Origin of the sequence: Nocardioides plantarum (assembly GCF_006346395.1) — a bacterium.
Classification (GTDB): domain Bacteria; phylum Actinomycetota; class Actinomycetes; order Propionibacteriales; family Nocardioidaceae; genus Nocardioides; species Nocardioides plantarum.
Genome location: NZ_VDMS01000001.1, coordinates 1,528,030 through 1,641,307 on the forward strand (window position 1 = coordinate 1,528,030; position 113,278 = coordinate 1,641,307).

106 protein-coding genes (2 of these 106 running past the window's edge) are annotated in these 113,278 nt (G+C 71.7%); 40 read left to right on the top strand and 66 right to left on the bottom strand.

All coding sequences use genetic code 11. The annotated features are described in order from the left end of the window. The 3 genes in view from FJQ56_RS07180 to FJQ56_RS07190 are tightly spaced (at most 1 nt apart) and all read right to left on the bottom strand, a layout consistent with a single transcriptional unit that may run on beyond the window. On the bottom strand, positions 1-784 hold the 5' portion of the coding sequence (locus tag FJQ56_RS07180; protein WP_140008472.1) for a hypothetical protein. It extends 713 nt beyond the left edge of the window; the window shows 784 of its 1,497 coding nt (coding positions 1-784); its start codon is at positions 782-784; its stop codon lies off the left edge, out of view. A gap of 1 nt (position 785) precedes the next feature. Then, positions 786-3,464 carry a lantibiotic dehydratase gene (locus FJQ56_RS07185; RefSeq protein ID WP_170215303.1) on the bottom strand — a complete coding sequence of 893 codons (2,679 nt, stop codon included), beginning with the start codon at positions 3,462-3,464 and terminating at the stop codon, positions 786-788. Continuing rightward, positions 3,457-4,581, bottom strand: coding sequence for a hypothetical protein (locus FJQ56_RS07190; RefSeq protein ID WP_140008476.1), 1,125 nt, complete (start codon positions 4,579-4,581; stop codon positions 3,457-3,459). Before FJQ56_RS07190 ends, FJQ56_RS07185 begins: the two co-directional genes overlap by 8 nt. A gap of 389 nt (positions 4,582-4,970) precedes the next feature. On the opposite strand from FJQ56_RS07190, the gene FJQ56_RS22390 reads away from it, so the two are divergent. Beyond that, positions 4,971-5,567, top strand: coding sequence for a hypothetical protein (locus FJQ56_RS22390; protein WP_211350775.1), 597 nt, complete (start codon positions 4,971-4,973; stop codon positions 5,565-5,567). 288 nt (positions 5,568-5,855) lie between these two features. Here the strand turns inward: FJQ56_RS22390 and FJQ56_RS07200 are convergent, their stop codons facing one another. From FJQ56_RS07200 to FJQ56_RS07235, 8 genes are all read right to left on the bottom strand, one after another. Then, the gene (locus FJQ56_RS07200; protein ID WP_140008478.1) at positions 5,856-7,541 is read right to left on the bottom strand and encodes a reverse transcriptase domain-containing protein; all 1,686 of its coding nucleotides are present in this window, start codon (positions 7,539-7,541) and stop codon (positions 5,856-5,858) included. Positions 7,542-8,026: 485 nt separating this feature from the next. After that, a complete protein-coding gene (locus tag FJQ56_RS07205) occupies positions 8,027-9,778 on the bottom strand; it encodes a tetratricopeptide repeat protein (protein WP_170215304.1) in 1,752 nt (583 codons plus the stop codon). Continuing rightward, entirely contained in the window at positions 9,775-10,866 is a 1,092-nt protein-coding gene (locus FJQ56_RS07210; RefSeq protein ID WP_170215305.1) for a protein kinase domain-containing protein, read from the bottom strand. Before FJQ56_RS07210 ends, FJQ56_RS07205 begins: the two co-directional genes overlap by 4 nt. Next, complete coding sequence (locus FJQ56_RS07215; RefSeq protein ID WP_140008483.1) at positions 10,863-11,168, bottom strand: helix-turn-helix domain-containing protein; 306 nt, start codon at positions 11,166-11,168, stop codon at positions 10,863-10,865. Before FJQ56_RS07215 ends, FJQ56_RS07210 begins: the two co-directional genes overlap by 4 nt. A gap of 526 nt (positions 11,169-11,694) precedes the next feature. Beyond that, positions 11,695-12,426: a hypothetical protein gene (locus tag FJQ56_RS07220; RefSeq protein WP_140008485.1), complete on the bottom strand. Its 732-nt coding sequence runs from the start codon at positions 12,424-12,426 to the stop codon at positions 11,695-11,697. A gap of 1 nt (position 12,427) precedes the next feature. Next, positions 12,428-13,243, bottom strand: coding sequence for an ATP-binding cassette domain-containing protein (locus tag FJQ56_RS07225; RefSeq protein WP_140008487.1), 816 nt, complete (start codon positions 13,241-13,243; stop codon positions 12,428-12,430). Then, entirely contained in the window at positions 13,240-13,578 is a 339-nt protein-coding gene (locus FJQ56_RS07230; RefSeq protein WP_211350776.1) for a PadR family transcriptional regulator, read from the bottom strand. The genes FJQ56_RS07225 and FJQ56_RS07230 overlap by 4 nt, the downstream gene beginning before the upstream one ends. A gap of 142 nt (positions 13,579-13,720) precedes the next feature. After that, on the bottom strand, positions 13,721-14,227 hold the full coding sequence (locus tag FJQ56_RS07235) for a hypothetical protein (protein WP_140008489.1): 507 nt from the start codon (positions 14,225-14,227) through the stop codon (positions 13,721-13,723). A 237-nt stretch (positions 14,228-14,464) separates the two neighbouring features. Between FJQ56_RS07235 and FJQ56_RS07240 the strand changes: the two genes are divergently transcribed. Next, complete coding sequence (locus FJQ56_RS07240; protein ID WP_140008491.1) at positions 14,465-14,614, top strand: thiazolylpeptide-type bacteriocin; 150 nt, start codon at positions 14,465-14,467, stop codon at positions 14,612-14,614. Positions 14,615-14,890: 276 nt separating this feature from the next. Here the strand turns inward: FJQ56_RS07240 and FJQ56_RS07245 are convergent, their stop codons facing one another. Then, entirely contained in the window at positions 14,891-16,441 is a 1,551-nt protein-coding gene (locus FJQ56_RS07245; RefSeq protein ID WP_211350777.1) for a SagB/ThcOx family dehydrogenase, read from the bottom strand. A gap of 177 nt (positions 16,442-16,618) precedes the next feature. Between FJQ56_RS07245 and FJQ56_RS07250 the strand changes: the two genes are divergently transcribed. Genes FJQ56_RS07250 through FJQ56_RS07265 form a run of 4 tightly spaced genes read left to right on the top strand, consistent with a single transcriptional unit; the run spans position 16,619 to position 21,668 of the window. Next, positions 16,619-18,187 carry a multicopper oxidase family protein gene (locus FJQ56_RS07250; protein ID WP_211350778.1) on the top strand — a complete coding sequence of 523 codons (1,569 nt, stop codon included), beginning with the start codon at positions 16,619-16,621 and terminating at the stop codon, positions 18,185-18,187. Positions 18,188-18,191: 4 nt separating this feature from the next. Beyond that, complete coding sequence (locus FJQ56_RS07255; RefSeq protein ID WP_140008493.1) at positions 18,192-19,778, top strand: class I adenylate-forming enzyme family protein; 1,587 nt, start codon at positions 18,192-18,194, stop codon at positions 19,776-19,778. After that, a complete protein-coding gene (locus tag FJQ56_RS07260; protein WP_140008495.1) occupies positions 19,775-20,593 on the top strand; it encodes a 2-amino-3,7-dideoxy-D-threo-hept-6-ulosonate synthase in 819 nt (272 codons plus the stop codon). Before FJQ56_RS07255 ends, FJQ56_RS07260 begins: the two co-directional genes overlap by 4 nt. After that, the gene (locus tag FJQ56_RS07265) at positions 20,565-21,668 is read left to right on the top strand and encodes a 3-dehydroquinate synthase II (RefSeq protein ID WP_140008497.1); all 1,104 of its coding nucleotides are present in this window, start codon (positions 20,565-20,567) and stop codon (positions 21,666-21,668) included. Before FJQ56_RS07260 ends, FJQ56_RS07265 begins: the two co-directional genes overlap by 29 nt. A gap of 344 nt (positions 21,669-22,012) precedes the next feature. Here FJQ56_RS07265 and FJQ56_RS07270 read toward each other — a convergent pair whose 3' ends face one another. The 3 genes from FJQ56_RS07270 to FJQ56_RS07280 all read right to left on the bottom strand — a co-directional run bounded on the left by FJQ56_RS07270 (position 22,013) and on the right by FJQ56_RS07280 (position 24,437). Continuing rightward, a complete protein-coding gene (locus tag FJQ56_RS07270) occupies positions 22,013-22,768 on the bottom strand; it encodes an ABC transporter permease (RefSeq protein ID WP_140008499.1) in 756 nt (251 codons plus the stop codon). After that, on the bottom strand, positions 22,765-23,781 hold the full coding sequence (locus FJQ56_RS07275; protein WP_140008500.1) for an ATP-binding cassette domain-containing protein: 1,017 nt from the start codon (positions 23,779-23,781) through the stop codon (positions 22,765-22,767). Before FJQ56_RS07275 ends, FJQ56_RS07270 begins: the two co-directional genes overlap by 4 nt. 344 nt (positions 23,782-24,125) lie before the next feature. Further along, positions 24,126-24,437, bottom strand: a complete 312-nt coding sequence (locus FJQ56_RS07280) for a hypothetical protein (RefSeq protein ID WP_140008502.1) — start codon at positions 24,435-24,437, stop codon at positions 24,126-24,128. Between the two features lie 91 nt (positions 24,438-24,528). Here FJQ56_RS07280 and FJQ56_RS07285 point away from each other — a divergent pair, with 91 nt between their 5' ends. Beyond that, entirely contained in the window at positions 24,529-25,602 is a 1,074-nt protein-coding gene (locus tag FJQ56_RS07285) for a hypothetical protein (protein ID WP_140008504.1), read from the top strand. A 36-nt stretch (positions 25,603-25,638) separates the two neighbouring features. On the opposite strand, the gene FJQ56_RS07290 is transcribed toward FJQ56_RS07285, so the two are convergent. The 5 genes from FJQ56_RS07290 to FJQ56_RS07310 all read right to left on the bottom strand — a co-directional run bounded on the left by FJQ56_RS07290 (position 25,639) and on the right by FJQ56_RS07310 (position 31,620). After that, the gene (locus FJQ56_RS07290; RefSeq protein WP_140008506.1) at positions 25,639-26,469 is read right to left on the bottom strand and encodes an alpha/beta hydrolase family protein; all 831 of its coding nucleotides are present in this window, start codon (positions 26,467-26,469) and stop codon (positions 25,639-25,641) included. A 34-nt stretch (positions 26,470-26,503) separates the two neighbouring features. Beyond that, positions 26,504-27,070: a Uma2 family endonuclease gene (locus FJQ56_RS07295; RefSeq protein WP_246084022.1), complete on the bottom strand. Its 567-nt coding sequence runs from the start codon at positions 27,068-27,070 to the stop codon at positions 26,504-26,506. A 131-nt stretch (positions 27,071-27,201) separates the two neighbouring features. Next, on the bottom strand, positions 27,202-29,514 hold the full coding sequence (purL, locus tag FJQ56_RS07300; RefSeq protein WP_140008509.1) for a phosphoribosylformylglycinamidine synthase subunit PurL: 2,313 nt from the start codon (positions 29,512-29,514) through the stop codon (positions 27,202-27,204). Between the two features lie 163 nt (positions 29,515-29,677). Then, positions 29,678-31,021 (bottom strand): C1 family peptidase, encoded by a 1,344-nt coding sequence (locus FJQ56_RS07305; RefSeq protein ID WP_246084023.1) that lies wholly within the window; start codon positions 31,019-31,021, stop codon positions 29,678-29,680. Positions 31,022-31,065: 44 nt separating this feature from the next. Further along, positions 31,066-31,620 carry a TetR/AcrR family transcriptional regulator gene (locus FJQ56_RS07310; protein WP_140008513.1) on the bottom strand — a complete coding sequence of 185 codons (555 nt, stop codon included), beginning with the start codon at positions 31,618-31,620 and terminating at the stop codon, positions 31,066-31,068. A gap of 148 nt (positions 31,621-31,768) precedes the next feature. On the opposite strand from FJQ56_RS07310, the gene FJQ56_RS07315 reads away from it, so the two are divergent. The 4 genes from FJQ56_RS07315 to FJQ56_RS07330 all read left to right on the top strand — a co-directional run bounded on the left by FJQ56_RS07315 (position 31,769) and on the right by FJQ56_RS07330 (position 37,683). Continuing rightward, positions 31,769-33,205 carry an MFS transporter gene (locus FJQ56_RS07315; protein WP_140008515.1) on the top strand — a complete coding sequence of 479 codons (1,437 nt, stop codon included), beginning with the start codon at positions 31,769-31,771 and terminating at the stop codon, positions 33,203-33,205. Between the two features lie 113 nt (positions 33,206-33,318). Continuing rightward, positions 33,319-35,220, top strand: coding sequence for a DUF7937 domain-containing protein (locus tag FJQ56_RS07320; RefSeq protein ID WP_140008516.1), 1,902 nt, complete (start codon positions 33,319-33,321; stop codon positions 35,218-35,220). A gap of 136 nt (positions 35,221-35,356) precedes the next feature. Beyond that, a complete protein-coding gene (locus FJQ56_RS07325) occupies positions 35,357-36,796 on the top strand; it encodes a glycoside hydrolase domain-containing protein (RefSeq protein ID WP_140008518.1) in 1,440 nt (479 codons plus the stop codon). A 38-nt stretch (positions 36,797-36,834) separates the two neighbouring features. Beyond that, positions 36,835-37,683, top strand: coding sequence for a class I SAM-dependent methyltransferase (locus FJQ56_RS07330; RefSeq protein ID WP_211350779.1), 849 nt, complete (start codon positions 36,835-36,837; stop codon positions 37,681-37,683). Between the two features lie 15 nt (positions 37,684-37,698). On the opposite strand, the gene FJQ56_RS07335 is transcribed toward FJQ56_RS07330, so the two are convergent. From FJQ56_RS07335 to FJQ56_RS07350, 4 genes are read right to left on the bottom strand one after another with little or no spacing between them, the layout of a single operon-like run. Further along, positions 37,699-38,145: a DUF3817 domain-containing protein gene (locus tag FJQ56_RS07335; protein ID WP_140008520.1), complete on the bottom strand. Its 447-nt coding sequence runs from the start codon at positions 38,143-38,145 to the stop codon at positions 37,699-37,701. Between the two features lie 9 nt (positions 38,146-38,154). After that, positions 38,155-38,823, bottom strand: coding sequence for a phosphoribosylformylglycinamidine synthase subunit PurQ (purQ, locus tag FJQ56_RS07340; RefSeq protein WP_140008522.1), 669 nt, complete (start codon positions 38,821-38,823; stop codon positions 38,155-38,157). Further along, positions 38,820-39,095, bottom strand: coding sequence for a phosphoribosylformylglycinamidine synthase subunit PurS (purS, locus tag FJQ56_RS07345; RefSeq protein WP_140008524.1), 276 nt, complete (start codon positions 39,093-39,095; stop codon positions 38,820-38,822). Before purS ends, purQ begins: the two co-directional genes overlap by 4 nt. Before the next feature lie 9 nt (positions 39,096-39,104). Further along, positions 39,105-39,293: a hypothetical protein gene (locus FJQ56_RS07350; protein WP_140008525.1), complete on the bottom strand. Its 189-nt coding sequence runs from the start codon at positions 39,291-39,293 to the stop codon at positions 39,105-39,107. A gap of 62 nt (positions 39,294-39,355) precedes the next feature. Here FJQ56_RS07350 and FJQ56_RS07355 point away from each other — a divergent pair, with 62 nt between their 5' ends. Further along, positions 39,356-39,874 (top strand): YflT domain-containing protein, encoded by a 519-nt coding sequence (locus FJQ56_RS07355; protein ID WP_379140275.1) that lies wholly within the window; start codon positions 39,356-39,358, stop codon positions 39,872-39,874. A 6-nt stretch (positions 39,875-39,880) separates the two neighbouring features. Here FJQ56_RS07355 and FJQ56_RS07360 read toward each other — a convergent pair whose 3' ends face one another. The 5 genes from FJQ56_RS07360 to FJQ56_RS07380 all read right to left on the bottom strand — a co-directional run bounded on the left by FJQ56_RS07360 (position 39,881) and on the right by FJQ56_RS07380 (position 45,025). Next, the gene (locus FJQ56_RS07360; protein WP_140008527.1) at positions 39,881-40,315 is read right to left on the bottom strand and encodes a hypothetical protein; all 435 of its coding nucleotides are present in this window, start codon (positions 40,313-40,315) and stop codon (positions 39,881-39,883) included. Continuing rightward, entirely contained in the window at positions 40,312-40,959 is a 648-nt protein-coding gene (locus tag FJQ56_RS07365; RefSeq protein ID WP_140008529.1) for a hypothetical protein, read from the bottom strand. Before FJQ56_RS07365 ends, FJQ56_RS07360 begins: the two co-directional genes overlap by 4 nt. A 124-nt stretch (positions 40,960-41,083) precedes the next feature. Further along, on the bottom strand, positions 41,084-41,269 hold the full coding sequence (locus tag FJQ56_RS07370; RefSeq protein WP_140008531.1) for a hypothetical protein: 186 nt from the start codon (positions 41,267-41,269) through the stop codon (positions 41,084-41,086). 1 nt (position 41,270) lies between these two features. Then, a complete protein-coding gene (locus FJQ56_RS07375) occupies positions 41,271-42,830 on the bottom strand; it encodes a long-chain-fatty-acid--CoA ligase (protein ID WP_211350780.1) in 1,560 nt (519 codons plus the stop codon). 134 nt (positions 42,831-42,964) lie between these two features. After that, positions 42,965-45,025 carry an MMPL family transporter gene (locus FJQ56_RS07380; RefSeq protein WP_211350781.1) on the bottom strand — a complete coding sequence of 687 codons (2,061 nt, stop codon included), beginning with the start codon at positions 45,023-45,025 and terminating at the stop codon, positions 42,965-42,967. 23 nt (positions 45,026-45,048) lie between these two features. On the opposite strand from FJQ56_RS07380, the gene FJQ56_RS07385 reads away from it, so the two are divergent. Further along, positions 45,049-45,543, top strand: coding sequence for a MarR family winged helix-turn-helix transcriptional regulator (locus FJQ56_RS07385; RefSeq protein ID WP_140008533.1), 495 nt, complete (start codon positions 45,049-45,051; stop codon positions 45,541-45,543). A gap of 3 nt (positions 45,544-45,546) precedes the next feature. Here the strand turns inward: FJQ56_RS07385 and FJQ56_RS07390 are convergent, their stop codons facing one another. Together FJQ56_RS07390 and FJQ56_RS07395 are read right to left on the bottom strand one after the other, a co-directional pair. Then, complete coding sequence (locus tag FJQ56_RS07390) at positions 45,547-45,963, bottom strand: SRPBCC family protein (RefSeq protein ID WP_170215306.1); 417 nt, start codon at positions 45,961-45,963, stop codon at positions 45,547-45,549. Between the two features lie 2 nt (positions 45,964-45,965). Beyond that, a complete protein-coding gene (locus tag FJQ56_RS07395) occupies positions 45,966-46,853 on the bottom strand; it encodes a phosphoribosylaminoimidazolesuccinocarboxamide synthase (RefSeq protein ID WP_379140333.1) in 888 nt (295 codons plus the stop codon). A gap of 86 nt (positions 46,854-46,939) precedes the next feature. On the opposite strand from FJQ56_RS07395, the gene FJQ56_RS07400 reads away from it, so the two are divergent. Next, positions 46,940-47,935, top strand: a complete 996-nt coding sequence (locus FJQ56_RS07400; RefSeq protein WP_140008539.1) for a sulfotransferase family protein — start codon at positions 46,940-46,942, stop codon at positions 47,933-47,935. A 131-nt stretch (positions 47,936-48,066) separates the two neighbouring features. On the opposite strand, the gene FJQ56_RS07405 is transcribed toward FJQ56_RS07400, so the two are convergent. Further along, positions 48,067-48,984, bottom strand: coding sequence for a hypothetical protein (locus FJQ56_RS07405; protein ID WP_140008540.1), 918 nt, complete (start codon positions 48,982-48,984; stop codon positions 48,067-48,069). A 40-nt stretch (positions 48,985-49,024) separates the two neighbouring features. Next, complete coding sequence (locus FJQ56_RS07410) at positions 49,025-49,513, bottom strand: hypothetical protein (RefSeq protein WP_140008542.1); 489 nt, start codon at positions 49,511-49,513, stop codon at positions 49,025-49,027. A gap of 87 nt (positions 49,514-49,600) precedes the next feature. Between FJQ56_RS07410 and FJQ56_RS07415 the strand changes: the two genes are divergently transcribed. Beyond that, a complete protein-coding gene (locus FJQ56_RS07415) occupies positions 49,601-50,218 on the top strand; it encodes a hypothetical protein (protein WP_140008544.1) in 618 nt (205 codons plus the stop codon). Between the two features lie 26 nt (positions 50,219-50,244). Here the strand turns inward: FJQ56_RS07415 and FJQ56_RS07420 are convergent, their stop codons facing one another. The 4 genes from FJQ56_RS07420 to purD all read right to left on the bottom strand — a co-directional run bounded on the left by FJQ56_RS07420 (position 50,245) and on the right by purD (position 54,468). Beyond that, positions 50,245-50,808: an antibiotic biosynthesis monooxygenase gene (locus FJQ56_RS07420; RefSeq protein ID WP_140008546.1), complete on the bottom strand. Its 564-nt coding sequence runs from the start codon at positions 50,806-50,808 to the stop codon at positions 50,245-50,247. Positions 50,809-51,032: 224 nt separating this feature from the next. Then, positions 51,033-52,451 carry an adenylosuccinate lyase gene (purB, locus tag FJQ56_RS07425; RefSeq protein WP_140008547.1) on the bottom strand — a complete coding sequence of 473 codons (1,419 nt, stop codon included), beginning with the start codon at positions 52,449-52,451 and terminating at the stop codon, positions 51,033-51,035. 77 nt (positions 52,452-52,528) lie between these two features. Then, positions 52,529-53,089: a Uma2 family endonuclease gene (locus tag FJQ56_RS07430; protein ID WP_140008549.1), complete on the bottom strand. Its 561-nt coding sequence runs from the start codon at positions 53,087-53,089 to the stop codon at positions 52,529-52,531. A gap of 125 nt (positions 53,090-53,214) precedes the next feature. Further along, positions 53,215-54,468: a phosphoribosylamine--glycine ligase gene (purD, locus tag FJQ56_RS07435; RefSeq protein WP_140008550.1), complete on the bottom strand. Its 1,254-nt coding sequence runs from the start codon at positions 54,466-54,468 to the stop codon at positions 53,215-53,217. A 160-nt stretch (positions 54,469-54,628) separates the two neighbouring features. On the opposite strand from purD, the gene FJQ56_RS07440 reads away from it, so the two are divergent. Together FJQ56_RS07440 and FJQ56_RS07445 are read left to right on the top strand one after the other, a co-directional pair. After that, positions 54,629-56,863 (top strand): serine/threonine-protein kinase, encoded by a 2,235-nt coding sequence (locus tag FJQ56_RS07440; RefSeq protein ID WP_140008551.1) that lies wholly within the window; start codon positions 54,629-54,631, stop codon positions 56,861-56,863. Continuing rightward, on the top strand, positions 56,857-59,160 hold the full coding sequence (locus FJQ56_RS07445) for a protein kinase domain-containing protein (protein ID WP_140008553.1): 2,304 nt from the start codon (positions 56,857-56,859) through the stop codon (positions 59,158-59,160). The genes FJQ56_RS07440 and FJQ56_RS07445 overlap by 7 nt, the downstream gene beginning before the upstream one ends. 51 nt (positions 59,161-59,211) lie before the next feature. Here the strand turns inward: FJQ56_RS07445 and FJQ56_RS07450 are convergent, their stop codons facing one another. Then, positions 59,212-60,495 carry an adenylosuccinate synthase gene (locus tag FJQ56_RS07450; RefSeq protein ID WP_140008555.1) on the bottom strand — a complete coding sequence of 428 codons (1,284 nt, stop codon included), beginning with the start codon at positions 60,493-60,495 and terminating at the stop codon, positions 59,212-59,214. Between the two features lie 113 nt (positions 60,496-60,608). Between FJQ56_RS07450 and FJQ56_RS07455 the strand changes: the two genes are divergently transcribed. Beyond that, a complete protein-coding gene (locus tag FJQ56_RS07455; protein WP_246084024.1) occupies positions 60,609-61,529 on the top strand; it encodes a diacylglycerol/lipid kinase family protein in 921 nt (306 codons plus the stop codon). A 23-nt stretch (positions 61,530-61,552) separates the two neighbouring features. Further along, positions 61,553-63,064, top strand: a complete 1,512-nt coding sequence (gene lysS, locus FJQ56_RS07460; protein ID WP_140008557.1) for a lysine--tRNA ligase — start codon at positions 61,553-61,555, stop codon at positions 63,062-63,064. Between the two features lie 131 nt (positions 63,065-63,195). Here the strand turns inward: lysS and FJQ56_RS07465 are convergent, their stop codons facing one another. The 3 genes from FJQ56_RS07465 to fbaA all read right to left on the bottom strand — a co-directional run bounded on the left by FJQ56_RS07465 (position 63,196) and on the right by fbaA (position 65,932). Next, a complete protein-coding gene (locus tag FJQ56_RS07465) occupies positions 63,196-64,230 on the bottom strand; it encodes a type IV toxin-antitoxin system AbiEi family antitoxin domain-containing protein (protein WP_140008559.1) in 1,035 nt (344 codons plus the stop codon). A gap of 195 nt (positions 64,231-64,425) precedes the next feature. Further along, the gene (locus FJQ56_RS07470; RefSeq protein WP_140008561.1) at positions 64,426-64,842 is read right to left on the bottom strand and encodes a DUF3151 domain-containing protein; all 417 of its coding nucleotides are present in this window, start codon (positions 64,840-64,842) and stop codon (positions 64,426-64,428) included. A 58-nt stretch (positions 64,843-64,900) separates the two neighbouring features. Then, a complete protein-coding gene (gene fbaA, locus FJQ56_RS07475) occupies positions 64,901-65,932 on the bottom strand; it encodes a class II fructose-bisphosphate aldolase (protein ID WP_140008563.1) in 1,032 nt (343 codons plus the stop codon). Positions 65,933-65,998: 66 nt separating this feature from the next. On the opposite strand from fbaA, the gene FJQ56_RS07480 reads away from it, so the two are divergent. The 5 genes from FJQ56_RS07480 (at position 65,999) to FJQ56_RS07500 (ending at position 69,594) form a co-directional block, all read left to right on the top strand. Beyond that, entirely contained in the window at positions 65,999-66,511 is a 513-nt protein-coding gene (locus tag FJQ56_RS07480; RefSeq protein WP_140008565.1) for a DUF2867 domain-containing protein, read from the top strand. Further along, positions 66,508-67,458: a hypothetical protein gene (locus FJQ56_RS07485; RefSeq protein WP_140008567.1), complete on the top strand. Its 951-nt coding sequence runs from the start codon at positions 66,508-66,510 to the stop codon at positions 67,456-67,458. The genes FJQ56_RS07480 and FJQ56_RS07485 overlap by 4 nt, the downstream gene beginning before the upstream one ends. Continuing rightward, complete coding sequence (locus tag FJQ56_RS07490) at positions 67,455-67,946, top strand: SigE family RNA polymerase sigma factor (RefSeq protein WP_140008569.1); 492 nt, start codon at positions 67,455-67,457, stop codon at positions 67,944-67,946. Before FJQ56_RS07485 ends, FJQ56_RS07490 begins: the two co-directional genes overlap by 4 nt. 102 nt (positions 67,947-68,048) lie before the next feature. Continuing rightward, positions 68,049-68,804, top strand: a complete 756-nt coding sequence (locus tag FJQ56_RS07495; RefSeq protein ID WP_140008571.1) for a septum formation family protein — start codon at positions 68,049-68,051, stop codon at positions 68,802-68,804. 43 nt (positions 68,805-68,847) lie between these two features. After that, complete coding sequence (locus tag FJQ56_RS07500) at positions 68,848-69,594, top strand: septum formation family protein (RefSeq protein WP_140008573.1); 747 nt, start codon at positions 68,848-68,850, stop codon at positions 69,592-69,594. A 19-nt stretch (positions 69,595-69,613) separates the two neighbouring features. On the opposite strand, the gene FJQ56_RS07505 is transcribed toward FJQ56_RS07500, so the two are convergent. After that, positions 69,614-70,264, bottom strand: a complete 651-nt coding sequence (locus tag FJQ56_RS07505; protein ID WP_140009752.1) for a TrmH family RNA methyltransferase — start codon at positions 70,262-70,264, stop codon at positions 69,614-69,616. A gap of 97 nt (positions 70,265-70,361) precedes the next feature. Here FJQ56_RS07505 and FJQ56_RS07510 point away from each other — a divergent pair, with 97 nt between their 5' ends. Next, entirely contained in the window at positions 70,362-71,114 is a 753-nt protein-coding gene (locus FJQ56_RS07510; protein WP_246084025.1) for a DedA family protein, read from the top strand. Here FJQ56_RS07510 and pyrE read toward each other — a convergent pair whose 3' ends face one another. Then, positions 71,115-71,651 (bottom strand): orotate phosphoribosyltransferase, encoded by a 537-nt coding sequence (pyrE, locus tag FJQ56_RS07515; protein ID WP_246084026.1) that lies wholly within the window; start codon positions 71,649-71,651, stop codon positions 71,115-71,117. It lies immediately after the preceding gene. 19 nt (positions 71,652-71,670) lie between these two features. Between pyrE and FJQ56_RS07520 the strand changes: the two genes are divergently transcribed. Next, a complete protein-coding gene (locus tag FJQ56_RS07520) occupies positions 71,671-72,831 on the top strand; it encodes a pyridoxal phosphate-dependent aminotransferase (RefSeq protein ID WP_140008577.1) in 1,161 nt (386 codons plus the stop codon). Here FJQ56_RS07520 and FJQ56_RS07525 read toward each other — a convergent pair whose 3' ends face one another. After that, positions 72,832-73,878, bottom strand: coding sequence for a hypothetical protein (locus FJQ56_RS07525; RefSeq protein WP_140008579.1), 1,047 nt, complete (start codon positions 73,876-73,878; stop codon positions 72,832-72,834). Between the two features lie 45 nt (positions 73,879-73,923). Continuing rightward, positions 73,924-76,533: an ATP-dependent chaperone ClpB gene (gene clpB, locus FJQ56_RS07530; RefSeq protein WP_140008581.1), complete on the bottom strand. Its 2,610-nt coding sequence runs from the start codon at positions 76,531-76,533 to the stop codon at positions 73,924-73,926. A gap of 174 nt (positions 76,534-76,707) precedes the next feature. Between clpB and FJQ56_RS07535 the strand changes: the two genes are divergently transcribed. Beyond that, on the top strand, positions 76,708-77,451 hold the full coding sequence (locus tag FJQ56_RS07535) for an HAD family hydrolase (protein ID WP_140008583.1): 744 nt from the start codon (positions 76,708-76,710) through the stop codon (positions 77,449-77,451). Continuing rightward, on the top strand, positions 77,448-79,982 hold the full coding sequence (locus tag FJQ56_RS07540) for a glycoside hydrolase family 65 protein (protein WP_140008585.1): 2,535 nt from the start codon (positions 77,448-77,450) through the stop codon (positions 79,980-79,982). The genes FJQ56_RS07535 and FJQ56_RS07540 overlap by 4 nt, the downstream gene beginning before the upstream one ends. A 9-nt stretch (positions 79,983-79,991) precedes the next feature. Here FJQ56_RS07540 and FJQ56_RS22395 read toward each other — a convergent pair whose 3' ends face one another. Genes FJQ56_RS22395 through FJQ56_RS07560 form a run of 4 tightly spaced genes read right to left on the bottom strand, consistent with a single transcriptional unit; the run spans position 79,992 to position 84,186 of the window. Then, positions 79,992-80,900 carry an Abi-alpha family protein gene (locus tag FJQ56_RS22395; protein ID WP_211350782.1) on the bottom strand — a complete coding sequence of 303 codons (909 nt, stop codon included), beginning with the start codon at positions 80,898-80,900 and terminating at the stop codon, positions 79,992-79,994. Between the two features lie 4 nt (positions 80,901-80,904). After that, positions 80,905-82,221: a DUF445 domain-containing protein gene (locus FJQ56_RS07550; protein ID WP_140008587.1), complete on the bottom strand. Its 1,317-nt coding sequence runs from the start codon at positions 82,219-82,221 to the stop codon at positions 80,905-80,907. Between the two features lie 13 nt (positions 82,222-82,234). Beyond that, positions 82,235-83,689, bottom strand: a complete 1,455-nt coding sequence (locus FJQ56_RS07555) for a hypothetical protein (protein ID WP_140008589.1) — start codon at positions 83,687-83,689, stop codon at positions 82,235-82,237. Continuing rightward, positions 83,686-84,186, bottom strand: coding sequence for a hypothetical protein (locus FJQ56_RS07560; protein WP_140008591.1), 501 nt, complete (start codon positions 84,184-84,186; stop codon positions 83,686-83,688). The genes FJQ56_RS07555 and FJQ56_RS07560 overlap by 4 nt, the downstream gene beginning before the upstream one ends. Before the next feature lie 44 nt (positions 84,187-84,230). Between FJQ56_RS07560 and FJQ56_RS07565 the strand changes: the two genes are divergently transcribed. Then, positions 84,231-86,072 carry a DUF6020 family protein gene (locus tag FJQ56_RS07565; RefSeq protein WP_140008593.1) on the top strand — a complete coding sequence of 614 codons (1,842 nt, stop codon included), beginning with the start codon at positions 84,231-84,233 and terminating at the stop codon, positions 86,070-86,072. Here the strand turns inward: FJQ56_RS07565 and FJQ56_RS07570 are convergent. The 6 genes from FJQ56_RS07570 to FJQ56_RS22055 all read right to left on the bottom strand — a co-directional run bounded on the left by FJQ56_RS07570 (position 85,985) and on the right by FJQ56_RS22055 (position 92,432). Then, positions 85,985-86,455, bottom strand: coding sequence for a GtrA family protein (locus FJQ56_RS07570; RefSeq protein ID WP_140008595.1), 471 nt, complete (start codon positions 86,453-86,455; stop codon positions 85,985-85,987). The two genes, FJQ56_RS07565 and FJQ56_RS07570, sit on opposite strands and share 88 nt — an antisense overlap. Position 86,456: 1 nt before the next feature. After that, a complete protein-coding gene (locus FJQ56_RS07575) occupies positions 86,457-87,422 on the bottom strand; it encodes a glycosyltransferase (RefSeq protein ID WP_140008597.1) in 966 nt (321 codons plus the stop codon). 63 nt (positions 87,423-87,485) lie between these two features. Beyond that, positions 87,486-89,750, bottom strand: coding sequence for a hypothetical protein (locus tag FJQ56_RS07580; protein ID WP_140008599.1), 2,265 nt, complete (start codon positions 89,748-89,750; stop codon positions 87,486-87,488). Positions 89,751-89,816: 66 nt separating this feature from the next. After that, complete coding sequence (locus FJQ56_RS07585; protein WP_246084027.1) at positions 89,817-90,401, bottom strand: GNAT family N-acetyltransferase; 585 nt, start codon at positions 90,399-90,401, stop codon at positions 89,817-89,819. A 50-nt stretch (positions 90,402-90,451) separates the two neighbouring features. Then, positions 90,452-90,697: a hypothetical protein gene (locus tag FJQ56_RS07590; protein WP_140008603.1), complete on the bottom strand. Its 246-nt coding sequence runs from the start codon at positions 90,695-90,697 to the stop codon at positions 90,452-90,454. Between the two features lie 346 nt (positions 90,698-91,043). Continuing rightward, positions 91,044-92,432 (bottom strand): HNH endonuclease signature motif containing protein, encoded by a 1,389-nt coding sequence (locus FJQ56_RS22055; protein WP_170215307.1) that lies wholly within the window; start codon positions 92,430-92,432, stop codon positions 91,044-91,046. 156 nt (positions 92,433-92,588) lie between these two features. On the opposite strand from FJQ56_RS22055, the gene FJQ56_RS07600 reads away from it, so the two are divergent. After that, positions 92,589-93,185 (top strand): dihydrofolate reductase family protein, encoded by a 597-nt coding sequence (locus tag FJQ56_RS07600; RefSeq protein ID WP_140008605.1) that lies wholly within the window; start codon positions 92,589-92,591, stop codon positions 93,183-93,185. A gap of 17 nt (positions 93,186-93,202) precedes the next feature. Here FJQ56_RS07600 and FJQ56_RS07605 read toward each other — a convergent pair whose 3' ends face one another. The 5 genes from FJQ56_RS07605 to dnaK are packed head-to-tail and all read right to left on the bottom strand — an operon-like array spanning position 93,203 to position 98,790. Beyond that, positions 93,203-94,687 carry a glutamine synthetase beta-grasp domain-containing protein gene (locus FJQ56_RS07605; RefSeq protein WP_140008607.1) on the bottom strand — a complete coding sequence of 495 codons (1,485 nt, stop codon included), beginning with the start codon at positions 94,685-94,687 and terminating at the stop codon, positions 93,203-93,205. A gap of 42 nt (positions 94,688-94,729) precedes the next feature. Further along, the gene (locus FJQ56_RS07610) at positions 94,730-95,155 is read right to left on the bottom strand and encodes a heat shock protein transcriptional repressor HspR (RefSeq protein ID WP_140008608.1); all 426 of its coding nucleotides are present in this window, start codon (positions 95,153-95,155) and stop codon (positions 94,730-94,732) included. Next, a complete protein-coding gene (gene dnaJ, locus FJQ56_RS07615; protein WP_140008610.1) occupies positions 95,152-96,324 on the bottom strand; it encodes a molecular chaperone DnaJ in 1,173 nt (390 codons plus the stop codon). Before dnaJ ends, FJQ56_RS07610 begins: the two co-directional genes overlap by 4 nt. A 25-nt stretch (positions 96,325-96,349) precedes the next feature. Continuing rightward, a complete protein-coding gene (gene grpE / locus FJQ56_RS07620; RefSeq protein WP_246084028.1) occupies positions 96,350-96,928 on the bottom strand; it encodes a nucleotide exchange factor GrpE in 579 nt (192 codons plus the stop codon). Continuing rightward, on the bottom strand, positions 96,925-98,790 hold the full coding sequence (gene dnaK, locus FJQ56_RS07625; protein ID WP_140008612.1) for a molecular chaperone DnaK: 1,866 nt from the start codon (positions 98,788-98,790) through the stop codon (positions 96,925-96,927). Before dnaK ends, grpE begins: the two co-directional genes overlap by 4 nt. A gap of 157 nt (positions 98,791-98,947) precedes the next feature. Between dnaK and FJQ56_RS07630 the strand changes: the two genes are divergently transcribed. Continuing rightward, the gene (locus FJQ56_RS07630; RefSeq protein ID WP_246084029.1) at positions 98,948-99,646 is read left to right on the top strand and encodes a GTP pyrophosphokinase; all 699 of its coding nucleotides are present in this window, start codon (positions 98,948-98,950) and stop codon (positions 99,644-99,646) included. 1 nt (position 99,647) lies between these two features. On the opposite strand, the gene FJQ56_RS07635 is transcribed toward FJQ56_RS07630, so the two are convergent. Continuing rightward, complete coding sequence (locus FJQ56_RS07635) at positions 99,648-100,532, bottom strand: LysR family transcriptional regulator (protein WP_211350783.1); 885 nt, start codon at positions 100,530-100,532, stop codon at positions 99,648-99,650. A gap of 71 nt (positions 100,533-100,603) precedes the next feature. On the opposite strand from FJQ56_RS07635, the gene FJQ56_RS07640 reads away from it, so the two are divergent. Then, positions 100,604-101,323 (top strand): aspartate/glutamate racemase family protein, encoded by a 720-nt coding sequence (locus tag FJQ56_RS07640; RefSeq protein WP_140008614.1) that lies wholly within the window; start codon positions 100,604-100,606, stop codon positions 101,321-101,323. An 18-nt stretch (positions 101,324-101,341) separates the two neighbouring features. On the opposite strand, the gene FJQ56_RS07645 is transcribed toward FJQ56_RS07640, so the two are convergent. Next, entirely contained in the window at positions 101,342-102,082 is a 741-nt protein-coding gene (locus FJQ56_RS07645; RefSeq protein WP_140008616.1) for a class I SAM-dependent methyltransferase, read from the bottom strand. Positions 102,083-102,258: 176 nt separating this feature from the next. Between FJQ56_RS07645 and FJQ56_RS07650 the strand changes: the two genes are divergently transcribed. After that, positions 102,259-103,110: an aldo/keto reductase gene (locus FJQ56_RS07650; RefSeq protein ID WP_140008618.1), complete on the top strand. Its 852-nt coding sequence runs from the start codon at positions 102,259-102,261 to the stop codon at positions 103,108-103,110. Between the two features lie 307 nt (positions 103,111-103,417). Beyond that, the gene (locus FJQ56_RS07655) at positions 103,418-105,046 is read left to right on the top strand and encodes a hypothetical protein (RefSeq protein WP_140008620.1); all 1,629 of its coding nucleotides are present in this window, start codon (positions 103,418-103,420) and stop codon (positions 105,044-105,046) included. Positions 105,047-105,053: 7 nt separating this feature from the next. Here FJQ56_RS07655 and FJQ56_RS07660 read toward each other — a convergent pair whose 3' ends face one another. Beyond that, positions 105,054-105,554: a MarR family winged helix-turn-helix transcriptional regulator gene (locus FJQ56_RS07660; RefSeq protein ID WP_140008622.1), complete on the bottom strand. Its 501-nt coding sequence runs from the start codon at positions 105,552-105,554 to the stop codon at positions 105,054-105,056. A 39-nt stretch (positions 105,555-105,593) separates the two neighbouring features. Here FJQ56_RS07660 and FJQ56_RS07665 point away from each other — a divergent pair, with 39 nt between their 5' ends. Next, positions 105,594-106,550, top strand: a complete 957-nt coding sequence (locus FJQ56_RS07665; protein WP_140008624.1) for an EamA family transporter — start codon at positions 105,594-105,596, stop codon at positions 106,548-106,550. Continuing rightward, positions 106,514-107,713, top strand: coding sequence for an MFS transporter (locus FJQ56_RS07670; protein WP_246084030.1), 1,200 nt, complete (start codon positions 106,514-106,516; stop codon positions 107,711-107,713). The genes FJQ56_RS07665 and FJQ56_RS07670 overlap by 37 nt, the downstream gene beginning before the upstream one ends. On the opposite strand, the gene FJQ56_RS07675 is transcribed toward FJQ56_RS07670, so the two are convergent. From FJQ56_RS07675 to FJQ56_RS07685, 3 genes are all read right to left on the bottom strand, one after another. Beyond that, positions 107,700-108,281 carry a hypothetical protein gene (locus FJQ56_RS07675; RefSeq protein ID WP_140008626.1) on the bottom strand — a complete coding sequence of 194 codons (582 nt, stop codon included), beginning with the start codon at positions 108,279-108,281 and terminating at the stop codon, positions 107,700-107,702. The genes FJQ56_RS07670 and FJQ56_RS07675 overlap by 14 nt on opposite strands. 61 nt (positions 108,282-108,342) lie before the next feature. Then, positions 108,343-108,843, bottom strand: a complete 501-nt coding sequence (locus tag FJQ56_RS07680) for a nitroreductase family deazaflavin-dependent oxidoreductase (protein WP_246084031.1) — start codon at positions 108,841-108,843, stop codon at positions 108,343-108,345. After that, positions 108,844-109,272: a nuclear transport factor 2 family protein gene (locus FJQ56_RS07685; protein ID WP_140008628.1), complete on the bottom strand. Its 429-nt coding sequence runs from the start codon at positions 109,270-109,272 to the stop codon at positions 108,844-108,846. 56 nt (positions 109,273-109,328) lie between these two features. Between FJQ56_RS07685 and FJQ56_RS07690 the strand changes: the two genes are divergently transcribed. The 4 genes in view from FJQ56_RS07690 to FJQ56_RS07705 are tightly spaced (at most 3 nt apart) and all read left to right on the top strand, a layout consistent with a single transcriptional unit that may run on beyond the window. Then, positions 109,329-110,201: a TIGR03619 family F420-dependent LLM class oxidoreductase gene (locus FJQ56_RS07690; protein ID WP_140008630.1), complete on the top strand. Its 873-nt coding sequence runs from the start codon at positions 109,329-109,331 to the stop codon at positions 110,199-110,201. Position 110,202: 1 nt separating this feature from the next. Next, complete coding sequence (locus FJQ56_RS07695) at positions 110,203-111,351, top strand: hypothetical protein (protein ID WP_140008632.1); 1,149 nt, start codon at positions 110,203-110,205, stop codon at positions 111,349-111,351. Beyond that, the gene (locus FJQ56_RS07700) at positions 111,348-112,181 is read left to right on the top strand and encodes an SDR family oxidoreductase (RefSeq protein ID WP_246084032.1); all 834 of its coding nucleotides are present in this window, start codon (positions 111,348-111,350) and stop codon (positions 112,179-112,181) included. Before FJQ56_RS07695 ends, FJQ56_RS07700 begins: the two co-directional genes overlap by 4 nt. A 3-nt stretch (positions 112,182-112,184) precedes the next feature. Continuing rightward, positions 112,185-113,278, top strand: the 5' portion of a protein-coding gene (locus FJQ56_RS07705) for a sulfotransferase family protein (RefSeq protein ID WP_140008634.1). 64 nt of this gene lie beyond the right edge of the window; 1,094 of the gene's 1,158 nt are visible here — the first part of the coding sequence; it begins with the start codon at positions 112,185-112,187; the stop codon falls past the right edge of the window.

The window sequence follows — 113,278 nt, forward strand, 5'->3', positions numbered from 1 at the left end:
GGGCGGGCGGGGGGACGACCGTCTCCGCGCGGGCCTCGCGGCCGCTCACGACGACGGCTCTCGTGTCGGCCTCCGGGTCGGCAGCGCGGAGCGCGTCGACGGCCAGCACCACGGCGTACCCGGCAGCGACGAGGTCGGCGCCCGGTCGCGGGAGCGGGCCGCGGTCGAGTCGGGGGGCCCAGGCCTGCACCCGGCGCCACAGGTCGGAGGTCGCGGCGTCGACCGGCCGCACCTCGACCAGGGCGACGTCGTCGGTCAGGCGGACGAGCACCTGGCGCGCGTCGTCGAGGACGAGCACCAGGTCGGCATCCACGCCGGAGCCGGGCGACGCAACCACGCGGCCGACCCCGGCGCGGAGCAGCCCCCGGCGTACGGCGTCGGCGGCGGCACCGTCGCCGCGCACCCGCACGGTGGTGGCCTGCAGCCGGGCGAAGGTGGCGTAGGGGTCGGCGTCGACGGCCTCGAGGTGCGCGATCGCCTCGGCGTGCTCGGCGCGGACGGCGGCGGACGGCGCGGCCACGGTGAGCGCGTCGAGGTCGAGCAGCAGGTCGTGGTCGAGCAGCTGGCTCACGAGGGCCCGCACCAGCGGCCGGGCGGGCTCGCCACCGAGCTCGCCGACCAGCGCGTCCTCGTCGGCGCCCGCGAGCAGCGTCGGCACGAGGGCGTCGAGCGCGAGGGCGAGGACGTCGGAGCCGCGCAGCGAGAGCTCGCCCGCGGCGCCGCTGACGTGGACACCGCCGGGGACGGGGGCGTGGTGCAGGCCGGGCCTGGCTCTGACGGGCATCTCAGCGCTCCTCGGTGGTGGCGGTGGCGGTGGCGGTGCCGTAGCGGAACTCGTCGCCGGGACGCTGCACGACCTCGACGACCCACTCGGTGGCGTGCGGCGACTCCTCGACGCCGGGTGCGGCCTCCTCGAGGAAGCTCACGGTGTCCTGCGCGCGGCGGTCGAGCATCCGGGGCAGGGCGTGGACGGCGACGGCGCTCGCCAGGTCGAGGTACTGCGGCTTGTTGCGCAGCCGGAAGTCCTGCGACTCGGCGGTCACGGCCGAGTCGGGACCGGTGTCGCGCGGGACGGTCTTGAGCACGACCTCGGCCGGGACGTCGTGAGCCGCGCGCCACCGGGTCAGCTCGACGAGCCGGCCCGCGTCGTCGTCGCCCCGACGCAGGGCCTCGTCGAGGTCGGGGCCGGGGTACCAGCGGCGCCGGGCGACCACGACGTCGCCGACGGTGATCCGCGGGAGACCCAGGGTGCGGTCGTGCAGCTCGGGGTGCGCGGCGTGCCACTGGTCGGGAAGGCTGTTGTAGAGCCGGCCGGTCATGGTGAGCCCGGAGGCGACCGACAGCGCCGGCGGGTAGAGCCCCGGGTGGCCGCCGCCGAGGGGCAGCACCCGCAGGCGGGCGCCGACGGCGGGATCGACGACCGCGAGGCGGCCGTCCTCGACGCGGAGCCGGAGCCGGTGCCAGTCCTCGGGGTCGAGTCCGTCCTCGAGCACGCGCGGGTGGGCGTTGACGTTGAGGCCGTGCAGGGCGCGGTCCTCGACGACGCGGGTGCGCTGGTCACCGGGCTCGTCGTAGACGTGGTGCAGGCGGGCGCGGAGCAGCGCGGTCGCCCGGCCGCCGACGGCGGCGTCGGCGCCGAGGAAGCGGGACAGCAGCATCCCGTGCCCGGGCAGGCCGTCGTTGAGCACGAGCCGGTCTCCCGTGCGCTGCACCAGGACGCCGTACGACAGCGGGGTCTGGCGGAGGACGACCGGCAGGCCGGCGAGCAGGGCGCGTACGGCGTCGGGCTCGAGCCGCAGCTCGTCGTCGCCGGCGGCCACGACCTCGTCGAGGCCGGCGTGGACCGCGGCGGTGACGTCGCGGCGCAGCGTGGTGAGCGCGACGACCACAGCACGGGTGGCGTCGTCGACGTCGCCCAGGTCTGTGAGGGCGCGGTCGACGGCGTCCGGGTCGGAGCCGGCGGCGGCCAGGGCCTCGGCCGTCGCGGTGACGTCGCCGACGATCGCGCCGGCGTGCTCGACGAGCCCGATCTCGGCGTCGGGGCCGAAGCGGCGCACGACGAGCCCGGGCATGACCGAGCGGACGTCGTGGAGCCAGTCGAACACCGACAGCAGCCCGACGGCGGGGCCGAGGTCGCCGAGGGCGGTGGCCCAGGTGTCGGGGTCGACGCGGACGGGCGGGACGACGAGGTCCTCGTGCACGGGCACCCGGGCCGGGCGCCCGCTGCGGGCGCTGAGCGCGGCGAGGCCCTGCTCGAGGCGGGCCAGCACGTCGCGCTCCCCCGGCTCGCGGTCGGCGAAGGCGGCGAGCGCGGCGCGCACCTCGGCCACGATCCCGCCGGCCCCCGGGTCGGCGGCGACGGCGCCGGCGAGGAGCCGGTCGATGTCGTCCCAGCGGTCCTCGGGGTCGGCGTACCGGCAGACGATGCCGCGGCGGGCGGCCTCGTCGAGGAAGGTCCGGGCCAGCTCGGGGTCGTCGGTGGCGGCGGCGAGCACGGCGAGCAGGTCGTCGGTACGCCGCGGACCGAGGCGGACGGCGTCGACGAGGACGCCGAGCAGGCCGGCGACGCCGACCGCCATCCGGGTGATGCCGTCGGCACCCTGGCCGAGGAAGAACAGCCGGTCGCCCTCGACGACGGCGGTGGGCGGCAGGCCGCACCAGGCGGCCTGCGGGTCGAGCCCGCCGACGAGGTAGGCGAGCATCACGCGGTCGAGCGAGGGGTACGCCGAGGCGCCGGCCGGGGTGACCGTACTCGGGTCGAGCGCGCCGTCGCCGGCCCGACCGGGCACGGCGAGCGAGACGGCGGTGAAGCGCGACAGCGGACTGGTGCGGACGGCGGCGCGGGTGAGGTACTGCAGCAGGCCGCGCTCGGACTTGCGGTGCCGCGACGTCGGCTCGTCGCCGCGGTCGAGCACCTCGCGGTAGCGCTCGGCCTGGGTGGCGACCTGCGGGGCGACGAGGTCGAGCGAGCGGCGCAGGTCGGGGTGGCCGACCTGGTCGGCGAGCACGACGCGCTCGCGCTGCGCGGCGGCGTCGAGGGTCGTGGCGACCGCGGCGACGAGCTCGTCGCGGCGTGCCCGGGCGGCGGTCCAGTCGGCGATCAGGTCGGCGGTCGTGCCCGTCGAGTCGGCCGAGGGGTTGCGGTCGCGGTGGACGGCACGACGCAGCGCGACCAGCTCACGGCGGGCGTCGGGGTCGGTGGTCTCGCCGACGAGGGCGTGGAGGGCGTCGCTGGTGGTCGCGGTGGTGGCGGAGTGGGCCTGCTCGGCGACGACGAGCGAGGCGAGGAGCGCGCGCAGCTCGGGGTCGGCGAGGCGGACCCGGACGAGCGGGTTGGTGCGCAGGAACCAGAGCCCGTCGGTGACGGCGCGGCGGTCGGCCGGGTCGACCGCGGTGGTGGTCATCGTGGCGTCCGGGGTCGTGCGGAGCTCGACGAGGTCGGGGCCGATCATCGTGCTAGCCACGGACGGCCACCATCCCCTCATCGGCCGGCTGGTCGGCGGCGCCGAGCCGGTCGCGCCAGGTGCTGCAGAGCTCCTCGTCGACGGCGCGGGCGACGGCGTAGCAGGTGTAGTAGCGCTGCATGGGCGGCACGTCGAGCACCGGCAGCTGCTCGTAGACCAGGTTGACCAGGAGCCGGTAGCCGGTGAACCAGCCGCCGTGGCTCGCCTCGACGCCGGCGGCGTGGACGGTGCGGTGGAAGTCGGTGTCGGGCTGCGAGCCGGTCGGTCCCTGGGCGGCGGCGCCGGGCGGTCCGAGGTGGCTGACGTCGTCGGAGCCGCTGACGGCGTCGAGCATCGCGCCGGTGACGGTGCCGCGCGACACGGCGCCGTCGACGACGCCGGAGCAGTAGCCCAGGGCGTTGCGCCACGAGGCGGCGACGCTGTCGGTGCTCCCGGAGATCCGGGCGCGGACGACGTCGCGGAAGACCTCGGCCTCGCCCGCGTAGCGGCGCTCGAACGCCGGACGCACGTCGGCGGTCGGCGCGGTCCAGGCGAAGAAGCCCTCGGCGTGGGAGTGCAGCGAGAAGACGCCGTACCCGATGCCGAGCGTGTGCACGTCGACCATCGCGGTCAGGATCTCCGCGACGCGGCGTACGGCGTTGCCGGGGTTGACCGCGATGCAGTTCAGGGTGGCGGCGAGGGGCACGCCGAGGGTGCTGCCGCAGACCAGCCGCAGCTCGTCGAGCGCAGGCTCGCCGGTGCCGACCTCGGCCGCGGTCAGCACCTGGACCTCGCCGTGGCGGCGCATCGGCAGGTACGGCGGCGGCACCGACTCGAGCCGGCCGAGCTCCCGCGCCATGGGCAGGTAGTCGGCCTCGGTGACGGCGTCCTCGGGAGCCGGCGCCGGGCCGGGATCCACGCTCTGCGCCAGCTGCTGGAGCCGCTCAGGCGTCGCGCCGTCGACGACCAGGTCGACGTGCGGGCCGTGGAGCCAGCCGCGCCGCAGGTGCGCCAACCGGCGTCCCCCGTCGCGTGCCTGCTCCCAGGCCGGTACGGCGTACTGCGCCAACCACGCCTGCGTGATCGGGGCCCGGCTGTAGATCCGCACCCCTCCGGGGCCGGTGTCGAGACTGGTCACTGTCGTCCTCCCGCTCCGCGGCGACCGGTCCCGGCCACCACGCTCCGATCCCGACCCTCACCGCTCGACGCCACCCTCCCGACCCGACGACCGGCGGACCATGACAGCTGTCACCCGCCCGGTGACATCCCCACGCTCGACGCCACCGCAGCCGCAGAGCCCAACCCACCCCAACGCCGGCTGAGGTGCGAGGGCCCCCAGGCCCGAGCCTCGAAGCCCCCGCAACCGGCAGCCCCAACCCCATCGAACGCCGGTCGAGGAGGCCGCCCGCGGCCGTCTCGAGACCACCGGGCCGACACGGCCGACCCACCCTGGCCACTCCCGGCCAGGCACCAACTCCCCCCACCACCGGGGTTGCACCGAGCCCCAGCACGCCTAGCGTGAACGGCATGACCCTCGCCCACCCCGTCACCCGCGTCGACGCAGCCGACCCGACCTGCACCACCCTCGACGAGGGCCTGCGGGTCCGCGGGGTGATGATCCTGTCGATCTTCGCCGTCGTCTGGACCGTGGTCGCTGCCTCGGGGCTCTCCGAGACCGACGCCTCAGCAGGAGCCATCCCCACCGTCGTCGTCGGCGTACTGGTGGCGCTCGCGCTGATCGTGACCGCCCGCCGCAAGGCCCACGACCCCGTCATCGCCCGCGTCCGCCACCTCCCCACCTGGTGGTCCCGCGGCGTCGGCGCCGTCAACATCGGCCAGGTCGTCGTCATCCTCGCCGCGGTGATCGGCCTGTCGCGCGCCGACCAGACCGCCTACATCCCAGCCGCCGTCGCCGTCGTCGTCGGCCTGCACTTCCTCCCCCTGGCCACCGCCTTCGACCAGCCCCAGTACCGCACCACGGCACTCCTGCTCGTCCTCGTCGGCCTGGCCGGCGCAGGGCTCGTGCTGGCCGGCGCCGAAAACGTCGTTGTCCAGGCCGCTGTCGGGTACGCGAGCGCCGTCGCCCTGTGGGCCTCGGCTGCACACGTCGCTACGCGCAACTGACGGAGCCTCCGGCACCGTTGGACGTCGGCGTACGCCGGCAGGTCAAACCGCCCACTACGACGCAGTTGTCGGCACGCAGACTCGCCCAGGGTTGACTGGAGTCTCCATCAGACCCAGAGCGAGGCAGTCGCTCCGACGCATGAGGAGGCGAAACCCGTCCCCGCTCAGGAGCAGACCGAATGCGGTGACGACCATCGTTCGCTCATTGCTGCTCGTTGGTTGGTTTCACGACGGTCGGCGTCGCACTCTCAGGACACGTCCTGAGAGGCCACACTCCCGTTCGTCCGATCAACTGTTCGGGACGCCGCGAACTGCCCCCCACAGACCTTCTTGCACCAGCGAAGGTAGTGAGCCCCGTGGCCCGAGGTACTCAACTGTTGATCTGAGAGTCGGGTGACGGCGGAGAATCGCGTCCTTCTCTCTCTTCTCCAGCCGGTTGACTCTACGCAGGGCCGCCGCACCTTGTCGCACGAGAGCCGGGTCCCAGTTGTTGCTCACTAGATCGACCAGTTTGTCGAGGTCACTGGCCTCCTGGCCTAGCGCGAGCAGATTCATGGCAAGACCCCGCAGATAAGCGGGGTTGTTCGCATCCCAGGCGACGCCACGCGCATAGTCGATCCACTCGGCAGGAGGGGTGCTCAACACCTCAAGCATTGCGGCTAAGAGCCAGGCCCGCTGGTAGTTTTCCATCCCGGGTTCGCTAGGACCCGCGAGGAACTTCGAAAGTGCAACCTGGACCTTCTTCTCGGAAATGAACGACCGCAGGTAGAACGCTGATTCCGGAGAGGCCACGCTCAACCTGTCCAAGCGGTCGATGAGCCGGCGGAGGACCCCGCGATCGACGAGAGTGCCAAGCCGCAATAGAGCAAACTTGGCGTGCTTGACCTTGATCTGTTTTTCTACCAACGCATCCCGGAACAGCTTCCGCAAGACGACCCTAGTTTGAGAGAGACCCTCACGGAAAAAGTAGTCCGCCATGGCGATCGGGTCGGGTGTTCCGGCCCCACGCGTCGAGATCTGCTCCACCTTGGTCTTCGCGCCACTGACGATCAACGCCCTCTCACGGCATAGCACCTCAAATCGCCGTAGCGCTCCGAGCGCCTCGATCTCGGAATCCGCAACGATCCGAATGTCGTCCATGTAGCGGAAGTAGCTGTAACCCTCGCGTTTCATGGTTTCGTCCACCCTTGTGAGGTAGAAGTTACCGAGAAGCCGTGAGGCATCGCATCCGATGGGAAGACCGTGTCCGCTGCTGCGGCGCCACTCGCGAAGCATTCGCCTGATTGTCGCAGTCGTCTTGCGGTCGACGCCGATCGCATCGAGGTCACGAAACAGCACCTCATGGCTGATGGTCTCAAAGTAGCTTACAAGGTCAGTCTCGACAATCCACGTGCTGAACAAGCTTGCGCCGGCGACGGCGCCTTGGAACGCATTCCATTGTTGAATACCTGGCTTGAAGAAGTCCGCGCCCTTTCTGGGATCGAGGCGCGAGCTGAAGACGCAGTCGTCAAGGGCTTCCTCGACGTCCGCCGCGAAACTCTCACACAGCGCGTGGTACGCCACTCTGTCCGGCAACGACATGAGGGTCCCTGCACGGGTCAGCAGATCGCCCTTGGGCACTTCGACGACTTCGACAGGATCAACGCTGCCGTCTACACACGTTTGCTGAGCGGCGCGCAGGACTTCGTCGGGGTGGGCCCGGAAGTCCTCCCAGTGGAGGATGTCAGGGATCCACAACTCGCGTCGATCCGTCCTCATAACCTGTGCCAGCGCTTTTGTGACGTCCACGCTGTGTGCGGGAGACGCTGCTGTCGGAACGCCGGTAACGGTCGGCAGCTTGTCAGCGTGGACGAGCCAACGCCCGCCAATCTTCTGTCCGGCGATACGTCCTTGGCTCAGGTGTCGTTTGACGGTGGCGACCGACAGCCCCAGGCGTAGGGCCGCCTCTTCCACCGTGATGTTCTTGGCTGCCATCGGAAGCTCCTTTGTGAGCGGTTTCGCTCACAGTAGCGCTCACGAACTCGATTGCCAACTACCTTCCGGTCTTGCTGGTCCGTCCACTCGACGCTCAACGCCCCGCCCCGCCCCCGCCCCACCCGATCGGCAACAGCTTTCGCGTGCCTCATCAGGATGCAGAACGGGCGCGGACCACGCCCGTTGCGCCAGAATGACGCAGTGGGTTCTCTCCGATCTGCCTAGCTGCCCCTAGATTGCACAGTCCCGCTAGCAGGAATCCTCGTAATTAAGTGCTGGGTCCTTCGCGGTCTTCGATCAGTCTGAAACGCGCGGCCTGCGTATTCCTCGTTGAACTGCTCAACGTGATCAGTCAGGTGCAGAACTGGCTCACTGCGAAAGGCGAAACTCGGAAAGCTGATTGGTCGGCGGCTCGTACTGGCTCAGTTGCGGGCAAGATCACCACCAGCAACAACCAACTCTTCTTCGCCATTCGATCCCAGACGTCAGAGCGACAATGGCCACGAGTAGCCGTTGTGCAGACACGCATTACGCAGGCGCAGGAAGTCAGGCCGGTCCTTCCAGTCGTCAGGCAACTCGACTGGCACGAGCGCAGTGGCCTCCAGGACCGCGCGACGGTCCCCGTCGTACAACCCCAGCTGGCGAACGATCAACGCTTGGTAGATAGCCATAAGACTGCGTGAGTCGAAGTCGACTCGCTCAGCCTCTGCCGCTGCTTCACGGTATAGCCGCATGCCCTTCTGGAGTTCGTCATGGGCCAGGCACGCCAGCCCCATCGTGGCCTTCACGACAAAGCCACTATTCATCCAGGGCTCAAGGATCTTCTTCGCCTCTAGCGGGTACCCAGCCATAGCGATCGCGTATGCAGCGTTGTTGGCCAACGACGCAGACGGCTCGATTGTCTCCAGCGCGAATCGAGCGACCTTCTCGGCCTCCTTCCAGCGCTGCAGACCGATTCCAAGAGCCAGCACCGCGGCGGAGGCCGCTGCCGGGTTGTCCTTCTCCAACTCAAACCAATCAAGCGCCGAACTGGCAGCACCCTCCGAGTCACCTTCGAGAACGGCAAGTTGATGACGAACGTATGCCCGGCGCTCTGGTGACAGCGCGGCATCGAGGTGTTCGAAGGCGCGTCGCAGTTCCGGCGCCTCCGAACGACGATGGACGACGTGGCAAAAGTTGAGAAGCACCGCGTCGTTGTCGGGAAAGCGCTTCATGAGGCTAGCGAGTTCCCGGCGCGCACTGTCACGGTCAATCTTTCCGAGGTCGTACCGCAACGTTTCGCGGTTGGCAGCAATCTCAGCCTCAAGCGTCGGGTTATTCTCAGACTTGGCCTCGGCCAGTGCATCGCCGAGTAGAGCAAGCGCCCTGGCCGGCTCCCCCGACATCAGCCGTACGCGCGCCTGGATCACTAGGGAGTGTGCGTCTGCAATGACGCCTGAGTGGTCGAGCCGTCGAATCTCGGATGCCGCTCGCGCAACATCCCCGACTTCGAGCAACATCTCCAGGTAGCCAAGAGAGAGGTCCTTTCTCCCAGGCGCTGTCCGTGAAGCGCGAAGCGCAGAAGCGATTGCCTTCTTCTTCGCCCCCATTGCGAACAGGGCGACGGCCAGGTTCATCGCAGCGTCGGCATCCTCGGGATACCCGAAGAGTGCGGAACGAAGGTGCCCCACCGCCTTCTGGTACTCCTCTCGGCTCACGAGTAGGAAGCCAATGAATGACTCGACCAGCGGTCCTTCTCGACCACTCAAGGAATCGAGAGCTTCTTCCGTACGGCCGAGCTCGTGGGCGACAGTTGCGAAAGTGATGGCGAGTGCTGTGGACTTCTCCATCGGGAGCAATGCGTCGTACGCGGACAGCGCATCGCCGTGCTGAGTAAGGATCTCGGCCGCAATCCGCACCGAGGTAGTGTCCGCAGCACTGGCAAGTGCGATGCTTGCACGAGCAGCGGAAACTGCGTTCGCGTCGTCACACAACGCGGCGTACGCCTGGGCAAGTCGCGCCCAGGTGTTGGCCGTCGGGCTCAACTCGACTCGGTGCAGAGCTCGATCCCGCATGTACTCGGCCTCGGCCGTGACGCGGTCTCCGATGGTGGTCTCGTCTAGCCGCGGAGACATCTTGCGCGACGAGGTGGCCATAGTCGGCGCCTTACTGCCTGGACGGACAGGATGTGCGCCCTCGCTGGTGAAGCGGTCTGCCGGGCGCAACTCGGCGTCCAGTAGACCAATGGCGACCATCATGCACTCCTGGTTACTTGCTTCGGGGAAGAATATCGACGACGGGGGCCGTCGCATTTCAGCATTCGGGTAAGGATGTCCGCACGTCTGAGCAGCCAGTTCAACTCGCTCGGTGATGCCTTCCTTCGGCCTGGAGCCGAACGGGGCTGCCTCAGCTCAGGAACGGGATCGCACAACTGGGTAACCAGTTCTGTTGCCGAATGTCGCAACGTGGATGGCAACTCATCGGTGAACTCCTCGATAGCGGCGCGGTACTTTGGCCGCAGGGTCGCCAAGTCACGCATTACGCCAGTCGCCAAGTCCTGCTCTCCCTGGACGAGCACCGCACGAACCGACCCCAAGGCGGCCCCTGTGATCGGATGCCCGGTGCCGAGCTCGAACAACAATGACCCAAGGCCGTAGAGGTCTGCGTTTTTGCAGTCTGCCTTCGTGTTGCCGCCCTGGGCTAGCAGATACTCCGGCGGAGCAAATGTAAGGTCTCCGCGACCTCGGAAATAGTCGGTAGGTGCAAAGCGCGGCGGCAGGATCAGGTCCTTCGCACGGCCGAGGTCACCGATCCTGGCCTCGGTCCTAGCGCCGCTGACCATCAGAAGACAGTTGCTGCTCTTAAGGTCTCTATGAGCAACATCTTTCACGTGCATCTGATGGACTCCTAGAACGACACTCCTCCAAATCGCAAGACGCTCGTGCCACGGGATTAGCGCAAGCACAGTGGAGTCCTCGATGAGTTCCTCGAGCGAGCCAGAGGCGAGGGACAGCACGTGAAAATCGATCTTCACCGGCACTGACGGCATGCCTTGACCGAATGCAAGAGGTACAATCTCTGCTCCGGTCTCGACCAAGCTGATGACACCCGAACATTTGTTAAGCTTTTTGAGGAGCTGGCCCTCGTAAACGAAGTCGACTACGTCTTCGCCACTGCTGAGGGGTAGCAGGATCTTCATAGCGAAGCGTCCGCCCGTCTGGAGGTGCGTCACCTCAAATACAAGGCTAAATGCGCCGTGCCCCAAGTAGTTGCCTATGACGTAATTGCCCAGGTTCCGCGACGGAAGTAGGTTCGCCCAAGGCGCGACATTATGCGGGAGCGTCACAATTCACCGTCGTCACTCGCGTATCTGGAGCGGAGCTCGTCGAGTTCGTCTGGGTGCTGCTGCAAGATGCGAACGATGTCCTCGGGAACCTCGCCCTGCGCCAGCGCGATAACCTCGGCAGGAACGCCGTAGTACGTTGCCAGTCGTTCAGGCATTCCATCGCCCAAGGCCCGTTGGCCTCGTTCGAGACGAGACAGTTGTGACGGCGCGACACCGATGTCGGCAGCCGCCGTTCGCAGCGACCGACCCTGATCGCGGCGGAGTGACCTCAGCAAGTTCGCTGCGCTGTCCGTCGACGTCATAGAGAGAGGTTACCTAGTGTTGCCAAATCTGGCAACACTACGCACCATCAAGTCTCGTCGCAGTGCTGGCCGTCGCCGCGTCTGCGGGATCTGCTGACGAAGATCGCCACCGGCGGGCGCGCCGGGCGGACGTCTTGATCACTATCTTGTTCACCTCAGGTGGACGGTCGCGGTGGCGAGGCAGCCCAGTCATCGAACTTGCCTCCGCAGCGTGGGATGGTCAGCCGCCTGTCTGTGGTGCGTCATTCCGCCGCCTATATCACGGGCAGCACGCCTGCACAGGCCAAAGATGGGGCGAGCAGGTTCACTGAGCGGGCCTCGCGCAGGTTTCGCCATCAGGTATGTAGAGAAGCCTGGCCCACCTACGTGTCTCCGCCGAGCGAGTGACCACCGGCCTTCGCTTCGCGCTTGGATAGCGGTGGTCTTGCTCAGTCAACGACACCTTCGTGCTCGGGATCAGCGGCCCGTCCGTCACGGAAGCCGTCACGTTGTCGACGGAGCGGAACACAGCGGGGCGACGAAACGACTACTCCACCCGACCGCGGTTGGTTGCTGTGTCCGTGGGTGACTGAGTGCGTTCTCGCAGGACTGCATGGGGCGGATGGACACGGAGACGGAATGCGGAGGCGCCCGTGATGATGGTGATGAGGACGGTGACGGTGGTGGCGCCGTGGGCGAGTCCAGCGATCAGCTTCCCCGAGTCGGCCGACCAGACCGCCCAGTCGGCAACTCCGCGCACGGACCACAGCGGCAAGAGGTGTGCGAGGAGTCGGTCGGGGTTGGTCATGAACTGCGTAGCCAAGAAGATCAGCAATGCCAGCGCACCCTCGAGTTCGCTGCGAAGCAGCAGCCCGACAGCCATCCCGAGCGGTGCGCCCACAACGACGGCGCACATCATCATCAGGGCCACGCCACCGGGCCGGGCGACCTCCTGATCAAGGAGGGCGAGAAGCAAGTATGCAAACGAGAGAACGAGACCGAAGAGCAGGACGGCGAGGAGCCTTCCAGCCAGGATCGCGCGCGCCGTGAATCCCGCGACGCGCAGGCGGCGGTCGAGCTTCAACGAGTTGACGGTGTTGAAGAGCGCGAGCGTGGCCACCGCCCACCCGACGCCGAGTGCGAGCACCACGATCGCCGAGGACGGGATGTCGCGGCGTGCGAGATAGAAGGCCAGTGGCAAGGCGATCAGCATGATGAGGGCGCCCCGGCGACGCAGCAGTTCCTGAATGCTGGCGCGGGCGATGGCGTTGGCTTGCATGTCACTCCTCGGGCGCATCGAGTTCGACGACCCGGTCGACCCGGTCCAGCTCGCCGAGCATGTGGGTGACGATCAGGACCGCGCTGCCGGTGTCACGCCAGCGATCGATCTGGGTCCAGAGATCGACGTATGCTCCGTGGTCGAATCCCTGATAGGGCTCGTCGAGCAACAGCAGCTTGGGCCGGCTCAGCTCTCCGAGCACGACGTTCAGCTTCTGGCGGGTGCCTCCGCTGAGCTGGCCAGCTGGCTGTCCCGCGGGCGGTCGCCAGCCCAGCGCGGTAGCGAGTCGAGCCCCGGTTGCGACGCCACGACCACGGGAGTCCGCACGGGCGGCGGCGAAGAGCGCGAAGTGCTCCGCAGGTGTGAGGTAGTCGGCGGTACCACCCGTCTGAGGCACGTACCCCACGTGTGCGACACGCTCGACGATCCCGCTGGTCGGCTTGGTCGTCCCTGCGCAGATCTGCAGGAGGGTGGACTTCCCACATCCATTGGCTCCCACGACCGCGACCAACTCTCCTTCGCCGACCTCGAGCGACACGTTGCGCAGCACGTGTCTGCGGCCGTAGCGCTTGGAGACGTTGGTGAGACGTAGGGCAGCTGGCGGTGCGTCAGTCACTGGGAGCGGTGTGGCGGCCGGGATCCGCAACGCCCTGGCCACCAGGTCGGCATACCTGGTGGCCGGACCGAACATTCGCTGGGGGGCGAGTCCGTGGTCGGCGGCCTGTTCGAGGGCCTCGCTCACGAGCTGTTCTGCACGAACCAGGTCGACACCCCGTTCAGAGAGTGCGTGCCTGAAGTTGGCGGACCAGCCGCTCATGTCAGCGTCCTGGTACCGAGCACGGCGTGAATGGATCGGCTGAACTCCCGCCACTCGTCTCGCCGACCATCGAGAGCACGGCGCCCCTCATCGGTCAGCTCGAAGTACTTCCGAGGCGGCCCGCTCGTGGACGGCTCACGATTCGAGCGAACCAGGCCCGTCGTCTCGAGGCGAAGCAGTGCCGGGTAGAGGGTTCCGCCGGGAACGACTCCCAGCCCGTTCTCAGCCAGCCTGCTGGTGAGCCCGAGGCCATAGTCGCGCTGCTCGCCGAGCAGCCCAAGCAGGCAGAGCTCGAGCAGGCCGTGCAGCCATGGACGGGACGTATCGTCACTCACAGTATTCAGACTATCTGGTTACCAGACCATCTAACAACCTCCACTCAAGAGCGTGTCGGAGACAGGCAACCCACGCACGGTCCCGCCATTGCGAGAGGTCACGCCCACTCGAGCGCCTGGAACTGCCGCGTCGAGGGTGCGGTCAGAAGCGTCCACCCCGCCCGTTGCATCCGCCAGACCGCCGTGTCCCGCACCTGGGCCGCACAGATCCCTGGGTGTCGGGCCCAGCGACGGAGAAGGGGTCGTAGTCGTCGTGCGTCCTGGCAGTGTGCAGGCAGAAGACGTAGACGTCTGCGTGGTACTGCCGCTCCGACGACCGTGCGTTCGTTGCCGCGTCCCAGCCATAGGCGGGTGCGACACGGAAGGTCGGGGTGCTGAGCTTCTTCTGGGCCCAGGACTGGAGGAAACCGGAGGACTTCACCTCGATCGTCGTACCGTCCGGTGCGGTGACGTCCCACGGGTCCCACTCCACTCGGGCGCCCCGCGATTCGACCGCGCGCGCGACGAGGAACTCCGCGAGATAGCCCCGCACGTTGTTGGTGCGGAGGTCGCTCATCGCATACCTCCAGAAGTCGAGGATCGAGGCATCGAGGCCGTCGAACGACTCGGTGCCGGACAGCCCGGCGGCAGCAGGTGGGTCGAAGGTCATGCGCCGATGACATCAGGCCGACTCGGTCGGCGTCGTCCTCCTGCAGAGCCGGATCGTGGCTAGCCAAGCGAACGGTCGAGGCAGGTCCCCCATGACCGGTGTCATGCCCGGCATGACCGACCGCCCCGACGTCGTACGCAACCCTTCCTGCGCGGAGCCGGACCTGACGGAATGGGTCATGGCCGCACCCGGCGGCCAGCTCACGGGCCATGTGGCCCACGACGAGAGGTAAACACCATGAAGAACGCCAACGCCTTCGCTGCCTTCGACATCGCCGAGCTGGAGGTCCTCGAGACCGCCCAGGGCATGGCGCTCCCCGAGATGGGCGCGTCGTCCGGCTCCATCGGCACGTCGAGCTCGTCCAGCTCCACCTGCTCGGCCTGCTGATCGGGTCCCTCCCGGAACCCTGTCAGCCGACGGCTGCGGATGTCGGCCCCATGATGCGTGTGGGGCACCCCGCGACCGACGTCTGAAAAACCGATGTGCCCGCCCCGTTCGGCCGAACGGGACGGGCACATCGTCATGCGTGGATCACGGTGGAGCTGGTGTCTGCCCGACGATGCGTGCCGGGCAGACCAGCAACGGTACCCCCACCACGACGTACGGCGCAGCCGAAGGGCGCACGGGGTCCCCCCGTGCGCCCTCCAGCTGTCGGGGGTGGCGTCAGCCGGTCGGCGTCCAGGCGCCGTCGTTGAGCAGCGACCAGCCCGGCGCGAGGCCGGCGTCACCGGACACCGCGGCCGCGTCGACGCTCGGCCGCGAGCCGAGGATGAAGTCGCCCACGGACGACTCGCGCAGGTAGTCCAGGCCGAAGGCCCGGGCCGCGAGGTCGGCGTCGCCGTTGCCCAGGGCGCAGGGGGCCAGGCCCATCGCGGTCGCGACGAGGTACATCGTCTGGTAGGCCACGCCCGTGTGACGCAGCGTGGTCGCGTAGGCGATGCTGCGGTACTTCCACGACACCCGCGCGAACCGCGCGGTCATCGTCACCAGCACGTCGGGCCGGGCCTCGAGACCCGTCGCCGCCGAGGCGACGTTGAGCATCAGCTCGGCGTCGCGGCCGAGGTCGCCGACGTGGACGAGGGCGTGGTCGACCGGGTCGTAGTAGTAGCGCCCCGGCTCCAGGCCGGCGCAGCGTCGTACGGTCAGGAACAGCTCGAGCTCGTAGGAGCCACCACCGCTCGGGTAGGGCCGCGAGACGCGCTCCTCCTCGGTCGGGTCGCTCGGCGCGTACGCCGCCCGGACGCGCGCGGTCCGGTAGAGGAACTCCCCCAGCTGCACCACGGTCATCGGCTCGTCGCCGTAGTCGCGGATCGAGCGCCGCGCCTCCAGCACCTCGGTGAGGGTGGGGTCGGCGGCCGAGGTGGCGGCGAGGTCCGGTCGCGTCAGCGGCACCCGCGCACCCTGCGGCACCGGACGGCGGGCGGGCAGCGGGTCGATCTCGCCGACATAGGGGTACGCCGCCCCGTGGACGGCGTCGAAGCGGCCCGAGCGCACCCGCGAGTGCATGAGCAGGTCGTGGAAGTCCCACTGGCGCAACGTCGGATCGGTCGCCGACGCGAACACCCCGTCGACATCCGCGCGCTCGACGACACCCGCTCCGACGAGATGAGCGAGCACCGCTCTCTCAACGCGATCGGTGCTCTCGTCGTCGATCAGCTCCGCGACCGGACGGGCCCGCCCCAGCAGCGGCACCAGCCGCGCGAGCACCCCGTCGCCGACCAGGAACCGGGTGGTGCCGAGCGGCGACTCCAGCACGAGGTCGTCGCCGTCGGTGCGCAGCAGCGCGAAGCGGCTCAGCCGTACGACGTCACCCGCGGCGACCGGGACCGGCGCGGGCCACGGGCCGCGGGCCGTCTGCTCGGCCGCCAGGACGACCTGCGCCGCACCGTCCGACCACCGTCGCGCGACGCGGTGGCCGAGCCGGTCGAGCACCAGCTCCAGCGCGGTCCGCCCCTGGGGGCCGATCTCCTCCTCGACCACCTCGAGGTCGAGCGGACCCGCGAGCATCCGCTCCAGCAGGTCCACCAGCGGCGCCGGCAGGGGTCGCAGCACGGTGGCCGACCCGGTGCCGGTCTCGTCGCCCACGGCGATCCCGTCGGCCAGCCGCCGTACGACGGTGCCCCGCCTCCACGCCGGCCCCGGCCGCAACACGGTCACGGAAGCGGTCACGGGCGCCGGGAACGGCGGGGCGAGGGTCACGGGCGCGCTCGGCATACGGCGACGCTGACACCCGCTCGGCCCGGCCGGGCCCACCCGACCCACCGCCATGACTTCGGTCATGGGTTGCGTGACCGCCGACCCCGCGGCGCTCGCCCACACCCCGTACGACAAAGGGGCTGCCTAGCGTCACGGACATCGCCCGATCCGTCACCCGAGCCGCAGGAGATCACGATGTCGAGCAAGGTCCGCGAAGTCGTCTCCCGCCGTCGGGCGCTCCAGTCCGGCGCCGCCCTCGTCGGCGTCGCCGCGACCCCGGTCGTGCTGAGCCGGATCGGCGGGGCCGGTCCGGCCAACGCCGCCGGTCCGCACGACCACGCCGCCATGACGGCCATGACCGCTGACGCGGGCTCGCACGACCACGCCGCCATGACCGCCGACGCCGTCGGCCCACCCCACCCGGCCGTCGCCGCAGCGGCGGCCGCCAAGTTCACCCGCGCGCTGCCGATCCTCGGAACCCAGAAGCCGCTCGCTCGGACGTCGACGACCGACGTCTACGCCAGCCGGATCGTCGACACCACCGCCGAGATCCTGCCTGGGGTGCGCAGCACGGTGCGCACCTACGACGGCAGCTTCTCCGGCACGGTCGTCCGGGCCACCCGCGGCCGTCGGGTCCTCATGGTGCAGACGAACAAGACCTCGGACCCGTCCTCGGTGCACCTGCACGGCGGCGTGACGCCGCAGCGCTGGGACGGCGGCGGGATGGCCGTCATCGCCCCCGGCAAGTCCAAGGAGTACGTCTACGCCAACACCCAGCCCGGCGCGACGCTCTGGCAGCACGACCACGTGCACCACGCGCACGCCGAGAACGTCTTCCGCGGCCTGGCCCGCCCCTACCTGTTGCACGACCCGGCCCAGGACGCCCTCAACCTCCCCTCCGGCGAGTACGACGTGCCGCTCGTGCTGCGCGACGCCCGCTTCGACAGCGACGGGCAGCTCGCCTACGTGATGGACGACGCCGAGGGCCGCTCGACGATCCTGGTCAACGGCGTGCCGTGGCCGGTCATGAAGGTCAAGGCGCGCAGGTACCGCCTGCGCTTCATCAACGCCGCCAACCTGCGCTTCTTCGTGATGGCGCTGTCCACCGGTACGCCGTTCACCCAGATCGGCGGGGACGGCGGCCTGCTCCCCGCGCCGTGGCAGGCGCCGGTCATCGCGATCTCGCCCGGCGAGCGCGCCGAGGTCGTCGTCGACTTCTCGGCGTACCCGAAGGGCACCGTGCTCACCCTCGACAACTACATCGGGCCTGGCCCGATGGAGGACGTCGGCAAGGTGATGGCCTTCGAGGTCGGCGACCCGGCGCCCGACACCAGCACCGTGCCCGCGAGCCTCGCGCCCCTGCCGGCCCTGAAGCCGGCCGCCGTACGACGCCGCTTCGAGCTGGCGATGGACGAGCCGGGCAGCGGCGGCATGGCGGCCACCATCAACGGCCTCGCCTTCGACCACGACCGGATCGACACCACCGTGCCGTGGGGCAGCACCGAGGAGTGGACGGTCGTCAACACCAACGCGACGCTGCCGCACAACTTCCACACCCACCTGGTGCCGTTCCGGGTGCTCAGCCGTGACGGGAAGCCGGTCGGCCTCGACGAGAGCGGCCTCAAGGACACCGTGCAGATCTTCCCCGGTCAGACGGTCGTGCTGCGGCTGACCTTCGACAGCCACCGCGGCGTCTACCCCTACCACTGCCACATGCTCGACCACTCGGACATGGGCATGATGGCGCAGATGAAGGTCGTGTGACCCCGTGACCACCGCCCTCCTCACCACGCCGGCCGAGCCCCAGGTCGCCCCTGGAGCCGCCCCGGGGATCGACCTGGCCACCGGGTACATCGCCCGCCTGCTCGCCGTCTGGGACGCCGACCCCGACCGCGACGTCGTCCTCACCGACGCGCTCGTCCTCACCGCCGGCGACCTGGCGCGGCGTACCCGCGCGCTCGCCGTCCGGCTGGGCGCCGCCGGCGTCGGACCGGGCACGACGGTCGCGCTGCTCACCGTCCCCAACGACCCCGCCATGCTCACCGCACGCTGGGCCGCGCACCGCTGCGGCGCCACCGTCGTGCACGTGCGATCGATGAACCCACGCACCGACGAGGTCGAGCTGCCGCTCGACGCGCAGGCCGACGTGCTGCGCACCACCCGTCCGCTCGTGCTGCTCACCGACGACGCCACGTCGGACCGGGCCCGGCGGCTGGTCGGCCTGGTCCCCGGCACCGAGGTCGTCGCGCTCGACGACACCGACACCCACACGGACACCCACACCGACGCCGTCCTGCCGACGCACGTCGACCCGGCCTCGCTCGCCCTGGTCGACTTCACCAGCGGCACGGTCAACGCTCCCAAGCTGGTCGCCCAGTCGTGGGCGTCGCGCGAGCGCCTCGTCGCCCGCCTGACCGGCGCCACCGACCCCGCGGGACCGACCCGCTTCCTCAGCGTCACGCCGATCAGCCACACCACCGCGCCGATGATCGACGCCGCCCTCCTCGGCGGCGGGTCCGTCGTGCTGCACCCGGGCTTCGACGTCGACGCCGTGCTCGGCGCCGTCACCGACCGGGCCGTCACCGACGTCTACCTCGCCGTCCCGCACCTGCTCGCGCTCCTCGACGACGGCCGGTTGCCGACCACCGACCTGACCGGCCTGCGCCGCGTCGTCTACAGCGGTACGCCGTCCGCGGCGTGGCGGGTCCGCCAGGCCGTGGCCGCGTTCGGCGGCTCGCTGGTGCAGGTCTACGGCGCCACCGAGACCGGGGGCATCAGCGCCCTCACCGCCGAGGACCACCTCGAGCCCGAGCTGCACGGCACCGTCGGGCGCCCGTTCCCCTGGGTCGAGGTCGAGATCCGCAACGACGACATCGTCGTGCCCGCCGGAGGGACCGGCGAGATCCACGTGCGCTCCGAGACCGTGATGACCGGCTACCTCGGCGCCGACGACCCCCACGACGCGGTGGCCGACGGCTGGGTCGCCACCGGCGACCTCGGTCGCTGGGACCGCCACGGCTACCTCGAGCTGCTCGGCCGGGTCGGCGGCGTCATCAAGACCGGCGGCCTGAAGATCTACCCCGCCGCGGTCGAGGCCGCCCTCACCCAGCACCCCGCCGTCCGGCAGGCCGTCGTCGAGGGGCGCCGCTCGTGCGACGAGCGCGAACACGTCCACGCCACGATCTCCTGCGCGCCCGGCAGCTGCACGCCCGCGGAGCTGCACGACCACGTGGCCGTGCTGCTCTCGGAGTCGCACGCGCCGACCGAGTTCACCTTCTGGTCCGGCATCCCGCTGACCGATCGCGGCAAGCCCGACTACCAGGCGATGCGCGCCGCGGACGGCGGGCTCCGATGAGCGGCCGCGCGCTCCGCCTCCAACGGCTGCACCGGCACGGCCAGCGCCTGCTGGTCGCCCCGCTCGACCACCCGCTCGCCATCGGTCCCCTGCTCCCCCGCGCCGCCGGCCTCGACGACCTCGTCGGCAGCCTCGCCCGCGGTGGCGCCGACGCCGTGGTGCTCCACAAGGGCGCCGTACGCCGTGTGGCACCGCACCGCTGGGCCGACCTGTCGCTCGTCGTCCACCTCAACGCCAGCACCCCGATCGGCGGCGAGCCCGACGAGAAGTACCTCGTCTGCTCCGTCGAGGAGGCCCTGCGCGCCGGGGCCGACATGGTCAGCGTGCACGTCAACCTCGGCGCCCGTACCGAGGCCCGCCAGCTCCAGGACCTCGCCGATGTCGCCGCCGACTGCGACCACTGGGGCGTGCCGCTGCTGGCGATGGCCTACCCGCGCGGCCCCTCCGTGGTCGACCCCTACGACCCGGCGCTCGTGCAGCACGCCGTGACGGCGGCGGCCGAGCTGGGCGCGGACCTCGTCAAGACCGTCCAGGTCGCCGACCCCGCCGACATGCGCGCCATCACCGCGTCGTGCCCGGTCCCGGTGCTCGTGGCCGGCGGCGCTCCCCGCGAGCGCGACGGCGACCTGCTGCGTGACGTCGAGGCCGCGCTGTCCGGTGGCGTCGGCGGGCTCGCCCTCGGCCGCTGCCTGTTCCAGGCCGACGACCCCACCCAGATCACGCGCGCCGTCGCGCGTCTCGTGCACCGGCCCAGCCCGTGGGCCGTGACTCCCCAGGAGGTAGACCATGACCGTCCCCAAGCTGTGCTGGCTTGACCTGCGTCAGGCCGACGACGTCGGCGCGGTCGTCGAGGAGGCCCTGCACCAGGGCATCGACGCCGTCCTGACCGACGACCCGCGCGTGCTCGACGGCCTGCCGCCGTCGGTACGCCGGGTGCTGGTCCTGCCGGCCGTCGACACCGACACCGACCTGGGGGTCGCCGACGTCGTCGTGCTACCCGACGGCGTCGACCCCACCGTCCTGCGCGACCTGCACCCGCAGGTGCAGGTCGGCCGCTGGGTGGAGATCACCGACGCCGACAGCCTCGAGGTCGCCTGCCAGGCGGCGCGGCAGGAGGACTGGAGCGTGCTGCACTTCCACGACCCGACCAAGATCCCGCTCGAGATCGTGATCGCGGCCGCCTCCGGCTCGACCGGCTCCATCATCACCACCGCCGCGGACCCCGAGGAGGCCGAGATCGTGTACGGCGTCCTCGAGCTCGGCTCGGACGGCGTCCTGATGGCCGCGCGCAAGGTCGGTGACGCCACGGCCCTGCGCCGGGCCGCCGAGGGGGTCAACGGCGAGGTCGCCCTCGTCGAGCTGACCGTCACCGCCACCTCGCACGTCGGCATGGGCGAGCGTGCGTGCGTCGACACCTGCACCTACTTCGACAAGGACGAGGGCATCCTGGTCGGCTCGACGTCGAAGGGCATGGTGCTCTGCGTCAGCGAGACGCACCCGCTGCCCTACATGCCGACGCGGCCGTTCCGGGTCAACGCCGGCGCGATCCACTCCTACACGCTCGCCGCCGACGGCCGTACCAGCTATCTCAGCGAGCTGCGCGCCGGCAGCCGGATCACCGCCGTCGCCGCCGACGGCCGCACCCGCCTGGTCACGGTCGGCCGGGTCAAGATCGAGACCCGTCCGCTGATCAGCGTCGACGCCGTCGCCCCCAACGGCCAGACCGTCAACCTGATCCTCCAGGACGACTGGCACGTGCGGGTCCTCGGCCCGGGCGCCGTCGTGCTCAACAGCACCGAGCTGCGCCCCGGCGACACCATGCTCGGCCACCTCCCCGTCGCCGACCGCCACGTCGGCTACCCGATCGACGAGTTCTGCCGCGAGCAGTAGCCCTCCCCCGCCTCCTCGATGCCGAGCCGCCCACCGGGTGGCTCGGCATCGTCGTGCGGCCACGACGCAGCCACGTCGGCTGAGGTGCGAGCGAAGCGACCGCCACGTCGGCTGAGGTGCGAGCGAAGCGAGCCTCGAAGCCACGTGCCAGTCCGACGACCGACGGCCGAGGGCTGGGCGGATCGGCTACGGGGGCTTCGAGGCTCGTCGCCAGGGCTCCTCGCACCTCAGCCGACGTGAGGTCGGCCTCGAGCTCCTGGCAGCTCAGCCGGCGTGAGGTGGGCCGACGTCAGGACCCCCGCACCCAACGGGTGCGGGGGTCCTGACGTCGTACGGCGAGGGGCTCAGGCCTGCTCGCGGCGGAAGGCCGCGGTGCCCCACCAGAGCGCCAGGACGCAGAGGCCGGCGGCCCAGCCGGTGCCGGCGGCCAGGGTCGAGGCGGAGACGTCGCCGGAGAACGAGCCCCGGACGGCGTCCACGACGTAGCGGATCGGCATCAGGTCGCTGGCCGTCTGCAGCCAGGCCGAGCCGATGCTCATCGGGAGCAGGATCCCCGACAGCAGCAGCACGGGCATCATGACCGTGTTGATCACCGGGGCGAGGAGGTCCTCACGGCTGGTTCCCATGGCGAGGGCGTTGGACCCGGCGGCGCAGGCGGTGCCGATCAGCAGGGTCAGGACGACGCCCGTGGCCACGCCCGTGACCGGTGCCCGCAGACCCATCGCCCACCCGAGCAGCACCAGGATCATCACCTGGGCGAACAGCTGGGTGATGTCGCGGCCCAGCCGGCCGACGAGGAGCGCGGTGCGGTTGGCCGGCGTGACCCGCTCGGACTCGAGGACGCCCTCGCGCTTCTCGCCGATCAGCGCGAAGCCGGCGAACAGGGCACCGAACGTGCCGAGCTGCACGAGCAGGCCGGGCACGAAGAACACGTAGGCGTTGTCGTAGCCGATCCCCGTGGCGATCGGCCCGAGGAGCGGCGCGAACAGCACCAGGTAGAGGACCGGCTGCAGCATCCCGACGACCACCCAGATCGGGCTGCGCAGGCTCATCCGCATCTGGCGGCGCCACACGACGAAGCACTGGCGCAGGAACGTCATGACGACACCCCGACCGGCTCCGGCTCGACGGCGAGCGGCTGGGCGCCGTCCTCGCGCAGCGAACGCCCGGTGAGGCTGAGGAACACGTCCTCCAGCGTCGGGCGGCGCACCTCGAGCGAGGCGAGCACGATGCCGTGGTCCTGCAGGGCCCGGGTGATCCCCGGGATCTCGGTGGCCGCTCGGGGGATCCGACGGCGCACCCGGGCGCCGTCGACCTCGACGGTCGCGCCGTGCAGGGGGCCGGCGGCGGCGAGCACGGCAGCGGCGCGGTCGGCGTCGCGCGGGTCGAGCACGCCGACGTCGACGAGGTCACCTGCGACCGACGCCTTCAGCGCGTCGGGGGTGTCGTCGGCGATGACGTGTCCGGCGTCGACGACGACGATCCGGTCGCACAGGGCGTCGGCCTCGTCGAGGTAGTGCGTCGTGAGCAGCACGGTGGTCTCGTGCTCGGCGCGCAGCCGGCGCACGTGCTGCCAGAGGTTGGCCCGCGACTGCGGGTCGAGGCCGCTGGTCGGCTCGTCGAGGAGCACCAGGTCGGGCCGGTGGATCAACCCCATGGCCAGGTCGAGGCGCCGGCGCTGTCCGCCGGACATCTCGCGCGGCGTCCGATCCCACAGGCCCTCGATGTCGAGCTCGGCGAAGAGTCGTCGCGCACGCGGCTCGACGTCGCGGCTGCGGCCGCCGTACAGCAGTCCGCGGTCGACGACCTCGTGGCCGGCCCGCGCCATGCTCGACACCCCGCCGGACTGCGAGACGTAGCCGATGCGCCGACGGATCTGCGCCGGCTCGCGGACGACGTCGTGGCCGGCGACGACCGCCGTCCCGCCGGTGGGACGCAGGCTCGTGGTGAGCATGCGCATGGTGGTGGTCTTGCCGGCCCCGTTGGGGCCGAGGAGGCCGACGATCTCTCCGGGACGGACGTCGAGGTCGACGCCGTCGACCGCGCGGACCTCCCGGCGATTGCGGCCGCGGCCGGACCGGTAGAGGTGGGCGAGCCCGCGCGTGTGGATCATCGTCGGCCCGTCGCCCTCACCAGCAACCGATGCAGGGGACGTGGATGACCGGCACGGCCGACTCGTTCCCCTGCTCGTTGCTCACGGAGCCGTCCGCCGTCGCCGTCGCCGTCGAACCTGTCAACAGCGTCATTCCCAGCACGATCGTGGAGACGATGAGTCGCATCTGCCTCACCCAGCCTTTCTTCCCTCAGTGGAGCGGTCCCGAGTGGCCGCCGTCCTCACCTTCGTCCGCCCCCTGGGTGGTGTCACCACTCGGCGCGGCGTCACTAGGTGCCATGACCTCTACTGCCCGCTCGCCGGGCGACCATCGGGCCGCCGTCGGGCCGCGATCTGGGCGCGCATCACCAGACGGGCTGGGGGTCCCCCGGCAGGCGCGGTGAGTGACAGGCCCAGCAGCCCTCGACCCGGTGCTCGGCCGCGAGATCGGCGATGAGGTGGTCGACGCAGGAGCGCAACGCCGTACGCGGCCGGTCCACGCCCTGGTGCAGGACGACGGCGACCTCGACCAGCCGTGGCCGCGTCGTCATCACCGTGGCGTGCCCGACCACGTCGGGGAAGCGCTCGGGCAACAGGGCGACGGCCAGTGCCGCCACCTGGGCACCGTCGGTCGACTCGCGGTCGGTGGCGTGCAGTCCCACCAGGAGCATGGACATGCTGCCTCCTTTCTGTAGGGCTGCGCTGGTGTTCGTATGCTGGCGGTGCCGCGCAGGTTCGTACACCTCTCGGGAGGGGCAACAGCAGGTCATGGCAGGTACCGCACCCGGCTTCGACCCAGCCGTCCGAGCAGAGCTCGCCACCCAGATCAGCGGTCTGGGCATCACCCCCGACACCGTCCGGGTCTACCTCTTCCTCCTCTCCGAGGACGACTGGTCGATCGAGCGCATCACCGCCGACCTCGGCGAGTCCGAGGACGTCGCGCGGTCCGCGCTCGACGAGCTCGTCCGGCACGGCCTGATCGTCCGCGCCGACTGCGGCGACGTGCTCCACGCCGTACGCCCCAAGGTGGCGCTGGGTCGGCTGCTCGCCCAGGAGAGCACCCGGGTGCGCGAGGCCGAGCTGGGCCTGGCCGAGGCCCGGCGCGCCGCTGACACGCTCACCGAGCTCACCGGCGACCTGGTCACGCTCGACCCCAGCAGCCTCGAGGTGATCGCCGGCCGGTTCGCGGTGACCGACCGGGTCGCCGAGCTGATGCAGTCGGCGCAGACCGAGGTGCTCACGATGCTGACGCGCCGGCCCGGCCCGGGTGCCATCGAGCACGCCCGGTCCAACGACGCCGAGCTCCTCGAGCGGGGCGTGCCCTGCCGGGTCCTCGTCCTGGAGGGGCAGCTGCGCGGCTCCCCCGAGCTCGCCCAGCACCTGCGACACCTCCACAGCCTGGGGGCCGAGGTCCGGGTGGCGGCCTACCTGCCGAGCCGGATGATCGTCGTCGACGGTCGCGCCGCGGTGATCCCGCACAGCTTCGACGCCCCCAGCGACGGCGCGGTCCTCGTCACCCACCCCGTGGTCGTCTCGCTGCTGGCCCACGTCTTCGAGCGGATCTGGGAGGGCAGCCGGCTCCTGGTGGGCGGCTCCGTCGACGACGCCGACGGCTGGACCCCCTCACCGCTCGACCGCGAGGTCATCCGGCTGCTCGCCGAGGGCCACAAGGACGAGTCCGTCGCCCGCAAGGTCGGCATGTCGCTGCGTTCGATCCGTCGCCTCATCGCCCACCTGTCCCAGGAGCTGGGTGCCGAGAGCCGCTTCGCCCTCGGCGTCCGCTGCGCCGAGCAGGGCTGGGCGCGCGACGCGACCCTGCCGGCGACCGACGGGGCCGGCTGACCGTCGCTCCGGGCCCGGGCGCCCCGGCGCCCGCGATCAGGCCGGGGCGATCCCGTCGAGGATCGCGAGGGTGCGCGTCCAGGCGTCGGACGACACGTCGATGACCGTGAAGTGGTCGCCGTCGACCTCGACCACCTCGGCCGTCGCACCCGCGGCGGTCGCCCGCTCGACGTAGTCGACGGACTGGGTGAGCGGCACGATCGTGTCGTCGCCGCCGTGCACGCACCACAGGGGTACGTCGAGGGGCAGCTGCTGCGCGGGGTCGTAGCGCTCGTCGGCGACGGTCGGCTGGTGGCCCAGCAGCATCCGGGCGGCCCCGCCGCCGAGCCCCTCCTCCTCGGAGGCCACCAGGTCGAGCACGCCGGCCTGGCTGACGACGTGGGTGACCTTGACCGTGTCGGGCCAGTCGTAGCGGCCGCGCGCGGCGGCCCAGGTCGCGAGGTGGCCGCCGGCGCTGTGGCCCAGGGTCACCACCGTCGAGGTGTCGACGCCGAGGTCGGCGACCTTCTCGATGCCGGCGGCGACGTCGTCGAAGGTCTCCGGAGCACCGCCGCCGTTGCCGACGCGGCGGTACTCGAGGTTCCACGCCGCCCAGCCCTCCTCGGCGAGCGACGCGGCCAGCGGCTGGCCGAGGTCGGCGGCGTACTCGGCCCGCCAGAAGCCGCCGTGGATCACCACGACCAGGCCGCGGGGCTCGCCCTCGGGCAGGAACAGCTCGCCGTACTGGCTGGGGTCCTCGCCGTAGGTCACGCGTCGTCGCTCGGCCTTGGACACGTCGGGTTTCTCCTCGCCACAGGCGGTCAGGGACAGGCCGGCGACCCCGAGCACCCCGAGAGCGGGGAGGCGAAGCAGGGTCCGGCGGTGCATGCCTCGATCCTCCCACCCGGGTGGAGCGGCCCGGTCAGCGCTCGACCAGGCGCTGCGGCACGACCTCGATCGGGAACGGCCGATCGAGCACCAGCCGCGCCTCACCGTGCACCTCGGCCACGGTCTCGTAGTCCGCGAGCTCGCCGTGGCCGACCAGCCGCCACGCGGTGACGGAGGGCTCGTCGACGTCGACCACCCAGTAGTGCGCACACCCGGCACGACGCAGCCGGTCCTTCTTGACCAACAGGTCGAAGGCACGGGTGCTGGGCGAGAGCACCTCGATCGCGAGGAGCGGCGCGGTCGGGAGCCATCGATCGGTGAGGTCGGCGTCTCGCGCCACGATCAGGTCGGGCACCAGCACCGTGTCGTCCGCGAGGCGCACGTCGTAGGGCGCGAAGAGCACCTCGTGGTCGGCGGGGCACGCCGCGGCGAGGAGCAGGTAGAGCTGGGCCACGGCTCGCTGGTGCAGCCGCCGCGGTGACGGGCTCACGAGGAGCACGCCGTCGATGAGCTCGTAGCGGCGCCCGTCATCGGGATAGTCCGCAAGGTCCTCCACGACCAACGGCCGCCCGACGGGCAGCAGCAGGGCGTCGGTGGTCATGACCGTCATCGTACGTCTCCTCCCGGGGCATGACCCCAGCCCAGCAGGCCCCGCCGACCCTCGGGAGCGGGCGACGTACGGCCTGTGGAGAGCTGCCTCGACGACCGCCCTGTGGACGACTCGTGGTCGGGTCAGGCCATGGCCGCCGGCAGCGTCGCCATCCAGGTGGAGCGCAGCTCGAGCAGGTTGACGTCGAACAGCGCCTCGTCACCGGCCGTCACCGCGAGCACGTCGCCGCCGGTGCGGCCGATCTCGGCGACCGGGACGCCGTGACGTCCGGCGAGCTCGGCGATGCGCGCCACGTCGCCCTCGGCGACGGTGACCAGCACCCGGCCGGCCGACTCGGCGAACAGCGCGACGAACGGGTCGGCGTGCACGTCGTCGAGGGACACCGTGACGCCGCTGAGGTGGCGCAGCGAGGCCTCGACCAGCGCCTGGGCCAGGCCCCCGTCGGACAGGTCGTGGGCCGAGGTCAGCAGGCCGACCCCCTCGTGGAGCAGCTCGGCCAGGCGCCGCTCGCCGGCCAGGTCGACCACGGGCGGGAGCCCGCCGACGTGACCGTGCACGACGTGCGCCCACTCCGAGCCGCTGAGCTCCTCGCGGGTCTCGCCGAGCAGCAGGACGCGGTCGCCGACCTGGTCGCCCTCGACGGACGCCCAGGCGGACGGCGTACGGCGGGTGACGTCGTCGACCACGCCGAGGACGGCCACGACCGGGGTGGGCAGGATCGCCGTCTCGCCGGTCTGGTTGTAGAGCGAGACGTTGCCGCCGGTGACGGGGATGCCGAGCTCGAGGCAGGCGTCCTTGAGGCCGCGGCAGGCCTCGGCGAACTGCCACATGACGCCGGGGTCCTCGGGCGAGCCGAAGTTGAGGCAGTCGGAGACGGCCTGCGGGACCGCGCCGCCGGTGGCGACGTTGCGGTAGGACTCGGCGAGCGCGAGCTGGGCGCCGACGTAGGGGTCGAGCAGGGCGAAGCGGCCGTTGCAGTCGGTCGAGATCGCGACGCCGAGGTTGGTCGTCTCGTCGACGCGGATCATCCCGCTGTCGCTGGGCTGGGCCAGGACGGTGTTGCCACGCACGTAGCGGTCGTACTGGTCGGTGATCCACGACTTGTCGCACAGGTTGGGGCTCGCGGCCAGGCGCAGCAGGGTCTCGCGCAGCTCGGACCCGGTCGTCGGTCGTGGCAGCGACTCGGCGCCGTCGGCCTGCAGCGCGTCCTGGCTGTCGGGTCGGGCGTAGGGCCGGTGGTAGGTGGGCCCGTCGTGGGCGACCGACCGCGGGGGTACGTCGACGACCCGCTCGCCGTGCCAGTCGATCTCGAGGCGGCCGGTGTCGGTGACCTCGCCGACCACCACGGCCTCGACGTCCCACTTGGCGCAGATGCCGAGGAACGTCGCGACGTCGTCGGGCTCGACGACCGCCATCATCCGCTCCTGCGACTCGCTCATCAGGATCATCTCGGGGGCCAGGGTCGAGTCGCGAAGCGGGACGCGGTCGAGCTCGACGTGCATGCCCCCGTCGCCCGCCGAGGCCAGCTCGGACGTCGCGCAGGACAGCCCGGCGCCGCCGAGGTCCTGGATGCCGGCGACGACGCCGGCGGCGAAGAGCTCGAGGGTGCACTCGATGAGCAGCTTCTCCATGAAGGGGTCTCCCACCTGGACGGCCGGGCGCTTGGCGGGACCGTCGGCGTCGAACGTCTCGGAGGCGAGCACGGACACCCCGCCGATGCCGTCGCCACCGGTGCGGGCGCCGTACAGGATCACCTGGTTGCCGGTGCCGGAGGCGTTGGCGAGGTGGAGGTCCTCGTGGCGCAGCACGCCGACGCAGAGCGCGTTGACGAGCGGGTTGCCGAGGTAGGTGTCGTCGAAGACGGCCTCGCCGCCGATGTTGGGCAGGCCGAGGCAGTTGCCGTAGCCGCCGACGCCGGCGACGATGCCGGGCAGCACGCGCTGGGTGTCGGGGGCGTCGAGCGGGCCGAAGCGCAGCGGGTCCATCACCGCGACCGGCCGCGCGCCCATGGCGAGGATGTCGCGGACGATGCCGCCGACGCCGGTCGCGGCGCCCTGGTAGGGCTCGACGTAGGACGGGTGGTTGTGCGACTCGACCTTGAAGGTCACCGCGTAGCCCTGGCCGATGTCGATGACCCCGGCGTTCTCACCGATGCCGGCGAGGGTCTTGCCGATCGGGGTCGCCTGCGGGATCTCGGAGAACTGCTTGAGGTGCACCTTGGTCGACTTGTAGGAGCAGTGCTCGCTCCACATCACCGAGTACATCGCCAGCTCCGACGACGTGGGCCGCCGGCCGAGGATCTCGCGGATCGACTGGTACTCGTCGGCCTTCAGGCCGAGGTCGGCCCAGGGCTGCTCACGGCCGGGGTCGGTCGCGGCCACGGCCACGGTGTCGAGGTTGGTCGAGCTGGACGTCGGAGCAGCGGGCTCGGTCACGGGTGAAATCTACCGGGCTGGGGCGGCGCGGAGGCGGGCGGGCGCACCTCGTGGGAGATTCACCACCTAGGTGGTGAAACTCCCACTTCTACGACGAAGTTTCGTAAGAGACGTGGGAGTTTCACCACTGACGTGGTGAAACTCCCACCGGGGTGGGCCACCCTCAGACGTCGCGGGCGAGGGCACCCATGGGGTCCCAGGCCGGCAGCACGATGGGCTCGGAGTCGAGCGCGGCGCGCAGGTCGGGCGGCAGCGCGTCGCGGCGTACGGCGGTCTCGAAGACGTACTCGTCGAACCAGCCGTCGGTCATCGTCCAGAAGCCCTTGTCGCCCTTCTCGTCGCCCCACGAGTTCTCGACGCGCCAGCGCCGGGCGCGGCCGTCGACGACGTCGACCCCGGTGAGCAGCATCGCGTGGGTCATCGCGGTCGCGCCGTGGAGCAGCCGGTCGGCCTTGTCGAGGTCGGTGCGGGTGCCGTAGACGCCGTCGTAGTCGAAGAGCTCGGCGTCCCAGGAGCCGGAGTCGCCGTGGTGCATCTGGTCGACGTCGCAGCCGAACCAGACCGGCTCGCCACCGACGATGGCCTCCTGGGCCCAGGTCTTGATCTGCGCGACGTCGACGTTGAGGTAGACGACCGGAGGCGCCCCGACGACGTTGCCGAGGTGCTCGACGGTGAAGGTGCGTCCGACCGGGCTGCTGGGGCGCGGGTCGTGGACCACGCACACGTAGTCGTCGAGCGGCAGGTCGACCCACCGGGCGGCGAACTCCTGCGGGGTCGTCTCGGGCTCACGGTGGAAGACGTCGTCCTTGTCGGTCCACTGCCAGGTGAAGCGCTCCGGGGGCGTCCCGAGGTGGAGCGAGAGCATGCGGTGCACGACGTCGACGGTCTCGGTCTTGCGCTGGCGCAGCTGCTCGAGGTCGTCGCCGGCCGCCGCCGCGGCCCGGAGGTCGCGGGCCGCCTGGCGCAGCACCGCCGCCAGCCGCAGGTTGAGCTGGTGGGTCGCCCCGGACGAGGCCGTCTCGGGCATGACCGACTGCGGCACCAGGCCGTGCTTGCGGACCAGGGCCACGAACATGTTCCACTGCCCGCCGTCCTCGGTCGGGCTGGCCATCAGGTGGGCGACGGTGCGGTCGTCGACGTCGCGGTCGGCGAGGGTGATGACCGCCTCGAGCCAGTGGTTGGCCTTCTCGAGCTTGTCCCAGAACAGCAGGTGGTTCTGCGAGAACTCGAAGTCCTTGAGCCCCATCTGCCTGGCCGCCCCGGGGCGCACGAGGTTGAGCCCGGCGAAGAGCCAGCAGCGCCCGCTGCGCTTCTGGTTGGTCACCGACCACGCGTCGAGCCGGTGCGACATCGACCGGTCGACGGCCAGGGCACGACGCCGGTCGAGCGCCACGGTGTCGACGAGGTGGGCGGTGAGCGCGTTCTGCCAGAGCTGGTGCTGGGGGTCGGCACCCCGCTCCTTGGCCAGCGTCTCGAGCAGGTCGGGTCCGAGCTCTCCTGGGTTCACGCCGACGACGGTACGCCGGGGCCGTGAACGACCGGGGCACAGCATCAGGACCGCGCGAGCATCCCGTCGGCGACGACCTCGAGGAGCGGGCGTACGGCGTCGTCGTCGAGCCCCGAGGAGTCGGCGACGGACGCGACCCCGCCGACGAGGCGGCAGACCTGGACCGCGTCGACGCCCGGACGCAGGGCGCCGCGCTCGCCGAGGGCGTCCATGACGCGGCCGGCGGCACCGGAGAGCACCTGGCACTTGCTGCGGATGGGCGACTCGGGGTTGCCCATCGCGGTGGTGATCTTGGCCGGGCCGCCCTTGTGGAGGCTGATCAGCTCGACGTAGGTCTCGAACCAGCGCAGCAGGAGGTCACGGTCGGAGCCCTCGTAGGCGAGCACCTTGTCGGTCGACTCGGTGACCCGGTCGACCCAGACCTGCATGATCGCGTCGATCAGGTCGTCGCGGGTCGGGAAGTGGCGGTAGAGGGTGCCGGCGCCGACCTCGGCGCGCTTGGCGATCAGGTCGAGGGAGGCCTCGTAGCCCTGCTCGCGGAAGACCTCGCGCGCGACCTCGACGATGCGGTCACGGTTGCGCTGGGCGTCGGCGCGCACGGCGGGCTTCCCTTCTGGTCACGATTCGCACTTGCTAAACGGAGACCGTCTCCGTATCGTTCTTCTCGAACCGGAGAACGTCTCCACTATACGTCCACGTCGGCGGTCTCGCCAGAACGGACCAGATCCACTCATGTCTCAGCAGACGATGTCCTCTGCCCCCTCGGGCAGCACCACGCTCCCGGACGAGCTGCCCCCCAACGCGACCAAGGCCGCCGCCGGCATCGCCCTCGTCCTGGTCGCCCAGCTCATGCTCATCCTCGACGCGACCGTCGTGAACGTCGCGCTCCCCCACATCCAGGACGACCTCACCTTCGGCCCCGCCGGCCTCTCCTGGGTCCTCAACGCCTACACGCTCGCCTTCGGCGGACTGCTCCTGCTCGGCGGCCGGCTCGGTGACGTCTTCGGCCGCCGCCGGATGTTCGAGGCGGGCCTCGCCCTGTTCACCCTGGCCTCGCTCGTCGGTGGTCTCGCCCAGACCCCCGGCATGCTCGTCGCGGCCCGCGCCGCCCAGGGGGTCGGCGCCGCCCTCGCCGCGCCCGGCGTGCTCGCCCTGCTCACCACCAGCGCACCCGACGACGCCGCGCGCAACCGCGCGCTCGCGCTCTTCGGCGCCGTCTCCTCCGGTGGCATGTCGATCGGCCTGCTGCTCGGCGGCGCCCTGACCGACCTCGGGTCGTGGCGCTGGACGATGTTCATCAACATCCCGATCGGCCTGGTCGTCCTGGCCCTGACCCGGCGCTACCTCGACGAGACCGTACGACGCCCCGGACGCTTCGACGTCGTGGGTGCGATCGCCGCGACCGGCGGCGCCGTGTCGATCGTGTGGGCGCTGATCCAGGCCCCCGAGCACGGCTGGACCTCGGCCCGCGTCATCGGCGGCCTCGTCCTCGGCGCCGCACTCATCGCCCTGCTGGCCCGCACCGAGCTGCGGGTCGCCCACCCGATGCTGCGTCCCGAGCTGCTGCGCGACAAGCGCCGCGTCGGCGGCCTGGCCGTGATCGCCCTCGTGGTCGGCGGCCAGCTCTCGATGTTCTTCCTCGCCGTCCAGTTCATCGAGGACGAGCTCGGCTTCGGCCCGATGGAGTCCGGGCTCGCGTTCCTGCCCCTGACCCTCGGCATCTTCGGGATGTCGCGGATCACCCCGCGACTGCTGGCCCACTTCGGCCCGAGCCCGATGATCATGGCCGGCGCCGTCGGCCTGGCCGTCAGCTTCGCCTGGCTCAGCACGCTGTCGGCCTCCGACAGCTACCTGTCGGGGCTGTTCGGCCCGATGCTGCTCAACGGACTGTCGGCCGGCCTGGCGTTCATGCCGATCACCTCGATCGTGCTCACGGGCGTCGAGCCCGAGCACGCCGGCTCGGCCTCGGGCTTGCTGCAGACCTTCCAGCAGCTCGGCGGTGCGATCGGGCTGTCCGTCATCGTGTCGGTCTACGCCGTGGGTGCCGAGCCCGGCCAGTTCCTGCCCGGGGCCCAGGCCGCGTTCCTCACCTCGGCGTCGTTCGCGGCGCTCGCCCTGCTCGTCGGCACCGCGCTGCACGTGCACGCCCGGCGCACCCGCGTGCAGGTGGCACTCGCGGCCTGACCACCCTGACCGCCTAACCGGCGGACACCTCAGCGCGGGCGGGAGTCCTCCGACTCCCGCCCGCGCGGCGTACCCGGGGTCGTCCGGGGCCCGGAACGTATAGGTTCTCGCGCATGGTGAACTACTGCGGCTCGTGCGGCGCCGCCAACGAGGCCGGGGCCTACTGCTCCACCTGCGGGCGGGCCCTGGTCCCCTCCTCCCACCCGCCGGCCGACCCCACCCGGATCTCCTCGGCACCCCCTGTCCAGCCGGTCCAGCCGGTCCAGCCGGTCCAGCCGGCCCAGCCCCCGGCCCAGCCGCCGCCCCCGCAGGGCCCCCCGCTCGGCCCGCCCCCGGGAGCCCCCCAGGGCTACCCGCCGGCCCAGGCCGCACCGTCGGCGTACCCGCCCCAGCAGGGCTACCCCCAGCAGGGCTACCCGCCCCAGCAGCCGGGCCACTACCCGCCCCAGCAGGGCTGGGCACAGCCGGCCGCACCCAAGGTCAACCCCTTCGTGGGCTGGCCGATCAGCGACTACGTGCGCGACGCGGCCGCCGCCCTCGCGCTGTTCTGCACCCTCGGGATGCCGTGGGACCTCAACGGCGACGACCCCGAGACCCAGCTCGACGTCTTCAACCACGCCGGCGAGCGCTGGTGGGTCGTGATCGCGATCCTGCTGTCGGTGGGATCGCTGGCCGTCCCCTACCTCGCCAAGTCGGGCGCCGTACGCAGCTGGGGACCCCCGCACTACCGGCTCCTCAAGCTCGGCCTCAACGCCCCGCTGCTGCTCAGCGTGCTGGTCGCCGTGCTGTTCGAGCTGATCCACCTCGGTGACAGCGGCCTCGACGGCACCCTGCCGGAGGGCGGTCTCGGCAGCGGCATCGGGGTGGCCCTGGCCGGCGTCGCCCTCGCCCTGCAGCCCCGGGCGGCCGAGGAGGCCCCCGACCACCGCGACGACGCGCTCTGGAACCAGGTCGCCCGCATCGTCACGGCCACCGCGGTCGGGCTCACCGTCCTGCTGTTCGTGACCTGGCTGCTGCACGGCGCGGTGTCCGACGACGTCGAGATCTTCGACCCCGTCACCGACTTCCTCGCCGTCGTCGTGGTCTTCCTGCTCGTGCCCCTGGCCCTCATGGCCTACCCCGCCTACCAGCTGCTGATGGGCGCACGCTCCGACGCGTGGCGCCGCACCCTGGCCACGGTCGGGTTCACCGTGCTGGTGATCGCCCTGTTCGCCCTCGCCTCCGACCACGCCGGGCTCTTCTACTGGCCCGAGGCCGAGAAGTGGAACGGCGCCGTCAGCCTGCTCGCCGGGCCCGCCGGCCTGCCGGGCGCCGGCATCCTGCTGCTCGGTGCGGCCGCCGCGTTCGCGGTGTCGCGCTCGCAGCAGCGCGCCACCCGCACCCCCGACGCCGTCGGGTCTTGGGCCGCGACGGTCTCCGCCGCCCTCCAGGCCTCGGCCGCCGGCTCGGCACTGACCGCCCTCGGGATCCTGCTGGTGATGATCGACGCCGACGTCGAGGGCGGGCCGATCGTGGCGATCGTGCTCCTGCTGATCGCCGCCGGCGCGGCCGGGTTCGGGGTGACGCTGGTCGGCGACCTGCGCAAGAACCGCCTGGTCCTGCTCGGCATCCTCGCCGGCATCGCGGTGATCGGCATCGTCGTGCTGGCGGTCGACAACGCCAACGACAACGCCCCCTACGTCCTGGTCAACACCGGGTACGCCGTCGCCGCCTGGCTCGCGCTGCCCGGCCTCGCGGCCTACGCACTGACCGTGCCGGCCGAGGTGCGTGGCGCGCTCGGCCCGCTCGTGTCCGGTGGCACCGGCCCCGGGGCCGGTGGTCCGGGCGGGGCGCCGTACGGCCAGGGCTATCCGCAGCAGCCCGGCTACCCGCCCCAGCAGGGCTACCCCCAGCAGGGCGGCTACCCGCCCCAGCAGGGCTACCCCCAGCAGGGCGGCTACCCGCCGCAGCAGGGCTACCCGCCCCAGGGTCCCCCGCAGCCGCCGCCGGGTGGCTGGACCCCGCCGACGCAGTAATCCCCAGCGGGGCTGGGGAAACGGCCGCGAGAACTACAGCTCTGTAGTTCACGCGGACGCCTGTTACTGGTGTGACTTGTGAGGTTAGGGTCTCGCGAACGACGGTTTCTCCGACCCTTCCCCCGGGAGCTCCGCCATGCGTACGACCCTGCCCAGCACGTCCCTCCGCACCGCCCTGCTGAGCCTGTGCGCGCTCGCCCTGGTCGTCGTGAACGCGCAGGCGGACGTCGCCGGCGCGGCGTCGCCCGGCCCCGCCACGTCGGTCACGTCGGGCACCCCGCTCACCACGGTCGCCGCCACCAGCAAGGCCGCGGCCCTGCCGCCGACCCCGGGCAACTTCACCGGCTACGGATTCGACCAGTGCCTCGCGCCCAGCCAGAAGACCATGGACGCGTGGCTGGACCGGTCGCCCTACCTCGCGGTCGGCATCTACGTCTCCGGCGACTCGCGGGCCTGCCGCAAGCAGCCCAACCTGACGCGGACCTGGGTCCGCACCCAGCTGCAGCGCGGGTGGAAGCTGCTCCCGATCACCCTCGGCCCGCAGGCGTCGTGCCAGCCGCGCTTCCCGCGGTACGACGACGACTACAAGATCAGCGCGGCCCCCGGCAGCGGCAGCTACCCCAAGGCCCGCTCGATGGGTCGTTCGTGGGGCAGCCGCAGCGCCAAGGACGCGACGGCGCTGGGCATCCCGCCGCGCAGCACCCTCTGGTACGACCTCGAGGCGTTCGACAACGGCAACACCCACTGCCGTCGCTCCGCGCTGGCCTTCCTGTCCGAGTGGGTGCGCGTGGTGAAGGAGGCCGGGTTCGCCACCGGCGTCTACTCCAGCGCCTCCTCCGGCATCAAGGCCCTCGACGAGCTCCGCGCCAGCCGCTCGGCGACGTCCTACCACCTGCCCGACCACATCTGGATGGCCCGCTGGGACGGCGTCGCCAACACCTCGTCGTCCTACGTCAGCGAGTCGGGCTGGAACCCCCGGCGCCGCGTCAAGCAGTACCAGGGCGGGCACGACGAGACGTACGGCGGCGTCCGGATCAACATCGACACCAACTACCTCGACCTCGGCAAGGGCCTGACGGCCAAGTCCGAGAGTCGCTGCGGCGGCGTCGGCATCGACTTCAGCTCCTACGGCAGCCTCAAGGCCGCCCGGGCCGGCTACACCCCCTCGCGGGGACGGGTCAACGCGCTGCAGTGCATCCTCAAGGCCCGCGGCTACTACAAGGCCTCGATCAACGGCCGCTACAACCGCACGCTCATCGCCGGCATCCGGCGCTGGAAGACCGACCGCGGTCACTCCGCGAGCGACAACTGGTCGCGCGGGGACTGGGCCGCACTGCTCTCGACCGGCGCGACCCCGGTGCTCAAGAACGGCTCGAGCGACGCCTGGGCGCCCTACGTACGCCGCGTCCAGCGCGCCATCAACGCCGCGGAGGTCGGGCTCACGTCCAACATGGACGGCACCTTCGGCATCGAGACCACGCGCCTGGTCAAGCGCTACCAGAAGCAGTCCCGACTCCCCCAGAGCGGCATCGTCGACGCGCGGACCTGGGCCCGACTCCAAGCCGGCGGGGTCTGATCGGGCCACGTCCTGGGGCCTGTCTCTAGGGTCGGCTCGTGGCCAACGAGGAGATGCGGGCGACCTGGACCGACAGCGGCACCGGCTGGGTCGAGCAGGAGGCGGTGTTCGACGCGACGTTCGCGCCGATCACCGACGCCCTCCTGGCGGCCGCCGACCTCGCGCCCGCCCACCGGGTCCTCGACGTCGGCTGCGGCTCCGGCACCCTGCTCGCCGCGGCGGTCGCGTCGGGTGCCGAGACCGTGGGGGTCGACCTCTCGTCGACCATGGTCGAGGCGGCCCGTCGCCGGGTCCCCGACGCCACCGTGCTGCTGGCCGACGCCCAGACGACCGACCCGCTCGCGGCCGCGCCCGGCCGGCCGTTCGACCGGGTGGTGTCCCGCTTCGGCGTGATGTTCTTCGACGACCCGGTCGCCGCCTTCCGCCGCCTCCACGAGGCCGCCGCCCCCGGCGCCCGCCTCGCCTTCGCGTGCTGGCGCTCGTACGCCGAGAACCCGACGATGAGCCTGGGCCAGGACGTCCTCGTCGAGCGGCTCGGCGAGGAGCCGGCACCGGTCGCGGCCGACGCCCCCGGGCCGATGGCGTTCGCCGACCCCGACCGGACCCGGGCGGTGCTCAGCGGCGCCGGCTGGACCGACGTCGTGGTCGAGCCCCTCGACGTCACCCTCGACTACGCCTACGACGGCAGCGACGGCGTCGACAACCGGCTGGCCACCGTGCTCGCCACGACGACCGGGCGTCGCGCCCGGGCCCGGCTCGAGCCCGAGCTCGGCCCGGCCGGCTGGGCGAGCCTGCTCGACGACGTACGCCGGCACGTCGCGGCGGCTCGGGTCGACGGCGCGCTCCGACTCCCGGCCGCCACCTGGATCGTCACCGCCACCGCCTGAGCGGCCCCGCGCCGGTCAGGAGCTGGCGGGCGGGCCGACGAGCAGGGCCAGCCCGGTGAGCACGGCGACGACGACGAGCGCGGCGACCAGGCCGAGCAGCGGGTTGCGCAGCATCCACGCCACCGGTCGGTCTGCGGCGCGAGCCGGCTCGTCGACGGTGAGGCGCCAGGGCCCGAAGGCGCCGGCGCGCTCGGCGAGCAGGTCGAAGAGCAGCGTGAAGAACGGCGGGATCGACGACAGCACGCCGATCGCCGTACGCCGGGCGGTCCAGCGCTGGTCGATCGCCACGACCACGGTGGTGACGCAGTAGGCGACGAACACGACCCCGTGGATCGGCCCTGCGATGCGGACCCCGACCTCGGTGGTGTCGGTGACGTACTTGAGGAACATGCCGACCAGCAGCAGCGCCCAGGTGATCGCCTCGGCGATCGCCACCCGACGGAAGAGGGCCTGCGGTGTCATCGCGAACGCCTAGGCGAAGGCGGCGGCGGCGAGCGAGGTGAAGAACCCCAGCCCGTCGGTGCCGGCACCGGTCAGGTCCTCGACCGCGTGCTCGGGGTGGGGCATCAGCCCGACCACGTTGCCGCGCTCGTTGGTGACCCCGGCGATGGCGCGCATCGAGCCGTTGGGGTTGTCGCCGACGTAGCGGGCGACCACCTGACCCTCGCCCTCGAGCCGGTCGAGGGTCTCGGTGTCGGCGACGAACCCGCCCTCACCGTTCTTGAGCACGATCGTCACCTCCTGGCCCTGGGTGTAGGAGGCGGTCCAAGGCGTCGCGACGTTGTCGATGCTCAGTCGCTGGTCGCGGCAGGCGAACTTGCGGTGGTCGTTGCGGATCAACGCGCCGGGCAGCAGGTGGGACTCGCACAGGATCTGGAAGCCGTTGCAGATGCCGAGCACGGGCATCCCCTTGCCGGCGGCCTCGATGACCTCGGTCATCACCGGCGAGAAGCGCGAGATCGCGCCGCAGCGCAGGTAGTCGCCGTAGGAGAAGCCACCGGGCAGCACGACGGCGTCGACGCCGTGCAGGTCGTGGTCGCCGTGCCACAGCGCGACGGCCTCGTGGCCGCCGATGCGCACCGCACGCTGGGCGTCGACGTCGTCGAGCGAGCCGGGGAAGGTGACGACGCCGACCTTCACGAAAGGACGTCCGGGGTGTCGGCGACGGCCTCGTCGACGTGGACGGTGAAGTTCTCGATCACCGGGTTGGACAGCAGGGTCGCGGCCATCTCGTGGACCCGCGCGAGCACCTCGTCGGTGACCTCACCGGCCACCTCGAGCTCGAAGCGCTTGCCCTGGCGGACGTCGGTGACACCGTCGAATCCCAGGCGGGGCAGGGCTCCGAGCACCGCCTTCCCCTGGGGATCGAGGATCTCGGGCTTGGGCATCACGTCGACCACGACCTTGGGCACGAGCCGATCCTATTCGTCGTCGCTGTCGGCGACGTCAGCGGGCGTGGCGGGGTCGGCGGCGGCCGAGGAGTCGGCGTACGACGTCCCGCCCGACGCCTGCTCGTCGAGCCCGGCCTGCACGGCCATCGCCAGCACGGCGGCCGAGGCCGACAGCCCGGCGGTCACGAACACACGTCGACGTCTCCTCGGCTCGCTCATGGCACCGAGGATGCCGGAGCGACCTGAGAGCACCCCATGGAGAAGCAGGGCACACTGACCCCATGAGCATGACCTCCCCCAGCAGCCGACCGGGCCGCGCCGGCCTCAACCCGATGCGGCTGGAGTTCCCCCAGTCCCTGGCCGTCTACGACGACTACGCCCAGGCGCAGAAGACCGTCGACTTCCTGTCCGACGAGGAGTTCCCGGTCGAGAACTGCATGATCGTCGGCACCGACCTCAAGCGCATCGAGCGGATCACCGGCCGTCTCACCACCGGCCGTGTCGCCGCCGGTGCTGCCGCGTCGGGCGCCTGGTTCGGGCTCTTCATCGGGGTCGTCTTCACGATCTTCACCGACGAGAACGCCCTGACGACCATCTTGTCGACCGTGCTGTTCGGGGCGGCGTTCTTCGTCATCTGGGCGCTGCTCGGCTACGCGATGACGCGCGGGCAGCGCGACTTCCAGTCGGTCACCTCGGTGGTCGCGACGCGCTACGAGGTGCTGGTCGAGCACAAGGTCGCCGCCCAGGCGCGCGAGCTGCTCACCAAGCTGCCCGGCGCCCTGCCCAACCCGTTCGAGTAGTCGGTCTCACCCGCGGTCGGGCACCCGCACGGTGGCGAACCCGAGCGCGATCCCGCCCAGCACGCACCCGGAGACGACCAGGCCCGCACCCCAGCCGACCGTGTGCGCCGAGACGCGCGCGAGGAGGGTGACGAGCAGCAGCCCGGTCGCGGTGCCGGCCAGCCAGAGCAGCACCCGCGCCGCCATCGCCCCGCCGCCGCGCAGGGGTGCGATCCCCAGCAGGAGCAGGGCGATCGCGGGCAGCAGCAGGACGGCGTACCCCGTGATCGACGGTACGCCGAGCACGCCGGCGCGCAGCAGGGCCGCGACCTCGATCGGCGTCGTCGACGACGCCACACCGGCGCGGAACCACGGCACCAGCATCGCGGCGACCCACGCCACGGCAGCCGCCGCCCACAGGCCGACGCCGACCAGCTCGCGCCCCCGCCGGCCGCTGCTCATCGGGCCGGTCCCAGCAGGCCGTCGGCGCTGGCCTCGAGACTGACGTACCAGCGTCCGTCACGCTCGACCGCGACCAGGAAGGGCTCGATCGGCTCCTCCCGGTCGCGGACCCACCCCTGCGCCAGCGGCATCGAGTAGGAGGCCTTGCCCAGGCCTGCTCGGGACTCGGGCAACCGGTCGGGGTCGAGCGTCACGTCGAGATCGCCGGCGAGGACGAACACCCGCCGCGCGCCGAGGTCGTCGGGGTCGGGCACGGACCGCAGGTCGAGCCCCTCGAGCTCGAGGTCGAGCGCGGCGACCGTGGCGACGGCGGTCAGGTCGACCGAGCCGTCGAGCTGGCTCTCGGCGGCGGCGAGCACGGCGGTCACGTCGAGCGGCGGCGCCTCGCCCTCACGCAGGAGCCGCTCCCCCAACCGGTCGTACGCCGCCCCGGCGCGTCGCGGGTCGTCGGCCTCCGCCGGGTCGATCGCGGCCACGATGGCGACCGGGTCGGTGTCGGCGATCCCCTGCAGCAGCCTGGCCACGGCGGCCTCGGGCGTGTCGGCGCCGGTGGGCTCGGACCTCAGCAGCGAGACGAGGAGCACCACGGCCAGCAGCGCCGCCGTGCCCCAGCAGCCGACCAGCAGCCCGGTGCGGGCGACCACCCCACAGCGCACCCGGCGGGGGCGACTCGCGAGGGTCTCGGCGGCGCGACCGTCCGACCTCGGCCGGCACGGCGTAGTCGACGTCGCCCGGGCCGTCCTGGGGGTCTGCCGCCATCCCTGCAGGCTACGGACGGGGTCGCAACGACACGATGCCGAGCGCGACGCCGAGCCCGGCGACCAGGGCTCCGACGCCGGCCAGGGACTCCTCCGGGTCGCCGGTGCCCCACCAGCCCAGGCCCTGGCCGGCCCACAGGACACCGGCGACGACCAGGAGGGCGGCGAAGGCGAGGACGAGCAGTCGGACGAACAAGTCAGGAGAGCTCGCGCTTGAGGATCTTGCCGGTCGCGGTCATCGGCAACTCGTCGACGAACTCGACGATGCGCGGGTACTTGTAGCCGGCCATCTCGTCCCTGGCCCAGGCGACGAGCTCCTCCTCGGTCAGGCTCGAGCCCTTCTCGAGGATGACCACGGCCTTGATCTCCTCGCCGTGGCTCTCGTGCGGCACGCCGATCACCGCGGCCAGCGAGACGTCGGGGTGCGTGAGGAGGTGCTCCTCGATCTCGCGCGGGTAGACGTTGAACCCGCCCCGGATGATCATGTCCTTGGACCGGTCGACGATGTAGTACCAGCCGTCCTCGTCCTTGCGGGCCAGGTCGCCCGAGCGGAACCACCCGTCCTGGATGGCCTCGTCGGTCGCGTCCGGGCGGCCGTAGTAGCCCTTCATCACGTTGTGGCCCTTAATGGCGATCTCGCCGACCTCCTCGTCGGCGCCGATCTCGTCCCAGCTGTCGGCCTTCAGCAGCTTCATCTCGACGCCGGGGATCGGCGTACCGATGGAGCCCACCCGCACGTCCGCGCCGTACTTGGAGAAGCTGGCGACCGGCGAGGTCTCGGACAGCCCGTAGCCCTCGAGGATGGTGACGCCGAACTTCCTCTCGAAGCCCTTGTGCACCTCGACCGGCAGGGCGGACCCGCCGGCCGCGGCGACGCGGAGGTTGTCGGCGATCGAGCTGATGTCGACGCCCTCCTCGAGCGCGCCGAGCAGGCCCCAGTACATCGTGGGGACGCCGGCGAAGAAGGACACCTCGTTGGCGAGCATCAGGTCGAGCGCGGCCTTGGCCTCGAAGCGCGGCAGCATCACGACGGTGCCGCCGAACGCGAAGGCGCCGTTCTGGATGACGGTCTGGCCGAAGGAGTGGAACAGCGGCAGCACGCACAGGTAGGTGTCGGGCTTCTCCGCGTCGGCGCCGAAGAGGTCCCGACCGGCCCGGGCGTTGTCGCGCATGTTGCGGTGGCGCAGCTCGGCGCCCTTGGGCTGACCGGTGGTGCCGGAGGTGTAGAGGATGACCGCGGTGTCGTCCTCGTCGGTGACGACCGTGTCGAACGTCGGGGGCTGCCCGGCGACGGCCCGGCCCAGCGTCTCGGTGCCCCCGACCGGGCTGTCGGCCGTGGGGTCGGCGGTGATCATGAAGAAGTGCTCGCAGCCGTCGGTCTGCTCGAAGCCGGCGTGGCCCTCCCTGCCGATCGCGAGCTCGGGCGTGCCCTGGAAGCAGAAGTAGGCCTTCGCGTCGGAGTCAGCCAGGTGGTAGGCGACCTCGCGGCCCTTGAGCAGCACGTTGAGGGGCACCACGGTGCCGCCGGCCTTGAGGATGCCGAAGTAGACGATGGTGAAGTAGGGCAGGTTGGGGCAGCTCAGCGCGACCTTGTCGCCGCGCTCGATGCCGCGCGAGACGAGCAGGTTGGCCACCTGGTTGGCCGCGCCGTCGACCTGCGCGTAGCTGAGCCGGGTGTCGCCGAACACGAGGGCCTCGCGCTCGGGGTGCTCCGCTGCGGTGTCCTCGAGAAGGCTGGCCAGGTTGAAGTCCGTCACGCGCCACAACCTACGCGTCGGTAGGTGACCGCCGCCACGGCCACCAGCCCCGACCTGGCGCACCATCGTCACGACGCCCCCGCCGGTGGAGGCGTGCTCGCACGGGGGAGAACCGCACGCGACCCTGAGGGTCCTCAGTCCCGGCGGGAGAGCGGACCCGGCCACCAGAACCGCCGCCCGAGCAGGGCCACCAGTGCCGGGACCAGCACGCTGCGCACGAGCAGGGTGTCGAGCAGGACGCCGAAGCCGACGATGACGCCGATCTGGGTGAGCACGATGAGCGGCAGCACTCCCAGGACCGTGAAGACCGCGGCGAGCAGGATGCCGGCACTGGTGATCACCCCGCCGGTGACCGACAGCGCGACCCGGATCGCCTCGGCGGTGTCGGTGCGCGCGGCCTCCTCCTTGGCCCGCGTGGTGAGGAAGATGTTGTAGTCGACGCCCAGGGCGACCAGGAACAGGAACGACAGGAGCGGCACGCTCAGGTCGAGTGCCGGGAACCCGAACCAGTGGCTGAAGGCGAACCAGCTGGCGCCGAGGCTGCCGACGTAGGTCGCGACGACGGTGAGCACGAGCAGCACCGCGGCGACCACCGAGCGCAGCAGGACGAGCAGCACGACCAGCACGACCAGCAGGATGAGCGGGACGATCAGCCGCTGGTCGCGGTCGGCGGCGTCGGAAGCGTCGAGCGCCTCGGCGTCCGGCCCGCCGACCAGGACGGCGCCGTCGATCTCCTGGGCGCGGTCGCGGATCTCGCGGACCGTCTCGAAGGCCCGCTCGGAGGCCGGGTCGGCGGTGAGCACGACCGAGAGGACCGAGGTGCCCTCGGCGCGACCCGACGCCTCGACGCTCTGGACCCCGTCGACCCGGCCCACCGCGGCGGTGACCTCGTCGACCTCTCGGGTCGGCACGACCACCGTGGTCGGCTGGGACGAGCCGGCCGGGTAGTGCTCGGCGAGCACCTCCTGCCCGGTGACCGACTCGGGGGTCGCGCGGAACTGCTCGGTCTGGGAGAGACCCACCTTGAGCCCGAGCAGCGGCAGCGCGAGCACGGCCAGGACCACCACGCAGGCCATCACGACCGCGACGGGCCGAGCGGTCACCGCGGTCCCGACCCGGGCCCAGACGCCGGTGCGGGCCGGGTCGTCCTGACCGCCGCGCGGCACGAACGGCCAGAACAGCGCACGCCCGAAGACGGTCATCGCGGCTGGCAGGACGACCAGCGCGTAGACGACGGCGGTGACGATGCCGATGGCGCCGCCGAAGCCGATGTTGCGGCTCGTGGGGTTGTCGGCCAGACCCAGGCAGAGCAGGGCGAGGACCACGGTGCCGGAGCTGGCCAGGATCGCGGGGGCCGCACGGTCGAGCGCGTGCCGCATGGCGTCGTACCGGTCGTCGGTGCGGCGCAGCTCCTCGCGGTAGCGCGCGATGAGGAGCAGCGCGTAGTTGGTGCCGGCACCGAACACGAGCACCGACGTGATGCCGACCGAGGCGCCGTCGGTGGAGAAGTCGAAGATCTTGGTGCCGACCCCGACGAGCTGGGCCGCGACCTGGTCGGCGACCCCGACCACGGCGAGCGGGACCAGCCACAGCCAGGGGCTGCGGTAGGTCAGCAGCAGGAGGAGCGCGACGACCGATGCGGTCACCACGAGCAGGCGCACGTCGGCGCCCTCGAAGACCGCACCGAGGTCGGTCCCGAACGCCGGGCCGCCGGTCACCTGGGCCCGTAGCCCGTCGGGCAGGCCGGTGGCAAGGGCGTCGCGCAGGTCTCCGACGACCTGGTCCCGGTCGTCCTCGGAGAGGTCGGCGGAGATCGGGATGCCGACGAACGCCGCCTTGCCGTCCTCGGCGGGGACCGAGAACGTCCTCTGGCCCTTGGCGGAGTACTCGGCCAGGCTGCCCGTGAGCCTGTCGACAGCCGTTCGGTCCTGGGCCGTGAGCGACGCACCGTCCCGGTCGAGCACCACGATCGCCGGGGTGAACTCGCTGGTGCCCAACCGCTCCTGCAGCCGGGTCGCCTGCGCGGACTCGGCGTCGGTGGGCAGGTTGGCCGCGGCGTTGTCGGTCGTCTCGGCCTCGATCCCCGACCCCAGCAGGACCCCGGAGAACAGGATCGCCACGACGACCACCAGCCAGCTCGTCCGGCGGCCGATGAGGTGCGGGACCCGTAACTTTCGACCGGTGAATATTTCCATGGTCGAAATAGTAGGGTGTGGTCGTGCCAAACGCCATCCCGCCGCCCGACCCCGGCCGCAGCGACGGCGCCCACCGGGTGGTCCGGGCGCTGCGGCGCTACACCACCGAGTCCGATCTCTACGTCGCCACCGCGAGCCGCGAGAGCGAGATGCACCGCACCGACCTCAACGGGCTCGCGCTGATCATGGACTGGGGCCTGCAGGACGAGCCGGCCACGCCGGGCCGGCTCAGCGCGGCGATGCACCTCTCGGCTCCCGCGACCTCGGCCATGCTCGACCGGCTCGAGAAGCACGGCCACGTCACCCGCGCCCCCCACCCCGGCGACCGCCGATCGGTGGTGGTCGAGGTCACCGAGCACGCGATCGCCGTCGGCTCGAGGATGTTCGGACGCCTCGGCGCCCACCTCGCGCCGGTGCTCGACCGCCGGACCGACGAGGAGCTCGCGCTGATCGCTGCGTTCCTCGAGGAGGCCGGCCTGGCCACCATCGCCGCCCGGCGCGAGGTCCCGCCGGCGTAGGGGTCAGCGCCGCGCGAGGATCTTCGCCGCGCGGCGCAGGTCGGACCGCACGGTGACCGGGGCGACCCGGTTGGCGGCGATGCCCAGCGGACGCGCGAGGCCGGAGGCCGTGACGTGCATCGAGACGCAGACGTCGCAGGACGAGCCCACCGGCGTGAACGTCAGCGTGAGGACGGCGCGGAAGCCGCGCCAGGTGCCGTGCTCGGACCAGCGGTGCGGCCGGTCGGCGTCGGTCAGCTCCATCCGCGGGCGGATGCCGACGGTGGTGACGTCGTCCCAGCTCTGGCCCACGACGCCGTCGGCGCCGTCGACCTCGGCGACCGCCTTGAGGCTCGACTGCCACTCGGGGCGGTTGGCCGGGGCGACCAGGTAGTCGTAGGCGTCCTCGCAGGACACCTCGAAGCGGACGGGTGCGGCCACGGCTACCAGCGCTCCCCGGTGAGCAGCTCGAACGCCTCGACGTAGCGCGCGCGGGTGCGGTCGACGACCTCGGGCGGGATCGGGGGCGGAGCCTCCCCGGAGGCGCGGTCCCAGCCGGACTCGGGCGACAGCGCCCAGTTGCGCACGATCTGCTTGTCGTACGACGCCTGCGGGCGTCCCGGGGTCCACGCGTCGGCCGGCCAGAACCGCGACGAGTCGGGCGTCAGGACCTCGTCGCCGAGCACCACCGTGCCGGGCCCGTCGAGGCGACGGCCGAACTCGAGCTTGGTGTCGGCCAGGATAATGCCGCGCTCGCGGGCGACGGTCTCGGCCCGGGCGTAGACCGCGAGGGTCAGGTGACGCAGGGTGGCCGCCGCCTCGGCGCCCACCTCGTCGACCACGGCGTCGTAGGAGACGTTCTCGTCGTGGTCGCCGAGGTCGGCCTTCGTCGCAGGGGTGAAGATCGGCTCGGGGAGGCGGCTGCCGTCGACCAGGCTGGCCGGCAGCGGGATGCCGCAGACCTCGCCGGTGGCGGCGTAGTCGAGCAGGCCGGACCCAGAGAGGTAGCCACGGGCGACGCACTCGACCGGGAACATGTCGAGCCGCTCGCAGATGACCGCCCGGCCGGCGACGGACGCGGGCACGTCGGTCGAGACGACGTGACCGGGCACCAGGTCGGCCAGCTGCTCGAACCACCACAGCGACATCCGGGTCAGGATCTCGCCCTTGTCGGGGATCGTCGTGGCGAGCACGAAGTCGAAGATCGAGATCCGATCGCTGGCCACCATCAGCAGGTGACCGTCGTGGGGTCCGCCCTGCAGCTCGTAGAGGTCGCGCACCTTGCCGGAGTGGAGGTGGGTCGCCCCGTCGATGGCGGGCGCCTCCGGGATGTTGAGCACGACCTGATCCTAGGACCTCCCCCGATCACCCCTCAGAACCGCGGGCACGGCAATGTGTTGTGATCTAGTCTTGTTTCATGCCGCGCGACCCCGGACCCGACTTCCTCATCGTCGGAGCGCCCAAGGCCGGCACGACCGCGCTGCACACCGCCCTCACCCAGCACCCCGACGCGTTCCTCACCCGGCCCAAGGAGCCGAAGTACTGGCTCTGCGACGACGCCCCGCCGCCGCACTGGAGCGGCCCCGGCGACCGGCACTCCCAGCAGGAGTGGATCTGGCGGGCACGCGACTACGCCGAGCTCTTCACCGGCGCGCGCGACGACCAGGTGCGCGGCGAGAGCACGCCGTTCTACCTCTGGAGCCGGTCGGCCCACCGCCGCATCGGGGAGGCGCTGCCCGGGGTCAAGATCATCGCCGTCGTCCGCGACCCCGTCGACCGCGCCTACAGCAACTGGATGCACCTGTGGTCCGACGGCCTCGAGCCCGTGGCCGACTTCCGCCGGGCCTTCGAGCTGCAGGACGCCCGTGCCGAGCGCGGCTACGCGCCGTTCTGGCGCTACCGCGAGCTGGGGCTGTACGGCGAGCAGCTCGAGCACCTCCTGCGGCACGTGCCGGCAGAGCAGGTGCTGGTGATGCGCTACCGCGCCCTCGTCGACGAGCCGGCCGTCGCCGTCGACACGGCCTGCCGCTTCCTGGGCATCCGCGAGGGCCAGGTCTCCTCGATCCCCCGCGACAACGCGCGCACGTACGCCGAGCCCGGCTGGCGCACCGCGGCCCTGGGTCCCGTCGTGCGCGCGGGTGCGGCGCTCGGCCAGTTCGTCCCGCCGCAGGTATGGCGGCGGGCCAGCGCACCGCTGGTGGCGCGGCTCAGCGGCCGCGACGGCCACCGCCCCCACCTCGACCCCGCCCAGCGCGCCGAGCTGATCCAGGTCTTCGCCGACGACATCGACCTGCTCTCCCGCCTGACCGGCGAGGACTTCCACGACTGGCTCTCGCCCGTGTCACGCGGGAGCTTCGACGAGCGCGCAGCGGCGGGCGAGGAACGAGCCCGGCGCGTGGCGCGCGAAGGTTGAGCGAGCGACGCGGGTGAGGGACGAACCCGCGTCAGGCGAGTCGAAACCACCGCAGCATCACGCTGACCCGTCGCCCGTGGGCGACGGGTCACCGCGGATTCCATGCTGACCCGTCGCCCATGGGCGACGGGTCAGCGGACGACGGTGACCAGGTCGTGGGCGCCGTCGGGGCGGGCGGCCTCGACGTAGAAGCGAGTGCGCCCGTCGGGCAGCGCGACCGCGGTGGCGTAGCGCCAGGCACCGTCGGAGTCGGGCGAGGCGATCGGGCTGACGGTGTCGTCGGGCACCAGGCGCTCGCCGTCCCACACCGCCAGGCCGGTCGTCTCGTGCCAGTTGGAGGCGGCGTCGGCGCGTCCGTCGTACAGGACGCGCAGGGGGGTGCCGGGCTCGCCGGGGAGGACCGCGGTCACCCGGGCGCCACGCTGGTCCCAGGCACCGGGGCGTCCCACGAGGACCTCGCCGCGGTCGGTCCAGACGAGCCCGTCGGGGCTGGTCAGGTGGCGGGTGGTCATCCGGTCCTCGTGGCCGGGGTCGGCGAGGGGATGGCAGCACAGCCACAGGTCCCACCCGTCGAGACGGTCGGGGTCGTGGGTGATCACGGGGTCCTTGACCGCCACGCCGTGGGCTCCGGGGTCACCGGGCAGCACGACTCGGCGCTCGCCGCCGGGCAGGTCGGCCGGCGTCGCCGCGGTGAGGCTGTCGACCCACCAGTGCTTGGAGTCGTAGGTCGCGCACGAGAGGTAGAGGCGCCACCCGACGCCGGGTACCGGCACGAGCACCGGACGCTCGAACGACTCGCAGCCGAACGCGTCGCGGTGCACCTCGGCGACCGGCTCGAACCGCACGCCGTCGGTCGAGGAGGCCACCACCACGGTGACGCCACGACCCTCGGCGAGCGGGCGACGTACGCGCCAGGTCAGCCAGAACGTGCCGTCGACCAGCACCGCGCTGGCCGCACCCGACCAGTTGCCCGGCCCGGGCCCCGGCGCGGGTACGACGACCTCGGCCCCGTCGGGTGTCGGGAGGGCCGTCGTGCCGAGCGTGCGCATGGGCCCACCTTAGTCGAGCGGGCTGGTCGAGAATCCCGTCTCAGCAGCCGCAGGTGTAGAAGGTGACGTCCCAGTGGTTGCCCTCGTCGGCGTACAGGTTGCCCGAGCCGGCCTTGTAGAGCGGAGCACCGTCGCCGCGCAGGCCCTGGTAGCTGTAGGTGTTGTGGATCCAGTTCGTCAGGCACGTGGTGCGGGCGAAGTCGAACTTGTAGCCGGTCTCGTGGCTGTAGGTGCCGCCGGCGTGGCCGACCTCGGTGCCGCCGGTGATGTTGAGGGCGCAGCCGCTGGCGCTCTTGAGGGTCTTGGCGCCGTCGATGGTGGCCTGGCGGACGCCGGAGAACGACGTGCAGGTCGAGTTGCTCTGCGTCGTACAGCCGCCCGACGACGACCAGGTGATGCCGGCGGCGCTGAGCTGCGCGGCCGCGTCGGCCTGGGTGACGGCCGAGGCGGCCCCGCCCGTGAAGATCAGCCCGGCCAGTCCGGCGACGAGCGCGGCGAGCAGCGTGGTGGTCCGAGAGAGAGTGGTCATGGCCTCACGCTTACACGAGGGACCGCCCACTGGCATCGGGGAAGACCCTCGCGTCCGGGCCCGGAGGATGGATGGCAGCATGTGGCCATGCCGGAGCCCGCAGAGGACGTCCACGCCCGCGCCGTCGCCGCCGCCGGGGAGTCCGGCCGGCTCCCGGCGTCCGCCGTCTCGGACTGGGAGGTCTTCCCCTGGGAGGCCGAGGACGGCGCCGTCGTCCCCGCGCGGTTGCGCGCCCCGGCCGACGAGCCGCCGCGGTGGGGCGAGTCGCCCGACAAGCCCTGCGGCGCCTGCGCGGGCTTCGACCCCGACCGGGTGGTCTGGGAGGACGACGTCTGGGTGCTGACCCACCACGGCGCACCGTCCGGGATGCCGCTCGTGCTCGTCCTCCACACCCGCGAGCACCTCGACATGGGCGAGCTCGACGACGACCAGGCCTCCCAGCTCGGCCGCATCACCAACCGCCTGGTGCGGATCATCGAGAACCTCCCCCACATCGGTCGCGTGCACGTCGACCGGTGGGGTGACGGCAGCGCCCACTTCCACCAGTGGTTCTTCGCGCGCACCGCGCGGCTCCCGCAGATCATGGGCTCCTACGCCGTCGAGTGGGACGACATCCTGCCGCCGGGCCCCGAGGACGTCTGGCGCGCCGACCTGCACCTCGTCGCCACCAAGCTCGCCAACTGGGGCGGCGACGCGCGGGCCTGACCCCCGCCGTACGGCGGTGGGCCGGGTCAGCCGGCGGGCTGCAGCCACCACTGCAGCCGGCGCGTGATCCACGGCAGCAGCACGTAGGTCATCAGCGGGGTCATCACGAGCACGGTGACCAGCACGCGCAGCGGCAGCAGGACGTCGCCGAGCAGCTCACGACCGGCGTAGTTGGCCAGCACGCTGAGCGGGAAGAACACGATGAAGATCGTGACCGCCTGCTTCCAGCGGGGCGGTGGCGTGGGCGCGGACGCGCCGGACTCCAGCACCGTCGAGGACGGCACGTCGAACCAGCCCTCGATGCCGGAGCGCTTCTCCACCCGTGCCTCGACGACGCCGAGACCCGAGGCGGCCGAGCGCCACCACGCGCGCTGCGGCGAGTGCTCCCACTGGTCGAGCGACTGCTGGTCGGCGAAGCGGTAGAGCATGTGCCACTCCTCCGACGCGGACTCGGTGCGCACCCAGCCCGCACCGAGGAACCCCGGGAACTTCTCGGCCAGGGAGATGCCGGCGTTGAGCCAGCTCATCATCTCGGGCTCGTGGCCGTTGGGGAGGTGTCGCGTGATCGCGACGGTCACGGGGGCGTTCATGGCTCCATCGTCCCGTGTCGTGCGACCCGGTCACCGTCCCCGGCGTGAGTGATCGCTCACGCCGGGGACGTCCAGCCGGGCTCAGGCCAGGCGCGCGGGCGTAGCCGAGGATCGCGTCGGCGTGGTCGGCGTACAGAGCGCGGAAGGCCCGCTCTCGGTCAGGGGTCATGCCCCGCTCATGTCCGGCACCCCGCCGAGCGTTGCACCGCCAGGTGTGGCGAGTGCTAGAGAATCGCGCCCGGCGAGTACGCCGCCGCCCGCGGGTGCCGCTGGGCCACCTCGGCGACCAGGCGGCAGACGGCCTGGGTCTGGGCGACCGCGGCACCGGTGAAGGTGATCGGGTCGGCGACGAGGCTGGCCAGCTGGTCGGCGGTGAGACCGAGGCGCTCGTCGGCGGCCAGCTTGGCGAAGACGTCGTTGTCGGCCTGGCCCTGGCGCATGGCCAGGGCGGTGCCGACGGCCGCCTCCTTGATCGCCTCGTGGGCGGCCTCGCGGCCGACCCCGTTGCGCACCGCGGCCATCAGCACCTTGGTGGTGGCCAGGAACGGCAGGTAGCGGTCGAGCTCGCGCTGGATGACAGCGGGGAACGCGCCGAACTCGTCGAGCACGGTGAGGAAGGTCTGGAACAGCCCGTCGGCGGCGAAGAACGCGTCGGGCAGCGCGACCCGGCGCACGACGGAGCAGGAGACGTCGCCCTCGTTCCACTGGTCGCCGGCGAGCTCGCCGACCATCGAGAGGTAGCCGCGGGTGACGACCGCCAGGCCGTTGACCCGCTCGCAGGAGCGGGTGTTCATCTTGTGGGGCATCGCCGACGAGCCGACCTGGCCCTCCTTGAAGCCCTCGGTGACGATCTCGTTGCCGGCCATCAGCCGGATCGTGGTGGCGAGGTTGGACGGTCCGGCCACCAGCTGCACCACGGCCGACAGCACGTCGAAGTCGAGGCTGCGGGGATAGACCTGCCCGACGCTGGTGAGCACCCGGTCGAAGCCGAGGTGGGCGGCCACGCGGCGCTCGAGGTCGTCGAGCTTGTCGGCGTCGCCGTCGAGGAGGTCGAGCATGTCCTGCGAGGTGCCCATCGGACCCTTGATGCCGCGCAGCGGGTAGCGGGCCAGCAGCTGCTCGACCCGCTCGACGCCGATCAGCATCTCGTCGGCGACGGTCGCGAAGCGCTTGCCGAGGGTGGTCGCCTGGGCCGCGACGTTGTGCGAGCGCCCGGCCATCACGGTGGTCTCGTGCTCGGCGGCCAGCCGGGCCAGCCGGGCCAGGGTGGCCACGGCGCGGTCGCGCAGCAGCTCGAGCGACTGCTTGACCTGCAGCTGCTCGACGTTCTCGGTCAGGTCGCGGCTGGTCATGCCCTTGTGGACGTGCTCGTGACCGGCGAGGGCGCCGAACTCCTCGATGCGCGCCTTGACGTCGTGACGGGTGATCCGCTCACGCGCGGCGATGCTGGCCAGGTCGACCTCGTCGACGACGTCCTCGTAGGCCTCGACCACGCCGTCCGGCACGTCGACCCCCAGGTCGCGCTGGGCCTTGAGCACCGCGATCCACAGCTGCCGCTCGAGCACGATCTTGTGCTCGGGCGACCAGATCTCGGCGAGGTCGGCGCCGGCGTAGCGGGTGGCCAGGACGTTGGGGACGGTCACCTGCCCATTCTCCCGCCGGGATAGTCCCTGACGTAAATCAAGGTCTCGCGCCGCAATTCCTTGATCTACGTCAGGGACTATCCCGACGGCGGGACCGGGACGACGTCGCGCAGGTCGAGCGGCACCGTGCCGTGGGCGCCGACCACGACCTCACCGGTCGGGGTCGCCTCGTCGAGGCGCAGGACCCGCTCCCAGTCGCCACCGGCCGCCTCGAAGACGTCGATCGCATGGGCCTCGGGGTCGACGATCCAGTACTGGAGGATCCCCGCGGACAGGTATTCGCGCGACTTTCGCATCGTGTCCTCCGAGCGGGTGCTCGGGGAGAGCACCTCGACCACGAGGACGGGCGTCTGGGTCACCCACCGGCCCTCCGGCCTGCGGTCGACGACCATCAGGTCGGGCGCGCGGACCCGGTTGCGCGGCAGGTGGACGCCGACCTCGGTCACGGTCCGCAGGTCGGGCAACGCCGTACGGAGAGCGACCATCAGACCTCCGACAGCCTCACCGTGGTCGAACGACACCGGCGGGCTCACCACGACCTCGCCGTCGACCCACTCGGCCTTCGGCTTCTCGGGGAGCAGGAGGTAGTCGTCCCACGACATGCGCAGTCGCTGCAGGCCGTGCTCGGCGACGGACATCGCAGCTCCCAGGATCGGCTCGGACACATCGGTGCTCCCTCCAGTGTGGACCCGCGAACAGGTCGGAGCCACCCTGGCGCAGGTCACCGACGGCGACCGACGGTCATCTACAGCCCCCGCAGCGGTCAGATGCCCGCCGCGATGTCGGTGCGGTGCTGGGCGCCGTCGAAGGAGACCGCCGCGACGCCGTCGTACGCCGCCGCGCGGGCCTCGGCGACGGACCCGCCGGTCGCGATCACGGCCAGCACGCGGCCGCCCGCGGTGACCAGGTCGCCCGAGGCCGAGAGGTCGGTGCCGGCCTGGATCACGTGCACGCCGTCGACCTTCTCGGCGGCGGCGATGCCGGTGATGACGTCGCCGGCCGACGAGGTGGCGGGGTAGCCGGCCGAGGCCAGCACGACCGCGACCGCGGCGCCGGGCTTCCAGGTCGGGGGCGGTACATCGGCCAGGGTGCCGGTGGCGGCGCCGAGCAGCAGCGGGAGCAGGGGCACGTCGAGGAGGGCCAGCAGGGGCTGGGTCTCGGGGTCGCCGAAGCGGGCGTTGAACTCGATGACCCGCACGCCGCGCGAGGTGAGGGCGAGCCCGGCGTACAGCAGGCCCGTGAAGGGGGTTCCCCGGCGCGCGAGCTCCTCGACGGTCGGCTGGAGCACGTCGCGCAGGACCTCGTCGACGAGGCCGGCAGGCGCCCAGGGCAGCGGCGTGTAGGCGCCCATGCCGCCGGTGTTGGGCCCGGCGTCACCATCGCCGATGCGCTTGAAGTCCTGGGCGGGCTGCAGCGGGTAGACGGTGCACCCGTCGGCCTCGCGATAGCTGCACAGCGCGAACAGCGACACCTCGGGACCGTCGAGGAACTCCTCGATCACGACCCGCTCGCAGCCGGCGGCGTGGGCCAGCGCCTCCTCGCGGGAGTCGGTGACCACCACGCCCTTGCCGGCGGCGAGCCCGTCGTCCTTGACGACGTACGGCGCCCCGAGCTCGTCGAGCGCAGCCGCGGCCTCGTCCGGTGTCGTGCACACCCGCGCCGCCGCGGTCGGGACACCGGCCGAGGCCATCACGTCCTTGGCGAAGGCCTTCGACCCCTCCAGCCGGGCGGCGGCGCCGCTCGGACCGAAGACCGGGATGCCGCGGGCGGTGACCGCGTCGGCCACGCCGGCGACCAGCGGCGCCTCGGGCCCCACGACGACCAGGTCGGCGCCGAGCACCTCGGCCAGGGCGGCCACCGCCTCGCCGTCGAGCGGGTCGACGTCGTGGAGCGTGGCGACCGCCGCCATCCCGGGGTTGCCGGGGGCACAGTGCACCTCGCTGACGCCGGGGTCGAGGGAGAGCGCCCGGGCGAGTGCGTGCTCGCGGCCACCGGTGCCGATCACGAGGGTCTTCACGGGTCGGCAGCCTAGAGGGCCCGCGGTGGGGCCGGGCAGCCGCACGAGTCGCGACGTCGCCGGGTCACGCCGAGGCACCCCGGGACACGCTGGGGCACAATGTGCCGCGATCGGCCCCGTCCGGGGAGTCGAAACGCACCCGGCGGGGAAGGGACCAGCCATGGCGCTCCCCCAGGTCGGTCAGGTCTTCGGCCGCTACCGCATCGACGACGTGATCGGGCGCGGCGGCATGGGCGTCGTCCTCGGCGCCACCGACACCGGTCTCGGGCGCCGCGTCGCGCTCAAGGTGGTGGCCGCCGACCTCGGCGGCACCGACGAGTTCCGGGCCCGGTTCGAGCGCGAGGCAGCGACCCTCGCCCGCCTCGCCTCGTCCCACGTCATCGCGATCTACGACTACGGCACCCAGGACGACTGCCCCTACATCGCCACGCAGTACGTCGCCGGCGGCGACCTCGGGGCCCTCCTGCACGACCGCGGTCCGATGACCCCCGCCGACGCGCTGCGGGTGTGCGCCCAGGTCGCCGACGCGCTCGACGACGCCCACCGGGTCGGCGTCGTGCACCGCGACGTCAAGCCGACCAACGTGCTGGTGCGCGACCGCGAGGCCGACGAGCCCCACGTCTACCTCTGCGACTTCGGCATCGCCCGCACCGGAACCGACGGCCTGACCGCGGTCGGCGCCGTCGCCGGCACGTGGAGCTACCTGGCCCCCGAGAACGGCCGCGGGGTCCCGGCCACGACCTCCTCCGACCTCTACGCCCTCGGCTGCCTGCTCTGGGCCTGCCTGACCGGGCACCCGCCCTACCGCGGCACCGACGTCGCCATCGCCCTGGCCCACCAGCGCGACCCCGTGCCCCAGCTCCCTGGCGACTCGACCCTCGTGGCGGCCGTCAACGAGATCCTGCGCCGGGGCATGGCCAAGGACCCCGCCGACCGCTATCCCGACGCCGCCGCCTTCCGGCTCGCGCTGCTCGCCGCCGCCGACCTGCCCGGCTCCGGCACGAGCCTGCCCGTCGTGCTCGACGACCCGACCGTCCTGCCCCACACCGGCGTACGACCCCCGTCGACCCCCGCCCCGTCCGGTAAGCCGAGCGTGCCGCCCACGTGGCGCCCCCCGTCGTACCCACCCGCCCAGCCGACACCCACCGGCCCACCCACCGGACCGGCCGGGGACCGCCGGGGCCGCGGCCGCCTCGTGGTCGCCGCGGTCGCCGCCCTCGTCCTGCTCGGTGGGGGCGCGACGGCCTTCGCGCTCACCCGGGGCGGCGACGAGCCGGACCCGAGCCCCACGGCCGGCCCGACGGACGCTGCGCCGTCGTCCGGGACCACCGACCCGACCGGCACGCCCTCCCCGGGTGCCGACCTCACGGGACCCATCACCGGCGACCTCGACGGCGACGGGCTCGGCGACCTGAGCTTCGACTACGACCCGGCCGACGGCAGCACCCTGCTGAGCACGACGTGGCGGTCGGACAGGACGGAGTTCGTCGGCGAGGACACCGTCGAGCTCGGCCCGCGCAAGGGACTGCCGACCTGGCGGCTGCGCGGCGACCTCGACGACGACGACACCGAGGACGTCCTGACCTTCCGGCAGCCGCAGGGCAAGGGCCCGACCGCCGTCACCGCCTCCCTCAGCGGCGGTGGCGAGGTCGACACCGAGCTCGACACCACGGGCGCCGCCAGCGGCAACGACGCCCTGGCCGACCTCGACGGCGACGGCGACGACGACCTGCTCCACCTCGAGCTGGTGGACAAGAGGATCGTGCTGTCGACCCGCACGTTCGACGGCACCACGTTCGGCCCCCAGGAGGAGCGGCTGACGCTCGACGACGACCCGCAGTACCTCTGGGTCCGCGCCGGCGACTTCGACGGCGACGACAAGGTCGACCTCGCGACGCTGGTGCTGAGCGACACGCCCGACAACGGCTACGACGGGGTGGTCGACATCCGGCTCGGCGACGGCGAGGGCGGGTTCGCCGAGCCGGTCAGCTCGTCGGTGTCCTCCGCCTCCGGCAACCTGTCCCTGCTCGCCGGCGACGTCGACGCCAGCGGCGACGACGAGCTCGTCGTCCTCGACGCCGACCTCCGCCTCGTCGTGCTCGAGGTGTTCGACCTCACCGACGGCACGATCACCACCGACGGCAACGCCGGCAGCGTCCGCTACATCAACACGGCCCCGGTCGCGTTCTCGATGAGCGACGTCAACGGCGACCGCCGCGACGACGTCGTCGCCTTCGGCCTGCAGAAGACCGGGGGCACGGCCCGGGTCCAGGTCGCCGTGGCCAACGGCGCCACCTTCACCAGCAGCCGCTGGCTGGCCTGGGACCGACGCTTCGCCGCCCGAGACAACGCAGACACCCAACGCTTCGAGATCCTGGAGGACGCACGATGGTGACCCCCACCGCCCCGCCCCCTGCCCCCGGTTCCGACTTCGGGCCCTACCGCATCGACTCCGTCATCGCGACGGGTCGCACCGGCGTGCTCTACCTCGCGACCGACCAGCGCCTCGGGCGCCAGGTCGCCCTCAAGGTGGTCGTCGGGTCGCTCGCGGCGTCGCCCGAGTTCGTCGACCGCTTCCAGCGCGAGGCCGCCACCCTGGCCCGGCTCGAGTCGCCCCACGTCGTCCAGGTCTTCGACCACGGTGTCCAGGACGGCCTGCCGTTCATCGCCACCCAGTACGCCGCCGGCGGCGACCTGGGCGCGCTGGTGGGCCGCCTGGGACCCATGCCGCTGCCGCTCGCCGCCCAGGCCGCCTCCCAGGTGGCCGAGGCCCTGCGCGACGCCCACCGCGCCGGCGTCGTGCACCGCAACCTCAAGCCCAGCAACGTGCTGCTGCGCGACGACCGGCTCGACCGGATCCACGTGCTGGTCTGCGACTTCGGGGTCGGGCCCACCGAGGGCAGCGCCGCGACCGAGCCCGCCTCGGCCGCCGGCGCCTGGAACTACCTCGCCCCCGAGCGCCTCCAGGGACAGCCCGGCTCGGAGTCGGCCGACGTCTACGCCGTCGGGTGCCTGCTTCACGAGACCGTCACCGGCCGCCCGCCGTACGCCGGGACCGACGTCGAGGTCGCGATGGCCCACCTGGACGGGCCCGTGCCGCAGCTCCCCGGCAGCGACGACGCGACCCGGCGGCTCAACCAGATCCTGTCGCGGGCCCTGGCCAAGGACCCCGCCGAGCGCTACGAGTCGGCGTCCGCGCTGCGCGACGACCTGCGATCGTTCGCCGGCATCCTGTCCTCGCCCGCCTCGCCGTCCTCGCCCCCTGCCCCGCCGGTACCGGCCGGCCCGCCGCCCGGCCACGCGGCGCCGACGATGGCGCCGACCGGGCCCCCACCGCCGGCGTACCAGTCGGCGAGCTTCCCCCCGGCCCCGCCGTACGGCCCGGGTGGCCCGGGTGGGCCGGGTTCCCCGGGTGGCGGTAAGGGCTCCAGCAGGAAGCCGCTGGTCCTGGTGGCGGCGGCGGTCGCCCTGCTGCTGGTGATCGGCGTGGGGGTCGCGGTCGCGGTGAGCTCCGGCGACGACGACGAGCCCCAGGCCGACCCGAGCAACCCTGCTGCCCCCACCAGCCAGAGCGACCCGAGCTCCTCCGGCGTCCCCGACCCGACCGGGCCCCCCGACCCGACCCAGCCGACGGAGTCGACCGATCCGGGCGAGCCGATCGTCCCCGACACCTCCGGACCGGTCGCCGGCGACATCGACGGCGACGGCAAGGGCGACCTGTCGTTCCTGACCTTCGACGGCCTGCAGACGCTGCCGTCCACCGGCGCGAAGTTCGGCGAGATCAAGCGGCGCGGCAACCTCTCCGGCACCTCCGCCGTCCTGGGCGACGTCGACAACAACGGCCGGCTCGACGTGGTGCGCATCTCCGGCGAGCCGCCCCGGTTCTCGGCCATCACCTCGATCAAGGGCGCCCCGATCTCGCCGCTGAAGACGCCCGCCAACCGCGACCTGACCTCGGCGCTCGACTACCCCGTCGTCCTCGGCGACGTCTCGGGCGACGGCAACCTCGACCTGATCGTGTTCACCCCGCTGAGCGCGTCCAGGTCGCAGGTCGACGTGGCCCTCGGTGACGGCAAGGGCGCCTTCGCCGCGACCAAGACCTGGTTCTCCGGCGACGCCGGCGAGACCGAGGGCGGCACGCTCCTCGTGGTCGACGCCGACGACGACGGCACCAACGACCTCGTCCGCGTCACCTTCGGCCGGGCCACCGACAACAGCCCGCAGGCCATCCTGCTGAAGTCCGACGGATCCGCGGCGTTCACCGTCACGGGCGAGCCGACGACGGTCGACGCGGCCGGCTTCGCGGTGGGCACCGTGGTGGCCGGCGACTTCGACGGAGACGGTGCCGACGAGATCGCGGGGACGACCGCCGACGCCCGCAAGGTCAACGTCTGGTCGTGGAACGGCACGACGTTCGACCAGACACCCTGGTACGACGACTCCGACAGCTTCGACCAGCTGCCGATCACCCCCAGCGACGTCACCGTGAGCGACGTCGACGGCGACGGGTTCGACGACATCGTCGTGCTCGGAGCCCGCCGCGAGGACTTCACGCCCTTCGTCGACAAGGTCTACCTGAGCGACGGACGCGCCTTCACGCCCGACGAGAAGTGGCGCCGCTCGACGGTCCTGCAGGGCAAGCGCAACACCAGCATCATCCCGCTGGGCCCGGTGACCAACACCAAGCTCTGAGCCCGGCCGGCGTGCCCGGTCGGGCAGCCGGCCGGGCCGCCGTCGCAGCCGTCAGAGCAGCTCGTGCCGCACGATGGTGGCGGCGCGGGACGGGCCGACCCCGACGACGGAGATCCGCGCGCCCGACATGGCCTCGACGGCCTCGACGTAGGCCCGGGCGTTGGCGGGCAGCTCCTCGAAGGTGCGGCACTCGGAGATGTCCTCCCACCAGCCGGGGAGGTAGTCGTAGATCGGGACGGCGTGGTGGAAGTCGCTCTGGTTGACCGGCATCTCGTCGTGGCGCACGCCGCCGACGTCGTAGGCCACGCACACGGGGACCTGCTCGAGGCCGGTGAGCACGTCGAGCTTGGTGAGCACGAAGTCGGTGACGCCGTTGACCCGCGCGGCGTAGCGGGCGATGACGGCGTCGTACCAGCCGCAGCGGCGCGGACGGCCGGTGGTGGTGCCGTACTCGGCGCCGGTCTTGCGCAGGTGCTCGCCGGCGTCGTCGAACAGCTCGGTCGGGAACGGGCCCTCGCCGACACGGGTCGTGTAGGCCTTGACGATCGCGATGACCTGGTCGAGGCGCATCGGCGGGATGCCGGAGCCGGTGCAGGCCCCGGCGGCCGTGCACGAGCTCGACGTCACGAACGGGTAGGTGCCGTGGTCGACGTCGAGCAGCGTCGCCTGACCGGCCTCCAGCAGCACGGTCTCGCCGGCGTCGAGGCGCTGGTTGAGGAACAGACCGGTGTCGCACACCATGGGCGCGAGGCGCTCGGCGTAGGCGAGGAGCTCCTGGACGATCTCCTCGATCTCGGGCGCGCGGCGGTTGTAGATCTTGGTCAGCACCTGGCCCTTGAGGTCGAGGGCGCCCTCGACCTTCTTGCGCAGGATGCTCTCGTCGAAGAGGTCCTGGACCCGGATGCCGATGCGGTTCATCTTGTCGGCGTACGTCGGCCCGATGCCGCGTCCGGTGGTGCCGAGGCGACGCGAGCCGAGGAACCGCTCGGTCACCTTGTCGACGGCCTTGTTGTAGCTCGGGATGACGTGGGCGTTGGCGCTGACCTTGAGCCGGCTCACGTCGACCCCGCGGGCGGTGAGGGCGTCGAGCTCCTCGAACAGCACCTCGACGTCGATGACGACGCCGTTGCCGATGACGGGGGTGACGTTGGGCGACAGGATGCCGCTCGGCAGCAGGTGCAGGGCGTACTTCTCGTCACCGATCACCACGGTGTGGCCGGCGTTGTTGCCGCCGTTGAACTTCACGACGTGGTCGACGCGGCTGCCGAGCAGGTCGGTCGCCTTGCCCTTGCCCTCGTCGCCCCATTGGGCACCGATGATGGCGATCGCGGGCATGTGCCAACTCCCAAGCTGTGAGAAAACGGAAGGAACCCCGGGCAACAGCACCGGGGCTCTTGCGTCGGTACGTTACCAAAGCCGGGTCACGGGCCGTGAGTTACGTTGCGTGCGTGGACCCCCTCCTCGTGATCACCAACTCCGGCGCCGGCACCCACGACGAGGAGAATCTCGAACGGGCCCTGGCGGTGCTGCGACCGCACACCTCGGTCGAGGTCGAGGCGACGTCGGAGCCGGGTGAGCTCGACGGGGTCCTGCACCGCGCCGGCTCGCGCACCATCGTGATCGCCGGCGGCGACGGGTCCCTGCACGCGGTCATCTCGGCGCTGCACCGGCGCAACGACCTCGGCCGCAACGTGCTGGCCCTGCTCCCCCTCGGCACCGGCAACGACTTCGCCCGCAACCTCGGCCTCCCGCTCGACGTCGAGGCCGCCGCCCAGGTCATCGTCGACGGCACCCCGCGACCGATGGACCTCATCGTCGACGAGGTCGGCCAGATCGTGGTCAACAACGTCCACGTCGGCGCCGGTGCCGCCGCCAGCCGGCGGGCCCACCGGTGGAAGGGGCGGCTGCACAAGGTCGGCGTCGGCAAGGTCAACCTCGGCAAGCTCGGATACCCCATCGGTGCCGCCATCACCGCCTACAACCCGCCGGTCATCCGGCTGCGCGTCGAGGTCGACGGCAAGGTCGTCACCGACCTCGACACCCAGGTCCTCCAGGTCGCCGTCGGCAACGGCTCGTCGGTCGGCGGCGGCACCGAGCTGATCCCCGACGCCGAGCCCGACGACGGCCGGCTCGACGTGATGGTCTCGCGCGCGACCGGCCCCGTCGCACGCCTGCGGTACGCCGCCCGCCTCGCGATGGGCACGCACCCCGAGCACGCCGAGGTCGACTACCTGCACGGCCGGTCGGTCACCGTCACCGGCGAGGAGTTCTGGATCAGCGCCGACGGCGAGCTCTACGGTCCCGAGCGGCACCGGTCCTGGCGACTGCAGCGGGCGGCGTACTCGATGGTGCTGCCGGTATCCCACTAGCGCGGTCTCGATAGCGTGGCGCCATGAGTGACGACCCCGCTGCCCCGGCCGACACCACGGCCGACGACGACCTGTCGCAGGAGGCCGTGCGCCGCGAGAAGCGCGAGCGGCTGCTCGCCGACGGCCTCGAGGCCTACCCCGTCGCCGTACCCCGCACCCACACGCTGGCCGAGGTCCGCAGCCGCTGGGCCAACCTCGAGACCGGCGAGGAGACCCAGGACGTCGTGGGCGTCGCCGGGCGCGTCATGTTCGTGCGCAACACCGGCAAGCTCTGCTTCGCCACGCTGCAGGAGGGCATCGGGACCCGCCTGCAGGTGATGCTCTCGCTGGCCGAGGTGGGCGAGGAGGCGCTCGAGGCCTGGAAGCGCACCGTCGACCTCGGCGACCACGTCTTCGTCGAGGGGCGCGTCATCTCCTCGCGCCGCGGCGAGCTGTCGGTGATGGCGTCGTCGTGGCAGATGGCGTCCAAGGCGCTGCGGCCGCTGCCGGTGCTGCACAAGGACCTGTCGGAGGAGGCGCGCGTCCGCCAGCGGTACGCCGACCTGATCGTGCGCCAGGAGGCGCGTGACATGGTGCGGCTGCGCTCGGCGATCACCCGCGCCGTACGCACCACGCTCGAGCGGCAGGGCTTCCTCGAGATCGAGACCCCCGTGCTCCAGCTGGTCCACGGCGGCGCCAACGCCCGGCCGTTCCACACCCACCACAACGCGTTCGACCAGGACATGACCCTGCGGATCGCGCTCGAGCTCAACCTCAAGAAGGCGGTCGTCGGTGGCGTCGACCGCGTCTTCGAGCTGGGCCGGATCTTCCGCAACGAGGGCGCCGACTCCTCGCACTCCCCCGAGTTCACCATGCTCGAGGTCTACGAGGCCTACGGCGACCAGCACACGATGGCCACCTTGATGCGCGACATGTTCCTCGCCGCCGCCGACGCCATCGGCTCGCGCCGGGTCGAGACCGAGCACGGGACCATCGACCTCGACGCCGAGTGGGCGTGGCTCCCGGTCTACGACGGGGTGTCGGCCGCGGTGGGCCGCGAGGTCACGCCGTCGACGTCCGCCGACGAGCTGCGGGCGCTGGCGGCCGAGCACTCGGTCGAGGTCGACCCCGCCTGGGACGCCGAGAAGCTCGTCCTCGAGCTGCTCTCCGAGCTCGTCGAGCCGACCCTGATCCAGCCGACGTTCCTGTGCGACTACCCGCCCTCGGCCCAGCCGCTGGCCCGCCCCCACCGCTCCAAGCCCGGCCTGATCGAGGCCTGGGACCTCATCATCGGCGGCGTCGAGCGCGGCACCGCCTTCTCCGAGCTCGTCGACCCGGTCATCCAGCGCTCGGTGCTCGAGGCGCAGTCCCTCCTGGCCGCCGGCGGCGACGCCGAGGCGATGCAGGTCGACGAGGACTTCCTGCGCGCCCTCGAGTACGGCGCCCCGCCCATGGGCGGCCTCGGCCTCGGCATGGACCGGATGATCATGTTCTTCACCGGCGTCGGCATCCGCGAGACCATCCTGTTCCCGCACCTGCGGCGCGAGACTCGCTGATCGGCCTGGGTCGGCAGGCTTGTTACTGACCGTTCGGACTTCTGGCATGCGCGTTGAAGCGCATGGAAGCAGTCCGAACGGTCAGTAACAACCCCGGTTCCAAGTTCCCCTCGACTCAGAGCCAGCCCCGCTCACGCCCGGTCCCGCCATCCCTGCTCCAGCCGGATCCGTGCGGCCTCGGCAGCGAGTCGCGGGTGCAGGTCCGCGCCGTGGCGCCTCTCGGTGGCGGCGTACTCGGTGCGCAGTCGGCGAAGAGCCTCGGAGCGGCGGTCACCCCAGAAGTCCTCGTAGAGGAGCTCGGACAGACCCAGGTCCTCGGCTCGGATGAGCCGGGACCGCTTCTTCTCGTCCCAGACGACCTCGGCGACCGGCCGCTGCGCGACACCGCCCTCGGCAGCCGTCTGGTACTTGATCTTGCCCTGCACCTCGAACACGTGGTTGCCGACGCGCAGGTCGCACCACCGGACGCGGCCCTCGAGTCGCAGCGGGAACTGGACGTCGACCGGACCCACGCCGAGCTCCTCGACCAGGTCGCGGCCCAAGGTCTCGGCCAGGCTCTCGGCGCGACCGTCGGCGCGACCGATGACCGAGCGGACCGTGACGATGCCCGGCCAGTAGGTCATGGACAGGCACGCCTCGAGCAGTGCGCTGCGGGCGACGCCCTGCCTCAGTGCCCAGTCGCAGGCGACGAGCCCGGGGAGCTCGCCGTGCTGGCGAGCGATGTCGACCGCCGTCCGAGCCACGTCGAGGTGACGGAAGCCCTCGCGGCTCGTCACGACCTGACCGGACTGGAAGCGGGCGTAATGGTGCGAGACGCCGGCGCGGGTCCACGCGCTGGTGAATCCGGGACGGGTGACGTGCACCAGACTCTCCGCCGGCCGGATCAGCGGCATCTCGAGCTCGAACGCCGACGAGTCGTGGCTGAGCACCCAGGCGCGATCGAGCTGGAGCAGCGCCGCGCGGATGCGCAGGAGGGGACGACCGCGGAACTCGTCGAGCGATCGCCACAGCTCGCCGTCGGCGTACACCCCGCGGCGCAGGATGACGAGCGACTCGTCCTTCACCAGGGCCGTGATGCGAGACGGAGTCAGGCCGGTGTCGAGGACCTGGGCGCGCTGGACCAGTCCCCCTTGGGCAGCGAGCTGCTGGGCGAGGGGTGCGAACATGCCAACGACGGTCCCGTCGCCGTACGCCGGACAAACCAGGCGGCCCCGCGCCTGTGGACGGCCGCGTGGGGGTGCTGCGGTGGGGCTTGCCGAAGCTGGATTGTTACTGACCGTTCGGACTTCTGGCATGCGCGTTGAAGCGCATGGAAGCAGTCCGAACGGTCAGTAACATGCCCGGCCCGCCGCCACTAGACGTCAGGCCAGCAGCTCGGCGTACGCCGTGGGGCTGGCGTCGCGCAGGAACTCGGAGCAGCGCACCCACTCCTCGTCCTCCCCGATGGCGCGGGCGGCCTTGGCGAGCAGGGAGAGGCAGACCAGGAAGCCGCGGTTGCCCTCGTGCTCCCACGGGACGGGGCCGTGGCCCTTCCAGCCGTTGCGGCGCAGGAGGTCGAGGGAGCGGTGGTAGCCGACGCGGGAGTAGGCGTAGATGACGACGGCGTCGGCCTCGGCCGCGACCGACTCCGAGGCGAGCGCGGCCCAGGCGACCGGGGAGGCGGGGAAGGCGCGCACGGCGTCGACCGGCGAGGTGCCGGAGGACAGGGCGTCGGAGGCGGGGTCGGGGGGCAGGTGGGTCGGCGGGGGGCCGGCCATCAGGTCGTTGAAGGAGCTCATGCCTCCACTATGACGGGCCCCTCGCGGCCGGTCCGCCCCGCCCGCGCAGCCCGCCCGCTCAGCCCAGCGACTTGCCCGAGGAGCGCAGGTGCTCGCACGCCTCGACGACGCGCGCGGCCATGCCGGCCTCGGCGGCCTTGCCCCAGGCACGGGGGTCGTAGACCTTCTTGTTGCCGACCTCGCCGTCGATCTTGAGCACGCCGTCGTAGTTGGCGAGCATGTGGCCGGCGACCGGGCGGGTGAAGGCGTACTGGGTGTCGGTGTCGACGTTCATCTTGACCACGCCGTAGTCGAGTGCCTCGGCGATCTCCTCGGGCGAGGAGCCCGAGCCGCCGTGGAAGACGAGGTGGAACGGCTTGCTGCCCTCGTCGAGCCCGAACTCCTGGACGACCGCGGCCTGCGCGTCCCGCAGGACCGAGGGCCGCAGCTTGACGTTGCCGGGCTTGTAGACGCCGTGCACGTTGCCGAAGGTGAGCGCGGTCATGTAGTAGCCCTGCTCGCCGTAGCCCAGCGCCTTGGCGGTGGCGATCGCGTCCTCGGGCGTGGAGTAGAGCTTGTCGTTGATCTCGGCCTCGACGCCGTCCTCCTCGCCGCCGACGACCCCGACCTCGATCTCGAGGATGATCTTGGCGGCGATGCACTTCTCGAGCAGCTCGGCCGCGATCGCGAGGTTGTCGTCGAGGGGGACCGCGGAGCCGTCCCACATGTGGGACTGGAAGAGCGGCGCCTGGCCGGCCTTGACCCGCTCGATCGACAGGTCGAGCAGGGGGCGGACGAAGCCGTCGAGCTTGTCCTGGGGGCAGTGGTCGGTGTGCAGGGCGATGTTGACGGGGTAGTTCTTGGCGACCTCGGCGGCGTACGCCGCGAAGGCGACCGAGCCGCTGACCATGTTCTTGACCTGCGGGCCGGAGAGGTAGTCGGCGCCGCCGGTGGAGACCTGGATGATGCCGTCGCTGCCAGCCTCGGCGAAGCCCGCCAGGGCCGCGTTGAGCGTCTGCGAGGACGACACGTTGATGGCCGGGAACGCGTAGGCGGCGCCCTTGGCGGCATCGAGCATCTCGGCGTACTTCTCGGGGGTCGCGATAGGCATGCCCGAAACCTTAATCGCATCCGCCGACATCGGCGCCGGTCGATCAGCCCCGCGTAGCCTCGCGGCATGCGCCGCGCCCGGACCCTGCACACCTCGCGACGCTCCGCCGTCGTCCCGCTCGGCCCCGCCGCGACGTGGGACGTCGTCGCCAGCGGCCGGAGCGGACACCGGTGGTACGTCGACGCCGCACCCCTCGTCGTACGCCGCTGGATCGACCGCCTGGCGCTCGGCCCCGCGCTGCGCCGCGAGCCGCCCGGCCGCCCGCTGCTGGCGGCCGGCGACGAGGTCGGGTTCTGGAAGGTCACCGACGCCGACCGGGCGACCCGACACCTGGTGCTGGTGGCGCAGGTGCGCTCCCCGGGGCGGGTGACCCTCGAGGTCCGCGCCCGCCCCCACCACGAGGGCACCGAGGTCGAGCTCAGCGTCACGCTCAGCCCGCGCGGTCTGGTCGGGCGTGCCTACGAGCTCGTCGACCTGCCGGCGCGCGAGGCCGTGAGCGAGCTGCTGATGCTCCACCTGCTGACGATTCTCCGACGGCATGACAACCCCGGGGCCGCAGGGACCGTAGACCAGGTGTGAACGACACTCCCCCGTCTGACGGCCTCCGGGACCTGCTCGACTCCTCCTTCGGCGACGGCCCGGCCCATCGACCGCTCGACCAGGCGCTGGCCGGCGGGCGGCGTCGGCTGCTGCTGCGCCGGATCGCGTCCGGCGTGGCCGGGGTGGCGGTCGTGGGGGTGATGACGACGTCCGTCGCGCTCCTGGCCGGGGGGTCGCAGCCCTCTGCCGGCACCGACCCGGCGGCCTCGAGGTCCCCGAACCCCGGTGCCACGGACTGCCAGGACCTCGTCCCCGACTCGGACTGGTCCATGAGCTGGGACGACTCGTCGTCCTCGAGCGGCTCCGGATCAGCCTCGACGAGCACGACGGGTCCTGCCACTCACGCGCCCTCGCCGGGCACCGAGGAGCAGCCCCCTGCCTACGGGAGCGAGCTGTCGCTCGGTCCCACCGAGGTCCCCACCTACGCATCGACGTCCGTGCCGGGGATCGAGGACATTCCCGAGGAGTGCCTCGAGCTCTTCACCACGACGGCGGGCACCTCCTCCTCGACGACCGGCTCGGTCTCGGAGCGTCACGGGCGCTCGGGCGACCTGGGAGCCGACGTCGACCTCGACAGCCACGGACGCCTGCACCACGCTGCCGGCGTCACCATCGAGCGCACGATCGACAACCCGCTCGACTGGACCGCGCCCGACCACTCGGCCGCGGTCGAGCTCAGCGTCGACGGCGAGCCCACCTGGGCGCTGCTGACCTTCGTCAGGCTGACCGACGGCTGCGGCTCCTGGACGACCTCCACCGCCTCCCCTCTCGAGGGCGAGAGCCTGGAGGACTGGGTGGCCGAGCGCCGGCAGGACGTCGAGGCCGACGGGGCCCACGAGGCCGATGGGGCCAGCTGCTCCTCCTCGGTCACCTCGACCCGGGGCACGTCGAGCCAGCCCGAGCCCGCAGCGGAGCCGACCCCATGAGCACCACCCGCGACGCCGAGTTCACCGAGTTCGTCACGGCCCGCCAGACCCACCTGCGCCGCATCGCGTACGCCGTCTGCGGCGACTGGAACCGCGCCGACGACGTCCTGCAGACCGCGCTCACCAAGCTGTACGTCGCGTGGCCGCGACTGCGCCGAGACGGGCGCGAGGAGGCCTACGTGCGCCAGATCATCGTGCGGACCGACATCGACGAGCACCGACGGCCGTCGCGGCGCGAGCAGCCGGGGCTCGACGGTCACGACGGCGCAGCCCGTGCGGAGCTCCCGGTCGAGGAGCGCAGCGCGCTGTTCGACGCCCTCCAGGCGCTCCCGGTGATGCAGCGCAAGACGGTGGTGCTACGGCACTGGCTGGGGCTGTCGGTCGAGGAGACGGCCGCCGAGCTCCGCATCTCGACGGGCACCGTCAAGAGCCACACCTCGCGCGCGATCGCGGCTCTCCAGGTCGGGCTCAGCAGCAGCGAGGTCTGAGACGCCAGTCACCTTCGTACGACGATCGCGCGGTTCGGCTGCGCGGGTCGGCGGTCCTCACTTACGGTCCGCTCAATCCCGGACCGACCTGAAGGACATCTCGTGACCCGCTCCCCCCTGCGCGCCCTCCTCGGCGCGCTGCTCGCCGCTGCCGTCACCGGCTCGGTGCTCACCGCCTCGATCACCTCGCCCGCTGACGCGGCGACCCCCCAGCCCGAGGTCGGCGACTGCCACTCGCTCACCCTTGCCGAGTCGGAGTACGTGACCGACCCCGACCCCCGGACCTCCTGCGAGCGTAAGCACACCTCGCGCACCTTCGCCGTCAAGACGGTGAAGGCCTCGGCGTTCCGCGACAACGACACGATCCTGTCGACCAGCGTGCGGGTCTGCAGCCCGGCCTTCGCCCGGGCCACCTCGGCCTCGGAGAACACCCGCGAGATGTCGGCCTACAGCTACTCCTTCTTCGCCCCCACCAAGGCCCAGATCAAGGCCGGCGCGCGCTGGATCCGCTGCGACATCGTGCTGCGCGGCGGCACCAGCCTGCTCGCCCTGCCCACCGACGACGAGCCCGCCCTCACCACCGCCAAGCTGCCGTCGAGCGTGGCCAAGTGCCTGCAGCTCACCGACACGGCCTACCGCATCACGGCCTGCACGGTGCGCCACAACTACCGCGCCCGCGGGACCGTCAAGGTCGCCGGCGACGACTACCCGGGACGCGGGCACCTGAACCGCATCGCCCGCAGCCGCTGCCCCGGCGTCGCCGGGACGAAGTACTGGTACGCCCACTGGCCGAGCAAGGTCGGCTGGCAGGTCGGCGGCGAGCGACGCATCGTCTGCTTCGGCTACACCAGCAACTAGCCACCAGCCCCCACCACCAGCCACCCGATCTCAAGGACATCTCGTGACCCGCTCCCCCCTGCGCGCCCTCGTCGGCGCGCTGCTCGCCGCCGCCGTCACCGGCTCGGTGCTCACCGCCTCCCTCACCTCGCCGGCTGACGCCGCGACTCCCAAGCCCGAGGTCGGCGACTGCCACTCGCTCACCTACGTCGAGAGCCGCCAGGCCAGCGACACCGACCCGCGGATCTCCTGCGAGCGCACGCACACCTCGCGCACCATCGCGGTGAAGAACCTCCCGGGCTCGTCGTTCCACGACGCCACGACGCTCGCCAAGGCGGGCTACCGCGCCTGCGCGCCCGCGCTCGCCACCGAGCTGGGCAGCTCGGCCTCGGCGCGCGCCCAGTCGGCGTACGACTTCGTCTACTTCGCCCCGACGAAGGCGGAGATCAAGGCCGGTGCCCGCTGGGTCCGCTGCGACGTCGTGCTGGTCGGCGTCAAGACCTTCCTGGCTCTCCCGGCCGCGAAGACGCCGGCGCTGGGCGCGGCGCCCCACACCGCCAGGCTCGCCCGGTGCATCCGGGCCACCAGCAAGGCCGTCGACTTCACGGCCTGCAGCACCACGCACAACTACCGAGCCCAGGGCACCGTGACGGTCTCCGGCTCGAAGTACCCCGCCCGCAGCCGCTTCCTCAAGATCGCGGCCCAGCGCTGCCCCGCCATCGCCGGCGAGGGGTCGTACTCGAGCTGGCCGAGCCAGTGGGGCTGGGTGCTCGGCAAGGAGCGCCAGCTGGTCTGCTACGGCCGCGACTGACGGTCGAACCCGCTAGCCACTAGCCCCGCCAGGCGTCGCCGCCGAGGTCGGCGTGCACCCGGATCCACGAGTGCATGGCGATCGCGGCGGCGGCCGAGGCGTTGATCGAACGGGTCGAGCCGAACTGCGCGATCGAGAACGTCCCGGCGCACACCTCCCGCGCCCCGTCGGAGAGGCCCGGTCCCTCCTGCCCGAACAGCAGGCAGGTCCGGCGCGGCAGCACCGTCGTCTCGAGCGGCTGGGAGCCGGGCAGGTTGTCGATGCCCCAGAGCGCGGTCGGCTCCGCCAGCGTGTCGAGGTACGCCGCCAGGTCGGCGACCGTGGGGTGGTGGCGCACGTGCTGGTAGCGGTCGGTCACCATCGCGCCGCGCCGGTTCCAGCGTCGCTCCCCGACGATGTGGACCTCGGCGGCCAGGAACGCGTTGGCGGTGCGCACGATGGTGCCGATGTTGAAGTCGTGCTGCCAGTTCTCGATCGCGACGTGGAAGTCGTGGCGTCGGGTGTCGAGGTCGGCGCGGATCGCGTCCATCGTCCAGTAGCGGTAGCGGTCGACGACGTTGCGCCGGTCGCCCTCGGCGAGCAGCGCGGCGTCGTACACCTCGCTGCCCGGTCCGCTGGGCCAGGAGCCCGACCAGGGGCCCACCCCGACCTCCACCGGTCCGTGCGGCATCGGGTCGTAGGGGGCCCTCACCTCAGGGTCACCGGCCCGGGTGCTCTCAGGGTCGGTCGCCGCCACGGCCGCACCTTACGGGAGGTACCGTTGGGGAGTGGTGATCCCCGGTGTGGCCGAGCTGACCCCGATGCTCCTGGGGATCAAGTGGCTCGATCCCGAATGGCTGCAGCACGAGTACGGCTCGGCGTTCATCTGGATCGCGCTCGGCATCGTGTTCGTCGAGTGCGGCCTCTTCTTCCCGTTCCTGCCGGGTGACACGCTGCTTTTCGCCCTGGGGCTGTTCATCGCCGGCAGCGACGCCACCGGCTACTCGGTGTTCGGCATCAGCAACGAGCCCGTCGAGCTGGTGATCGCGATGCTGCTGCTCACCGTCTCGGCGTTCGCAGGCAACGTCGCCGGCTACGAGATCGGCCGCAAGCTCGGGCCCCCGCTCTACGAGCGCAACGGCCGCATCCTGAAGAAGAAGTACTTCGACAACACCAGCGCCTTCTTCGAGAAGCACGGCAGCAAGGCCCTGGTCATCGGCCGGTTCGTGCCGTTCGTGCGCACCTACATCACCGTCGTCGCCGGGGTCACCCAGATGGAGCGCCGTCGCTTCTTCGTGTGGAGCGCGATCGGGGCGGTGCTGTGGATCCTGTCGATCACGCTGCTCGGCTACTTCCTCGGTGCGGCGTTCCCGTGGCTCGGCAACAACATCGACTACGTCACGGTCGCGATCCTCGCGTTCACCGTGGTGCCGCTGGTCTACGAGTGGTTCAAGCACCGCCACCACCAGGACGACCACCACGACGACCACCAGGTCGCCGACCCGATCGCCGACGAGTTCCCCGGGACCGTCGAGGCCTGATCAGCCCCGGGCCACCGCGTCGAGGTCGGCGCGGGTGAGCACGGCACGCACCTCGAGGCCGACGTCGGCCAGCGGGTTCTCGCCCTCGGGCGAGCGGTCGATCGCGCACACGACGACCTCGACGATCGCGCCGCCCTCGCGCAGCGCCCGGGTGGCGTCGCGCACGGCGCCGCCGGTGGTGATGACGTCCTCGATCAACGTGACCCGCCTGCCGTCGTACGACGGGCCCTCGGCGAGCTTGGCCGTGCCGTAGGTCTTGGCCTCCTTGCGCACGAAGAGCGCGGGGGTGCCGGTGATGCCCGAGACCGAGGTGGCCAGCGGGATGCCACCCATCTCGAGGCCGCCGAGCAGGTCGGTGTCATGGGGGACGAGCTGGATCATCTCGCGCGCGACGCGCGCCAGCAGGAGCGGATCGGCCTCGAAGAGGTACTTGTCGAAGTAGGTGTCGGAGACCTGCCCGGAGCGGAGCGTGAACTCCCCCGTCAGGCGGCACGTGGCGTCGATGTCGGCAGCGAGCGAGTCGTCCGTGGTGGTCACGCCTGAGAGGCTAGCGAGCATGGTCGCCTCCCGCCTGCACGGCATCCCACCGACGGTCTTCGCCGAGATGTCGGCGCTCGCGCTGCGCACCGGCTCGGTCAACCTGGGCCAGGGCTTCCCCGACGAGGACGGACCTTCCGAGGTCGTCGCGGCCGCCGTCGCGGCGCTGGAGGGCGGCGCCAACCAGTACGCCCCCGGCATCGGCGTCCCCGCGCTGCGACGGGCGGTGGCCGACCACCAGCGTCGCCACTACGGCCTCGAGCTCGACCCCGACACCCAGGTCGCGATCACCACCGGCTGCACCGAGGCCGTCGCCGCCGCGCTGCTCGGCCTGGTCGAGCCGGGCGACGAGGTCGTCGTCCTCGAGCCCTACTACGACTCCTACCCGGCGATGCTGCAGATGGCCGGCGGCGTACGACGCCCGGTCACCCTGCGCTCGCCCGACTTCCGCATCGACCTCGACGAGCTCCGGGCGGCGGTCACCCCGCGCACCCGGTTCGTGCTGCTCAACACCCCGCACAACCCGACCGGCACGGTGCTGACCCGCGCCGAGGTCGAGGCGGTGGCGGCGCTGGCGATCGAGCACGACCTGACGGTCATCACCGACGAGGTCTACGAGCACCTGGTCTTCGAGGGGTCCGAGCACGTGCCGATCGCGACGCTGCCGGGCATGGCCGAGCGCACGCTGACCCTGTCGAGCATCGGGAAGTCCTACTCGTTCACCGGCTGGAAGGTCGGCTGGGCGACCGGGCCGGCCCACCTCGTCAGCGCGGTGGTCGCGGCCAAGCAGTGGCTGACCTTCACCTCCGGCGCCCCGCTGCAGCCGGCGGCCGCGGTCGCCCTGGCCGAGCACCCCGGCTGGCCGCTGGCCCTGCGCGACGACCTGCAGCAGCGCCGCGACCTGCTCGTCTCCGGGCTCATCGCCGCGGGCCTGCCGACCACGACCCCGCAGGGCACCTACTTCGCCACCTCCGACGTGCGCGACCTCGGCTGGGACGACGGCCTCGCGTTCTGCCTGGCCCTGCCCGAGCGCGCCGGCGTGGTCGCCATCCCCGCCCAGGTGTTCTACGACGACCCGCACGGGCCCGGGCGGCACCTGGTGCGATGGGCGTTCTGCAAGCGGCGCGAGGTGCTCACCGAGGCCGTGGCGCGACTGACGGCCGCCGACCTCGACCGCTGATCAGGGTTGCTTGCGCCCGGCGAACCACGCGGCCGCGTCGCCGCGCAGCAGGAGCACCGCGACGGCGATGCACGCGCAGGTGACGACGACCGGAAAGACGGCCAGGACCGCCACGAGGCTGACCAGGGCGGCACCGATCGCGGACACCACCAGGGCGATCCGGGCACCGTTGCTGCCGCGCACCGTGAGCACCGCGAGCGCGATGGCGGCCAGGCTCCACACGACGCACAGCACGACGGCACCGATCAGCACACCGGTCACCGACGAGGCCTCGACGTCGCCGTACGCCGGCTGCGAGGCGAGCTCGTCGGCGACCTCCTTCTCGAAGGCCGACCGGTCGCCCAGCACGAAGAGCAGCACGACGCTCAGCACCGACAGCACGATCGCCGAGCTCACGACCGTGACGATCGCGGCGCCGGTGACGACACCGGGTCGCGCGGCCCTGGCCGCGGGCGCGGGCTGGTAGGGGTGCGGCCACGCGGCCTGCGGCGGCGGTGCGTACGACGCGATGGCGGCCGCCCGGGCCGGCGCCTCGGGCGCGGCGGGAGGAGCCGGCGGGGACGACGGGGCAGCGGGCGGCTGCTGGGCCGTGCGGCCGGGCCGGCGGTCCGGGACCGGGGCGACCTTGCCGTCGAACCACTCCCTGGTCGGCGACCGCCACAGCAGCAGGACGGAGACCGCGAGGACCCCGGGCAGCAGCGCGGTCACCGCGTAGCCGGCCAGGAGCGCGATCGGCGCGAGCACGCTGAGCGCGAGCCGCGCACCCCGGTCGCGCTGGAGGACCCGCCAGCCGAGGTAGCCGGTCACGACGCTCAGGGCGGCGGCCACGATGCACAGGATCCGCAGGGTGGTCTGCCAGCCGTCGGCGGTCAGCCCGATCCAGGACCCCTGGGTGTCGACGAAGCGCTGCGCCTCCTCCTGGGCCTCGATCGAGCCGAGCGAGGAGGTCCGGTCGAACGCGAGCAGCAGGATCATCACCGAGGACACCAGCACCGCCCCGCCGAGGAAGGTCGCCTGGGGTGGTCGCGGCAGTGCTGTGTCGCTCACGCCGTCCAGTGTCCCAGGCGCCCCCCAACCTCGGGCAGGCGGTGATCAGGCGGTGATCGTCAGCCCGCCCTCGGGGGCGACGTCGACGCGCACCCGGCCGCCGTCGACGACCTCGCCGCCGATGAGCAGCCGCGCCAGCGGGTCGCCGATGGAGCCCTGGATGAGCCGACGCAGCGGCCGGGCGCCGTACGCCGGGTCGTAACCGACGTCGGCCAGCCACTGCTTCGCGGCGTCGGTGACGTCGATCGAGATACGCCGCACGGCCAGCCGCTTCTCGAGCAGCGCGAGCTGGAGGTCGACGATGTGGGTGAGCGCCTCGCGGGTCAGCGCCTCGAACTGGACGATCTCGTCGAGCCGGTTGAGGAACTCGGGCTTGAAGCTCTGACGCACCACGGCCAGCACCGACTCGCGCTTCTTGTCGGCGTCGAGGGTGGGGTCGACGAGGTAGGACGAGCCCAGGTTGCTGGTCAGGATCAGGATCGTGTTGCGGAAGTCGACCGTGCGGCCCTGACCGTCGGTGAGCCGACCGTCGTCGAGCACCTGCAGCAGGATGTCGAAGACCTCGGGGTGGGCCTTCTCGACCTCGTCGAGCAGCACCACGCTGTAGGGGCGGCGGCGGACGGCCTCGGTGAGCTGGCCGCCCTCGTCGTAGCCGACGTAGCCCGGAGGCGCTCCGACGAGCCGCGAGACCGAGTGCTTCTCGGAGTACTCGCTCATGTCGATGCGCACGATCGCCCGCTCGTCGTCGAACAGGAAGTCGGCCAGTGCCTTGGCGAGCTCGGTCTTGCCGGTGCCGGTCGGGCCGAGGAACAGGAACGAGCCCGTGGGCCGGTCGGGGTCGGCGATGCCCGCGCGCGAGCGTCGTACGGCGTCGCTGACCGCGATCACGGCGTCGCGCTGGCCCACCAGCCGCTCGCCGATGACCTCTTCCATCCGCAGCAGCTTGGCGGTCTCGCCCTCGAGCATCCGGCCGGTGGGGATGCCGGTCCAGGCCTCGACGACCTCGGCGATCTGCTCGGCGCCGACACTGTCGCCCACGAGCGGCTCGAGGCCGTCGGTCGAGACACCCTCGGTGGTCGAGCTTGTCGAGACCGCGTCGGCGATCTGCTTCTCCAGCGCGGGGATCCGGCCGTAGAGGATCTCGGCGGCCGCGCCGAGGTCGCCCTCGCGCTGCAGCCGCTCGGCCTCGCCGCGCAGCTGGTCGAGCTGCACGCGCAGCTCACCCTCGCCCTCGCGCGACGCCTTCTCGCGCTCCCAGCGGGCCTCGAGCGCGCGCAACGCCTCCTGCTTGTCCGCCAGGTCCGCGCGCAGCACGGCCAGCCGCTCGACGGAGGCGTCGTCGGACTCGTGGTCGAGCGCGAACTCCTCCATCTTGAGCCGGTCGACCTGGCGGCGGAGCTGGTCGATCTCCTCCGGGGACGACTCGATCTCCATCTTCAGGCGCGAGCTCGCCTCGTCGACGAGGTCGATCGCCTTGTCGGGCAGCTGGCGCCCGGTGATGTAGCGGTCGGACAGCGTCGCGGCCGCGACGAGCGCGGCGTCGGTGATGCGGACCTTGTGGTGCGCCTCGTACTTCTCGCGGATGCCGCGCAGGATCTGGATGGTGTCCTCGACCGAGGGCTCGCCGACGAACACCTGCTGGAAGCGGCGCTCGAGGGCGGGGTCCTTCTCGACGCGCTCGCGGTACTCGTCGAGGGTCGTCGCGCCGATCATGTGCAGCTCGCCGCGCGCGAGCATCGGCTTGAGCATGTTGCCGGCGTCCATCGCGGAGTCGCCGCCAGCGCCGGCACCGACGACCGTGTGCAGCTCGTCGATGAAGGTGATGACCTGGCCGCCGGCGTCCTTGATCTCCTCGAGCACGGCCTTGAGCCGCTCCTCGAACTCGCCGCGGTACTTCGCGCCGGCGACCATCGCGGCCAGGTCGAGGCTGAGCACCCGTCGGCCCTTGAGGGAGTCGGGCACGTCGCCGTCGACGACCCGCTGGGCCAGGCCCTCGACGACGGCGGTCTTGCCGACGCCGGGCTCGCCGATGAGCACGGGGTTGTTCTTCGTACGACGACTCAGCACCTGGATGACGCGACGGATCTCCTGGTCGCGGCCGATGACCGGGTCGAGCCTGCCGTCCTCGGCCGCGGCGGTGAGGTCGACGGAGTACTTCTCCAGCGCCTCGTACGTCGACTCGGCGTCCTGGCTGGTGACGCGGCGGTTGCCGCGGACCGCGGTCAGCCCCTCGCGCAGGCCCTTCTCGCTCAGGCCCGCGTCGGTGAGCAGACGCTGCGCGGCCGAGTCGGTGCCGGCGAGTGCGATGAGCAGGTGCTCGGTGGCGACGTAGTCGTCCTTGAGGCTCGCGGCCAGGTCGAGGGCGCCGGCCAGCACCCGCGTCAGCGCGGGCGAGGAGGTCGGCGTCTTGACGGTCGAGCCGCTCGCGCGCGGCAGCGACGTCAGGGCCGCCTCGGCCTGCGCGGCCAGCAGCGCGGCGTCGACGCCCGACTTGGTGACCAGCGTGCGGGCGGCACCCTCGGGGTCGCGCAGCAGCGCGACGAGCAGGTGCACGGGCTCCACGGTGCTGTGGCCGGCCGTGGTCGCGGACAGCTGCGCGGCCTCGATGGCCTCACGGCTGCGGGTGGTGAACTTCTCGGCACCGAACTGGGACATGGGGGTGGCTCCTGGGTCGTGCGTGGGTCGGCTTACGTGTGGCTCAACGTCGGCAAAGTTGAGTCTGTTCCACTCAACTTCCCTCATGCTAGAGGGGTGGTCGGGTCGCCGGCGCGCGGACCCGACCCGACCACCGACCTCGGGAGGCCACCCGCTACCCCTAGGCTCGAAACCATGGCTGTCGACTGGACGACGTACCGGGCTGTGCTCTTCGACCTCGACGGGGTGATCACCCCGACCGCGGAGGTGCACATGCGCGCGTGGGCGACGATGTTCAACGAGTTCCTGGCCACCCGGGAGGGACAGGCGCCCTACACCGACGCCGACTACTTCGAGCACGTCGACGGCAAGCCGCGCTACGACGGCGTGCGCGACTTCCTCGCCTCGCGCGACATTCGTCTCGACGACGGCAGACCCGACGATCCCGCCGATCAGGCCGCGGGCAGCGAGACCGTGTGCGGGCTCGGCAACCGCAAGAACGACGCGTTCGGCGAGGTGCTGCGCCGCGACGGCGTCGAGGCCTACCCGGGGTCGGTGCGCCTGCTCGACCAGCTGCGTGCGGCCGGGATGCCGATGGCGATCGTGTCGTCGTCCAAGAACGCACCCGACGTGCTCGCCGCCGCCGGGGTCACCGACTACTTCGCCACCGTCGTCCACGGCGGTGTGGCGACCGAGAAGGGCCTGAAGGGCAAGCCCGCCCCCGACATGTTCGAGGAGGCGGCCCGCGAGCTCGGCGTGCCCGACGACAGCGCCGTCGTCGTCGAGGACGCGATCAACGGGGTCAAGGCCGGCGCGGCCGGAGACTTCGCGCTGGTGATCGGCGTCGACCGCGGCGCCGGCCACGAGGCGCTGACGGCGGCCGGGGCCGATGTCGTGGTGACCGACCTGCAGGAGCTGGTCCAGGAGGGCACCGCATGAGCACCGTGGACCCCGAGTTCGAGGACCGCCACGGCGCGAGCCACGAGGCCCCTCCGGCCGTCGACCCGCTCGACCGGGACCGGTTCCCGATCGACGAGTGGCGGCTGGTCGAGACCCGCTTCGACGACTCCGACCTCGGCACGACCGAGTCGGTGTTCAGCGTCGGCAACGGCTACCTCGGGCTGCGCGGCAACTACGAGGAGAGCCGCGACTTCCACGCCAACGGCACCTTCATCAACGGCTTCCACGAGACGTGGCCGATCCAGCACGCCGAGGAGGCGTTCGGCTTCGCCAAGGTCGGCCAGACCATCGTCAACGCCCCCGACGCCAAGGTGATCCGCCTCTACGTCGACGACGAGCCGCTGGAGCTGTCGACGGCCGACATCGTCGACTACGAGCGCAGCCTCGACTTCCGCACCGGCATCCTCAAGCGCCACGTCGTGTGGCGCACCCCGAGCGGCAAGCGGGTGCAGATCGACAGCACCCGGATGGTGTCGTTCCACCAGCGCCACGTGGCGGTGATGACCTTCGAGGTCACCCTGCTCGACGAGGCCGCGCCGATCATCATCAGCTCGCAGGTGATCAACCGCCAGGACGCCGACCGGGGCGCCTCGGTCGAGATGGCCAAGACCGCGTCCGGCGGCGGGTTCGACCCGCGCAAGGCCAGCGACTTCGCGCACCGGGTGCTCGAGCCCGAGGGCGACCACGCCGCCATGCCGCACGACCGGATGGCGCTGCGCTACCGCTGCGCCAACTCGGGGATGTCGGTGGCGATCGCGGTCGACCACGACCTCGAGACCGTCGACACCCACCACCACGAGCTGCAGCGCGGCGACGACCTGCTGCGCGCGGTCTACACCGTCGACGCACAGCCGGGCAACACGATCACGCTGACCAAGTCGGTCAGCTACTACACCGCACGCGTGGTGCCCACCGCCGAGCTGCTCGACCGCTGCAACCGCACCCTCGACCGGCTGCACGCCGAGGGCCTCGAGAGCCTGCGTCGCACGCAGCGCGAGTGGCTCGAGGCGTTCTGGGAGCGCTCCGACGTCGAGATCGGCGGCCAGCCCGGGCTGCAGCAGGCGGCGCGCTGGAACCTGTTCAGCATCGCGCAGGCCTCGGCGCGCGCCGACGGCGCCGGCATCCCGGCCAAGGGGGTGACCGGGTCCGGCTACGGCGGTCACTACTTCTGGGACACCGAGATCTACGTGATGCCGTTCCTCACCTACACCAACCCGTGGGCGGCCCGTAACGCCCTGCGCTTCCGACACGGGCTCCTCGAGTCGGCGCGCGTGCGGGCCCGGGCGCTGGCCCAGCGCGGCGCGCTCTACGCGTGGCGCACCATCAACGGCGAGGAGGCCTCGGCCTACTACGCGGCCGGCACCGCGCAGTACCACATCGACGCCGACATCGCCTTCGCGCTCAACCAGTACGTCGAGGCCACCGGCGACTACGAGTTCCTCGACCGCGCGGCGATCGACATCCTCGTCGAGACCGCCCGGCTGTGGGCCGACCTCGGGTTCTGGCGCGACGAGAACGGCGGCACGTTCCACATCCACGGCGTCACCGGGCCCGACGAGTACACCACCGTCGTCAACGACAACCTCTACACGAACGTGATGGCCCGCTACAACCTGCAGCGCGCCGCCGAGGCCGTGCGGTTCATCCAGCGCAAGCGGCCCGACAACTATCGCGCGATGGCCGCGCGCGTCGAGCTGCGCGACGGCGAGGTCGCCGAGTGGGAGCGCTGCGCGGCGGGGATGATGATCCCCTTCGACGAGCACCTCGGCATCCACCCGCAGGACGCCCACTTCCTCGAGCGCGAGATGTGGGACCTCGGGCACACGCCGGTCGAGAAGCGCCCGCTGCTGCTGCACTTCCACCCGCTGGTCATCTACCGGTTCCAGGTGCTCAAGCAGGCCGACGTCGTGCTCGCGCTGTTCCTGCGCGGCGCCGAGTTCACGCTCGAGCAGAAGAAGGCCGACTTCGACTACTACGACCCGATCACCACCGGTGACTCGACGCTGTCGGCCGTCGTGCAGTCGATCGTCGCGGCCGAGGTCGGCTACCACGACCTCGCCCTGCGCTACTTCCACGCCTCGCTGTTCGTCGACCTCGCCGACCGGCACGCCAACACCTCCGACGGGGTCCACGTGGCCTCCACCGGCGGTGTCTGGAGCGCGCTGGTCGCCGGGTTCGGCGGCTTCCGCGACCTGGGCCAGGGCCACTGGTACCTCGACCCGCGCCTGCCCGACGGCTGGGACCACCTCACCTTCCGGCTCACCCTGCGCGGCACCCGCGTCAAGATCGTCGTCACCGAGGACGAGGTCGACCTCGTCGTCGAGGACGGCGACGGCACCCTGACCTTCGACATCCGGGGCACCGAGGTCGAGGTCGCTCCCGGCGCCCCCGCCGTCGTCTGGCCCCTCGACGGCCACGGCCCCCGCATCGACGGCGAGCCGCCCAACCCGGTCGGCACCCGCCGGGCCGACGGCACCGTCATCACCGCCACGGTGCCCTCGGGAGACTGAGGGTCGCGGTCAGGCCGGTCCGACCGCCTCGCCATCGCCGGGGGTGGCGTGCTCGGGGAAGTCGGCGGCGGCAGCGTCCTCCTCGACCAGGCAGGTACGGCAGAAGTCCTCGCCGAACGGCGTGAGGTGGATCGAGCGACGCACGACCTTGGCGAACTTCACCGAGTGCATCGCGGCCAGGACGTCGGGCTGGGCCTCGACGACCTGGTACTCCAGCGGGTCGCGCAGGGACTCGCGCGAGAACCAGACCAGGCCGAGGCGGAACAGGTTGTTGAGGTAGGACGGCACCTGGTCGACGTAGCGCAGCCCGGCGCGCGCCCCGATCATCGTGAGCCCGGGTGCGATGAGCTGCGACGACACCATCCCGACCGGCCCGCCGGTGCGGACGTCGACGCTGGGCTGGGGGCCGTGGTTGAGCAGCAGCATCAGGATGCGGGCCTCGTCGGGCGCGACCTCGTCGAGGATACGACCGAAGGCGGGGTGCCCCTGGTCGGTGCTCCAGACGTCGCGCGACCGGACGAGCAGCTCCTGGCCGCGCTCGCGCAGCGTGGGCTCGGGCGGCTCGGGCCGGTGGGTGACGGTGCGCGACGCCACGACGTGGCCGTTGACCGCGTCGGTGACCGGCTCAGGCACGAGGCCGCCGAGGGTCGCGCCGGCGTTGACCAGGGCCTTGCCCAGCGGGGTGCCCTGGGACGCCGCCCGGGCGAGCTCGCCGACGGCGGCGATGGCCTCGCCGGCGTCATGGGCCAGGGCGGCGGCCTCGTCGCGGTCGGTCGCGGCTCGGCCGACCCGTCGCGCTCCCCTGGCCGTCGTACGCACGCCCCAGCCGGCGGTGTGCCAGGCGGCGGTCGCAGCCACACGGGCCAGGGCGGAGGCAGACTCGGGCAGCGACTCACCGGGCTTGCGGATCTCACTCACGAGATCAGTGTCCCTGAGTGCCGAAGACCGCGAGGTGCAGGAACCCCCCGGCGGCTCCCATGATCGCGCCGTGGGCGTAGAGCATCCACTCGTCCTCCTTGATGGCCGAGCGCATCATGTCGACGAAGTCGCGCGGCGGCAGCTCCTTGGTGCGGGTCGCGATGAGCCCACGGATCCGGCCGGCCTGGCGGGCGCTGAACTCGGGGTCCTGGAACGGCGTGAGGGTGCGGCCGACGGCCTCGCTGGCCACCTGGTCGCGGATCGCGTCGAAGCGGGCCCCGCCGATGGCGACGCGCAGGGCGCCGCGGGCCGGCCCGGCCGCCTGGTCGATCGCGGGCCGCAGCGCGGTCGCCAGCATCTGGCGGGTGCGGTCGCCGCGGGGGCCCTCGAGGAGGAAGGTGCCGATCCGCTCGAGGGTGATCACGTCGTCGGCGATGATCTTCGCGTAGACCTCGGCGGCCTCGCTCTGCCGCTTGAGGAACAACCCGTGCCAGGTGATCCCGAGGATCCGCCGGGGCTCCGGCGGCTCGAAGATCAGCCACATCCCGAGCGCGTTGGTGGTCCAGCCGACGACCACGCCCAGCACGGGCAGCAGCCAGCCCTGATGGCCCACGCTGTCGATGACGGCGACGGGGATGCCGAGCAGGAACCCGAAGACGAAGCCGAACCGGACCATCATGTCCAGCTCCTTCTGGCCGAAGTCGCGGAAGATCCGCACCACCAGGTCGGGGTTGTCCTGGAAGTGGTCGATCACCATGATCTTCGGGTCGAGCAGCTGGTCGATGTGGATCCCGATCTCGGTGGTCACCGTGCCGACGACGCTGGGCAGCTGTGCCTGCACCCGGTGGTAGACCGCCTCCTTGAGCGGCTGCGGCAGGTCGCGCCACAGCCGCGGGCTCTCGGCCGTCAGCACCCGGTCGACGAGCTCGGGGACCTCGGGACGGAAGACCGTGACGATGTGCTCGGCGATCCGGTCGGGCTCGAGCTGCTGGTAGAACTCCGCGGGCGTGCCGAGCTTGGCGATGGCCTTGTCGACCGCGATGCTGCCCATCTTGGCCGCACGTGCGGGGACGATGCCCTGCCAGCCGATGCCGCCCTGCAGCACGCCGGGCATCTCCTGGAGCTTGCGCGGCAGCACCGTGGCGAGCTCCTTCATGCCCGGCACGCGGACGCCGTGGAAGCGCAGCGGCGCGAACAGCATGATCAGGCCCGACCAGTTGATCAGCCAGCCGATCACGCCGGTGAACAGCGGGATGGTCAGGAACGCCAACCAGTCGAGCCCACGGACGTAGTCCCCGAGCCAGTCGCTGAGCCAGTCCACCCGCGAAGACTAGTCAGATGGCCAGCAGCCCGACCGTGACGACGACCGCCAGGGCGAACAGACCCAGGGCGACCTGGGCGGCGTACAGCAGGCGCGGGACGGCGCCCTCGGCCCGCGGCACGTCGTCGTGACGATCGCGGCGGATCGACCAGAGCAGCGCGGCGCCGAGGCCGAGCAGCGGCGCGAGGGTGGTCCAGTAGCGCGGCCCGGCGATGTGCACGAACGGCTGCACCATCAGGGCGAGGATGCCGACCTTCAGCAGCACCAGCTGCAGCTGATGGTCGAACGACCGTCTCGTCCACGCCCCGAGCACCACCAGGATCAGCAGGCTGAAGGGGTAGAACAGCGCGTTGGTGCCGATCTCGGCCACCGGCACGATGTCGACCGGGCCGTCCTTCCAGCGCAGCAGCGTGGCGAAGCGGGCGGGCTTGCCGAAGTAGCGGCCGGTGTTGATGGCGACGTCGCGGGCGTAGGACGTCGAGGTGACGTCGCGACGGGCGTAGGCCGACATCTCGTCGGCGATCTCGACCTCGCTGAGGCCGGTGGCGCGGGCGTGCTCGCGGGAGTAGCGAAGCGGGGCGAACCAGATGCTGCTGCCGGCGTCGCACTCACCGAAGCAGAGCAGGTCGCGGTCGCCGAAGGTGTTGGCCCGCACCGTGGGGACCGACACGGTCGTGATCACCCGGGCCTCGAGCGCCGCCGACGCGCCGAGGCTCCACGGGGCCAGGATCGCGAGGAACGCGATGCCTGCGGCGACGTAGGAGACGACGACCCGGCCGCGCTCGGGGCGGGCGGCGAGCATCATCGACACCACGAACGTGACGCCGAGGACGCCGACGACGAGCAGGCTCACGCTGGAGCGGAAGTAGACGGCGACGATCGCCAGGGTGCCGAGCGCCACCCCCGAGCGCCACGAGATCGTGCCGTGCTCACGCACCCGGCGCAGCATCTCGATCGCCTGGCAGAGCATCAGCACGGCGACCAGGCCGGCGGCACTGTCCCCCCACCCGGCCGCGCCGAAGGCGGCGTACGTCGGGACGAGGCCGGGGTAGACGAGGATCGCGCCGGCCGGGGCGTTGCCGAGGGTACGGCGGACCCGCAGGACCGTGACGAGCAGCAGGATCGTGGTGAAGACGGCGAGGTAGGCCCGCGCGCCGGCCACCGAGGCGCCGGGGACCAGGAGGTAGAGGGGGGTCAGCGCCACCGACATGCCGGGCATGAACCAGCCGCTGCCGACGACGATGCGGTCCATCTCGGCCGTGTCGGGGCCGCGCAGCCAGACCACGTCGCGCACGGCGTTGGACAGCGCCCGCCCGGAGTCGAGGTAGTAGGCCTCGTCGCCGACCAGCACGTCGCCGGCGACACCGAGGTAGACGTAGGCCTTGAGCACGACGGTGGCCAGGAAGAGCCAGACCAGGACCCGCTCGGGACGACCGAGGTCGCTCCAGCGCTGACGGAGCGCGCTCACGAGCGGTCCAGGAGATCGGGGGTGAAGCGCTTGGTCGAGTTGGGGTCCTCGCAGACCGGGTCGTCGGACTGGACGCCGATCGAGGGCAGGTCGAGGGTCATCTCGCCGCGCACGACCGCGTCGTCGGGCACGTCGGGGAAGTCGCGGGCGCGGACGGTCACGTCGTCGGCCACCCCGGCAGCCGTCAGCTGGGCGGTGATGGTCGAGATCGCCTCGTCGGCGTCGACCCGGTCGAAGTGGAGCACGACCCGCCGGTGGATCCCGTGGGCGTCGACGGTGTCGCCGTCGTGCCGCAGCACGTAGTCGAAGTCGGGCACGACCCCGCCCGGCAGCGGGTAGCAGCCGTTGGTCAGCCCGTCGGGCGGCAGCTCGGGGCGGTACTGCCCGCTCACGTCGGCGCGCCCGAAGGTCGGGCTGAGGAACAGCAGCACCAGCGCGACGAGGGCCCCGAGGACGGCGACCCGGTGGCGGGGGCGGGTCGGGACGAGTCGGCTCATGGCGGCACCATCCTAGGAAGGTGGCCACAGATAGAGTCCGCCGCATGCTCGCTGGCGCTGTGCGGTCCCTCCGCGCGTGGGTGCCGTCGGCGGTCGCGTGGGTCGTCGTGGTGGTCCTCGCGGTGGCGACGACGGCCGGGCTGGCGGCCCGCTACCTGGCCGACGACGGGTCGCCGTACCCGCTGCTGACCCGCGAGGTCGGCGACCACCCGGTGCTCGCCGCGCTGTTCCTGGTGCTGTCGCTGGCGGCGTACGCCGTGGTGTTCCTGGGCCTGCGGACACTGCTGTCCCGGGACCGGTCGGAGCCGGGGACCGACCCGGCGCCCGGGGTGCCGGCGCGCCTGGCCCGGCTGGTCGGCCTGGTCGAATGGACCTACGCGCGATGGTGGCGGGTGTCGCTGGTGCTCGCGGTGCTGTGGCTGCCGTGGTTCCTCAGCTCGTTCCCCGGCCAGCCGAGTCCCGACCCGTCCAACATGTTCACCGAGTTCGTGTCGCGTCGCTCCGACTTCGCCGGGAGCTCGCCGTTCGCCGACGGCAGCGGCACGATCCCCTACGTCGACTACCCCACGTCGTCCTACCTGGTCACCGACGGCGACAGCCTATGGTCCAACCACCACCCGTTCTTCCTGATGCTGGCCTACGGCTCGGTGAGCTCGGCGAGCATCGCCGTCTTCGACAGCCTGGTGCCGGCGCTGCTGGTGATGTCGGCGGCCTCGGCCCTGCTGACCCTGGTGGCCTTCGGGCGGGCGCTGGCGATCCTCGGCACGCTGGTGCCGGGCTGGCGGCCCCGCACCGCCGCCCTGGCCGTGCTCGCGCTGAGCCCGCTGATCGCGCTCTGGAGCCTGGCCGAGCACAAGAACCAGCTGTTCTGCGCAGCGTTCGTGTGGTGGCTGGCGCTGCTCGCGCGGCTGCTGCACTCCGACGGGGCGGTGCGGGCGCTCGGGCGACGCTGGTACGTCGAGACGTTCGTCGTCTCGCTCCTGATGGCCGTCACGGTGCAGTTCGGGTGGATCCTGCTGGTCGCGCAGGCCGTGGTCATGGCGTTCCGCAGGCGGGAGCGGGTCGCGGTGCTCGTCGCGGTCGGCCTGCCCGCGGTGCTCGTGCACGGCGCGATCATGGCGCTGACGTCGGCCGGTGCGCTGATCCCCTCGGACCCGATCGAGACCAAGGGGGTGCAGCTGCAGGTCCTCGCGCTGATGCTCAACGAGCACCCCGACGCGCTCACCGCCGACCAGCGCGAGGACCTGTCGCGGATCTTCGACCTCGACGCGTTCGTGGCCAGCTTCGACCCCTCGACGTCGGACCCGCTGAAGTCGACCGGGCCGCTGTCGCGCAAGACGTCGAGCTTCCGCTACGAGACGGTGCAGCCCGAGGACTGGGACACGTTCGACGCGATCGTGCTCGACGTCGCGTCGCGCTATCCCGGGGCCTTCGTCGACGGCCTGTTCCTGAAGTCCTACCGCTACCTCGACCCCTTCGACGAGGGCACCGACTGGTACCCGCCCTGGTCCCCGGCGTACGACCGCACGATCGACGGCCACCGGGTCGCGCCGTTGGAGGTCAACCAGACCGCGCGCGCCTGGACCCGCGACCGGGCCTTCGACTGCTACCAGGTGTCGGCGTGCCGGCCGGTGCTGTCGCACGGCGTCCGCACGATCGTCGTGGTGCTGCTGCTGGTCGCGGCGATCGCCGCCCGCCGTCGCTTCGCCTGGCTGTGGGCGTTGCCGTTCGCGCTGCAGCTGGCGATCGCCGGGGTCTCCCCGCTGAGCGCGGGCGGGCGCTACGTGCTGGCCTTCACCTACGGGTTGGCGATCGTGCTGCTGCTGCTCGCGGTCGAGGACCGGCCATCGCCGGAGCCGGCGCTCGAGCCGAACACCCAGCGGTAGCCGAGGAAGTTCGACACCATCCCCACCCCCATCGCGACGACCTTGGCTCCGGGTTTGACGACCTCGTCGGGCAGGTCGGGGACGACGCCGTGGGCCGCGGCGATCACGCCGAGGATGACCAGTGACTGCAGCACCAGTCCCGAGAAGAGCGTCACCGAGACGAACCCGACGGCAGCCTTGATCCCGGCCGACTCGGCACGGAACACCCACGCCCGGTTGACGAAGAAGCTCACCGTCATCACCGCGACGGTCGAGATCACGTTGGCCGGCACGGCGGGGACGTCGAGCACGACCGCCATCAGCGAGAACAGCAGCAGGTCGAGCGCGGTGTTGGCCAGCCCCACCACGAGGTAGCGGTGGGCGCTGTTGTCGAGCAGGGCCACCTCAGCTGCGCGCGTGGGTCGCGGGCCGCTCCGCCGACATGGCGGGCAGCTGGAGGTAGAACAGCCGACGGGTCTCGCGGGTGCCGCGCAGGACGGCGTTCATCACCATGCCGACGCCGACGAGCAGCGCCGCGAGCACCATCAACGAGGACGCCAGGAACGCCGTGGGGAACCGCTCGACGAGCCCGGTGTCGACGAAGTCGAGGATCACCGGCACCCCGAGGATCAGGCTGACCACGGCGCTGAGGAGTCCGGCGTAACCCATCACCAGCAGGGGACGCTCGTGCAGCAGCAGGTGGCCCAGGAGCCCCAGGATCTTGAAGCCGTCGCGGAACGTGCGCAGCTTGGACTCCGAGCCCTCGGGTCGGTCCTTGAACGCGATCGGCACCTCGGCCTGCGGCACCCGGAGGTTGGCGGCGTGGATCGTCAGCTCGGTCTCGATCTCGAACTCCTCGGAGTTGGCCGGGAACGACTTGACGTAGCGCCGCGAGAACGCGCGGTAGCCGGACAGCATGTCGCTGACCTGCTCGCCGAACATCAGGGTGGTGACCTTGTTGAACGCCGCGTTGCCCATCGCGTGGCCGGGTCGGTAGCTGCCGTCGTCGACGTTGCTGTCGACGCGTACGCCGACCACGTGGTCGAGCGGGCCGCTCACCAGCGTCTCGATGAGGCGGGGCGCGGCCGCAGCGTCGTAGGTGTCGTCGCCGTCGATCATCAGGTAGACGTCGGCCTCGATGTCGGCGAAGGCCCGGCGTACGACGTTGCCCTTGCCCTTGCGGCTCTCGAAGCGGACGATCGCGCCTGCCTCCGCGGCGACCTGACTGGTCCTGTCGGAGGAGTTGTTGTCGTAGACGTAGATCTCGGCGTGGGGCACCGCGGCGCGCAGGTCGGCGACGACCGTGCCGATCGTGAGCTCCTCGTTGTAGCAGGGCACGATCACCGCGACGCGGAACTCATCGAGTGTCATAGCCCAGGACTGTAACGAGGGCGGTGGGTCGGCTCCGATTCCGCGCAGGCCCGGAACGCGGGCTCAGAGGCCGTAGCCGTAGGCGTCGACGGCCACAGGACGGGCGGTGGTGGCTCGCACCGTCAGGGCGCGCCCCGTCGTACGGACCGCCACGACGCGGACGCCGGAGCGGGCCGACGTGGTACGGACGCTCATCAGCCGACGACTGCCGGCGAAGACGGCGGCGTTGCCGAGATTGGGCCCGGTCCGCAGCCAGAGGTACGTCGTCTTGCCGCGGCCCGCGGGTACGGCGACACCGGGCCGGGTGCCGCGAACCACCGTGGCCGACCCTCCCAGGTAGGAGGCCGCGCGGGCCCGGGTCGCCGACCCGGTCACGCGCAGCGCCGTGTCGTCGCGCGGGGCGAGGGAGCACGCGGCGCCGGCGGTGGTGCTGTTGCCGGTGCGGTCGGCCGCGACCGTGCGGAAGCACCACTCGTCGCCCGGAGCGGTCGCGACGCTCACCGCGCCGTCCGAGGAGCCGGAGAGCGTGGACCACGTCCTCACGACCTTCCCGTCCCTGGTCCGTCGGGCATCCACCCTGATCGTGACGGCGCCACCGTCGACCGAGTCGGTCGCCGTCGCGGCGTAGTCCAGGCGGCCCGGACGGACCGTGGCGACGTACGTCGGCAGGCGACGGGTCGTCTTGATCACCGGTGGCTGCCGATCGGCCAGGCCGCTGCTGTGAGCGATCCGGATCTGCCCGGCCGGGTCGACGTAGATCGGGTCGCCGTCACCGGTCGCGTCGACGGCGAGGTCGAACGTCTCGGACGAGAGCGGGCCGTAGACGCGCTCGAGGTGACGGGCGTCGAGCGTGGTCACGACGACGGCGTAGCGGCGGTCGGACGGCGCACTGCCCTCACCCACGAGGGAGAGGACGTGATCGGCGCCCAGCAGCGACCCGAGTCCCGGCAGGCGGTGGGGAGCCAGCACGCCGTGGCGGTCGGTCACGTAGTGCTCGGTGCCGGCGCACTTTTCGAGCTGCCAGCGGCCACGGACGTCGTCGACCTTGGGCACGGCTCCGTCGGCGCAGGTCGCGATGGGCGCGCTCGGCGGGTCGGGCGGGAGCACGGGCGGGGGCGTGGACGCGTCGACGGGGGTCCAGCGGCGCCGGAGGGCTCCGAGGTCGAGCTCGGCCTCGCCCGCGCTGCCGCCGTTCTCGCCGAAGGCCGCCCGCACGATATTGCCGGCGCGCGTGATCCCGCGGGCCGCGAGCAGGCTGGGGGTCGGGCCGCCGAGCGTGCGCACCCCGTCGGCGGCGACTGCGACCAGGTCTCCCTCCGGAGCCGGACCCACCGAGACGACCAGCTCGTCACCGGCCTGGACCGTCGGGACCCCGACGATGGGAGCGTCACCGCTGGAGAATCCGGCTCCCGCGTCGGGGACCAGGACGGGGCCGGCCCGCCCGGTGACGGGGTCGATCTCGGAGATCCACCGGGCACCGTCGGGACCCAGCAGACCGAGCAGGCGGTCGCCGGCGAGTCCGCCGGCGCTCGGCACCAGGTCGCTCGGCACGTCGGTGCGGCCCGCGTCGTGGGCCGGGTCGGTCCAGCGCACGAGGCCCTCGGCGTGACGACCCCAGAGCACCGGGTCGGACCCGCCCCGCGCCGCCAGCACCCGGATCCGCTCGGAACCGTGCTCGACCTCGGTCACCAGCCCGGTGCCGGGCGTGACGACGACCGGGTCGCTTCCGTCGTCGGAGCTGAGGACGGCCAGGTCGGAGTCACCGAGGACCTGGCGGGTCTGCACGTGGTCGTCCAGTGACGCGGAGAGTGCGACAGGAGGACGTCCGTCGAACCAGAAGACCTGGTCTGCCGTCATGACCCACTCGTCGTCGACGGCGACGACGTCGACCAGGTCGTCGATGGACCCCGCCGGGTCGCCGGTGCGGGCCTCCTCGCGGGTCACGTCCACCTCGTTGTCGGAGGACGCACGGCTCGTCAGCACGTAGCCGTCGGCGTACCGCACCGTGAACGATCCGGCCTGCTCGAACTGCCGGACGGGGATGCCGTCGAAACGCGTCGCGAGGGTGAGCCCGAGCTCGCCGGTGGTCGGGTCGAGGTGTCCGGTGTTGTAGAGCACGTAGCTCTCGTCGGCTCCCAGGAACCGCGCACCGTTGGGCAGTCGCGGTCGACCGGGCAGCAGCGAACCGGGAACAGGAGCATCGAGGTCGATGTCGGAGGCGGAGGTGGACGCCGTCGGCGCGAGGTCGGAGAAGGCAGGCGCAACCGGCATCGAGAGCGACGACACGAGCGTCCCGAGAACGACTGCGGCCACGGGAAGCGGGCGCATGCGAGGACTCTAGGTCATCCGACGACGTCATGATCGCGGTTCGTCGTCATCGCTGGGGGGCCTTGATCACCGGGCACCCAGCGGAGCCGGTGGGGTCGGTCGAGAGCGACGCCACTCGCGCTCGAGCAGCCCGTAGACCCACGAGTCCGACACCACGCCGTCGACGACGCAGTCCTCGCGCAGCGTGCCCTCGAGCACGAACCCGAGCTTCTCCAGCACGCGGGCCGACGGCACGTTGCGGGTGTCGGCCTCGGCCTGGACCCGGTTGAGGTCGAGCGTCGCGTAGGCCCAGGTGAGCAGGGCTCGCGCGGCCTCGGTCGCGTAGCCGTGACCCCACGCCGCCTCGGTGAGGCAGTAGGTCAGCGAGGCGCTGCGGAAGGCCGGGTTCCAGCCGGAGATGCCGCACCAGCCCAGGAAGGCTCCGTCGGCCCCGCGCTCGACGACCAGCCGCGCCCCGCTGCCGTCGACGGCCAGCTGACGGCTGGTGGCGAGGAACCGGTCGGTCCGGGCGGAATCGGTCCAGGGTGGTGAGTCCCAGTAACGGAGCACGACGGCGTTGCTCTGCAGCGCGAAGAGCGCGTCAGCATCGGTGTCCTCGAACGGCCGGAGCCGGAGGCGGTCGGTGGTGAGCGTCGGGGTGGTCAGGGACACGCTCGCGATCGTGCCTCATCGGCCGCCGTCCGGCCCGTCCGCCGTGGTGACTAGATCGTGAGGAGCAGCGGGTCCCACCCGTTGTCGATGGTGCCGACGGGCCAGAGCCGGAGGGCGAGCCGCCCGTCGGCGTCCGGCGTACCGGTGAGAGGGCCGGCCACCTGACGTCCGACGTTGCGGTCCGTGACCGTCAGGGTCACCTCGCGGCCCGGGGCCCAGCCGGTCAGGATGGCCGTTCGCTTGTCCTCCGACAGGGTGATGGCAGGGTCGTAGCCCGCGACGCCGGTGACGACCACCTCGACGAAGTAGGTGCCTTCGCTCCGCCACTTCGCGTCGGTGACCTCGACGCGGTAGACGCCTTCGGCGAGTTCTCTGCGCCCTCGGGATAGGGCTCCGTGGCGGGAACGAGGGTCACGTGGATGTCGCCGTCCGGGTTGAGGACCTCACCCGTGATCGGCTGGCCCGGGGCCACGACGCGGTGGTCGCCCGTGGCTCCGAGAGCGGTGTCGCCGAAGGAGGTGAGACAGCTCGCGAGGGCGACCAAGCAGATGATCACGGCCATGGAGGAGGTCACGTCACGAGGAATCGCAGCACGGGCCGCACGATAGGTACGACATCGGTCAACGGGATGAGCCCGACTACTCAGTCCGGCTCCGGCTGAGCGGCCGGCAGCGCACTCGGTGCGGTCGCCTCCCGTTGTCGGTCGACGACGGACGTGCCGGCGTGGTCGCGCAGGTAGTGGAACCCGTGGGGGTCGGTCCACAGGAAGAGTCGGGTGTCGAGGCGCCGGTAGGTCCAGGCGGTGTGGGTTTTCAGTCGGTGGTGATGTCGGCACAGGGGGGCGAGGTTGTGCGAGCAGGTCGCCCCGCCTTGGCCGGGTTCGGTCGACCAGGCGTCGATGTGGTCGCAGTCGCAGCGTCGCGAGGGGCGGGTGCACCAGGGGAACACACAGGTGGGATGCAGGAGCTGGGTCTGCTCACGTAGCCGGGTGGGGATGGCGTAGGACTCGGTGTGGAGGTCCTCGGCGAGGTCGAGGACGGGCTTGACCACGACGTGGGTGTCGGTGCGGGCCAGCCAGTCGCGGACCTGCTGGGCGAGCATGGCGTGGCGGGTGGTGTCGTTGAGGGCGACGGGGTCCAGGCCGAGCAGTCCGAGGTCGGTCAGGTGGAGGAAGAGCACGGCCTGCTTGGACGGTGTGGGCGCCTCGGCACCGTTGAGCAGGGCGAGGGCTTGGGCGGGGTCGGCCAGGACACCTAGGGCGCGGGCGCGGCGTACGTCGAGGTCGGTGTCGTCGCCGGCGGCCTTGAGGGCTGCAGCGACGTGGGTGAGGGTCTGGTGGAGGTCGTGGAGGTCCTTCCAGTCCCCGCGGGCGAACAGCTCGGCGGTGCCGTCGGGTTGGGCGTCACTGTGGAAGCGGACCTCGTGGGACTCGGTGGCGCAGGCTTGGTCGGCTTCGCGGGCCTCGGCGTGCAGCAGCATCATCGCCTGGTCCACCACGTGGTCGAGAGTGACGGTGCCGATGGTGCCGACCACGGGGGCGATCTGGTCATCGACGTAGGCCACCACGTCGGCCGGTGCGGCCAGGACGGCATCGGCGACCCGACGGGCCCGCCAGGCGGGGACCTCACCACCGGTGACACGCGCCCAGGTCCTGGGCAGACGGTGGTGCAGGATCAACGCGTCACGGATCAGGCGTTTGCCCGAGGCGGTGGACATCTTGTTGGCCGCAGCGAACGCCGCGGGGGCATCCCAGGCCACCGGCGGGATGCCGCACCACTCCACCAGATCCTCGCTGGCGGGGTCGGCGGGGTCCAACGCCATCGCGGTCCCGTCGACCTCGGCGTAGGGCACCCCGGTCGCGGTGGTGATCTGCCACCCCTCACCACCCTCGAGGACGGGGTGGGCGTGAGCCCACTCCACGGCCAGCTCCATGATCCGGGCTTCGGCGGCCTCGGCCGCAGCGCGGGCACGGCGGACCTCGTCGAGCAGCAACGCCGGGGTCACGGCGGTGTCGGCGAGGGCGGCGGGCATGCCCCTAGGATACTAGAACACATGTTCGAATGAAAGCCCTGACGGCATCCTGTGCACAGACTCGGACGAGCTCCTCAAGGCTGGCCGCTGGGGCCGAAGCTCGACCTCCGGGCGGAGGAGAGATGAGTCCGTGCGGCCGCCCCGGTCGACACGCGCATGACTGCGACCTACACCTTCGACATCTTCTCCAGCATCGACGGCTTCGCCTCCTACGACGCCCCGGGCGACTGGGGCGGCTACTGGGGCAAGCAGGGCCCGGAGCTGCTCGCCCATCGGCTCGCGGCGTACGACGGCGAGCAGCGGATGGTCTTCGGCGCCCACACCTACCGCGCGTTCGCGCGGATGCTGGCAGCGAGCAGCGAGGGCGACGACGTGCGCGACCCGTGGGTGGACCGGATGCGGAGCCTGCCGACGTACGTCGTCTCCTCGACCCTGGCGGACCCCCTCGACTGGCCGGACGCGACCGTCGTCAGCGGGGACCCGGTCGAGACCGTGGCGAGGCTCAAGGCAGAGTCCGACGTGCCGTTGCGGTCGCACGGCAGCCTGACCCTCAACCGCGCGTTGCTGGCCGCCGGACTGGTCGACCGCGTGCAGCTGACGCTGTTCCCGGTGATCTCGGGCCAGACGGGGGCCGAGCCGATCTTCGCCGGCGCGGGAGACTTCGACCTGGAGCTGCTCGAGAGCCACGCCCTGGACTCCGACACCCTCGAGCTCGTCTACCGGCCGAGCCTGCGCACGTGGGACACCCCCTAGCCACGCGTGCCGCGGGCTCAGCCCACGTGCCAGTAGCGGCGGACGAGGTCGGAGCGCGCCTCCTCGTCCTTGGCCACCTTCTTCATCAGCTTGGCCCCGCCCGCGGCGCGCAGCTCCTCGAGCACCTGGTCGACGAGCGAGGCCGGGAAGACCCCGTCGGCCTCGAAGACCTTCCGCTGCTTCTCCAGCTCGTCGGCCGACTCCTCGCACGACGTCGGCAGCTGCTCGAAGCGGCGGTGGGCGTCGGTGCCGAGGCGCTCGGCCTTCTCGAGCGCGTCGGGGTCGGCCAGGCCGACACGGGCCGCGACGGCCATCCCGGCGAGGAGCAGGTGGACGTCGGCCGACCCGTCGCCCAGACGCAGCTCGATCGTCTGCGGGTGTACGGCGGGCTCGTGGCTCGGCACGTCGCTCTCGGGGGTGCCGGGGTTGGCATGGGCGATCATGTCGGGCAGCACGTCACCGGTCCAGGCGAGCGGCACGCGGACCAGGCCGGTGCGGTCGGTCTCGCCCCAGCTGATCCCCTCCGGCGACTCGTCGCCGTCGGTGAACCGCAGGTAGGACGTCGGGACCGTGTTGCCGAAGGCCGTCAGGGCCTTGGCATGGGTCAGGTAGCCGGCGATCAGCCGGCGGCCGGTGTCGTTGAGGCCGTCGTCGACGATCGCGCTGGCGTCGTCGCGCACCAGCCGGCTGTGCACGTGCAGCCCGCTGCCGGCCCCGTCGGGGCTCACCGACGGGGCGAAGGTCACCTCGAGGCCGTGGGAGGCGGCGACCTCGCGCACGACCCACTTGGCGAGCACGAGCGCGTCCGCGGCCTGCTCCACCGGCACGGGCCAGAGCTCGATCTCGTGCTGCACCAGCTGCCGGTGCTCCTCGAGGATGTTGCCGACCTCGCCGTGCGCGTACTTCAGGCGGACGCCCATGGAGGAGAGGTGACCGAGGACCTGCTCGCGGACCCGCTGCCCCTTGGAGAACGGCGCCGACTCCTGGTAGCCGCGCTCCTCCTCGACGGGGAAGACCCGGTCGGGCTCGCCGACCAGGTAGTACTCCAGCTCGCCGAACGCCTCGAGCACGAGACCGGTCTCCCGCACGAGCGCGTCGGCGGCGCGGCGTACGACCTGCTCGCGGGCGTAGGACAGCGGCTGGCCGTCCTGGTCGTAGAACGAGCAGAGCACGTCGAGCGACCTGCGCTCGCCGAACGGGTTGAGGAACGCCGTGCGGTGCCGCGGGACGATGTAGACGTCGCTCGCCTCGGTGGCGGCCCCCGGGAAGATGCTGGAGCCGTCGACCCGCTCGCCCCGGGCCAGGACCCCGACCAGGTGCTCGCGCGAGGTGATCGGGAACGCGATCGTCTTGAGCCGACCGTCGCCGCCGACGTAGCGCAGGTTGACCTGCTCGAGCCCCAGCTCCTCGACCGCGCGGACGAGGTCGTCGACCGTGAACGTGTGCGCCGGCTTGTCGAGCAGGCGGACGAGCGGGTGGGGTTCGAGGACGTCGGTAGCCATGCCCAGTTGTAGCAGGGCCTCACCAACCCGGGTCTTGTGGACTCAGCGCCCGCGTCGCCACACGACCAGCGCCTGGCTGGCGGTGGGGTCGCGCAGGGCGGGCAGTCGTGAGGGCGGCCCCTCGGCGGCCCGGGCCGTCATGGCTTGACGCAACGCGTCGCGCGTGGCGGCGAGCTCGTGCTGCAGCTCGTCGTTGCGGGCCCGGAGGGCCAGGACCTGGTGCTCGAGCTCGAGGATGCGGCGGACGCCCTCGATGCCGATGCCGGAGGAGGTGAGCTCGGCGATCGAGCGCAGCAGCTCGAGGTCGTGGTGGCTGTAGCGACGACCGCCCCCGCCGGTGCGGCCCGGGGTGATCAGGCCCATCCGCTCGTAGGTGCGCAGGGTCTGCGGGTGCAGCCCGGTCAGCTGGGCGGCGACGCTGATGACGTAGATCGGCGCGTCGGGGGGCGGCGTCGTCGGGTTGTTCACCTGGCGTCCTCGAACAGCCCCGCTCGCAGCGGCTTGCCGGCGGTGGCCTCGCGGTAGGCCTCGACGGCCTCCCGCGCAGCCTGGTCGAGCACCGCCGGCACGTGCACCTGCACGGTGGCGAGCAGGTCGCCGCGGGTGCCGTCGGCCTTGGTGGCGCCGCGCCCCCGCACCCGGAAGGTCCGCCCGTTGGGGGTGCCGGCCGGGATGCGCAACGTGACCGGGGCGCCGTTGAGGGTGGGGACCTTGATCTCGGCGCCCAGGGCGACCTCGTCGAACGAGACGGGTACGTCGAGGGTCAGGTTGTCGCCGGACCGCGCGAACACGCGGTGGGGCGAGACCTTGACCACGACGAACAGGTCGCCGGCCGGGCCGCCGTTGTCGCCGGCCTGGCCCTTGCCTCGCAGCCGGATGCGCTGGCCGTCCTTGACGCCCGCGGGGATGCGGGCCTGGATGGTGCGTGCGGAGGTGCCGCGCCCGCTGCCGTGGCAGGTCGGGCACTTGTCGTCGTAGACGAGCTGGCGGCCGCCGCAGCCGGGGCAGGTCTCGTTGATCGAGAACGCCCCGCCGACCCCGGCGACGACGTAGCCGGCGCCGTCGCACTCGGGACAGATGTGCGGCTTGGTGCCGGGCTTGCCGCCGGTGCCGGAGCAGGTCGGGCACGGCGCGTCGGACGAGAGCCGCAGCGAGATGGTGACGCCCTCGAGGGCATCGACGAACGAGATCGTCGCGCTGGTCTCGACGTCGCCGCCCTTGGCGGGCCGCCGCGGCTGCTGGGTACGCCGGGCGCCCGCGCCGCCGAAGAGGTCGCCGAACATGTCGCCGAGCCCACCGCTGCCGCCGGCCCCGCGGGCCCGGTCGCCGAACAGGTCGTTGAACCCGCCGCCACCGCCCCCGCCGAAGCCGGAGGGCGCGCCGGAGCCGTAGAGCCGGCGCATCTCGTCGTACTTGGCCCGCTTGGCGGTGTCGCCGACGACGTCGTAGGCCTCGGCGACCGCCTTGAACTTCTCGAGGCGCTCGTCGTCACCGGGGTGGGTGTCGGGATGGTTGTCGCGCGCCAGCCGCTTGTAGGCCTTCTTGACGTCGGCCGCGGGGGCGTCCTTGCCCACGCCGAGCACGGCGTAGAAGTCCTTCTGGGCCCACTCGGGCTTGAAGCCGTCGTTGTCAGCCATCCCTCCTCCTCTCCTGGGTCTGCTGCTACTCGGGGTCGACGACGAGGACCTGCGCGGCGCGCACGACCCGGTCGCCGATCTTGTAGCCGGCCTTGGCGATCACCTTGACCGTGGTCACCGTGACCTCGGGGTCGGGCCCGAGGTGGCTCAGGGCCTCGTGGACCGTCGGGTCGAACGCGTCGCCCGCCGCGCCGAACTTGACCAGGCCGGCCGTCGCGACGACCCGCTCGAGCTGGTCGGCGACCGACTTGAACCCGGGGTCGAGCTCTCCGTGCTCCTTGGCGCGGTCGATGTTGTCGAGCACCTCGGTGATCGGGGCGAGCGCGGTGAACTTCGCGTTCTGGACCACGAGCTCGCGGTCGCGCTCGACCCGCCGCTTGTAGTTGAGGTACTCGGCCTGCAGACGCTGCAGGTCGGCGAGCCGCTCCTCGGCGAGGCGCTCGGCCACGACGAGACGGTCGCCCGGGGACTCGGCCACCTCGGGCTCGGCGGCAGGCTCGAGCGGGGCCTCGACCTCGGTCTCGTTGGCCATCTCCCCGTCGGGGAAGGGCGTCTGCTCGACGCCCTCCCCCTCCGGCGTGACGTCTTCGGGACGCTCGGTCACTTGTCGTCCGCAGGCTTCTCGTCGTCGACGACCTCGGCGTCGACCACGTCAGCGTCGACGATGTCGTCGTCGCCCTCGCCCGTGGCGCCGGTGGAGCCACCCGCGGCGGCCTGGTCGGCCTCGGCGGCGGCGTACATGGCGGCACCCATCTTCTGCGAGGACTCGTTGAGCTTGCTGATGCCGGCGGTGATCGTCTCGGACGACGCCTCCGCGTCCTCGAGGGTGGCCTTGAGGGCGTCGAGGTCGGCCTGCACCTCGGTGGTGACGTCCTCGGGGATCTTGTCGCCGTTGTCGGCCAGGAACTTCTCGGTCGTGTAGACGAGCTGGTCGCCCTGGTTGCGGGTCTCGACGGCCTCGCGGCGCTTGGCATCGTCCTCGGCGTACTGCTCGGCCTCCTTGACCATCCGGTCGATGTCGTCCTTGGACAGCGCGGAGCCGCCCGAGATCGTCATCGACTGCTCCTTGCCGGAGCCCTGGTCCTTGGCGGTGACGTGCACGATGCCGTTGGCGTCGATGTCGAAGGTGACCTCGATCTTCGGTACGCCGCGCGGTGCCGGCGGCAGGCCGGTCAGCTCGAAGTTGCCGAGGGGCTGGTTGTCGCGCCAGAAGGGGCGCTCGCCCTGGGCGACCTTGATCTCGACCGACGGCTGGTTGTCGTCGGCGGTCGTGAAGATCTCGGACCGCTTGGTGGGGATCGTGGTGTTGCGCTCGATGAGGTTGGTCATCGCGCCGCCCTTGGTCTCGATGCCGAGGGACAGCGGGGTGACGTCGAGGAGCAGGACGTCCTTGACCTCGCCCTTGAGCACACCGGCCTGCAGGGCCGCGCCGATGGCGACGACCTCGTCGGGGTTGACGCCCTTGTTGGCCTCCTTGCCGCCGAGCAGCTCCTTGACGACGTCGCTGACCGCGGGCATCCGGGTCGAGCCGCCGACGAGCACGACGTGGTCGATCTTGTCGACCGCGACGCCGCCGTCCTTGAGGACGTTCTTGAACGGGGTCTTGGTGCGGTCGAGCAGGTCGGCCGTCAGCTTCTGGAACTCGCTGCGGGTGAGCTTCTCCTCGAAGTGGAGCGGGCCGGACTCGCCGTGGGTGATGTAGGGCAGGTGGATCGTGGTCTCGCTCGAGGAGGACAGCTCGATCTTGGCCTTCTCGGCGGCCTCCTGCAGACGCTGCTTGGCGATCTTGTCGGCCGCCAGGTCGACGCCGTTGGCGTTCTTGAACTTGGTGACCATCCACTCGACGATCTTGTTGTCCCAGTCGTCACCACCGAGGTGGTTGTCGCCCGAGGTCGCCTTGACCTCGACGACGCCCTCGCCGATCTCGAGGAGGGACACGTCGAACGTGCCGCCACCGAGGTCGAAGACGAGGATCGTCTGGTCGTCACCCTTGTCGAGGCCGTAGGCCAGGGCGGCGGCGGTGGGCTCGTTGACGATGCGGCTCACGTTGAGGCCCGCGATCTCGCCGGCCTCCTTGGTGGCCTGGCGCTGCGAGTCGGAGAAGTACGCCGGGACGGTGATCACCGCGTCGGTGACCGTCTCGCCGAGGTAGGCCTCCGCGTCGCGCTTGAGCTTCTGCAGGATGAACGCGCTGATCTGCTGGGGGGTGAACGACTTGTCGTCGACCTGGACCTTCCAGTCCTCGCCCATGTGGCGCTTGACCGACCGGATCGTGCGGTCGACGTTGGTGACGGCCTGGCGCTTGGCGACCTCGCCGACCAGGACCTCGCCGGACTTGGCGAAGGCCACGACCGAGGGCGTGGTGCGCGCACCCTCGGCGTTGGCGATGACGGTGGGCTCGCCGCCCTCGAGGACCGAGACGACGCTGTTCGTCGTGCCGAGGTCGATGCCGACAGCTCGTGCCATGGTGGTGTTCCTCCGTGCTTGGTGGGATCAGGATCGGTGTGGTGCGGTGGTTGTGCGGTGGGGAGTCAGAGAAGTTGAGTCCCGATGGCTCAAGTCTGACACAGGGTTCAACCCCGGCCCCACCGGGGTTGTTCCCGGCACCGCCTAGGGTCGTGGCGTGACCGCAGCCGGCAGCTACGTCGACTTCTTCTCCGCCCTGGCCGGGCCCGAGGCCACCGACCGCGACCCCGACGTCGTGATGCGCGAGGTCCAGGCCCGTCTGGGCCGGTTCCGCCAGCAGTACAAGTTCGGCATGGACGAGGTGCTGACCAAGATCACGATCCTGCGCGAGGAGTTCGAGGAGACGCAGGGCTACGGCCCGATCGAGCACGTCAAGACCCGGTTGAAGACCCTCGACAGCCTGCTGGCCAAGGCGACCCGGCTCGGCGTGCCGCCCGACCTCGAGGCGATCCGCGGCACCATCCGCGACATCGCCGGCATCCGGGTGACCTGCGCCTTCGTCGACGACACCTACCGCCTGGCCGAGATGCTCACCCGACAGCCGGACCTCACGGTGCTGCAGACCAAGGACTACATCGCCTCGCCCAAGGCCAACGGCTACCAGAGCCTGCACCTGATCGTGCAGGTGCCGGTCTTCCTCTCCGACCGCACCGTGCAGGTGCCGGTCGAGGTGCAGATCCGCACCATCGCGATGGACTTCTGGGCCTCGGTCGAGCACCAGGTCTACTACAAGTACGACGGCGCGGTGCCGTCCCACCTGCGCGAGACCCTGCGCCAGGTCGCGGCGATCGCCACCGACCTCGACGACCAGATGGGGCGCCTGCGCGAGGAGGTCCGGACGCTCGGTCCGACCTGAGTCAGCCGGCGACGACTGCCAGCCGCGCGACCAGCGCGGCGGTCGCCGGTACGGCGTCGGCCCCGGGCCGGAAGGCGAGCCCGACGTGCCGGCGACCGAGCGAGGGCATCGGCACGACGCGTACGTCGGGGTGCCGGTAGGCCGCCAGCGCCGACGCCGGGAGGACCGTGACGCCCAGGCCGCGGGCGACGAGGTTCTGCACCACCACGTAGTCGTCGGTCGTGTGACGGACGGTCGGGGTGAAGCCGGCGTCCTCGCAGCAGGCCACGAGGTGGGTGCGGCAGCGGACGCAGCCGCCGATCCAGTCGGCGTCGGCGAGCGCGGCCAAGCCGCCGCGGCCGGGACCGCGCCGCCCGGGCGGGACGACCAGGTGCACCGGCTCGTCCAGCAGTCGCTGCCAGACCAGGGCGCCGAGACCGAGCGGCGGGCCGTCGTACCCGAAGACGAGCGCGAGGTCGGCGTCGCCCGCGGCCACCGCAGCCAGGGCCTCGGGCGGTTCCGCCTCGTCGAGGCCGACCTCGACGTCGGGGTGGTCGGCGGCCAGGGCCCCGATCGCGTCGGGCACCAGGGTCGCGGCGGCGGACGGGAACGCGACCAGGCGCACCCGGCCCGCGCGCAGGTGGGTCAGCGCCGCGAGCTCCTCCTCGGCGGCGTGGAGCTCGGCGGCGACGACGTCGGCGCGCCGCAGCAGGACGCTGCCGGCCTCGGTGGGCGTGACCCCGCCGGGGCCTCGCAGCAGCAGCGGGACGCCGGCCTCGCGCTCGAGACGGGCCAGGTGCTGGCTGACCGCGGGCTGGGTCCAGCCGAGCTCCCGGGCGGCCGCGCTGATCGAGCCCGCCCGGGCCACGTCGCGCAGGATGAGGAGGCGACGCGGGTCCAGAGCCATAAGCAGATGCTATGCCTCGCCCTACGAGGACGGGTCTTCCTAGGGGGCCGTCGAACGGCGATGGTGGGAGCATGAAGACCATCGGCCTCGTCGGCGGCATGTCCTGGCACTCGACCGTGACCTACTACCGGCTGATCAACGAGCAGGTCGCAGCCCGCCTCGGAGGTCACGCCTCGGCGCGGATCTCCCTGCAGTCGCTCGACTTCGCCGACGTCCGCGACTGCCAGGTCCGTGGCGACTGGGCCGGCTCGGCCGAGCTGCTCGCCGACGCCACCCGCCGCTGCGTCGCCGGCGGCGCCGACCTCGTCGGCCTGTGCACCAACCTGATGCACAAGAACTTCGCGGCCCTCGAGGGTGCCGCAGCCGAGTCCGACGTGCCCGCCGTCCACATCGCCGACGCCGTCGCCGCGGTCGCGCAGCGCCACGGCTGGACCACCCTCGGCCTGCTCGGCGCCCGCTGGGTGATGGAGGAGACGTTCTACGCCGAGCGCCTCGCCACCCACGGCATCTCCGTCGTCGTGCCCGACGCGGCCGGCCGCGAGCTCGTCGACCGTGTGGTCTTCGACGAGATCACCCAGGGCATCTTCCGCGACGAGTCGCGGGCGGCGTACGTCGACGTGATGCGCGACCTGTCCGCCCGCGGTGCCGACGCGGTCGTGCTGGCCTGCACCGAGATCGGGCTGCTCGTCGACGCCGCCGACGCACCGCTGCCGGTCATCGACTCCGCCGTCGCGCACGCCTCGCTGCTGGTCGACCTGGCCCTGGACGACGCGGCCCTCCCGGTCGGCTGACGCTCCCCCAGAGCGCGGCTACGTCTTCTCGAAGACGAGCACGAGCGCCATCCCGAGGAACTTGAGCGGCGACCGCTCGACCCGGTCGGTCACGGTGCGGATCCGGCCGCCCACGCCGGACCGGTCGAACGGCGGCATCATGTAGTCGGAGCCGACCAGGTACAGACCCTGCGCGGCGGCCTGAGCCGCCAGGCCCGATCTCGTGAACGTCCTCGCGTCGGCCATCCGACGGTGCAGCGGCGGGACCCAGGTCAGGAACGGGCCGTACTGCGGCGGACGGCGCTTGCCGCGGAAGAAGAACCCGTGGGTCTCGAACGGGAACCACGTGTTGGGCGTGGTCACGAGCAGTCGTCCGCCGGGGACGAGCACCCGGCGTACCTCGGCGAGGGTCTCCTCGACCGACGCCACGTGCTCGATGACCTCGATCATGGTGACCACGTCGAACGACGCATCAGGGAGGTCGAGGCGCTCGCCGGGCATCTGGTGGATGACCAGCTTGTCCTCGAGGGGGGTGCCGGCCACCTCGGCACGGAACATCGCGAGACGCTCCGGCTCGACGTCGACGCCCGTGACGTGGTCGAAGCGGGCAGCCAGCCGCCGGGTGTAGGTGCCGTCACCGCACCCGAGGTCGAGCAGGCGGGTGCCGCTGACGTCGGTCAGCCCGCCGAGCGCCGCGAGCCGCTTCTCGACGCCCCGGTCGCCCTTGTTGGACCGGACCGCTCCGCGCCCCAGCTCGCGCGTCTGCGGTCGACTGCTCACGGTCCTCACCTGCCTCCCCGCCACCGGCGTCGCGTGGACGCATGGTGCCCCGCCGGCCGGTGGCGCAGGCAGGCGCTCGGACGACTTCCCCAGAACTGGGGACGGCCAGCGTGTGTCCCAGGTCCCATCCCCACGGGTCTGGGAACAATCGGGGCCCGCGTGGTGTGGTCCTAGGTATGGCTACGACAGTTCCGACCCTGACCCTCAACAACGGCACGACCATCCCCCAGCTGGGATTCGGCAACTACCAGGTCCCCCCGGAGCAGACCGCCGACGTCGTCAGCAAGGCCCTCCAGGCCGGCTACCGACACATCGACACCGCGCAGATGTACGGCAACGAGCAGGAGACCGGCGTCGCGATCGCCGCGTCCGGCATCCCGCGCGACGAGCTCTTCGTCACCAGCAAGCTCAACAACGGCTTCCACCGGCCGGAGGACGCCAAGCGCGAGTTCGGCGAGACCCTGGCCAAGCTCGGCCTCGACCACATCGACCTGTTCCTCATCCACTGGCCCCTGCCGACCCTGTACGACGGCGACTACGTCTCGACGTGGCGCACGCTGACCGAGTTCGTCACCGAGGGCCGCGCCCGCGCGGTCGGCGTCTCCAACTTCCAGCCGGCCCACCTCGACCGGATCGTGGCCGAGACCGGCGTCGTCCCGGCCGTCAACCAGATCGAGGCGCACCCCTTCTTCCTCAACGACGAGGCCCGCGCCGCGACCCACCGCCACGGCGCGCTGGTCGAGGCCTGGTCGCCGATCGCGCAGGGCGCGGTGCTCGACGACGCGACCATCGCCGAGGTCGCCTCGGCCCACGACAAGACGCCGTCGCAGGTGACCCTGCGCTGGCACGTGCAGCGCGGCGACATCATCTTCCCCAAGACGACGTCGCCCGAGCGGATGGCCGAGAACTTCGGCATCTTCGACTTCGAGCTCACCGACGCCGAGGTCGCCTCGATCAGCGGCCTCGACAAGGGCGAGGAGGGTCGCACCGGCCCCAACCCCGACGCGTTCGACTACGTGCCCGGCTGAGGTTCGACACGAGCCCAGGTGACAACTCGGCCAACTCGCAGACGCCTAGCGTCGAGGGGTGCTTTCATACGGGGTGCTCCTCAAGCCTCGGGTCCTCGGGTGTGTCTTCCTCCTGGTCTCCATCGCCTCCACCTTCCTCCCGTCGATTCCCTCGGAAGCAGCCGCGGTCGACCCCAGCGCTGCCACCGACTTCTCCGTGGTCCTGTTCAGCGAGCCCGACCAGCCCATCGGCGGTGGCGCGAAGCGTGTGTGGCGCACGGGTGCGGGTCAAGTCGAGGTCTTCGGATCAGTAGCCGAGGGTCATCTCTTGCTGCTCGCATCTGACAATCCCTCGAGGGACCGGCTCAACCTGACGTTTGGCACCGGCACGGGCGCGCCGTTGGCGCCCGGTCACTACGACAGCGGCGACGACCTGGAGGGGACTCACCCCTACATCGACATCTCAGGTCCGAATGGCTGCGGCGAGACCACCGGCTCGTTCGACGTCCATCAGGTCGCGGCCGACCTGTCGAGCCTGTGGATCTCCTACGAGCAGAGCTGCCAGGGCGGGCGATCGAAGGTGTTCGGAGAGGTCCGGGTCAACGTCCCACAGGATCCGGGCGCCGTCGTCCTGTCGAGCAGGGTCGACTGGCCGGTCAAGGAGGTGGGCCGCTCCGGGCTGACCGTACCGGTCGAGGTGGTCAACACGTCCGGCTCTGCCTACTCGACCGGCACACCCACGATCAGGGGGACCGACTTCTCGATCGTCGACAACCACTGCGGCAGGACCCTCAACCCCGGGGAGGGCTGCGACGTCCTGGTCGGTTTCCGACCCACCGCCGGCGGCCTGCGGGAGGGCGTCCTGAGGCTCGTCCTGGACGGGCGCACCCGTGCCGTGCCCCTCACCGGGCGGGGGAACGACGGTGACATGCGGTGGCAGCTCGGCAGCGAGCAGGGCGACGAGGTCGGCCAGGGGCGGGCCTACCGCTTCGGCATCGCTGACGATGTCAATGCCTACCGGTGGGACGACATCATCGAGGCGCAGGTCGGATCCGACTGGTACGCGCAGTTCCAGTCGCCCGACGGCGGCCGGCTGCTACCCGGCACGTACGCCGGAGTGGGACACACCACCAACAGACCCAGCGGCGTGGCGGGCCTCTCCGTCTCCAGCCCCTACGGCCAGTGCCTCGAGCTGACCGGATCCTTCACGGTGCACGAGGCGACGTACGACGCGGGCGGCAGCCTCACCGCTCTGCGCGTCACCTTCGACCAGACCTGCCAGGGCGCTGCGGGCGCCCTCCGCGGCGAGATCGCGTGGCGGGCGACCACGGCAGAGGACCCGAACTACCCCGTCTTCCCTCCGGGTGTCAGGCTCGTGCCGGCCCGGGCCAGCTACGTCTACGGACAGACGATGTACCTCACGGCCGTGACCACCGACGCGATCGGGCAGGGCATCACCGTCTCGGTCATCGATGGTTCCGGAACGCCGCGGATCGTGCGGAGCGGAACCGTCGGCGACGACGGCCGCTTCCGCACGACCATTCCCGCCACGCGCGACCGCCAGCTGGTCGCGACGGTCGGCGACGTGACGTCGACATCGGTCGCCGTTCCCGTGCTTTCGCGCGTGACCCAGAAAGTGAGCGGGCCCTACCGGCGTGAGGGGAGCTACCTCGCCATCCGGTCCCCACACACCCACCGGGTCACCGTCTCCGGGGCGCCGAGCGCCGCCTACGGCTGCTTCGTCTTCGAGCGCTCCAACCGGACCAGCACCGGGTGGTCGAGAACCGGGAGGAGTCAGTGCATCTCGAGCGGCACCGCTGCCCGAGCGTCCTACCCGCTTCCGCGCAACCTCCGACCAGGGGCACGCCTCCGGGTCCGCACCGCGTTCCTCACCTACTACGGCAGTCCCACCTCCAGCAACACGACCGGCTGGACCTACCTGCACGTCGTGAAGTAGCCCCACCTCAGCCGTCGAGCGTCCGCCCCCACGACTCGAGCAGCCCGGCGAGCACCGCCCTCTCCTGCGCCGTGAAGCCGGCGAGGAGACGGTGCTCGTTGGCCACGTGCCGAGGGACGAGGTCGTCGATCAAGGCCACGCCCGCCTCGGTCAACCGGACCCGTCGCGACCGGGCGTCGTCGGCGGAGACGTAGCGGTCGACGTACCCCTGGGCGATCAGCCGGTCGACGCGCTTGGTCACCGCGCCCGAGGTGATCATCGTGCTGGCGCCGAGCTCCCCCGGCGTCAGCTCGTACGGCGCCCCCGCGCGTCGCAGGGAGGCGAGCACGTCGAAGTCGCCGTCGGTGAGCCCGGCCTGCGCGAAGACCACGCGCAGCTCGGCGTCGAGCCGGTCGGCCAGCCGGTGCAGGCGGCCGATGATGCCGAGCGGCGACATGTCGAGGTCGGGACGCTCGACCCGCCACTGCTCGAGGATCCGACCGACGTGGTCCGGCTCGGGTTCATTCATGCCTGGACAATATCTTACCCGGAAGATAGTTTGTCTTCCGTGGAAGACAACCGCCTGCGGACGCTGGGGATCACCGCGATCGCCCCGCTCGCCTGGGGCACGACCTACCTGACGACCCAGGAGCTGCTGCCGCCCGACCGTCCGCTGTTCTCGGCCCTGATGAGGGCCCTGCCGGCCGGCCTGGTGCTGCTGGCCGTCTGTCGCCGCCTGCCCCGCGGCGACTGGTGGTGGCGGGCGGCGCTCCTCGGGACCTGCAACATCGGCCTGTTCTTCCCCCTCCTCTTCCTCGGCGCCTACCACCTGCCGGGCGGACTGGCCGCGACCACGCAGGCCGCCTCGCCGCTCGCGGTGATGGGGCTGGCGTTCGTCCTCCTGCGCGAGCGTGCCACCTGGACCCGGGTCGTCGCCGCGCTCGTCGGCCTGTCCGGCGTCGCCCTGCTGGTGCTGCGCTCCCCCGACGGCGTGACCGCCCTCGGCCTGGTCGGCGCGTTCGGGTCGGTGCTCGTCTCAGGGCTGGGCTTCGTGATGGTCAAGCGCTGGCCCCGCCCGGACGGCGTCTCGATGCTGACGCTCGTCTCGTGGCAGCTCGTCGTCGGCGGGCTGGTCCTGCTGCCCCTCGCCCTGGTCGTCGAGGGGGCTCCCCCGGCGATCGACCTCCCGGCCCTGGGCGGCTACCTCTGGCTCGGCACCGCCGGCACGATCCTCGCCTACTGCTGCTGGTTCCACGGGCTCAGCCGGATGCCCGCGGGCGCGGTCGCCCTGGTCGGCCTGCTCAACCCCGTCACCGGCACCGCCCTCGGCGTCGTCGTCGCCGGCGAGGCCTTCGGCTGGCCCCAGGCGCTCGGCATGGCGCTGGTCCTCGGCGGCGTCGTCGCCGGGCAGCACCGCACGCCGCCCGCTCCCACCCCAGCACCTGCCCCCACCCCGACGGACGACGCCGCCGTGACAGGCTCCACGACGTGGAGGGCGAGTTCCGGCTGCGCGACGTCGCCCTGACGGCGTACGGCCCGACGATCGTCAGCTCGACGGGCCACGGCGCCGTGATGCCGATCCTGGCGCTGCGGGCGCGCGACCTCGGCGCCGACGTGAGCACGGCCGCGGCGATCGTCGCAGCGCTCGGCATCGGCATGCTCGTCGCGTCGCTGCCGGCCAGCGCGGTGGTGGCCCGCATCGGGGAGCGTCGCGCCCTGGTCTACGCCGGGGTCCTCGACGCCGCCGCGATGCTGCTCGGCGCGGTCGCCGGGTCGGTGCTGCTGCTGGGTCTCTCGGTCGTGGTCAGCGGGATGACGTGGACGACGTTCCTGATGGCCCGGCAGGGGTTCATGATCGAGGTCGTCCCCCTCAGCCACCGCGCCCGGGCCCTGTCGACGCTCGGCGGCTCGCACCGGGTCGGCGTGTTCGTCGGGCCGCTGATCGGCGCCGCCCTCATCGCGCTCGGCGACCTGAGCACGGTGTTCGTCTTCGCCGCCGTCGCCGCCCTCGGCGCCGCCGCGCTGGCGTGGACCATGCCCGACCTCGGCTCCGAGCGACGAGACGCCGAGCGCGAGCGCGGTCACCTCGGCGTGTGGCAGGTGCTGGCCCAGCACCGGTACGTGCTGCTGACCCTGGGGGTCGTCGTCGTGGTCATCTCGGCGTCGCGCTCGGTGCGCACCGGACTGCTGCCGTTGTGGGCCGACCACGTCGGCATCTCCGCGACCACGACCTCGCTGATCTTCGCGCTCGCCGGCGCCGTCGACATCGTGTTCTTCTACCCCGGCGGCTGGCTGATGGACCACCGCGGCCGGACGGTCGTCGCGGTCCCGGTGGTGCTCTCGGTCGCCGTCGCCGCCCTGCTGCTGCCGCTGGCCACCTCGTCCTGGTCCGTCGCGGCGGTCGTCGTGCTGATCGCGATCGGCAACGGGCTCGGCTCCGGCATCGTGATGGTGCTGGGGGCCGACGCCGCCCCGGCCGACGGGAGGGCGCAGTTCCTCGGCGGGTGGCGCCTGTGCGGCGACATCGGGCTCTCGGGCGGGCCGCTCGTGGTGGGCGCCATCGCGCTGGTCGCGCCACTGGCCCTCGCCTGCGTCGTGATCGGCGTGCTCGGGCTCGCCGGCACCGCCTGGACGGCGTACTTCGTCGCGCAGGTCGACCGCGACGCGAGAGCGGCTACGAGATCGTGACGACGACCTCGTCGGAGGTCTTGTCGGAGTCGGTGTCGACCACGCGGAAGCGGTTCTCGCCGAGCTGGCCGGCCTGGATGAACGTGGAGAACTGGTCGCCGCTGACCGAGACGTTGACCGGGAAGTCGGACCAGCCGCCGTCCTTGTACTGCTGCACCTGCAGCACCGCGCCGTCACCGCCGGGGTAGGTGCCGTTGAGGTAGATCTTCTCCATGGCGCCGACCTGGGTCTGGTCGCTGGACAGCGTGATCTCGGACTTGGGTGCGGCCGGGGTGTCGGAGTAGGTCGACGACGGCAGCTCGGGCTCGGTGCCGTTCGACAGGGTGATCGGCGGGGAGGAGCCGACCTCGGAGGGCGTGGGCAGGTAGAGGGTCTCGCCGCGCTGCGTGGAGTTGGACGTCGCCTCGCCGTCGCTCGCGAGGCCGGTGGCCTTGGTCGCCAGGCTCGCGCCCACGGCGAGCACCCCACCGACGATGACCGCCACGGCGACCAGGGCCAGCACGCCCCACAGCACGGGAAGCGCGCGGTTCTCGGGCTGGTCGGGCTCGTCGGGCAGCTGGTCGCTCACGCGGCCCATTGTGGGCGACGGCGCAACCCGGGCCAAATGTCAGCCGGCGGTCGACTCCCGGTCACCGCGGTTCGAGCACCACCACGGGGATGACCCGGTCGGTCGTCGCCTGGTAGGTCTCGAAGTCGGCGTACAGCGCGACGAGGCGTGGCCACAGCGCCGTTCGCTCGTCGGGCTCGGCGACCCGGGCGCGCACCGGACGGGCCCTCTCGCCGCGCAGGTGGACCGTGGTGTCGGGGTGGGCCTGCAGGTTGCCGACCCACTGCGGGTCCTTCGGCAACCCACCCTGCGAGCCGACGACGACGAGGTCGGGGCCGTCGGCGAGGTAGAGCAGCGGCGTCGTGTACGGCGTCCCGCTCTTGCGCCCCACGTGGTCGAGCAGCAGCGTCGGCACGGGCTTGCGGAAGCCGGCCCCGATGCGCCACCTCGAACCGATCCGGCCGTTGGTGAGCCGGAAGACCTTCACCTGCCCACGCGCCATCCACTTGATGACCTTCGCGGCAGCCGGGGCGGCCAGCGCCTTCTGGCGCCTCGCACGCTGCTCGGGAGTCAGGTCGGGCACCTACAGACCACGCTTCCAGACGACCTGCTCGTGCAGCCGGCGACTGCGCCAACCGTACGGCGTCCGCACGACGTCGTGGTGGTACATGCCGCCCACCTCGACGATCCTGGTGCCACCGTGGCCGTCGTCGAGCGGCATCGGGTTGTCGAAGTAGGCGCAGACGGCGGCCTCGTCGGCGCCGTCGAACGTGATCTCGACCTGGCCGATGGTGTGCATCCGCTGGGGGAAGAACGCCGGCAGCATCTCGGCCAGCCACGGCTTGACCTCGGCGTACGGCGCGTTGATGCCGCCGGACTCGGTGTAGTCGATCTGGGCGTCGTCGGTGAAGACGGTGTCGAGCTTGTCCCAGTCGCCGGAGTCGATGGCCCGGGTGTAGCGGGTGATCACCTCGGTGATCTCCATGCGGTCGCTGATCTCCTGGAGGTCCACGGCGGCCACTCTCGCAGACCTAGCCGGAAACTGGAACACGTTCTAGTCTGTCGCCCGTGAGGTTCTCCTACGCCGAGGCGATGACCCAGGCCGGCTACTACGCACCGCTCGCGCAGGCGGCCGAGGCCGCGGGCTACACGTCGATGACGGTGGCCGACTCGCTGATCTACCCCAAGGACTCGGACTCCAAGTACCCCTACACCGACACCGGCGACCGGGAGTTCCTCGACGGCAAGGAGTTCATCGAGACCATGATCCTCTGCGCGCACCTGTTCGCGGTGACCACGACGCTGCGCCTGACGCCGTTCGTGCTCAAGCTGCCCGTGCGTCCTCCCGTGCTGGTCGCCAAGCAGGCCTCGTCGCTGGCGTTCCTGTCCGGCAACCGACTCGGTCTCGGCGTCGGCATCTCGCCGTGGCCCGAGGACTTCGCCAACCTCGGCGTCGACTGGGCCAGGCGCGGCAAGCGGATGGACGAGTGCATGGACATCCTGCGCGGCCTCACGACCGGTGAGTTCTTCTCCTACGACGGCGAGTTCTACGAGGTCGACGAGCTCAAGCAGTGCCCCGGCGCCACCGAGAGGATCCCGCTGCTGGTGGGCGGTCACGTGGACGCCGCGCTGCGCCGCGCCGTACGCAAGGGCGACGGCTGGATGCACGCCGGCGGCGACGGCGAGGAGCTCGACCGGCTGCTCGTCCGGCTCGCCGAGATCCGCGAGGAGGAGGGCGACACCCGTGACGACTTCGAGGTCCACGTGATCTCCTACGACGCCTACACCCTCGACGGGGTCAAGCGGCTGGAGGACAAGGGCGTCACCGACTGCATCGTCGGCTTCCGGGTGCCCTACATCAAGGGCCCCGACACCGAGCCGCTCGAGACCAAGATCAAGCACCTCGAGCAGTACGCCGAGAACATCATCGCGAGGGCCTGACGTGTCCGACTCCCTCGACCTCACGAAGCCCCTGCAGGACGCGATCGCCGAGGCCGAGGAGCTGATCGCCAACGCACCGTTCATCCGCACCGAGGCCGACCGGCTCGAGGGCTACGACTACCTGTCGGGCCGCATCCGGATGGCCATGCAGATGGCCTTCGACCACGACCTCGACCGACCGCTCTTCATCAACCCCACCCACCAGTTCTCCCGCCAGGGCCTCGACAACCCCGACGCGATCTACTTCAACGCCTACCTGCGCGAGGGGGTCGAGTACGTCGTACGCGGGCGGCGCGGGACGTCGGCCGACCTCAGCTTCCAGGTCATGGGCGGGGCCTACTCGGCCACCTCGGCCGCGACCAGCCTGATGGCCTTCGACGACCGCGAGCTCGAGATCGCCGACGACGGCACCTTCGAGTTCACCTACGTCGCCGAGCCCGGCGCCAAGACGCTCATCGTGCGCGAGGTCTTCAACGACTGGGACACCGAGGAGCGCGGCACGCTCACCATCGAGCGGCCCGACACGCTCGGCCAGCCCGCCAGGCCGCTGACCGAGGCGCTGCTGCGCAAGAAGTACGAGGTCGCCGCCCGGTCCCTGACCGGCTCGATCCTCACCTGGTTCGAGTTCCCGAAGTGGTTCGAGCGCCAGGAGCCGGTCAACACGCTGACCGCGCCGCGGTCGACGCCCGGCGGGCTCGCCTCGCAGCGCTCGTCGATCGGTCACTACGAGCTCGGCGACGAGGAGGCGATGATCCTCACCGTCCCGCGCTGCGACGACGCGAGCTACCAGGGCATCCAGATCGGCTCGGACTGGTACGCCTCGACCGACTACGAGACCCACCAGACCTCGCTCACCAAGGCCCAGGCCGTCACGGACCCCGACGGCCTGATCCGCGTGGTCGTCTCCGAGCGCGACCCCGGCATCGCCAACTGGCTCGAGACCACCGGGCACCGCACCGGCTCGATGATGCTGCGCTGGCAGCGCCTGACCCGCGACCTCACCCAGGACGCCGACGGCCCGACCGTCGAGGTCGTGCCGTTCGACGACGTACCGAAGCACCTGCCGTTCCACACGCCCGTCACCCCCGAGGAGTACGCCGCGCGGATCGCCGCCCGGCAGCGCTCCGTGGCCCGAAGGATGATCTCTTGAGCACTACCGCCGCCGCGCACCTGACCCCGGTCGCCGACGCCTACGAGCCGCTGCCGCTGCTGAAGGGCAAGGTCGTCGTGCTGTCGGGGGTCGGGCCCGGCCTGGGCCGCTCGCTCGGCGAGGAGGCGGCCAAGATGGGTGCCGACCTGGTGCTGGTCAGCCGGACCCGGAAGCGCCTGGAGAAGATGGCGGAGGTCGTGCGCTCCTACGGGACCCGCGCGCTCGTCGTCCCCACCGACATCACCGACGAGGACGCGCGCCGGGCCCTGGTCGAGGCGTCGCTGGCCGAGTTCGGTCGGGTCGACTGCCTGATCAACAACGCCTTCGGCATCCCGCCGATGGACCCGATCAGCACCCTCGGGCTCGAGGCCCTGCGCGCCGCCAACGAGACCAACGTCTTCGCCCCGCTGCGACTCACCTCCCTGTTCGCCGACGCCCTAGCGGCGACGCACGGCTCGGTGATCATGCTCAACAGCGCGGTGCAGTTCAGCAGCCAGCCCGAGTACGCCGGCTACAAGCTCTCCAAGGGCGCGCTCGCCCACCTCGCCCACTCGCTGGCCACCGAGCTCGGCCCGCGGGGCATCCGCGTCAACAGCGTCGCCCCGTCCTACATCTACGAGGACGTCAACAAGGGCTACTTCGACTGGCTCGCCTCCGAGGCCGGTGTCACCCACGACGACGTCTACGCCGAGAAGGCCGCACCGACCGACCTCCAGCGGCTCGCCTCGCCCGAGGAGGTCGCCCGCGCGACGCTCTTCCTGGCCTCCGACCTCGCCTCGGCCGTCAGCGGGCAGACGCTGACGGTCGACTGCGGCGAGTTCCACAGCTGATCCATGACCGACAACGTGATGACGCGCGAGCGTCCCGACGTCGGCTCCTACGACGACATCGTGGCCGCCGCCCAGCGCACGACCGGGCTGACCGACTTCGGCGGCACCGCCCACGAGGAGGGGCTGCGGGTGCTCGCCGACGACCTCGCCTCGCCCGAGGCCGGCCTGACGCCGCGCGGCAACTACTTCCACCGCTCCGAGGTCAAGAGCGCGCTGGTCGGGGTGCTGCTGACGCACGCGGCGTTCCAGCGCTTCCCCCAGCACGCCGAGGTGCCGATCGAGCGGCCGATCTTCGTGATGGGCCTGCCCCGCACCGGTACGACGGCCCTGCACCGACTGCTGCACGCCGACCCCTCGGCGCAGGGGCTCGAGATGTGGCTGACGCAGTACCCGCAGCCGCGGCCTCCCCGTGACACCTGGGACGACGACCCGATCTTCGCCGCGATGCAGCAGGGCTTCGCCGCGCACCACGTCGAGAGCCCCGACTACATGGGCATCCACTACATGGATGCCACCACGGTCGAGGAGTGCTGGCGGTTGCTGCGCCAGACCGGCAAGTCCAACTCCTACGAGTCGCTGGCCCGCGTGCCGCGCTACGCCGAGTGGCTCGCGCGCCAGGACTGGACCGACGCCTACGCACGGCACCGCCGGAACCTCCAGCTGGTCGGGCTCAACGACCCCGAGAAGCGCTGGGTGCTCAAGAACCCCAGCCACATGACCGCGCTCGACGCGCTGATGACCGTCTATCCCGACGCGCTCGTCGTCTACACCCACCGCGACCCGGTCGTCTGCATCGCCTCGTCGTGCTCGCTCTCCGCCGAGACCACCGTCGGCCACTCCACGACGTACGACGCCGCGGCGATCGGACGCACCCAGCTCGACCTGTGGTCGCGCAGCTACCACGCCTACCACGACGCGCGTCCGGCGTACGTCGACGAGCAGGTCGCCGACGTCGCGTTCCGGGACCTGGTGACCGACCCCATCGGCACCGTCCGCGGCATCTACGAGCACTTCGGGCTCGAGCTCACGCCCGAGGCGCTGGCCGCCGTCGAGGAGATCGACCGCGAGCAGAAGCAGGGCGGCAAGGCGCCGTCGCA

Coding starts and splice junctions, on each gene's coding strand:
- FJQ56_RS22390 (WP_211350775.1), top strand. CDS start 4,971: ATGACCCTCGCCCACCCCGTCACCCGCGTCGACGCAGCCGACCCGACC.
- FJQ56_RS07200 (WP_140008478.1), bottom strand. CDS start 7,541: ATGGCAGCCAAGAACATCACGGTGGAAGAGGCGGCCCTACGCCTGGGG.
- FJQ56_RS07205 (WP_170215304.1), bottom strand. CDS start 9,778: ATGATGGTCGCCATTGGTCTACTGGACGCCGAGTTGCGCCCGGCAGAC.
- FJQ56_RS07215 (WP_140008483.1), bottom strand. CDS start 11,168: ATGACGTCGACGGACAGCGCAGCGAACTTGCTGAGGTCACTCCGCCGC.
- FJQ56_RS07220 (WP_140008485.1), bottom strand. CDS start 12,426: ATGCAAGCCAACGCCATCGCCCGCGCCAGCATTCAGGAACTGCTGCGT.
- FJQ56_RS07225 (WP_140008487.1), bottom strand. CDS start 13,243: ATGAGCGGCTGGTCCGCCAACTTCAGGCACGCACTCTCTGAACGGGGT.
- FJQ56_RS07235 (WP_140008489.1), bottom strand. CDS start 14,227: ATGACCTTCGACCCACCTGCTGCCGCCGGGCTGTCCGGCACCGAGTCG.
- FJQ56_RS07240 (WP_140008491.1), top strand. CDS start 14,465: ATGAAGAACGCCAACGCCTTCGCTGCCTTCGACATCGCCGAGCTGGAG.
- FJQ56_RS07245 (WP_211350777.1), bottom strand. CDS start 16,441: ATGCCGAGCGCGCCCGTGACCCTCGCCCCGCCGTTCCCGGCGCCCGTG.
- FJQ56_RS07250 (WP_211350778.1), top strand. CDS start 16,619: ATGTCGAGCAAGGTCCGCGAAGTCGTCTCCCGCCGTCGGGCGCTCCAG.
- FJQ56_RS07260 (WP_140008495.1), top strand. CDS start 19,775: ATGAGCGGCCGCGCGCTCCGCCTCCAACGGCTGCACCGGCACGGCCAG.
- FJQ56_RS07265 (WP_140008497.1), top strand. CDS start 20,565: ATGACCGTCCCCAAGCTGTGCTGGCTTGACCTGCGTCAGGCCGACGAC.
- FJQ56_RS07270 (WP_140008499.1), bottom strand. CDS start 22,768: ATGACGTTCCTGCGCCAGTGCTTCGTCGTGTGGCGCCGCCAGATGCGG.
- FJQ56_RS07275 (WP_140008500.1), bottom strand. CDS start 23,781: ATGATCCACACGCGCGGGCTCGCCCACCTCTACCGGTCCGGCCGCGGC.
- FJQ56_RS07280 (WP_140008502.1), bottom strand. CDS start 24,437: ATGTCCATGCTCCTGGTGGGACTGCACGCCACCGACCGCGAGTCGACC.
- FJQ56_RS07285 (WP_140008504.1), top strand. CDS start 24,529: ATGGCAGGTACCGCACCCGGCTTCGACCCAGCCGTCCGAGCAGAGCTC.
- FJQ56_RS07290 (WP_140008506.1), bottom strand. CDS start 26,469: ATGCACCGCCGGACCCTGCTTCGCCTCCCCGCTCTCGGGGTGCTCGGG.
- FJQ56_RS07295 (WP_246084022.1), bottom strand. CDS start 27,070: ATGACCACCGACGCCCTGCTGCTGCCCGTCGGGCGGCCGTTGGTCGTG.
- FJQ56_RS07315 (WP_140008515.1), top strand. CDS start 31,769: ATGTCCTCTGCCCCCTCGGGCAGCACCACGCTCCCGGACGAGCTGCCC.
- FJQ56_RS07320 (WP_140008516.1), top strand. CDS start 33,319: ATGGTGAACTACTGCGGCTCGTGCGGCGCCGCCAACGAGGCCGGGGCC.
- FJQ56_RS07325 (WP_140008518.1), top strand. CDS start 35,357: ATGCGTACGACCCTGCCCAGCACGTCCCTCCGCACCGCCCTGCTGAGC.
- FJQ56_RS07335 (WP_140008520.1), bottom strand. CDS start 38,145: ATGACACCGCAGGCCCTCTTCCGTCGGGTGGCGATCGCCGAGGCGATC.
- FJQ56_RS07350 (WP_140008525.1), bottom strand. CDS start 39,293: ATGAGCGAGCCGAGGAGACGTCGACGTGTGTTCGTGACCGCCGGGCTG.
- FJQ56_RS07355 (WP_379140275.1), top strand. CDS start 39,356: ATGAGCATGACCTCCCCCAGCAGCCGACCGGGCCGCGCCGGCCTCAAC.
- FJQ56_RS07360 (WP_140008527.1), bottom strand. CDS start 40,315: ATGAGCAGCGGCCGGCGGGGGCGCGAGCTGGTCGGCGTCGGCCTGTGG.
- FJQ56_RS07380 (WP_211350781.1), bottom strand. CDS start 45,025: ATGGAAATATTCACCGGTCGAAAGTTACGGGTCCCGCACCTCATCGGC.
- FJQ56_RS07400 (WP_140008539.1), top strand. CDS start 46,940: ATGCCGCGCGACCCCGGACCCGACTTCCTCATCGTCGGAGCGCCCAAG.
- FJQ56_RS07405 (WP_140008540.1), bottom strand. CDS start 48,984: ATGCGCACGCTCGGCACGACGGCCCTCCCGACACCCGACGGGGCCGAG.
- FJQ56_RS07410 (WP_140008542.1), bottom strand. CDS start 49,513: ATGACCACTCTCTCTCGGACCACCACGCTGCTCGCCGCGCTCGTCGCC.
- FJQ56_RS07415 (WP_140008544.1), top strand. CDS start 49,601: ATGCCGGAGCCCGCAGAGGACGTCCACGCCCGCGCCGTCGCCGCCGCC.
- FJQ56_RS07420 (WP_140008546.1), bottom strand. CDS start 50,808: ATGAACGCCCCCGTGACCGTCGCGATCACGCGACACCTCCCCAACGGC.
- FJQ56_RS07430 (WP_140008549.1), bottom strand. CDS start 53,089: ATGTCCGTCGCCGAGCACGGCCTGCAGCGACTGCGCATGTCGTGGGAC.
- FJQ56_RS07440 (WP_140008551.1), top strand. CDS start 54,629: ATGGCGCTCCCCCAGGTCGGTCAGGTCTTCGGCCGCTACCGCATCGAC.
- FJQ56_RS07445 (WP_140008553.1), top strand. CDS start 56,857: ATGGTGACCCCCACCGCCCCGCCCCCTGCCCCCGGTTCCGACTTCGGG.
- FJQ56_RS07450 (WP_140008555.1), bottom strand. CDS start 60,495: ATGCCCGCGATCGCCATCATCGGTGCCCAATGGGGCGACGAGGGCAAG.
- lysS (WP_140008557.1), top strand. CDS start 61,553: ATGAGTGACGACCCCGCTGCCCCGGCCGACACCACGGCCGACGACGAC.
- FJQ56_RS07465 (WP_140008559.1), bottom strand. CDS start 64,230: ATGTTCGCACCCCTCGCCCAGCAGCTCGCTGCCCAAGGGGGACTGGTC.
- FJQ56_RS07470 (WP_140008561.1), bottom strand. CDS start 64,842: ATGAGCTCCTTCAACGACCTGATGGCCGGCCCCCCGCCGACCCACCTG.
- fbaA (WP_140008563.1), bottom strand. CDS start 65,932: ATGCCTATCGCGACCCCCGAGAAGTACGCCGAGATGCTCGATGCCGCC.
- FJQ56_RS07480 (WP_140008565.1), top strand. CDS start 65,999: ATGCGCCGCGCCCGGACCCTGCACACCTCGCGACGCTCCGCCGTCGTC.
- FJQ56_RS07490 (WP_140008569.1), top strand. CDS start 67,455: ATGAGCACCACCCGCGACGCCGAGTTCACCGAGTTCGTCACGGCCCGC.
- FJQ56_RS07505 (WP_140009752.1), bottom strand. CDS start 70,264: ATGCCGCACGGACCGGTGGAGGTCGGGGTGGGCCCCTGGTCGGGCTCC.
- FJQ56_RS07520 (WP_140008577.1), top strand. CDS start 71,671: ATGGTCGCCTCCCGCCTGCACGGCATCCCACCGACGGTCTTCGCCGAG.
- clpB (WP_140008581.1), bottom strand. CDS start 76,533: ATGTCCCAGTTCGGTGCCGAGAAGTTCACCACCCGCAGCCGTGAGGCC.
- FJQ56_RS07535 (WP_140008583.1), top strand. CDS start 76,708: ATGGCTGTCGACTGGACGACGTACCGGGCTGTGCTCTTCGACCTCGAC.
- FJQ56_RS07540 (WP_140008585.1), top strand. CDS start 77,448: ATGAGCACCGTGGACCCCGAGTTCGAGGACCGCCACGGCGCGAGCCAC.
- FJQ56_RS07560 (WP_140008591.1), bottom strand. CDS start 84,186: ATGAGCCGACTCGTCCCGACCCGCCCCCGCCACCGGGTCGCCGTCCTC.
- FJQ56_RS07565 (WP_140008593.1), top strand. CDS start 84,231: ATGCTCGCTGGCGCTGTGCGGTCCCTCCGCGCGTGGGTGCCGTCGGCG.
- FJQ56_RS07575 (WP_140008597.1), bottom strand. CDS start 87,422: ATGACACTCGATGAGTTCCGCGTCGCGGTGATCGTGCCCTGCTACAAC.
- FJQ56_RS07580 (WP_140008599.1), bottom strand. CDS start 89,750: ATGCGCCCGCTTCCCGTGGCCGCAGTCGTTCTCGGGACGCTCGTGTCG.
- FJQ56_RS22055 (WP_170215307.1), bottom strand. CDS start 92,432: ATGCCCGCCGCCCTCGCCGACACCGCCGTGACCCCGGCGTTGCTGCTC.
- FJQ56_RS07600 (WP_140008605.1), top strand. CDS start 92,589: ATGACTGCGACCTACACCTTCGACATCTTCTCCAGCATCGACGGCTTC.
- FJQ56_RS07605 (WP_140008607.1), bottom strand. CDS start 94,687: ATGGCTACCGACGTCCTCGAACCCCACCCGCTCGTCCGCCTGCTCGAC.
- dnaJ (WP_140008610.1), bottom strand. CDS start 96,324: ATGGCTGACAACGACGGCTTCAAGCCCGAGTGGGCCCAGAAGGACTTC.
- dnaK (WP_140008612.1), bottom strand. CDS start 98,790: ATGGCACGAGCTGTCGGCATCGACCTCGGCACGACGAACAGCGTCGTC.
- FJQ56_RS07635 (WP_211350783.1), bottom strand. CDS start 100,532: ATGGCTCTGGACCCGCGTCGCCTCCTCATCCTGCGCGACGTGGCCCGG.
- FJQ56_RS07640 (WP_140008614.1), top strand. CDS start 100,604: ATGAAGACCATCGGCCTCGTCGGCGGCATGTCCTGGCACTCGACCGTG.
- FJQ56_RS07650 (WP_140008618.1), top strand. CDS start 102,259: ATGGCTACGACAGTTCCGACCCTGACCCTCAACAACGGCACGACCATC.
- FJQ56_RS07660 (WP_140008622.1), bottom strand. CDS start 105,554: ATGAATGAACCCGAGCCGGACCACGTCGGTCGGATCCTCGAGCAGTGG.